The 115,343-nt window shown below is 41.9% G+C and carries 94 protein-coding genes and 2 pseudogenes (2 of these 96 running past the window's edge); 38 read left to right on the top strand and 58 right to left on the bottom strand.

Features of this window, described 5'->3' with window-relative positions; genetic code table 11:
* The 7 genes and pseudogenes from B0X70_RS04450 to B0X70_RS04425 form a co-directional block, all read left to right on the top strand.
* Window positions 1-228, top strand: the final stretch of a protein-coding gene (locus B0X70_RS04450) for an ABC transporter substrate-binding protein (RefSeq protein WP_036808303.1). 804 nt of this gene lie to the left of the window's left edge; the window shows 228 of its 1,032 coding nt (coding positions 805-1,032); the start codon falls outside the window, past its left edge; its stop codon occupies window positions 226-228.
* A gap of 137 nt (window positions 229-365) precedes the next feature.
* Window positions 366-2,444, top strand: coding sequence for an ABC transporter permease (locus tag B0X70_RS04445; protein WP_217470974.1), 2,079 nt, complete (start codon window positions 366-368; stop codon window positions 2,442-2,444).
* 15 nt (window positions 2,445-2,459) lie between these two features.
* A complete protein-coding gene (gene fbpC, locus B0X70_RS04440; RefSeq protein ID WP_217470973.1) occupies window positions 2,460-3,515 on the top strand; it encodes a ferric ABC transporter ATP-binding protein in 1,056 nt (351 codons plus the stop codon).
* 52 nt (window positions 3,516-3,567) lie between these two features.
* Window positions 3,568-3,723 (top strand): annotated as a pseudogene (locus B0X70_RS25900) (replicative DNA helicase); the annotation flags it as partial.
* A 59-nt stretch (window positions 3,724-3,782) separates the two neighbouring features.
* Window positions 3,783-4,172, top strand: a complete 390-nt coding sequence (locus B0X70_RS04435) for a type II toxin-antitoxin system RelE/ParE family toxin (RefSeq protein WP_217470972.1) — start codon at window positions 3,783-3,785, stop codon at window positions 4,170-4,172.
* Window positions 4,162-4,491: a type II toxin-antitoxin system RelB family anti-toxin transcriptional regulator gene (locus B0X70_RS04430; RefSeq protein WP_065390143.1), complete on the top strand. Its 330-nt coding sequence runs from the start codon at window positions 4,162-4,164 to the stop codon at window positions 4,489-4,491. Before B0X70_RS04435 ends, B0X70_RS04430 begins: the two co-directional genes overlap by 11 nt.
* A gap of 80 nt (window positions 4,492-4,571) precedes the next feature.
* A complete protein-coding gene (locus B0X70_RS04425; RefSeq protein ID WP_105396049.1) occupies window positions 4,572-4,883 on the top strand; it encodes a helix-turn-helix domain-containing protein in 312 nt (103 codons plus the stop codon).
* Window positions 4,884-4,933: 50 nt separating this feature from the next.
* On the opposite strand, the gene B0X70_RS04420 is transcribed toward B0X70_RS04425, so the two are convergent.
* The 6 genes from B0X70_RS04420 to B0X70_RS04395 all read right to left on the bottom strand — a co-directional run bounded on the left by B0X70_RS04420 (window position 4,934) and on the right by B0X70_RS04395 (window position 17,111).
* Complete coding sequence (locus tag B0X70_RS04420) at window positions 4,934-5,128, bottom strand: type II toxin-antitoxin system HicB family antitoxin (RefSeq protein WP_217470971.1); 195 nt, start codon at window positions 5,126-5,128, stop codon at window positions 4,934-4,936.
* Window positions 5,129-5,233: 105 nt separating this feature from the next.
* Entirely contained in the window at window positions 5,234-9,652 is a 4,419-nt protein-coding gene (locus B0X70_RS04415; RefSeq protein ID WP_217470970.1) for a Tc toxin subunit A-related protein, read from the bottom strand.
* A gap of 48 nt (window positions 9,653-9,700) precedes the next feature.
* Window positions 9,701-12,589, bottom strand: a complete 2,889-nt coding sequence (locus B0X70_RS04410; RefSeq protein ID WP_217470969.1) for a Tc toxin subunit A — start codon at window positions 12,587-12,589, stop codon at window positions 9,701-9,703.
* Between the two features lie 134 nt (window positions 12,590-12,723).
* Window positions 12,724-15,042, bottom strand: coding sequence for a hypothetical protein (locus B0X70_RS04405; protein WP_105396046.1), 2,319 nt, complete (start codon window positions 15,040-15,042; stop codon window positions 12,724-12,726).
* Window positions 15,043-15,447: 405 nt separating this feature from the next.
* Window positions 15,448-16,422, bottom strand: a complete 975-nt coding sequence (locus tag B0X70_RS04400) for a threo-3-hydroxy-L-aspartate ammonia-lyase (RefSeq protein ID WP_217470968.1) — start codon at window positions 16,420-16,422, stop codon at window positions 15,448-15,450.
* A gap of 68 nt (window positions 16,423-16,490) precedes the next feature.
* On the bottom strand, window positions 16,491-17,111 hold the full coding sequence (locus B0X70_RS04395; protein ID WP_036808325.1) for a TetR/AcrR family transcriptional regulator: 621 nt from the start codon (window positions 17,109-17,111) through the stop codon (window positions 16,491-16,493).
* A gap of 237 nt (window positions 17,112-17,348) precedes the next feature.
* On the opposite strand from B0X70_RS04395, the gene B0X70_RS04390 reads away from it, so the two are divergent.
* On the top strand, window positions 17,349-18,572 hold the full coding sequence (locus B0X70_RS04390; RefSeq protein WP_217470967.1) for a Tm-1-like ATP-binding domain-containing protein: 1,224 nt from the start codon (window positions 17,349-17,351) through the stop codon (window positions 18,570-18,572).
* Between the two features lie 335 nt (window positions 18,573-18,907).
* Here the strand turns inward: B0X70_RS04390 and mtr are convergent, their stop codons facing one another.
* From mtr to tnaC, 3 genes are all read right to left on the bottom strand, one after another.
* Window positions 18,908-20,152, bottom strand: a complete 1,245-nt coding sequence (mtr, locus tag B0X70_RS04385; RefSeq protein ID WP_217470966.1) for a tryptophan permease — start codon at window positions 20,150-20,152, stop codon at window positions 18,908-18,910.
* Between the two features lie 87 nt (window positions 20,153-20,239).
* A complete protein-coding gene (tnaA, locus tag B0X70_RS04380) occupies window positions 20,240-21,640 on the bottom strand; it encodes a tryptophanase (protein WP_217470965.1) in 1,401 nt (466 codons plus the stop codon).
* A 124-nt stretch (window positions 21,641-21,764) separates the two neighbouring features.
* The gene (tnaC, locus tag B0X70_RS25895) at window positions 21,765-21,863 is read right to left on the bottom strand and encodes a tryptophanase leader peptide (RefSeq protein WP_181147885.1); all 99 of its coding nucleotides are present in this window, start codon (window positions 21,861-21,863) and stop codon (window positions 21,765-21,767) included.
* 425 nt (window positions 21,864-22,288) lie between these two features.
* Here tnaC and B0X70_RS04370 point away from each other — a divergent pair, with 425 nt between their 5' ends.
* The 10 genes from B0X70_RS04370 (at window position 22,289) to B0X70_RS04325 (ending at window position 35,838) form a co-directional block, all read left to right on the top strand.
* Window positions 22,289-22,720 (top strand): bleomycin resistance protein, encoded by a 432-nt coding sequence (locus tag B0X70_RS04370; RefSeq protein ID WP_246593427.1) that lies wholly within the window; start codon window positions 22,289-22,291, stop codon window positions 22,718-22,720.
* A gap of 1,288 nt (window positions 22,721-24,008) precedes the next feature.
* Entirely contained in the window at window positions 24,009-25,349 is a 1,341-nt protein-coding gene (locus B0X70_RS04365) for an MATE family efflux transporter (protein WP_036781683.1), read from the top strand.
* A 334-nt stretch (window positions 25,350-25,683) separates the two neighbouring features.
* On the top strand, window positions 25,684-28,731 hold the full coding sequence (gene fdnG, locus B0X70_RS04360) for a formate dehydrogenase-N subunit alpha (RefSeq protein WP_217470964.1): 3,048 nt from the start codon (window positions 25,684-25,686) through the stop codon (window positions 28,729-28,731).
* 12 nt (window positions 28,732-28,743) lie between these two features.
* Window positions 28,744-29,673 (top strand): formate dehydrogenase subunit beta, encoded by a 930-nt coding sequence (gene fdxH, locus B0X70_RS04355; protein WP_046396186.1) that lies wholly within the window; start codon window positions 28,744-28,746, stop codon window positions 29,671-29,673.
* Entirely contained in the window at window positions 29,670-30,311 is a 642-nt protein-coding gene (gene fdoI / locus B0X70_RS04350; RefSeq protein WP_217470963.1) for a formate dehydrogenase cytochrome b556 subunit, read from the top strand. Before fdxH ends, fdoI begins: the two co-directional genes overlap by 4 nt.
* Window positions 30,312-31,307: 996 nt before the next feature.
* The gene (locus tag B0X70_RS04345) at window positions 31,308-32,084 is read left to right on the top strand and encodes a HisA/HisF-related TIM barrel protein (RefSeq protein WP_217470962.1); all 777 of its coding nucleotides are present in this window, start codon (window positions 31,308-31,310) and stop codon (window positions 32,082-32,084) included.
* A 2-nt stretch (window positions 32,085-32,086) separates the two neighbouring features.
* Window positions 32,087-33,292: a phosphoribosyltransferase gene (locus B0X70_RS04340; protein WP_046396183.1), complete on the top strand. Its 1,206-nt coding sequence runs from the start codon at window positions 32,087-32,089 to the stop codon at window positions 33,290-33,292.
* A gap of 2 nt (window positions 33,293-33,294) precedes the next feature.
* Window positions 33,295-33,960 carry an HAD family hydrolase gene (locus B0X70_RS04335; protein WP_046396182.1) on the top strand — a complete coding sequence of 222 codons (666 nt, stop codon included), beginning with the start codon at window positions 33,295-33,297 and terminating at the stop codon, window positions 33,958-33,960.
* Between the two features lie 173 nt (window positions 33,961-34,133).
* Window positions 34,134-35,393 (top strand): adenylosuccinate synthase, encoded by a 1,260-nt coding sequence (locus tag B0X70_RS04330; protein WP_046396181.1) that lies wholly within the window; start codon window positions 34,134-34,136, stop codon window positions 35,391-35,393.
* Window positions 35,394-35,409: 16 nt separating this feature from the next.
* Window positions 35,410-35,838, top strand: coding sequence for an NUDIX domain-containing protein (locus B0X70_RS04325; protein ID WP_036808346.1), 429 nt, complete (start codon window positions 35,410-35,412; stop codon window positions 35,836-35,838).
* Between the two features lie 126 nt (window positions 35,839-35,964).
* Here the strand turns inward: B0X70_RS04325 and B0X70_RS04320 are convergent, their stop codons facing one another.
* The 17 genes from B0X70_RS04320 to B0X70_RS04240 form a co-directional block, all read right to left on the bottom strand.
* Complete coding sequence (locus tag B0X70_RS04320) at window positions 35,965-37,197, bottom strand: hypothetical protein (RefSeq protein WP_246593426.1); 1,233 nt, start codon at window positions 37,195-37,197, stop codon at window positions 35,965-35,967.
* A complete protein-coding gene (locus tag B0X70_RS04315) occupies window positions 37,181-39,787 on the bottom strand; it encodes a fimbria/pilus outer membrane usher protein (protein ID WP_246593425.1) in 2,607 nt (868 codons plus the stop codon). Before B0X70_RS04315 ends, B0X70_RS04320 begins: the two co-directional genes overlap by 17 nt.
* The gene (locus B0X70_RS04310) at window positions 39,774-40,595 is read right to left on the bottom strand and encodes a fimbrial biogenesis chaperone (protein WP_105396037.1); all 822 of its coding nucleotides are present in this window, start codon (window positions 40,593-40,595) and stop codon (window positions 39,774-39,776) included. The genes B0X70_RS04315 and B0X70_RS04310 overlap by 14 nt, the downstream gene beginning before the upstream one ends.
* 55 nt (window positions 40,596-40,650) lie before the next feature.
* The gene (locus tag B0X70_RS04305; RefSeq protein ID WP_217470961.1) at window positions 40,651-41,385 is read right to left on the bottom strand and encodes a fimbrial biogenesis chaperone; all 735 of its coding nucleotides are present in this window, start codon (window positions 41,383-41,385) and stop codon (window positions 40,651-40,653) included.
* Window positions 41,386-41,418: 33 nt separating this feature from the next.
* Window positions 41,419-41,991: a fimbrial protein gene (locus B0X70_RS04300; RefSeq protein ID WP_217470960.1), complete on the bottom strand. Its 573-nt coding sequence runs from the start codon at window positions 41,989-41,991 to the stop codon at window positions 41,419-41,421.
* On the bottom strand, window positions 41,991-42,707 hold the full coding sequence (locus tag B0X70_RS04295) for a fimbrial biogenesis chaperone (RefSeq protein WP_105396034.1): 717 nt from the start codon (window positions 42,705-42,707) through the stop codon (window positions 41,991-41,993). Before B0X70_RS04295 ends, B0X70_RS04300 begins: the two co-directional genes overlap by 1 nt.
* Before the next feature lie 101 nt (window positions 42,708-42,808).
* Window positions 42,809-43,369: a fimbrial protein gene (locus tag B0X70_RS04290; protein WP_052105762.1), complete on the bottom strand. Its 561-nt coding sequence runs from the start codon at window positions 43,367-43,369 to the stop codon at window positions 42,809-42,811.
* A gap of 472 nt (window positions 43,370-43,841) precedes the next feature.
* Complete coding sequence (locus B0X70_RS04285) at window positions 43,842-44,147, bottom strand: type II toxin-antitoxin system RelB family anti-toxin (protein ID WP_036808357.1); 306 nt, start codon at window positions 44,145-44,147, stop codon at window positions 43,842-43,844.
* Between the two features lie 29 nt (window positions 44,148-44,176).
* Window positions 44,177-44,986: an MrpH family fimbial adhesin gene (locus B0X70_RS04280; RefSeq protein ID WP_217470959.1), complete on the bottom strand. Its 810-nt coding sequence runs from the start codon at window positions 44,984-44,986 to the stop codon at window positions 44,177-44,179.
* A 26-nt stretch (window positions 44,987-45,012) separates the two neighbouring features.
* Window positions 45,013-45,558, bottom strand: coding sequence for a fimbrial protein (locus tag B0X70_RS04275; protein WP_217470958.1), 546 nt, complete (start codon window positions 45,556-45,558; stop codon window positions 45,013-45,015).
* Between the two features lie 11 nt (window positions 45,559-45,569).
* Window positions 45,570-46,061, bottom strand: coding sequence for a fimbrial protein (locus B0X70_RS04270; RefSeq protein WP_036808364.1), 492 nt, complete (start codon window positions 46,059-46,061; stop codon window positions 45,570-45,572).
* Window positions 46,062-46,075: 14 nt separating this feature from the next.
* Window positions 46,076-46,642 (bottom strand): fimbrial protein, encoded by a 567-nt coding sequence (locus B0X70_RS04265; RefSeq protein WP_046396174.1) that lies wholly within the window; start codon window positions 46,640-46,642, stop codon window positions 46,076-46,078.
* Entirely contained in the window at window positions 46,635-47,228 is a 594-nt protein-coding gene (locus tag B0X70_RS04260; RefSeq protein WP_217470957.1) for a fimbrial protein, read from the bottom strand. Before B0X70_RS04260 ends, B0X70_RS04265 begins: the two co-directional genes overlap by 8 nt.
* Before the next feature lie 24 nt (window positions 47,229-47,252).
* Complete coding sequence (locus B0X70_RS04255; RefSeq protein ID WP_217470956.1) at window positions 47,253-48,002, bottom strand: fimbria/pilus periplasmic chaperone; 750 nt, start codon at window positions 48,000-48,002, stop codon at window positions 47,253-47,255.
* 93 nt (window positions 48,003-48,095) lie between these two features.
* Complete coding sequence (locus B0X70_RS04250) at window positions 48,096-50,651, bottom strand: outer membrane usher protein (RefSeq protein ID WP_217470955.1); 2,556 nt, start codon at window positions 50,649-50,651, stop codon at window positions 48,096-48,098.
* A gap of 19 nt (window positions 50,652-50,670) precedes the next feature.
* Window positions 50,671-51,219 (bottom strand): fimbrial protein, encoded by a 549-nt coding sequence (locus B0X70_RS04245; RefSeq protein WP_217470954.1) that lies wholly within the window; start codon window positions 51,217-51,219, stop codon window positions 50,671-50,673.
* A gap of 83 nt (window positions 51,220-51,302) precedes the next feature.
* Complete coding sequence (locus tag B0X70_RS04240; protein ID WP_036782747.1) at window positions 51,303-51,842, bottom strand: fimbrial protein; 540 nt, start codon at window positions 51,840-51,842, stop codon at window positions 51,303-51,305.
* A gap of 684 nt (window positions 51,843-52,526) precedes the next feature.
* On the opposite strand from B0X70_RS04240, the gene B0X70_RS04235 reads away from it, so the two are divergent.
* A complete protein-coding gene (locus B0X70_RS04235) occupies window positions 52,527-53,099 on the top strand; it encodes a tyrosine-type DNA invertase (RefSeq protein WP_046396168.1) in 573 nt (190 codons plus the stop codon).
* Between the two features lie 398 nt (window positions 53,100-53,497).
* Here the strand turns inward: B0X70_RS04235 and B0X70_RS04230 are convergent, their stop codons facing one another.
* The 7 genes from B0X70_RS04230 to B0X70_RS04200 all read right to left on the bottom strand — a co-directional run bounded on the left by B0X70_RS04230 (window position 53,498) and on the right by B0X70_RS04200 (window position 60,273).
* A complete protein-coding gene (locus tag B0X70_RS04230) occupies window positions 53,498-54,094 on the bottom strand; it encodes an AidA/PixA family protein (RefSeq protein WP_214068999.1) in 597 nt (198 codons plus the stop codon).
* Window positions 54,095-54,126: 32 nt separating this feature from the next.
* Window positions 54,127-54,705, bottom strand: coding sequence for an AidA/PixA family protein (locus B0X70_RS04225; protein ID WP_214069000.1), 579 nt, complete (start codon window positions 54,703-54,705; stop codon window positions 54,127-54,129).
* 610 nt (window positions 54,706-55,315) lie between these two features.
* Window positions 55,316-55,912 carry an AidA/PixA family protein gene (locus B0X70_RS04220; protein ID WP_214069001.1) on the bottom strand — a complete coding sequence of 199 codons (597 nt, stop codon included), beginning with the start codon at window positions 55,910-55,912 and terminating at the stop codon, window positions 55,316-55,318.
* Between the two features lie 37 nt (window positions 55,913-55,949).
* Window positions 55,950-56,531: an AidA/PixA family protein gene (locus B0X70_RS04215; protein WP_214069002.1), complete on the bottom strand. Its 582-nt coding sequence runs from the start codon at window positions 56,529-56,531 to the stop codon at window positions 55,950-55,952.
* Window positions 56,532-56,966: 435 nt separating this feature from the next.
* Entirely contained in the window at window positions 56,967-57,569 is a 603-nt protein-coding gene (locus tag B0X70_RS04210) for an AidA/PixA family protein (RefSeq protein ID WP_217470953.1), read from the bottom strand.
* A 36-nt stretch (window positions 57,570-57,605) separates the two neighbouring features.
* Window positions 57,606-58,127 carry an AidA/PixA family protein gene (locus B0X70_RS04205; RefSeq protein ID WP_214069004.1) on the bottom strand — a complete coding sequence of 174 codons (522 nt, stop codon included), beginning with the start codon at window positions 58,125-58,127 and terminating at the stop codon, window positions 57,606-57,608.
* A gap of 757 nt (window positions 58,128-58,884) precedes the next feature.
* Complete coding sequence (locus B0X70_RS04200; protein WP_217470952.1) at window positions 58,885-60,273, bottom strand: phosphoethanolamine transferase; 1,389 nt, start codon at window positions 60,271-60,273, stop codon at window positions 58,885-58,887.
* Between the two features lie 864 nt (window positions 60,274-61,137).
* On the opposite strand from B0X70_RS04200, the gene B0X70_RS04195 reads away from it, so the two are divergent.
* From B0X70_RS04195 to B0X70_RS04160, 8 genes are all read left to right on the top strand, one after another.
* Window positions 61,138-61,752 (top strand): plasmid pRiA4b ORF-3 family protein, encoded by a 615-nt coding sequence (locus B0X70_RS04195; RefSeq protein ID WP_217470951.1) that lies wholly within the window; start codon window positions 61,138-61,140, stop codon window positions 61,750-61,752.
* 826 nt (window positions 61,753-62,578) lie between these two features.
* On the top strand, window positions 62,579-64,333 hold the full coding sequence (locus B0X70_RS04190) for a type VI secretion system baseplate subunit TssF (RefSeq protein WP_246593424.1): 1,755 nt from the start codon (window positions 62,579-62,581) through the stop codon (window positions 64,331-64,333).
* Between the two features lie 24 nt (window positions 64,334-64,357).
* Window positions 64,358-66,244: a Tle2 family T6SS lipase effector gene (locus B0X70_RS04185; protein ID WP_217470950.1), complete on the top strand. Its 1,887-nt coding sequence runs from the start codon at window positions 64,358-64,360 to the stop codon at window positions 66,242-66,244.
* On the top strand, window positions 66,241-66,984 hold the full coding sequence (locus B0X70_RS04180; protein ID WP_217470949.1) for a hypothetical protein: 744 nt from the start codon (window positions 66,241-66,243) through the stop codon (window positions 66,982-66,984). Before B0X70_RS04185 ends, B0X70_RS04180 begins: the two co-directional genes overlap by 4 nt.
* Window positions 66,985-67,011: 27 nt before the next feature.
* Window positions 67,012-67,758: a hypothetical protein gene (locus tag B0X70_RS04175; RefSeq protein WP_217470948.1), complete on the top strand. Its 747-nt coding sequence runs from the start codon at window positions 67,012-67,014 to the stop codon at window positions 67,756-67,758.
* Between the two features lie 27 nt (window positions 67,759-67,785).
* The gene (locus tag B0X70_RS04170) at window positions 67,786-68,523 is read left to right on the top strand and encodes a hypothetical protein (RefSeq protein WP_217470947.1); all 738 of its coding nucleotides are present in this window, start codon (window positions 67,786-67,788) and stop codon (window positions 68,521-68,523) included.
* Between the two features lie 60 nt (window positions 68,524-68,583).
* Window positions 68,584-70,563: a type VI secretion system Vgr family protein gene (locus B0X70_RS04165; RefSeq protein ID WP_217470946.1), complete on the top strand. Its 1,980-nt coding sequence runs from the start codon at window positions 68,584-68,586 to the stop codon at window positions 70,561-70,563.
* On the top strand, window positions 70,560-71,351 hold the full coding sequence (locus tag B0X70_RS04160) for a DUF4123 domain-containing protein (protein ID WP_217470945.1): 792 nt from the start codon (window positions 70,560-70,562) through the stop codon (window positions 71,349-71,351). The genes B0X70_RS04165 and B0X70_RS04160 overlap by 4 nt, the downstream gene beginning before the upstream one ends.
* Before the next feature lie 1,016 nt (window positions 71,352-72,367).
* Here B0X70_RS04160 and cas6e read toward each other — a convergent pair.
* The 9 genes from cas6e to B0X70_RS04115 all read right to left on the bottom strand — a co-directional run bounded on the left by cas6e (window position 72,368) and on the right by B0X70_RS04115 (window position 83,664).
* On the bottom strand, window positions 72,368-73,042 hold the full coding sequence (gene cas6e / locus B0X70_RS04155) for a type I-E CRISPR-associated protein Cas6/Cse3/CasE (protein ID WP_046395573.1): 675 nt from the start codon (window positions 73,040-73,042) through the stop codon (window positions 72,368-72,370).
* Complete coding sequence (cas5e, locus tag B0X70_RS04150; protein ID WP_046395574.1) at window positions 73,029-73,775, bottom strand: type I-E CRISPR-associated protein Cas5/CasD; 747 nt, start codon at window positions 73,773-73,775, stop codon at window positions 73,029-73,031. The genes cas6e and cas5e overlap by 14 nt, the downstream gene beginning before the upstream one ends.
* 10 nt (window positions 73,776-73,785) lie before the next feature.
* Complete coding sequence (cas7e, locus tag B0X70_RS04145) at window positions 73,786-74,820, bottom strand: type I-E CRISPR-associated protein Cas7/Cse4/CasC (RefSeq protein ID WP_046395575.1); 1,035 nt, start codon at window positions 74,818-74,820, stop codon at window positions 73,786-73,788.
* 20 nt (window positions 74,821-74,840) lie between these two features.
* Window positions 74,841-75,422, bottom strand: coding sequence for a type I-E CRISPR-associated protein Cse2/CasB (casB, locus tag B0X70_RS04140; protein WP_217470944.1), 582 nt, complete (start codon window positions 75,420-75,422; stop codon window positions 74,841-74,843).
* Window positions 75,422-77,026, bottom strand: coding sequence for a type I-E CRISPR-associated protein Cse1/CasA (gene casA, locus B0X70_RS04135; RefSeq protein ID WP_217470943.1), 1,605 nt, complete (start codon window positions 77,024-77,026; stop codon window positions 75,422-75,424). Before casA ends, casB begins: the two co-directional genes overlap by 1 nt.
* A gap of 14 nt (window positions 77,027-77,040) precedes the next feature.
* Complete coding sequence (gene cas3, locus B0X70_RS04130; protein ID WP_217470942.1) at window positions 77,041-79,758, bottom strand: CRISPR-associated helicase Cas3'; 2,718 nt, start codon at window positions 79,756-79,758, stop codon at window positions 77,041-77,043.
* A gap of 519 nt (window positions 79,759-80,277) precedes the next feature.
* A complete protein-coding gene (locus B0X70_RS04125) occupies window positions 80,278-81,633 on the bottom strand; it encodes a Fic family protein (protein WP_105395840.1) in 1,356 nt (451 codons plus the stop codon).
* A gap of 155 nt (window positions 81,634-81,788) precedes the next feature.
* Window positions 81,789-82,340: a dihydrofolate reductase family protein gene (locus B0X70_RS04120; protein ID WP_217470941.1), complete on the bottom strand. Its 552-nt coding sequence runs from the start codon at window positions 82,338-82,340 to the stop codon at window positions 81,789-81,791.
* Between the two features lie 292 nt (window positions 82,341-82,632).
* Window positions 82,633-83,664 carry a hypothetical protein gene (locus B0X70_RS04115; RefSeq protein WP_046395580.1) on the bottom strand — a complete coding sequence of 344 codons (1,032 nt, stop codon included), beginning with the start codon at window positions 83,662-83,664 and terminating at the stop codon, window positions 82,633-82,635.
* 482 nt (window positions 83,665-84,146) lie between these two features.
* On the opposite strand from B0X70_RS04115, the gene B0X70_RS04110 reads away from it, so the two are divergent.
* The 11 genes from B0X70_RS04110 to miaE all read left to right on the top strand — a co-directional run bounded on the left by B0X70_RS04110 (window position 84,147) and on the right by miaE (window position 101,958).
* Window positions 84,147-84,656 carry a sigma-70 family RNA polymerase sigma factor gene (locus B0X70_RS04110; RefSeq protein ID WP_046395581.1) on the top strand — a complete coding sequence of 170 codons (510 nt, stop codon included), beginning with the start codon at window positions 84,147-84,149 and terminating at the stop codon, window positions 84,654-84,656.
* The gene (locus tag B0X70_RS04105) at window positions 84,635-85,648 is read left to right on the top strand and encodes a FecR domain-containing protein (RefSeq protein ID WP_217470940.1); all 1,014 of its coding nucleotides are present in this window, start codon (window positions 84,635-84,637) and stop codon (window positions 85,646-85,648) included. Before B0X70_RS04110 ends, B0X70_RS04105 begins: the two co-directional genes overlap by 22 nt.
* An 86-nt stretch (window positions 85,649-85,734) precedes the next feature.
* The gene (locus B0X70_RS04100; protein ID WP_217470939.1) at window positions 85,735-88,338 is read left to right on the top strand and encodes a TonB-dependent receptor; all 2,604 of its coding nucleotides are present in this window, start codon (window positions 85,735-85,737) and stop codon (window positions 88,336-88,338) included.
* Between the two features lie 488 nt (window positions 88,339-88,826).
* Entirely contained in the window at window positions 88,827-89,954 is a 1,128-nt protein-coding gene (locus B0X70_RS04095) for a PLL family lectin (RefSeq protein ID WP_217470938.1), read from the top strand.
* Between the two features lie 486 nt (window positions 89,955-90,440).
* On the top strand, window positions 90,441-91,565 hold the full coding sequence (locus B0X70_RS04090) for a PLL family lectin (RefSeq protein WP_217470937.1): 1,125 nt from the start codon (window positions 90,441-90,443) through the stop codon (window positions 91,563-91,565).
* A gap of 645 nt (window positions 91,566-92,210) precedes the next feature.
* Entirely contained in the window at window positions 92,211-93,317 is a 1,107-nt protein-coding gene (locus B0X70_RS04085; RefSeq protein ID WP_217470936.1) for a PLL family lectin, read from the top strand.
* Window positions 93,318-93,995: 678 nt separating this feature from the next.
* Window positions 93,996-95,111 carry a PLL family lectin gene (locus B0X70_RS04080; RefSeq protein WP_217470935.1) on the top strand — a complete coding sequence of 372 codons (1,116 nt, stop codon included), beginning with the start codon at window positions 93,996-93,998 and terminating at the stop codon, window positions 95,109-95,111.
* 648 nt (window positions 95,112-95,759) lie between these two features.
* Window positions 95,760-96,890: a PLL family lectin gene (locus B0X70_RS04075; protein ID WP_217470934.1), complete on the top strand. Its 1,131-nt coding sequence runs from the start codon at window positions 95,760-95,762 to the stop codon at window positions 96,888-96,890.
* A 737-nt stretch (window positions 96,891-97,627) separates the two neighbouring features.
* Window positions 97,628-98,083: a type II toxin-antitoxin system PemK/MazF family toxin gene (locus B0X70_RS04070; protein ID WP_036808434.1), complete on the top strand. Its 456-nt coding sequence runs from the start codon at window positions 97,628-97,630 to the stop codon at window positions 98,081-98,083.
* A gap of 553 nt (window positions 98,084-98,636) precedes the next feature.
* Window positions 98,637-101,192 (top strand): DNA mismatch repair protein MutS, encoded by a 2,556-nt coding sequence (gene mutS, locus B0X70_RS04065; protein ID WP_217470933.1) that lies wholly within the window; start codon window positions 98,637-98,639, stop codon window positions 101,190-101,192.
* 4 nt (window positions 101,193-101,196) lie between these two features.
* Window positions 101,197-101,958 (top strand): tRNA isopentenyl-2-thiomethyl-A-37 hydroxylase MiaE, encoded by a 762-nt coding sequence (gene miaE, locus B0X70_RS04060; protein WP_217470932.1) that lies wholly within the window; start codon window positions 101,197-101,199, stop codon window positions 101,956-101,958.
* A gap of 96 nt (window positions 101,959-102,054) precedes the next feature.
* Here the strand turns inward: miaE and B0X70_RS04055 are convergent, their stop codons facing one another.
* The 16 genes and pseudogenes from B0X70_RS04055 to cysI all read right to left on the bottom strand — a co-directional run.
* Window positions 102,055-102,342 carry a HigA family addiction module antitoxin gene (locus tag B0X70_RS04055; protein WP_214040375.1) on the bottom strand — a complete coding sequence of 96 codons (288 nt, stop codon included), beginning with the start codon at window positions 102,340-102,342 and terminating at the stop codon, window positions 102,055-102,057.
* A complete protein-coding gene (locus tag B0X70_RS04050; protein ID WP_036778064.1) occupies window positions 102,342-102,620 on the bottom strand; it encodes a type II toxin-antitoxin system RelE/ParE family toxin in 279 nt (92 codons plus the stop codon). Before B0X70_RS04050 ends, B0X70_RS04055 begins: the two co-directional genes overlap by 1 nt.
* A gap of 470 nt (window positions 102,621-103,090) precedes the next feature.
* Window positions 103,091-104,089 (bottom strand): RNA polymerase sigma factor RpoS, encoded by a 999-nt coding sequence (gene rpoS / locus B0X70_RS04045; RefSeq protein ID WP_036808449.1) that lies wholly within the window; start codon window positions 104,087-104,089, stop codon window positions 103,091-103,093.
* 51 nt (window positions 104,090-104,140) lie between these two features.
* Window positions 104,141-105,118: a murein hydrolase activator NlpD gene (gene nlpD / locus B0X70_RS04040; RefSeq protein ID WP_217470931.1), complete on the bottom strand. Its 978-nt coding sequence runs from the start codon at window positions 105,116-105,118 to the stop codon at window positions 104,141-104,143.
* A 169-nt stretch (window positions 105,119-105,287) separates the two neighbouring features.
* The gene (locus B0X70_RS04035) at window positions 105,288-105,914 is read right to left on the bottom strand and encodes a protein-L-isoaspartate(D-aspartate) O-methyltransferase (RefSeq protein WP_036778033.1); all 627 of its coding nucleotides are present in this window, start codon (window positions 105,912-105,914) and stop codon (window positions 105,288-105,290) included.
* Window positions 105,908-106,672 carry a 5'/3'-nucleotidase SurE gene (surE, locus tag B0X70_RS04030; protein WP_040151609.1) on the bottom strand — a complete coding sequence of 255 codons (765 nt, stop codon included), beginning with the start codon at window positions 106,670-106,672 and terminating at the stop codon, window positions 105,908-105,910. Before surE ends, B0X70_RS04035 begins: the two co-directional genes overlap by 7 nt.
* Window positions 106,650-107,699, bottom strand: coding sequence for a tRNA pseudouridine(13) synthase TruD (truD, locus tag B0X70_RS04025; RefSeq protein ID WP_217470930.1), 1,050 nt, complete (start codon window positions 107,697-107,699; stop codon window positions 106,650-106,652). The genes surE and truD overlap by 23 nt, the downstream gene beginning before the upstream one ends.
* A gap of 3 nt (window positions 107,700-107,702) precedes the next feature.
* Complete coding sequence (gene ispF / locus B0X70_RS04020) at window positions 107,703-108,176, bottom strand: 2-C-methyl-D-erythritol 2,4-cyclodiphosphate synthase (protein ID WP_011145090.1); 474 nt, start codon at window positions 108,174-108,176, stop codon at window positions 107,703-107,705.
* Between the two features lie 13 nt (window positions 108,177-108,189).
* Complete coding sequence (ispD, locus tag B0X70_RS04015; RefSeq protein ID WP_040151614.1) at window positions 108,190-108,921, bottom strand: 2-C-methyl-D-erythritol 4-phosphate cytidylyltransferase; 732 nt, start codon at window positions 108,919-108,921, stop codon at window positions 108,190-108,192.
* Between the two features lie 5 nt (window positions 108,922-108,926).
* On the bottom strand, window positions 108,927-109,247 hold the full coding sequence (gene ftsB, locus B0X70_RS04010) for a cell division protein FtsB (protein WP_036808472.1): 321 nt from the start codon (window positions 109,245-109,247) through the stop codon (window positions 108,927-108,929).
* A 146-nt stretch (window positions 109,248-109,393) separates the two neighbouring features.
* On the bottom strand, window positions 109,394-110,026 hold the full coding sequence (gene cysC / locus B0X70_RS04005) for an adenylyl-sulfate kinase (protein ID WP_217470929.1): 633 nt from the start codon (window positions 110,024-110,026) through the stop codon (window positions 109,394-109,396).
* Window position 110,027: 1 nt separating this feature from the next.
* A complete protein-coding gene (gene cysN / locus B0X70_RS04000; protein ID WP_217470928.1) occupies window positions 110,028-111,470 on the bottom strand; it encodes a sulfate adenylyltransferase subunit CysN in 1,443 nt (480 codons plus the stop codon).
* Window positions 111,471-111,481: 11 nt separating this feature from the next.
* The gene (gene cysD / locus B0X70_RS03995) at window positions 111,482-112,390 is read right to left on the bottom strand and encodes a sulfate adenylyltransferase subunit CysD (protein WP_036808476.1); all 909 of its coding nucleotides are present in this window, start codon (window positions 112,388-112,390) and stop codon (window positions 111,482-111,484) included.
* 9 nt (window positions 112,391-112,399) lie between these two features.
* Window positions 112,400-113,811 (bottom strand): annotated as a pseudogene (gene cysG / locus B0X70_RS03990) (siroheme synthase CysG).
* A gap of 216 nt (window positions 113,812-114,027) precedes the next feature.
* On the bottom strand, window positions 114,028-114,762 hold the full coding sequence (locus tag B0X70_RS03985; RefSeq protein WP_036778047.1) for a phosphoadenylyl-sulfate reductase: 735 nt from the start codon (window positions 114,760-114,762) through the stop codon (window positions 114,028-114,030).
* Window positions 114,759-115,343 carry the 3' portion of an assimilatory sulfite reductase (NADPH) hemoprotein subunit gene (cysI, locus tag B0X70_RS03980; RefSeq protein ID WP_217470927.1) on the bottom strand. It continues 1,146 nt past the right edge of the window, so the window shows 585 of its 1,731 coding nt (coding positions 1,147-1,731); the start codon falls outside the window, past its right edge; its stop codon occupies window positions 114,759-114,761. Before cysI ends, B0X70_RS03985 begins: the two co-directional genes overlap by 4 nt.

Below are 115,343 nucleotides of genomic sequence, written 5' to 3'. Positions count from 1 at the left end.
GCCAAACTGTTTGTTGACTGGGTATTATCCAAAGAAGCACAAGAATTGAGCTGGAAGAAAGGGAAAGCTTATCAGATCCTGACCAATACCAAGGCGAAAGCTTCTCCTTTAGCACTTAAATTATCTGATCTGAAACTAATCAATTACGACATGGATAAATATGGCGCCAGTGATGTACGCAAAGAGTTAATTACCAAATGGGTGACAGAAGTGAAAATGGCTAAATAAAGCCAGCCAAGGGCGGAGCATTTCCCGCCCTTAAGAAGCTATCCGTCAGGCTACCTTATGTTCCCGCGCCAATAATGCCTTAAAGGATAGCTTCTTACTGCTGCTACCACACAATAATAATAAAACGGAAGGAAATTATGTCTCACGCCTTTACCCTGCCTATCAGACAAAAGCAGGATGCCGTGTTCTGGTGGATTGCTCTAATGTGGCTGGCTTTCGCGCTTCTGCCATCATGGAGCCTGGACTACGGCCTTTTCGAATCTACTCAAGATGAACTCTTCGCCGCTTATGGCTGGAATGGATTAAACATCGGCTTACTGTGGTTCCTGCTGCCCTCAGTGCTGCTGCTACGTCCACTGACACCAGCAAATCGCAATCAACGTAACCGCCACTATTTTGATGCAGGTTATGCTTTATTATGTGCGCTATTTGTCGTTATCAGCGCAGCGATTATTGGTCGTGGGCTAGGCTACTCGACGATTTTCCTATTTATCTCGCTGGGCGCGATTATCACTCTAGCCCTGTCTCGCCTTGAGTGGCTAGGTGGTGATAGTTTTGTTATCGGCTCATTAGTCACGGTTATTGCCCTCATCGGCATATTTATCCTTTATCCGAGTATTGCCATCTTTATTCCGATGTTTACGGATGATGCCGGTCAGTTTGCCCCATTTGCGTTTATATCAATTCTGGGGCAGGCACATATTATTCAGGTTATCATCAACTCTGTTCTACTCTCGCTGGCGGTTGGCGCAGGTTGCACCTTCTTCGGACTGGTACTGGCAATTTATACCGCCAGAATCGCCCGCCGCTCTGCCATTATTGGCCGGGTATTCTCCATCTTACCTATCGTCACCCCGCCTTTTGTTGTCGGTTTAGGCGTCACATTGATGATGGGCCGTTCCGGTTATATCACTGAATTTATGGCAAACTGGTTTGGCCTAACCAACACCAACTGGCTGTATGGCTTTACCGGCATCTGGCTGGCGCAAGTTCTAGCCTTCACACCAATGGCGTTTATGATCCTTGATGGCGCCATCAAAACCATCCATCCCTCATTGGAAGAAGCTGCCTATACTCTGCGTGCCAATCGCTATCAGACGTTCTTCAATGTTTTTATCCCGCTGTTGAAACCGGCACTGGCGAACTCTTTCCTGATTGTCATTGTCCAGTCGCTGGCAGATTTCAGTAACCCACTGGTACTGGGCGGTAGCTTTGACGTACTGGCGACCCAGATCTACTTCTATATCACCGGTTCTCAACTCGACTATCAAGCCGCCAGTACTCTCGGCGCTTCGCTGCTGGTTTTCTCGCTACTGGTCTTCTGCGTTCAGTATTTGTGGATTGGTAAACGTTCCTATGTCACGGTTTCCGGCAAATCCTACCGTGGTGATGTACAACCGTTGCCAACTTCACTGGTTTGGGGTGTCTGTGCCATCCTGTTTATCTGGGTTGTATTCAACATTCTATTGTACGGCAGCATCTTCTACGGCAGTTTCACCGTTAACTGGGGAGTGGATTACACCCTGACCTTGGATAACTTTATTAAACTGTTCGGTCAAGGGATGAACGACGGCGCATGGCCATCATTACTGGATACCTTGCTCTACGCCGGTATCGCTGCCCCTATTACCGCTATTTTGGGTTTGCTGATCGCCTACATTGTTGTACGCCAGGAATTTCGCGGTAAAAAAACCATTGAATTCACTACCATGCTATGTTTTGCCGTACCGGGTACCGTCGCCGGGGTTTCCTACATTCTGGCCTTCAACGATTCACCTTTTTATCTCACCGGAACTGCGGCAATCGTCATTATCTCCATGACTATGCGCAATGTACCGGTGGGTATCCGGGCAGGTATTGCCGGTCTTGGACAAATTGATAAATCACTGGATGAAGCTTCACTCAGCCTACGTGCCGGATCGATGAAAACCATCTTCCATATACTGTTACCCTTACTACGCCCGGCGATTTTATCTGCACTCATCTATAGCTTCGTCCGTGCGATTACCACCGTCAGCGCGATTGTCTTCCTGGTTACACCAGACACCCGCGTAGCAACCTCTTATATTCTGAATCGAGTGGAAGATGGTGAATACGGAGTTGCTATCGCTTATGGCTCGATCCTGATTGTAGTTATGCTGGCCATTATTTTCTTATTTGACTACCTGATTGGCGAAGCGCGGATTTCTCGTTCCAAAGCCAAAAATACACAGTAATCACGGAGTGACGACATGACACAACAAAATTTTGTCGAACTGAAAAATGTAACCAAACGGTTCGGTAGCAACACCGTGATCGATAATCTGGAACTATCTATTCCACAGGGACATATGGTCACACTGTTAGGACCCTCCGGCTGCGGTAAAACCACCGTATTACGTCTGGTTGCCGGGCTGGAGAAACCTAGCTCAGGTAAGATTTTCATTGACGGTGAAGACGTCACAGATCGCTCTATTCAGCAACGAGACATCTGCATGGTATTTCAGTCCTATGCCCTATTCCCGCATATGTCGCTAGGGGAAAATATTGGCTACGGGCTGAAAATGCTAGGACGGCCTAAAGCCGAGATACGGGAACGGGTTAAAGAGGCGCTGGAGCTGGTGGATTTAGGCGGCTTTGAAGAGCGTTACGTAGACCAAATCTCCGGCGGTCAACAACAGCGTGTCGCTCTCGCTCGCGCACTGATCCTCAAGCCTAAAGTGTTACTTTTCGATGAACCGCTGAGTAACCTTGATGCCAATCTGCGTCGCAGTATGCGCGAGAAAATCCGCGAATTACAGCAGCAATTTAATATTACCTCGCTATATGTTACTCATGATCAAAGTGAGGCATTTGCAGTTTCCGATGCGGTACTGGTGATGAATAAAGGTAAAATCATGCAAATTGGCACGCCACAAACACTCTATCGCCAACCGGCGTCTGAGTTTATGGCAAGTTTTATGGGAGACGCCAATATCTTCCCGGCGACTTTAGGTACTGATTATGTTGAGATTTTTCAATATCGCCTGCCACGGCCAGCAAACTTTACCACCAACAAACAATCGGTAACGGTAGGCGTCAGACCGGAAGCAATTACCCTGAGCCATCAAGGTAATACCAGCCAACGCTGTACCATTAGTCATGTGGCTTACATGGGGCCACAATATGAAGTCACCGTCGATTGGCAAGGGCAAACTCTGCTATTACAGATTAACGCTACCCAATTGCAACCCGATGTTGGCGATAATTATTATCTGGAAATTCATCCGTTTGGGATGTTTATTTTGGCAGAGAAAAGCAGCGGTTAATTTGATTGCAAAAAATCCTGACTTTTAGATCAATAGGCCGCCAAATGGCGGCCTATATAATGAAAATACAGACACGAAAGGAATAGCTGAGGTCATCACAGGTAAGCAGCGCAACAACCTGATAGGTACGGTTTGACTGATGTTTAACGGTCAATGGTCTCGATTTGATAACTACTCTGACCTAGCTTATATAGATAATATAGATTAAAACTTGCACAATGCTATAGCAAAGATTACTATAATAAAAATTACCATTTCGGGGATTTCGTGGCTATTTACTTAACAAAACTTTTTAATAAAAAAGCCAAAAAACTAAAAATCACCACAGATACCTTACTTAAAGCGGCGTCTGAGGTCATGAATGGTGTATTTGAAGCTAATTTAGGCGGTGGTGTTATCAAGAAGCGGGTTCCTTTAAAAGGCACGGGTAAAAGTGGTGGCACACGAACTATCATCTTCTTTAAAAGTGGAACTAACCTGTTTTTTTTCGATGGCTGGTCAAAAAGTGAAGTCAGCGGAAAAAGAGCTAAGGAAATCGAGGACGATGACTTGGAGGGTTACAAAGACGTTGCCGCAGAACTTCTAAAGTATGATGATAAAAAAATAAAAAAAATGCTCGAACTAAAACTTTTGGTAGAGGTGAAAGATGAGCACTAAATTGGACGAAATGCTTGGCTTTGCAAAAGAGCTAGAAGAGGCTGGTATTTCTAACGGTGATTTAACCAAAAAACTTGAAGCTAGAATTCAAGTTCGCAATTTAAGTAAACATATAGCTAAAGCTCGCCCGATGTCTGGCGATGAAATCAAGAAATTACGCGACCGTTATAACATTTCTCAAGCTAGTTTAGCTCTGGCGCTTAATATGACGAAAGAAAGCGTATCAAAATGGGAGCGTGGTGAAATTAAGCCCAATGGGGCAGCATTAAGAATGCTAAACCTCATTGATAAACAAGGATTGAAAATTATCACCGCTTAACATAACCATTAAAGGTACCTTTCGGGGTACTCTGACCGCTGACAAACCTCGTTTAAGGCACTGATACAGGAGCGGAAATTATGAAAATGCAGACTTTTGAAAGCGTATGGGACGCGATCAGAGATACACCAGAGCAGGCCGAAAACATGAAGATCCGTGCGCAACTAACGAATACGCTCAACGCATGGATAGCAAAACGGGAATTTACCCAAGCTGAAGCCGCCAAAGTACTGGGGATTACCCAACCCCGTGTTTCAGAACTTGCCAGGGGCAAAATACAGCTTTTCAGTGTGGATAAGTTGATTGCGATGATGGCTCATGCTGGTGTATATATCCGGCATATCGAGATAAGCGAGCCGGAAGTCGCTTTAACCACATTACCCGCCGTTTAACTCTCTCAAAAGTGAGATCCAGCGCTTAGCACGCTGAATTTCACTTTTACTTAAAAGCCCCTGATTTCATTACCTCTATACAATTTGTAAGGTTCTATGCCATCTTTTTTCAGCTCATCGACGCTATATACGTAAAAGTCAGCGCCACCACTTAACCCGACAAACTCACCACGAAACATCTCGATTTCCGGGTCAAAAGTGATCACAGCCACATGGCCGTCAATTTTTAACGTATTGTTTATCATGATCTAATTCCTAACCAAAATAACAAGAACCTGGCAAATAATAAAAATAAATTTACCAGATTCCTAATTAAATATTAGATACAAAAACAGCGACAAATAAACGTATTATTTAAGCAATTCTCTTACCTGACCAGCAAATGCCTCTCCGCCATCCTTCGCGGTATAACATACATGCAAAATAATATCTGTCAAATTATCCAGAATATCTCGCTGTATACTGTCTGTTGCCGCTGATGGGAAGGTGAGTTTCCAGTCAGAAACCGCCCCCGTTCCTTCAAAAGGTAAATAGCGATCATCACCGAAATTAAGATTAAATGTACCGCTATCATTAATCCCTGATGAAAGTGCAATTTGTTGACTCGCTCTCAAATTCGTAACAATTTGTTTATTATCGCCCTCTTTATTTGAAAGTAAATATTTCACACCATTAATATCCGGCGTTTTCAATGTATAACTTTTGGTTTGAGTTAAAGTCGCTTTAATATCCTGATAAGGACCAATTAATGTCGGCAGCGTGACCGATACAGAAGTGATCTGGCGTAAATAATGCCCGGCATAATCCTGATCAAATAATTTCTCATTCAGTATAAATGTAATTCCTTCACCGGTTTTAAGTTCAGATTGAATATCTTGCCATTTTTTCGTATCAGACAATAGATTTTTTAACGAGATCGTTTTAGTTAACTCTAAACGACGTTCATTACGATTCAAATAAGCCGATTCCATTTTCAATAGATTCAGTTTAATCTTTTCTCCGACCAACAAACCATTATGATTATCGTCCCAACCATTTTGTACAATAAATTGTGTGGAAAAATCCCCCATTTCATATTGCCAACATGCTTGTGCATTTAAACATAGCGAAAGCACTGCATCGTAAGCCTGACGATATAATGACATCATCTGATCATTCAGCCATTGATAAAGCGAAGATTTCGTTACCCTGGTCACAGTAAGAAACTGATACATATCCTGCTCTTTTTGCAGTTGTGCCTGAGACTGTTGTAATGTTGTATTCGCGGCGGAAATTTGCGCCTCTTGCTGTTCAATCTGTTTTTTCAACATTTCCAGCTCACTTTCCGCCTGTTTATATTGAATCTCCCACTCTTCACGTCGCCGGTTATAACTGGCTTTAACACTCAATGCATCACTTGCCATTTGCATCATTAATGATGCCGTACGTGTAATACCGGCGGAACAAACAAGCGGCATATGCCATCGTTGTCCACCAAATGACGTTCCCGCAATGCTAGGTATCAGCGAGGCGGCACCGGCGGCGGTTAACATTCCTTCCTCAACAGAAGAAATAATTTTTGCCGTACCTTGTAAATTCAAGGCGTTGGTTTCATCTGTAGAAATGTTTTCATCATAAAGCGCCTTATAATGATCAATCCGTTGTTGTATTGTCTGCTGACTTTTTAATAATGCCTGTTTCCCTTTTTCAGCGATTGTGACAGCATCTTTCTGCAATGAAATGGTAAAAACAGCTAACTCTTTCAAATGTAATTGATTCAACTCTTCCTGTTCCGCACGATCTTTATGTTCTTGCGCACTCAAGAGTAAATCACCAAAATGACTTAATGTATCTACCGCATGATAAACACTGGGTAATAATGCCCGGAAACGATAAGGCGGTATATTCAAAATAGCCGTACTACCTGCTGCTAATAATGATCCACCGTTCGCCAGTAAAGCGAGCAAATTTTTCGGATCGACAGGTGTTGCATATAATGGTAGCGATAAAGGTTTACCATCTAAAGTTAAATTATGGCGCAAATTATAAAATCTGCTGGATAAAATATCCCAATACCACAGTAAATCATTATTCAAAGGCACTCTGAATATCGCATTATCCACCGCCGTATGAGCACTGACTTTAGTCGCTGGAAGATCAATTAATATATCAGGATCAAGATTACTCTCAAATTCGCGTAATTTATTATTCTTTGAAGAGGTGACATCTGCCAATTCAATCGGTAGCCAATGACTGACTAAATCAAAATCAGGTCTGGGGCCAAGTAATTGCTGTGCTTGAAGATAGCGTAATTTAGCATTATTAAGTCCGTCATTGGTCAGAAAGCGATAAAAACTATCACCGAAATCAATTAAGTTCTGCACATACATTTGGAATATGGCTTTCTTATAATGTACCGGATCGGCATAAGCTATCGCATCTGGATCTTGTAATCCTTTTAGTTGTACTGAACTATCTTGAGAAACCTCTAACAGGCTGCAATTCCAATAGCTTGGGCTACCATTAGCCTTATTTTTTACTCCTGGATTGAAAATATAGTGTAACCAGTTTTGAGCATCCTGATATTGTTGTGAAGTATTGAGTTGATACGCAACTAAATAAGGCACATGGAAGAAAAGCTCCCAGAAATAAATACTATTTGCTCCGTTAAGCGCTGAATCATTATTTTCATCACTCCCCGGAATAGGCGGCTCTTTAATATGTTGCGCCTCCCAACTCAGTACATCAGCAATAGAGTGGTTAGCCCGCGCAATAAGTTCCTTGCCAAATAAGGTATTTAATCTGATAGATCGATATTTAAATTGTAATTCAGTAATGTCCAAATACTGTGCTTGCGTTTTTTTATCATAGGCCAACAGCAAATGAGGATAAGGCGTTTTACTTAGTTTAATTTCATAATAGTTATAACCTAAATCCGCATCTTCACCCTCTTTCTTATAACCTAATTTTAAAAATACACTCGGATCATTACCATTTATTTCATCGAGATCAAGTTCTACAGTAGGAATAATACTCTTTCCATTGAGTAATTGGCGTTCTGAATATAACAGACTATCGCTCCCTCCTTTAGTATGCCATAAACAGAAATCAGCCTCCCGATAACCGGAATGATCAATATCTACTTTTGGCGTTCCCTCTCCAGAAGCAACAAGTTTACCACCAGATTTATTGAGTTCTGAACTAAATACTTTAGCTTCTTTTAGTCCAGACAGCGGTACTTCCATTTCTTTGGCAAAATGATAAGTATTACCTTGCTTTTGTCCCCATTCAGAGAAATTAACGTTCAACTCAGGATAACCACTCTGACTAGAATTAAACATAATATAAAAATAGTCACCTGACCCATAACTATTATCATTAATAGTCACCGCGACAGAAACGGTTATTTTTCCATTATTTTCTTTTGCGCCATCAGCAAGTGAAATATTAACCTTTCCTGCTTCACTAGATTTACTTTTAAGATCAATATCACATGCTACAGATTTAATAATCTCTTTCCCAATTGACAAACTATTATTACCACTGAGACGCAGTTTTCTACTACCCATTTCAGCAAATAGGTTCATTTTTTCTGTCGCAAGCCCAGGATAACTTCCTGACTCCTGATAAACCGGTTTATCAACTAATTTGTATGCATCCCCAAAATAGGCTGACAACATATTTGATTGTGTAAGATCTTCCGTAGAATTAGATTTAATCTGTTGATAAATATAGAGATCTAATGACTTATCACCAACCAGAGGCACAGGAACTTCGTTAAATAGTAAATTACAGGAGTAAGGATAGCTCTCTTCTCCTGATGTATTATTTTCTGTTTTTACTGACTTATAAATAGCAGAAATAACTAATACCGGTTCAGCTCGCAAATCCATTAATGCAATGAGTTCAAAACCATCATTAACTTTACTCTTATCGCTGGTAAAAGTACGTAATTTATTTGGCAGACTCCATTCACCATTAAATTTTCGATATATCAAATTAATACTATAATAATTTTTTTCTTCTTTATTATTATCAACTTCATGTGCCAACCAAACGATATGAAGACGACCATCAATAACAACTGGCCGGATCTTAATCACTTCCCCAGTAGCAGGAATACTAATTTTCTCCCATTCTTTCCAAGCGGTAGGATTAATGACATCTTGCATATTTCGATTAGCCATATTCAACGATCGCCAATAATATTGACCTGGCGTAATATTCATCTTACCAATAAAATAATATTCAGCTTGAGCGGGAGATAATTCTTTAGTCGTATTGACATAGCCACTCATTAACTCTAAGTTACTTATTTCTTCAAATTTATTTAAATAATTCAACATAACTTCTTGAACAACTTCATCACTCAACTTCCCTTTATTTAAATTATCCTCCAACTCTTTAAAATCACTTGTTTTACCCTGGCGTAATATAGGACTAATATAATTCTCTGGATAATTCCATAACTGTTGAAAACCAGCCCAAATATTATATTGACTTAAAATATCACTCCATTTCTCTACTCTATCTTCATATTGATAATCATACCCAGGTTCCATGTTAAGCATAATGCCATTAATATATTGCTGAATACTGGAAATCGCTTGTGCAACGACACTGGTATTAACCTGACTAGATACCTGATTATCAATCAGTAAATATTGATATAAATCATCCGGCGTTTTTAAATCGGGTGAATTAGCTGTTTTTGAAATATGCCCTAAGTAATAACTAACCAATCCATCACGAACATTCTCAGCTAATTTTTTAGAAACAATATTTTTCATATCCTGAACCTCTATTAGAAATTTTTTATTCCACCATGAAAACTATATTTACAGAGTTGCTACCATCATTGTGCCAACCTGTTTATAATCCTCATAAGAGGAATGAGTATTGATATTTATCGTCGCTAATAATGAGCGCATGGAAAGAGCCATTTCCTCAGACCAAACTTTAAGTCTCATCATGATATCTATTTCAGCTAATGTTTTTACTGTATTCTCTTCCTTGCCAATAATATATGAATTAGCTAATAACACCTCATCACTCTGCCATGACAATAGTTCAGTTAATATTTTCACCATATTAGTTTTATCGTTACTTTGATTATTCTTATTGACTAGTTCCAAATAACGCAATATTTTATCTTCCGCGTTATCTAAAGAGGCAACTAATTGCATCCAATCTCGGTAGCGACTGAAATAATAAATAACCGATAAAGAAAGTTGCGTATTCTGGCAGCCAAACCGTTCAGGATGTTCAGAAAAATGATTCAACATCACAGTACTCAATTGGAACGTCTTAATCACTGAAATATATCGCGATAAGTCATACATCAGTATCAAATAATCCTGACTGATCACCTCTGGTTGCAAATTCTTCTTATCAAACAGTTCAAATGACTTCAATAAAAAATCATAACTACTTGAGCCAATCCAATTTAAAATAAATAAAGGAAATGGTTGTGATAGCTGAAATGCATTTGCCAACATACTGGCTGATATTGCATTTTGTGCGGATTGAGTTTGAGTAATAATTACAGCCCATTGCTCAGTAATAGATACTTTGACTTTATCATCAAGTAATATACTTTTTATCGCTTTATTAATTTCATCACTAATATTAATATCAGGTTTAACCAAACCATATTTTTGATGAGATACTGCGTTTAAAATAGTTTGACGTGGAGTTAACCAATCAATCAAATCACCATTATTATCCAATATAGGTAAAATATTTTCCGACAAACTTTCCAGTATTAAACTTTCTGAATTACGATGCAATCCAACTTGATTAATAAAGGCCACCTGTGCCGCATTTCCAGTCATAACAACTTCATTAGATGGTAATAAGAATAGTTGAAGAGTACCAACAGATAATTTATTTATTCTCAACCATTCTGTAGCCTGCTCGATTGCAATCATAATATCCAGTATATCTGTTTGTCTATTATTTCCTGATTGCGATAAATAAGGCATACCCGCGACCTGTTTTAATATTTTATTTCCACCTATCAGCGTTAAAAGAACCACACCTTCTTGTGGTGTTAACCCCAAAATTCTCGACAATCGCACAATGCGATAAAACGCAGAAATAACAGCAAGTGAACATGTTAAACTCTTTTTACCAATCGATTCAGCAACTAATGGCGCTAATAGAGCAAAATCTTTCGCTTCAATTTTCAAGCCAGCACATAACTTGCTAATAATCTTATCATCCTGTTTTGTTTCCGAATAAAACTCACGATCATCAATTACCAATGGCGTATCAAATAACGAAGATGAATTGAAAATCTGATCGAAGAAAGGAATGGCTGTACCCGTCGAAAAAGGGGTAATTTGATATATCAACGCGGCAAAATCATCAGGTGAAATATGATATTTTTTACTCCAATGATGAAAAATTCCTAACATACGTAAGGTATTATCATTCATCTGTAATTGTTTATTTGCATCCCCTTCTGCCCGCATCGTCGAAGTTACCAATAAATCAATTTTATCTACCGGTAAATTAACCCATTTCCACAATCGTATCATGCGATTTAATCTATCAAAGCGTTCATGATTTACACCAGATAGTTTATTTACCTCTTGCGGTAAATTACCACTTGAAACAAATTCACGATACAAATGTAAGAAATCACTCTCTTTTGCATTTGGCCCATTAATAAAAACGGCGCCATAACTATAAGGAGCCTCAGGTATACCTAAATTAAGCACATTTTGAGATAATCTCACATTATTTTGCTCTAATGCAGCTTCCTTATTTGTAGATATTCCTTTTATACATAATAATTGCTCAACCTCTGCGACAGAAAGAGTTGTTTGTCTAGTAAAAGTTGATAACAATTCAAGTAACTCTGCATTATTAACACCGTAATTATCCTGATAGAATTGGCTATTAGAGGGGTTCAATGGCTCATTAATTATCTTTTGCTGATAAATACCTAACTGGTTTGCTAAAGGTGCGACAAATTCTCCATTAGCAGTATTCAGACTGGATTTCAGAAAATAAGGATAACTCTTGTCTGTCTGTTGCATCATTTCCAAACAAAAAAGTTTTTTATTATCAAACGTTAGATTAATTTGGTTTTGCGCATAATCATAAGGGAGTTGGAATGGATAACGTACATTAGCCAAAAGATCATAACTGGATAAATTGGTCTTTCCTTGCTGCTTTAGCATAGCTTCCAAACGTTGACTTAGCATAGTATTAACCAATGACAGTGTTGAAACCTCTTGATTAATACTGACTTCATCCAGCATTAAATGCGCTAAATCAGAGCGGCGATCATCCATTTTAATGGCCTCACCACCCGCGTTGGATTCAATATCCATCGCTAATTTATAAATTTCTGCTAAATAAGCAACCGGTGAATTATTTGCTTCCGGTGAGCCATTTGGACAATATTGCTGCCAGTTATCCTGAAATAAGGATTGATATTGAGGACCTTCTTTTAATGAAAGCGAAGAATAACTTCTGGCATATGTATTATGAGTATAATGCTGCTGGCGAAATTTACGGGCTATTTGTATAGCATAGCTGTTTGCTGTATCATAAATACCTGCTGCCTGATGATCTGAATTATACTTCTCTACAAATAGATTACGGGGCATTCTTATAAGATCAAAAATAGATTTATAACCTAATTCAATTATCTTATCAGTAAAGTTATATTTATTACCTATTTTCTTTAGCAACGGGCTGATATCATGATTCATAGGATTGCCTTTATTTATTGGAAATATATGGATGGGTGTTTTATCTAAAAACGATAATAGGCTTGAGAACAGAGATGCAATAAAGAATAAGAAGTTTATTGCATCATCTGATGGTTATTAAAAACAGTTAGTTATCAACTGATTTTCGGCTCCAGTGTAATCAGAGCATAGCCCGCACGATTGGGTTTATTTTTATGTGTCACTCTGAGTAAAACAATTTCCGAACGAGTAATATCATTTGGCGCAGTATAAGTTGCAGTATACTTTTCGATGTCATTACCAAACTCATCTTTTGTAACTTCTGGTTCACCTACCTTAATATTTCCTCTTTCTGGCATGAGGCTCCATTCACTTGGAGAAGTCAAATCATTACCGACAGAAGAGAACTTCATTACGGCATCAGGTGTTAATAACTCTTGATTATAGCTAGGATCAATCCTGAACTCACCTTTCGTGTTTTTACTGATAAGCAAAATATTAACTTTATCTAAATCGCCATTATCAGCAACAGCCGTCACCGTAACCATATTATATCCGGCAGGGAAAGCAGCTGGAGGCGTATATTTTCCATTCGCATCAACAACACCATAGCCAGTACCCGTTTCCACACTCCAATTCACTTTCTTATTGCCATAAACAGTAAAATTGGCTTCCTTATTAACATCATTCTCATTGATAACAACAAAAGAAGGACTAACCGATACAGAAGAGGGCAACAGAGTGACAACCGCTGAAGCTTTAGCGTTCGTTCTTGAGTCTGTCGCAGTAATTGTCACAATTTGACTATTTCCTTTTATCTTAGACGGTGCCGTATAATCTCCCGTATTAGCATCAATACTTCCCAATTCCGCTGGAGTGATGGACCAATTTACCGTTGCATTGGTGTTGGTTGTAAATTTATGCTTAGTTTTCACTGGCATAGTTAATTGAAGATCATTGATTTTAAAAGCAGTTGATGTTGGAGAAATATCACCAAATAGCACCATATCCCCAGGCACATACACCTTATCAAACTCAAGATAATTGCTTTCAGGGAACAGAAGGTGATTAACTGCAAATAGACTTATACTATTTAACTTAATTTTAGATACGTTGGCTAAATCCGTTTCAACGGCGCCTTTAACAATTTCCGCTGTTTTATCAATAAACTGTGATTGAAAATCAGGGCCTATAAGACTTCCCCAACCAGATGGGCCTTGTTCATCATATTTAACACCCATTCCATAATGTGATTCCAACTTAATTTCATCATTAGATATAACTGTAGGTGTAATATCTATCGATCCATCAACATAGAAATCAATTTTCGATTTATCATAATAACCAAGTATGCCATCTTTCATAATACCCACTTGCTGAGCAAAATGATAAGATTGACCATTATTACTTACTCCAGAAAAGATAATTTTTTCCCTCTCAGGTTTAATATACATTCCAGAATAAGGGATTTTCACCTTCTCTGGCCAAATATTAGTGGCACCATTATATTTAACCAATCCCGTCCATACTGTATAAGATCCTTTTTCATATTGTACAGGTTTATCACTTTCAGAATATCCGTTTTTTATATTCAAATATTTGGCTGAATCATTTTGTTGACTATTGAGACTGACCAGCTCTAATTCTACTCCTGTAGAACTCGGTAATAAACTCTCATATTGCGGTTTAAGAATATTCTCAAAAAGTGTCTTATTACTGATAATTAGCATCGCAGAACGATTATCCGGTATCAAATAAGGAAAATTACTTGAGTTAGTTGGTAATACTCCGCCGTTAGGGTTATAGTGTGTTGCAATAAATAACAACACCGCCCCATGACCATAATTATCAGAACTACGTAAATTAGCATCGGGTGCAGGTTGGGTTCTAATTTTAAACATTTTTGGAACCAGTCCAGCCGTATTATCCAGCTTCAAAATACCTAACTCATAAGTTACATCATTATTTTTAAGCCAATTACGGAAAAACTCTTTTACTTCTGCTGGCGCATCGTCAATAACATTGACTACACTCAAATCTCCTTTTTTAAACTCAACAACAACTTTTCCATCATTACCAACAGAGCCTGTTCCCGCAATCAAATTTACGGTTATCGTCATATGGTAATCATTATTCGGTGTAATTCTTTGATAATTCTTTACTCTACCATCATCATAAAGTTCTACTATCGTACCAGAAATAAAATTTAATTTTACCGTTGCCTGAGAATCTTCAATTGATGAATTTTCAAAGGAAATTAACGGCACTCCCAACGTCAAATTATCAAATTTTATCTTTTTATTTCCACTTTCCCAGCAAATAGGAGAAAAATGTGTACCTTCACTCACCTTTCTTACATATTGCTGTTCAAACAGCATATTTATTTTAGTTCTATCATAGGCAGCAATAATATCCCATCCAAGAGTCTTCGTTTTCCCACTAAAATCATTAACAATACTATTTTCTGTAGTCATATAATCACCTATGTTTGAAGTTATGAAAAACATGTTATTAAGGTAGGCGTATTAGATAATAGCTACCGCCATCATATTAGTTCAATAATATGAAATTAATCACCAGGATAATTTATATTTGCTCTCTATTACCAACTTAGGCATAAGTTGAAGAAAAAATATATATTATCCAATACATCCAAATAGATTGAGAATTAATTAGGATGCATATGATTAATATAACATGTATCAATGTGAATATAACATAGGAAAATATTCACATAAAATATGTAGCGGCCAATATATAATATTAGCCCTACAATTAATATTTAAATATAACAAATCAATAACTAAAGAATAATAATTACACTACAAAACACACATTATAAGCTTTGTGAATATTAAAGCCCCCTTCTATATGGCTCATTACGTCTTAGGTTGTTTTGACAGCAAAGCACAATAACGCTCAATATCCACGTTACCGCCACTGACAATGATCCCTACCCTTTGGCCTTGTAATGGCTCACACATTTTGCGGGCAGCGGCAAAACTCAGGCAGCCGGTCGGTTCGACAATCATCTTCATTCTTTCCGCATAAAAACACATTGTCTCCACCAGTTCCTCATCAGAAACGGTGAAAATATCATCAACATTCTTTCGAATAATATCGAAAGTATATTGCCCAAGATGTCGAGTTTGCGCCCCATCAGCAATGGTTCTAGGCGTATCGATATGAACAATTTTTCCCTGACGAAATGATTGTTGAGCGTCATTACCGGTTTCCGGCTCCACACCATAAATTTTACATTCAGGAGAAAAATGGCGGGCAACAAGCGCGCTCCCTGAAAGCAATCCTCCGCCACCGAGACAGACAAACAACGCATCCAATCCCCCAACCTCTTCAAACAGCTCTTTTGCCGCGGTTCCCTGCCCGGCAATAACGTGCGGATGATCATAAGGAGGAATTAAGGTCAACCCGTGCCTTTCTGATAATTCCCGGCCAATTTGTTCACGATCGTCCGTATAACGATCATAAAAAACGATTTTACCGCCATAACCTTCGGTTGCCGCTACCTTAGCCGCAGGCGCATCGAACGGCATAATGATTGTCGCCGGTATATTCAGTATACGAGCCGCCAATGAAATCGCCTGAGCATGATTACCCGATGAATAAGTCACAACCCCATTGCGGCGCTGTTCGTCACTAAATTGTGATAACGCATTAAAAGCACCACGAAATTTAAATGCTCCCATTCGCTGATAGTTTTCACACTTAAAAAATAACTTAGCGCCAGTCATTTCATCAGCAGTACGGGAAGTCAGAACCGGCGTACGGTAAGCATAACCTTCTATACGCCGGGCAGCGGCAATAACATCATCATAAACAGGGATATTTTTCATAGGAATAACCGCAAGTTATACGAAATAGCAGACAAAATATCTACGCCAGAAAAATCTATCAAGAATAACTATAATTCAGAATCTCTGTGCGCCTGATTAATAATTGCTTTTGCCATCCATTTAGTGATCTCAATAATTTCTTCATTATCCATCTGCCAGATATCTTTCATCACCAGAAAGACTTCAGAACCATAAATCAGGGAAAAAGCACGAATGACATTTTCCAAAGTATCCGGCGGAAAATGCCCTTTTAATGGCTCAACAACCATTGCCAGGATATCTTTACGATGCCCACGAACCAATTTCTTTTCCTGTTTATCCTCAGATAAACGTCCCTGAGCCCATTGCTGCAAGGAAACTAACAGAGCTGCTCGTAACGCGCCTTCATGTTGAAACATGCGAGGATAGGCAAAATTCAACAACTCAATAATCCGCTCCTCAGTTTTTTCACTGGCCGGTTTCCAGGTAAGAATCGGCCCAAGGCTAGCGCCAACAATTGCATCAATTAAATCACTTTGAGTCGGAAAATAGCGATATGCCGTTGCCCTGGAAACACCAGCATGCATTGCCAATTCAGAAACCGAAGGTATCGCCCTCTGTTCAAAAAGTTCCAACGCCACATTTATTAACAATGTATAAGTTTTTTTCCGAGTACCGGTAAAATGAGTTTTCGTCTTCGAGTCCATCATCCCCCACAACTCTTTCACAGTAAAAATCGCTACATTAACACTTATGGTTAAAATATTTTTTCGCTATCATCACTCTACTCAACTATCTACAAAACGATCAAATTGATTCAGCCTATTTATGGATAAAATGAGATGACAGTCTCAATTTGATAATATAACAGTGATACTTGAGTCTCATCTTGACTATAATCTGTCCATGAATGAGTAGTCAGCACCAGGGAAGTATTCATAATTATAATGAAAAAAAACCAAGGCTATGTTTATATCGCTACTATTTTTGATACCAAGCGCGCAGAAATTTTCTACGTCAGGGATCTGATCAAAAAAGCTGGCCTTGCTGTTCGAACTGTGGATTTGACTACTCAATCTGGCTCACTGGAAAGAGGTGCCGATATTACGGCCCAAACAGTAGCAGAGCATCACCCTCGAGGTAAAGAAGCCGTTTTCTGTGGTGATAAGGGGAAAGCCATTTCCGCGATGTCAGTTGCTTTTAATCTCTTTTTATCAAAACAAACTGATGTTTTAGCAATCCTAGGTCTGGGAGGTTCCTGCGGTACAGCACTGATCACGCCGGCAATGCAATCTTTACCCGTAGGTATACCAAAACTTATGGTTTCTACTATGGCCTCCGGTGATGTTTCTGGCTATGTGGGTGTTAGCGATATATCCATGCTGTATTCAGTCACAGATGTATCCGGTCTTAACCGTATCTCTCGCCAAGTGTTAAAAAACGCGGCCAACCAAATCGCAGGGGCAGTCTATTTTCATGAAGAGAGCAATATTGAAGATAAACCGGCTATTGGTCTGACGATGTTTGGTGTGACGACACCTTGCATACAGTTATTAACCAGAGAGTTGGAACAGCAGTATGATTGTCTGGTTTTCCACGCAACCGGCAGCGGTGGCAAAACAATGGAAAAACTAGCCGAAAGTCGTTTGCTTCACAGTCTACTGGATATCACTACCACTGAAGTTTGCGACTATCTGTTTGGTGGCGTTCTTGCCTGTGATACTGACCGTCTGGGGGCAATAGCCCGCACGCGAATACCTTATATCGGTTCTTGCGGAGCGTTGGATATGGTGAACTTTGGTCATCTGAGCACTATCCCAGAACGCTACAAATACAGGCAATTTTACCGTCACAATTCGCAAGTAACATTAATGCGCACCATACCCGAAGAGAATCGGCAAATGGGAATTTGGATCGCTGAAAAACTCAATCAGTGCGAGGGAAAAGTAAAATTTATTATTCCAGAAGGTGGTTTTTCCGCTCTGGATATTAAAGATGGGCCATTCTGGAATCCTGACGCTAATCAAGCATTTATCCAGGCTTTTGAAGCTACATTGATAGAAACGGAAAATAGACAACTAATTAAAAGCCCTCATCATGTGAATTCACCTGACTTTTGCCAACAGGTGATCAACGAATACCGGCAAATGATGGCTTGGCATCAGCGCTAATACTGTTGCAAAAACAACACTGACACTGAAAGATTATATACAACTAATTAATGACTAGGCAAAAAGTTGCCAAAAGAGGGCATTCTAATGCTATTGTTCTATCAGTGACGAATTTACGACGTGTCTGTTGGAACGTTGTACTAAAAGAAATTAAAGCAGTTCACTATTCGTGTTCTAAAGGGAAGCCATAAGAACTTCCTGTTAATAACCTTGCTGTAAAATGTTAGGAGTTAACAAACTAAATTAAAACATAAATACACCTGCTTTGTTTTCTCCCTTTCGGAGCTTATTTCCGTCAACACCAGGCTCCTGCGGCCCCCACCGCAGGAGTTTTTTTATGAATAAACCGGCAATAGATTAAAATTTGATAAGATATGCGCGATGGCATTCAGTACACCAAATAGCAAAATTAAGCCGAGCATCACATTACCTCCCCAAACCCTATACATAGGGCTGCCAAATCGCTTACGAGATGCTCTGGCAAGTAATGCGGGAACGATAGCCGCCCAAACTGTCGCAGCAAGGCCAGCAAAACCTATCGCATGAATAAAGCCATTCGGGTAAATCATTCCACCAACTATTGGCGGAAGAAATGTCACCACTGCCGTTTTCAAGCGCCCCAACTTGGTATCATCAAATTTAAGCAGATCAGCCAGATAATCGAACAACCCGAGCGTGACACCAAGAAATGAGCTGGCAACCGCAAAGTTAGAAAAGAGAGTTAATAATAAGCCCAGAGCTGAACTGTTCAATCCTCCACTTAATGATTGCACCAAAACATCAATATTGCCCCCTTTTGCTATGATTTCGACAAAATCAGGCCGGGAAATATTGCCCATTGTTCCAATCAACCAGATCAAATAAAGCACCAAAGCCATTGATGTGCCAATAAACAGGCATCTCTTTATTTTCTCTGGATCTTTTCCATAATATTTCATCAGGCTAGGAACATTACCATGATATCCAAAGGAAACCAGACAGAAAGGTAAAGTCATTAATACATAAGGCCAGTAAGTTGGATTGACTTCAGTTGTATTAAACAATACCGTGGGTTTAATGTTATAAAGCAGACCGCCAAACGTCATAAAGAAAGTTAATACCTTAGCGCCAAGAATAATTGATGCTATCCGGCTGACAGTTTTAGTACTTAACCAGACAATAAACGCCACAACAAAAGCAAATAAAAAACCACCAAACCCAGGCGAAAAATCTATCGATACCTCCCGCATAGCATGTTGAATAATCGAGCCGCTAGCGGAAATATAAGCGTAGGTCAGTATATATAAAACAAAAGCAAGGGTAATACCATTAATGATATTCCAACCATTGCCCAACAGATCTTTCGTGATGGTACTGAAACTTGAACCAATTCGATAATTAAGATTGGCTTCCAATATCATTAACCCTGAATGCAACATGCAAAACCAGGTAAAAATCAAAGCGGCAATTGACCAGAAAAACCATGCTCCTGACATGACAACCGGTAAAGAAAACATGCCAGCACCAATAATTGTTCCACCAATGATCATGGCGCCGCCAAATAAAGATGGAGACGATTTTTCTATCGACGAAGTAGCCATATGCGTTATCCTAGCGTGGCTTTACTTTATATAGTAAGCAGTAAAATTGGGGATGCTTTTCAACAAGAAGCATCCCGATATTTATTATTATTTAATTGGTTTTAATCTTGCAACGAAATGACGTAATACGGATGGTTCATAAGTAAAAGTTAATCCTTTAATCTGAGAAAATCGCTCCTTCAAGGAAATAAAGGCTTCTACAACATAATCCATATGATCATTAGTATAAACACGACGAGGAATAGTTAATCGCAAAAGTTCCATTGGTGATGGTTTCTGTTTTCCGGTTTCCGGATCACGACCTAATAACAAAGAGCCAATTTCCACACTTCTTATTCCTGCCTCCAAATATAATGCATTATTCAGAGCATGAGCCGGGAACTGCTCCCCCGGAATATGTGGTAATAATAATTTAGCATCAACAAATACAGCATGACCACCGGTTGGATATTGAATAGGAATACCTGCCTCTCTTAATCTGTCACCTAAATAAGCCACCTGATTAATACGATATGCCAGATAATCTTCATTCATTCCCTCTTCAAGACCAATTGCCAGTGCCGCCATATCGCGCCCGGCAAGACCGCCATAAGTGACAAACCCTTCCATTGGCACACAGCGGGTACGCACTTCATTAAACAGATCTTCATCATCACGGAAACAACAAAGACCGCCAATATTGACCAAAGGATCTTTTTTAGCCGACATTGTTAACATATCGCCATATTGATACATCTCTTTGACGATCTGTTTAACGGATTTATTTTCGTACCCCTTTTCTCTTTGCTTAATAAACCAAGCATTTTCACAGAAACGAGCTGAATCAATTACCACAGGAATATCATATTGCTTTGCAATCTCATACACGGCTTTCATATTAGCGATAGAGATAGGCTGACCACCGGAACTATTACAGGTAACAGTTGTAATAATCGCGACAACATTATCATCGCCATGTTCTGCTATCGTTTTTTTCAATTCATCAATATCAAAATCGCCTTTCCAATCATAATAAGTGGTTGTATCAAAGGCTTTTGATGTGACGACATTAATCGCTTTCGCGCCATTTAATTCAACATGAGCCGCTGTCGTATCAAAATGGAAATTAGAAATAAAGACCGGATGCTTTGCACCACCTTGCGCTTTTTTACGGGCAATTAATGTCGGAAATAAAATCTGTTCTGCTCCACGCCCTTGATGCGTTGGAATAGTATATTGATAACCAATTAATTCATTAACTTTATCACATAGATGATAATAGTTACGGGAACCTGCATAAGCTTCATCCCCCATCATCATCCCCGCCCACTGGCGATCACTCATTGCCCCAGTGCCGGAATCTGTCAGCAAATCAATATAAACTGCGTCACTGGGTAATAAGAATGGATTATACCCGGCTTCTTCTAACGCTTTTTCACGTTCGGCACGAGTAGTCATGCGAATATTTTCTACCATTTTAATACGGAAAGGTTCTGGAATACGTTTCATATATATTTTTTTATCCAATAGTTGGCTATACCGCATAATTCAGACAAATTTCCAAGAACAGCCAGAAATACGCCAGAATAATGTAGTGATTACAATATTTAATTTTTAAATATAACCAGAACAGCTAATCAGGGAAAAAATGAGAAATACGGTGATCGACATTAAACCATGCTTGCATATTACAAGAACAAATAAAATAATAACGTAAAAATATAGAAATCATAAAATGCATTTATTCCCTGATTAAAATCAACTATTAAGATATAGATAATATTTAAATTATCCGTGACCAATTCCACAAAAATAAAAATATCATAAATATAATTTTACATATGAATTCAACTTAATGAATCATATAAATCAACAAGAAAAACAGATAATAAATTTAGTTTAATAAATATAACAATGCAATTAAGCACCATCAATTAAATAAATTATTAACACAGCAAACCACCCCATAGAAACTTAAAAAAATCAAGTTAAATAACGTAAAATTAATAGCATTATTTACTAAGTTTTTTCAGGAATAAAAAATAGCTTTATTAGATCTATTACTATTTAATTCATTAAACTAAAATATTCTCATTCTGGATAAAATTAATCTATTTTCATATAATAAAATAGATATTGTTGAATATAGGATAACATATGGAACAAGATAAACCCTATTGGAATCGAATGGTCCCGGAACTCACTGTTACTGACTTCTCTTTATCTCTGGATTTTTATCAAAGAATTCTCGGCTTCCAGTTGCTTATTCGACGAGATAATCCAGATTTTGCCTACTTAGCGCTTGGTGAAGCACAACTCATGCTTGAAGCGTTACATGATGATGGCTGGAACACAGCTTCATTACATTATCCTCTTGGGAGGGGGGTGAATTTTCAGATTGAAGTTGATGATTTAGCGCCTTTACTGCACAACTTAAAAGTTAATAACATCAAACTCTACCAAGAGGTTAAAGATAATCACTACCGTGTTAATGAAATACTCGCATGCCAACGAGAGTTTCTTGTGCAAGATCCTGATGGCTATTTACTACGTTTCAGCCAATTCATAGAAAATATAATGGCGTATTAATTTAAATAGCCTTAGCCAATTAATATTAAAAATAGTATCTTAATAGCTAAAATATACCTTACAATTTACTCCACTTTTAAACCATAAATCAAATTAATAAAAATCCGCCCTATATCAAAAGGGCGGGAAATAGGTAAAAACAGAGGTATAATTCCGCATAACATAATAATTATGCTAACTGAATATCAATAGAATTCCACTCTCGATTAGCTATTTTTTTCCGATATAATAGGCATGGAATAATCAGAAGTTAAATGATTAGGAGCTTGAGAACCGATAATACATGTTGCAGTATGAGATGAAAAAATAACGCATTTTGCCGCACATATAGGAAAGTGCGGGTACAATATACAAGCATGAATAGATGTAGAAAAAGCAGAAAAGAAAGTTAACGTTAAAAAGGCCCAAAGTAACTGGTGTTGTAGTCTATTTATCATCATATCACCTCGCTGAATGGTATATTTTCATTTCCTTATATTCGACTCCTTTGAATTAATTATAGAGCAAAATTTAACCGAAAAAATTTTTTTATCACTTCGTTGATAAATCATTTAAGTTATCGAAAAAAATTGAACAACCAGATTATAAAAATCTCATCACCCAATAAAATTATTCATCAACATTAAACTATAAACAATATTTGAATAAAGTTATCTAATGATTTAATAAGCATGTTAAGATATCCATAACTACACAGTTGATATCTCACAAATACTAATAATAAATTAAAGAAATTATATAAAATATTTTTAAAAATTGGCGTTTAAATTTTTTACCAATTCAATAAATCATTTAAATATCTTAATTATTTACAATCAAATTCATTTACTTTTTGATCTACATTTCCTCACAACAAATACACTATACTCACTAAATGTATTAATAATGCTTTAGCCACAGTATACGCATCCACAGCAGAAAAAATAGGCGCTAAATTTAGCAACCTTATTCGACAATGACAAAACCATTTGGTTCTCAGATTCCACATCCACCCTGTACAACATATTCGGCAAAAATTTATCAATTTCGCTAACATATCCGACAAATAGCAACACTGATATTTACTGCCAATCATTCCCCTTATGATGCTCGTTTTTCGTTATTTAATTCGTACCACAAAGAGTTGTTCAGGCAGAACAAATCCAATTACAGAATTCATTTTTTTATCTTTCTTTATTTCATCTCTGTTAACGGATAAATAAACCATGTACAATGTTTAGATATTTCCTGAGTACGCGGCATCTCAAGAAATAATTCATTTACCTTTTTCAATAAGCAGGTTTTTCAAATGCATCAAACTGATGTTACTGAGCGTTCGCTCTTTTCATTAAGCTGGCCGATTTTTATTGATATTCTCCTTCATTTGGCCACTTTATTAATTAACACTTATATGGTGAGCCATGTTTCTACTTCTTATCTGGCTGCTATGGCTGTAGGTAATCAGGTATTTGATCTGTTTATCACTATCTTCAACTTTATCAGTGTTGGATGCAGTGTTGTCATTGCTCAATATATTGGCGCAGGAAAACGGGATAAAGCCAGCCAGGCGATCCATATTTCTATTGCATTCAACTTCTTGCTTGGGTTTAGCTGTGCACTGATTACTATCTTCTTCGGCTATAAGCTCTTGCAGATCATGAATATGCCGGAACATCTGATGGAAGATGGCTTTAACTATCTGCACATTCTCGGCATCTGTCTGATCCCCGAAGCAATTTCGATTATTCTGGCTGCTTGTTTGCGGGTTTATGGGAAATCGAAAGCGGCAATGTATGTTACTTTGATTGCTAACTTGCTGACAGTACTAGGTAATATGATCGTCCTATATGGTTTCTTCGGATTACCTCAATATGGTCTGGAAGGGGTTGCCTGGTCTACGGTCTTTGGCCGGATTGTCGCCGTGATCCTACTATTCTGCCTGCTCAGTTATGGCCTGCGGATCAAATTTACGCTGGCCGGTTTCCTGCGCTGGTCAAAAAGTATGTTGGGCAAGATCTTATATATCGGTTTACCCGCAGCAGGGGAAAACTTGGTATGGATACTGCAATATATGGCAGCCATAGCATTCATTGGACTGATGGGTGAAATTCCATTGGCAGCACAAACTCTCTATTTCCAGCTATCGCTGTTTGTGATGTTGTTTGGCATTTCTGTCAGCATTGGCAACGAAATTATGGTCGGCCATCTGGTCGGCGCTAAGCGGTTTGAAGATGCTTATATTCGTGGCCTTAATAGTCTGAAAATTGGCTGTATCGTCACTATTGGCGTGGTCGCCGCTTTCTGGCTGTTCAGAATGCCGATTCTGCATTTCCTGACGCAAGATGAAGCCATTATCAAGCTGTTGTTACCGCTATTCTTGCTGTCCGTTTTTCTGGAGCCAATCCGTACCGCAAATATCGTTATGGTGAACGCATTACGCGCTTCCGGCGATGCCCGTTTCCCACTATATGCGGCAATATTCTTTATGTGGTGTATTGCTATTCCAGTGGGATACTTTTTGGGGATCAAAATGGAAATGGGCATTTTAGGTATTTGGATCGGTTTCTTCTGTGATGAATGGCTGCGTGGGCTGACTAACATCTGGCGTTGGAAATCAAAAAAATGGCAAACTAAACGACTCGATATTTAATTATCACAATTGCGGATAGCTAAAATAACCATTCCACCAGCTGCCCTGAAATCATTTTTTTTCCTGCTAAACTCCCACAATAAGAGGCCCCATTCCCAATGGGCGCCTCTTGTCAATTTATATAAGAGGTTTCTCAGAAACTGACTGGTGCTATTATTGGCTGATAACCTCAGGTAGTTTACAACTCATCAATGCAGTGGGTTCTCCTTGATACCCAGGAGTGTTTTGATTGACAAACGAGCCGGGCTATGAAGGCAATTTCGCTTGATTCCTCAACGTGTTATTGCATCAAAAGTAAAGCAATGTCGTCATTCAAAAAATAAGGAGAAGACCGATGCAGGTCAGCAGAAGAGCTTTCTTCAAGATCTGCGCGGGAGGTATGGCGGGAACAACAGCCGCCGCGCTAGGATTTGCTCCATCCGTTGCGCTGGCTGAAACTCGTCAGTACAAACTACTGCGCTCGCGTGAAATTCGTAATAACTGCACCTATTGTTCCGTTGGTTGTGGCATTTTAATGTACAGCCTAGGTGATGGTGCAAAAAATGCCAAAGAGAACATTTTTCATATCGAAGGTGATCCCGATCACCCAGTCAGTCGAGGCTCGTTGTGTCCGAAAGGAGCCGGAGTACTCGATTATATTCGCAGTAAAAACCGCCTTCATTACCCCGAATACCGAGCTCCTGGTTCGGATAAATGGCAACGCATCAGTTGGAATGAAGCGATTGAACGCATTGCCCGTTTGATGAAAGATGACCGTGACGCCAATTTTGTTGAGAAGAATGAAAACAACGTCACCGTTAACCGCTGGCTAACAACGGGTATGCTCTGCTCCTCCGCAGCCAGTAATGAAACCGGTATTCTCGACCAGAAATTCACCCGCGCGCTAGGCATGATCGCTATCGATTGTCAGGCGCGCCTTTGCCACGGCCCAACGGTTTCCGCCCTGGGACCAACGTTTGGCCGAGGCGCCATGACCAATAACTGGGTAGATATCAAAAACGCCAACGTTGTTCTGATCATGGGGGGAAACGCCGCTGAAGCACACCCAGTCGGTTTCAAGTGGGTTATTGAAGCAAAAATTAAGAACAACGCTCAAGTGATTGTGGTTGATCCACGCTTCAATCGCAGTGCTGCTGTAGCCGATTTCTATGCGCCGATTCGTGCCGGTTCAGATACCGCGTTCTTACTGGGCGTGATCCGATATCTGATGTTCAACAACAAAATCCAATTCGAATATGTTAAGGCTTACACCAATGCCTGTTTGATTGTTCGAGAAGATTATCAGTTTGTAGATGGCCTATTCAGCGGCTTTGATCCAGATACCAAGAGCTATGATAAATCCTCATGGCATTACGAAACCGATGAACAGGGGTATGCCAAACGGGATGGCACGCTATCTCACCCACGCTGTGTCTGGAACCTACTGAAAAATCACGTTGAACGCTATACCCCTGAACAAGTTTCCAATTTGTGCGGCACGTCAAAAGCCGATTTCCTCCATATCTGTTCCCAACTGGCAACTACCGCCGTAACCCATCGTACCGCAACTATTCTCTACGCACTGGGTTGGACTCACCACACCGGCGGCGCTCAAATTATCCGCGCCGCGGCAATGGTTCAGTTACTGTTAGGAAACGTAGGCATGCCGGGCGGTGGCGTTAACGCATTGCGCGGTCACTCGAATATTCAGGGTTACAGTGATCTTGGTTTGCTGTCACTGAATCTGCCCGGCTATCTGCCTCTGCCAAATGAGAAACAAGAGAATCTGGCAACTTATCTGGCGCAAACAACACCAAAAACCTTGGTTCCCAATCAGGTGAACTACTGGAAAAACACGCCAAATTTCTTTATCAGCTTATTAAAAGGTTTCTGGGGCGAACACGCTACCGCAGAAAATGACTGGGGTTACGATTGGCTGCCCAAATGGGATAAAAGCTACGATATCATGGCGCAAGCTGAGTTAATGACTCAAGGCAAAATGAACGGCTACATCGTTCAGGGTTTTAACCCATTAGCGGCATTCCCGGATAAAAATAAATCCAGCAGAGCACTGGCTAAATTAAAATATCTGGTGGTGATCGACCCGTTGATCACGGAATCTTCTAACTTCTGGCAAAACCACGGCGAGATGAATGATGTCAATCCGGCTGATATTCAAACTGAGGTTTTTCGCCTGCCCTCCTCCTGCTTTGCCGAAGAAAATGGATCGATTGTTAATTCAGGCCGTTGGCTGCAATGGCACTGGGCTGGCGCACAGCCGCCGGGAGAAGCGCTGCATGACGGTAAAATTCTTGGCAAATTGCTGCAACGTCTGCGCAAACTTTATCGTGAAGAAGGTGGTGCTTACGCGGAGCCTATTATGAATCTGTCATGGGATTATCAAAACCCGGAAGATCCGACACCGGAAGAAGTTGCCCGTGAAGCCAATGGTAAAGCATTAACTGATATTAAAGATGAAGACGGCAATATCATTCTGAAAAAAGGGCAGCAACTTTCCAGCTTCTCTCAACTGAAAGATGATGGTTCCACATTCAGCTTATGCTGGATCTACAGCGGTTGTTGGACCGAACAAGGCAATCAGATGGCGCGCCGTGATAACGCCGATCCATCCGGGCTGGGCTGTACGCCGGGTTGGGCGTGGGCATGGCCGCAAAACCGCCGAGTACTCTACAATCGAGCTTCAGTTGATCCACAAGGCAAGCCTTGGGACCCAAATCGTGAACTGATTAAATGGGATGGCAATAGATGGCATGGCTTTGATGTTGTTGATTACAACAATGCTGAACCGGGAAGCCGCGTCGGGCCGTTCATCATGCAACCAGAAGGGGTAGCCCGCCTTTTTTCCATCGATAAAATGGCTGATGGACCATTCCCTGAACATTATGAACCGATTGAATCACCGATCGGCACCAATCCACTTCATCCGAATGTTATCTCCAACCCAGTTGCGCGGATCTTTAGTTCCGACATTGCTTATATGGGAGAAGCCAACGAATTCCCTTATGTCGCAACGACCTATTCCATCACTGAGCTGTTTCGTCACTGGACAAAACATGCCCAACTTAACGCCGTCGTTCAGCCCGAACAATTTATTGAAATCGGTGAAAAGTTGGCGGCAGAAAAAGGCATTGTTCAGGGTGATGAAGTCAAAGTGTCTTCCAAACGCGGTTTTATCAAAGCCAAAGCGGTTGTCACCAAGCGAATTCAGCAACTGACCATTAACGGTAAGCAAGTTGAAACTGTTGGTATTCCTTGTCACTGGGGTTTTGCCGGAGTAACCCGGAAAGGCTTTCTGGCAAATACTCTCACACCTTCCGTCGGTGACGCCAACGCGCATACACCGGAATACAAGGCATTTTTGGTCAACATCGAAAAGGTGTAACAGGAGCGAATTATGGCAATGCAATCTCAAGATATTATTCGTCAATCCGCCACGCATTCCTTTACCCCGGCACCACGTGCCCGTGATCATCAAGAAGAAGTGGCAAAACTGATCGATGTTACCACCTGTATTGGCTGTAAAGCCTGTCAGGTGGCCTGTTCAGAATGGAACGATATTCGCGACGAAGTGGGCTTTAATGTTGGTGTTTATGACAACCCCACCGATCTGACGGCTAAATCATGGACCGTGATGCGCTTCTCCGAAGTAGAAGAGCACGGCAAACTGGAGTGGCTTATCCGTAAAGATGGTTGTATGCACTGTGCTGACCCGGGCTGTCTGAAAGCGTGTCCCTCAACAGGTGCGATTATTCAGTATGCCAATGGCATTGTGGACTTCCAGTCAGAGCACTGTATCGGCTGTGGTTACTGTATCGCAGGTTGTCCGTTCAATGTGCCAAGGATCAATAAAGAAGACAATCGGGCATATAAATGTACTCTATGTGTTGACCGCGTTGGCGTCGGACAGGAACCCGCCTGTGTAAAAACTTGTCCGACCGGCGCCATTCATTTCGGCGCCAAAGAGGATATGAAAAATCTGGCCTCCGAACGGGTAACGGAACTCAAAGGTCGCGGTTATCAGAACGCGGGTTTATACGATCCGCAAGGGGTTGGGGGGACGCATGTGATGTATGTTTTGCATCATGCGGACAAACCTCAGCTTTATCATGGTCTGCCTGATAATCCAACCATCAGCTCAACCGTGACTTTCTGGAAAGGCATCTGGAAGCCGCTAGCCGCCGTGGGTTTCGCTGCAACATTCGCCGCCAGTATTTTCCATTATGTCGGCATTGGTCCAAATCGAACCAACGAACAAGACGAAGAACATGCCAGACAAGATGATGAAATGGCTGAACAATCCACAAACGAGGAGAAACTGTCATGAAGAAGAAAGATACGATTCTCCGCTACTCACCGATTGAACGAATAAATCACTGGTCAGTCGTCCTCTGCTTTCTATTTACCGGCATCAGCGGATTAGGACTCTTTTTTCCCTCTTTTAACTGGCTGATGAATATATTCGGTACACCACAGTTAGCACGGATACTGCACCCATTTCTTGGTTCAGCCATGTTTTTCTTATTTATCTTTATGTTTTTCAGATATTTCAAACATAACTTTATCGACAAAGAAGATCTTGTTTGGCTGAAAAACATCCATAAAATCATCAGAAATGAGGAGGCTGGCGATATCGGCCAATACAATTTGGGTCAAAAAGGAATTTACTGGTCTATCAGTGGTTGCCTGATTTTATTGGCTATCAGTGGTGTGATTATCTGGCGCCCCTATTTTGCCGATTTCTTCTCTATCCCCCTGATCCGACTTGCGCTTCTGGCGCACTCTCTGGCTGGAATTGGCCTGATCCTGCTGATTATGATACATGTCTATGCCGCATTTTGGGTAAAAGGCTCTATTCGGGCAATGGTCGAAGGTTGGGTAACCCGAGGCTGGGCGAAGAAACATCATCCTCGCTGGTATAGAGAAATCCGTCAGAAAGCGAAACAAGATAAGACGAATCCTTAGTGTTCAATCGGAACGCAGCCTGACAACAGGTTGCGTTTATTCGGCAATACGATGTCTTAATTATTTAATCTTAATTATCTCTCCAATTAATGTGGAAATATAATTCCATACCTAGAATGATATATAAAAATCACTAACAAATCTCCTTATCTAAAGAGTATTACATTGCCAATCAGCGAAGTTCTCTATTTCGGATATTACAATCAATAGAATTGATAATATGTAGCCATATAACTCACAATGAAACTATATTGCTATAATAATTATCATTATTGACAATAAAAAATATTTATAGAAATCCTCGATGAAATATACTTATATAATATAAACAAATAATTATTCAGAATAAATTGCATGTAATTATATATTGATTGTCGTTACTATTATCAATTAGCTGAAATTATATCTTCACCATAACCATAAATAACAACCAAAATAAAAAATTTTTAAATGCAGTTATTTAAGATAAATCAGCATATATTGAATAAATTAATCAAAAAAATAGATCTATATTATTTTAGACAATTAAAATATTAGATAAATAAAATTAAACTATTCCTGACGACATTAGCAGAATTCACTTTTTATATAAATAACGTTTCATAATCCTGCTACACATGAGTTTCTTCAACCCATTGTTATACATAGAATTATGAGTAGTATAAGATGTAGCGCTATTTTGGAATCTTATTTATTTAAGCTGAATCGCTGTTTATCTATTACCAAATTAACTCTTCTTAAGTAAATATAAGATTTACTAACTGAACAAAGTTATCCAAATTGCTATATTTAGCTAATAACCGTATTGAGAAATTTTTTCTTTCCACTATTATGAATCAGTGAACGGTTATTGAGTTCATTAAATTAATAGGTTTATTATTTATATCTGTTTATTCTTGAAGAAATAAAAGACATATTTGTTCATTATATTACAAGCTGTAATTGCATTAGTCACAATGGTTATTAATTTTTAAATAATTAATTAGGATGCATTCAATGATAAGTAAGGAAACATTCGAGATATTTCCCTCTGTAGATATTGTTGACGGAATAGCAATGACATCAAATTCCGCCATTCGATTAACCCGTGGTGAAAGCCCAACATTACGGCGACCTTTAGGCACTCCGGCCGAAGTAGCGCTCGCCTGGCAAAATGCCGGAGCAAAATGGATACATGTTGTTGATCTTGATGCTGCATCAGGACGTGGCTCAAACAGCCATCTTATTGCTGATGTTCTAGCTGCGGTCGACATTAACGTACAGGTCTGCGGCGGAATCAGAGACGAAACCATCTTGCGCAAAGTATTAGCAACTGGATGCCAACGAGTTAATTTGGGAACCGCAGCATTAGAAAATCCCGATTGGTGTGCCCGAGCCATTGCCGAATATGGCGATAAGATTGCCATCGCTCTGGATGTAAAAAGCACATCAGAAGGTTATCAACTGGCAACGCATGGATGGAATGTCAGCAAGGGCAATCTCTGGAATGTTCTTGAGCGCCTTGATAAACAGGGTTGTCAACGCTACGTCGTCACCGATGTTGAGCGGGGAGGCATGATGAGTTCGCCAAACTTCACGCTATTACAGGAAGTTTGTGCGAAAACGTCATCACCCGTTATTGCCGGCGGTGGAGTATCAAGCCTAGACGATCTTCGCGCTTTAGCAGATTTGTCCACTATCGGTGTCGAAGGTGCAATTCTTGGTCAAGCTCTACATATTGGTAAGGTTCCTCTCGAAGATGCCCTTGCTGCAACGCAATCATCGAGACGCTAAATATGCCTGAATATTTATCTCCTGCTTTGGATCTTCGTTCTATTGGTTTACTGGGCGAATTGCGTAGCGTGCCTGAAACACGCTATTTAACGAAAGAAGTGATGGCGCTACCCGGCTTACTCACAGAGAAGCCCGCATTCGTCGGTTCCCGCGGTGCTGCCTATTACGAACAAAAACCTTGTCACGAGCTACTGATGACGGCGAAATATTACACAGAATACATCTCCCAACTTGAGTGTAGCGATAAGCTGTGTACCGCCCCATCAAAATATATATTGGCCGATCATAGCCTGGCAAAATTGCTCAGAATTGTTGATAGCCTATTAAGTTCTCCGCAAACGGTTAACGAAGATATTGTGCCATTCATCGATGGGATCAAAGAGTGTGCAAAAGTCGTCAGCTCAACGCTGATGGGTACAGCATTTACTTTTTCCCCCTCTCCGATCCATGACCTGACATTGCCTTCATCTACGGAGCACAAAGTGCCAAGACCGTTTATTGAAGGGGATAATCATCTGTTAACTCTGGCCGCGGCACAAATTGACAAATGCCTCAACTCCTCTGTTGTTGGCATCATGTTAGGAGGATCGGCAGCAGCGGCAGTCACCGCCGCGGCATGGGATAGCGAACTCAATTTAGTGAAAGTCTCACGTTACGATGATACAGCTTGCAAGAGCACTCATCTCTGGGGGCGCAATATTCCACCTGGGCAAACGGTGACAATTATTGATGATAATTGCGGAACAGGCGACACCTTATGTCAGGCAATCGATCTGGTCATGGCGCAAACCGGGCGACGTCCGAAGGCTCGCGCCGTCGAACTGCATTGGGAAAAATTATTACGTACCCGCGTTTATGGGCATTCTGATCGCGTATTCAACCCTGAAACTTTAGATGTATTGACGCCTTGGTGTTTCAGACATCATCAGGTCCTGAATCGCTTAGTTCATCAGCCTTTCACGGATGATAAATATGCTCATACAACCACGGCGGATTGGGTTGCTTATTCATACAGTTTATTGTCTGTTCTTAATGACACCCTGACAGACTCAACATGGGCAGCCAAATTATTGCGTTTTTTATTAAATCTAAAAGCACAAACACCGCTGAACTATGAACAGCCAATCGATGCATTTAAAGCTCTGGCATATCAATGTCCTGAATGTTCAGCGCACAAAAATGAGTTTGGAAAAGGGGGAGTTAACTGATTATGACAACAGCACATATTATTTGGGATTGGAATGGCACATTACTTAATGATGTCAATGTTTCATTGAGTGCAACCAATTTTGCACTGGCAGAAATTGGTATTGAACCACTGACGCTGGAACAATATCGGGAACATTATTGTGTTCCAGTACAAACTTTCTATAAACAAGTGATTGGTAGAGAACCTTCATCCTCTGAATGGTCTGTGATCGGAAAAATATTTAATTTTCACTATCGCCCAGGTATTCAGAAAGCCAGTTTAACAGACGGTGTGAGTCAGCTCCTCGCTTCCCGTTATGAAACAGGCGCAACTCAGTCATTATGTTCACTGATGGAGCATCATGAATTGGTCCCTATGCTTGACAATCATGGTATTGGTAAATTCTTTACCCAAATAGATGGCAGAAATACGCCATTATTGACCACCGGCAAATCAGAGCAATTAGCTAATCATCTCAAAAAACTCAATGTTTCTCCTGAGCAAAGTGTGGTTATTGGGGACGCTACCGATGACGCCATTGCCGCATTAGCCGCAGGAACTCATGCCATTCTTTATACCGGAGGAACCCACAGCCGTGTCAGCCTTGAAGCTGCCGGTGTTCCTATTGTTGATACATTAAGTGAAGCGTTATTAATAGCTGACTCCTTAGTTCATAAACAGCAATGAGAGATTATTCAAAATAATCGGATAAAAAAAGTGATAATTTATAAAGGAGTATGAATAAATATTTGGAATACTGGTTTCAAAAGAACAGATTATTTATCTTAAAAAAGATAAACAAAAATGGACGATTTAACTATTATTTAGAGTAAACCAATAAATAATTAAGGAATAGATTTATGTTAATTGCTGTAGTTGGACTCCAATTTGGAGATGAGGGCAAAGGAAAATTTGTTGACTATTTATCTAGCAACATCAATAACATTGCTCGATTCAATGGCGGCGCTAACGCAGGTCATTGTGTGCAACATGGTAATCTAAGAGGCTCCTTTTCTCAATTACCAGCCTCACTCAACAAAAAGAATTTATATATCTGCCAAGGTGCTTTAATCAGTCTTCCGGTTCTGATTAAAGAGATCGATTTTATACAAAAAGAAAACATTGATTCTAATATATTTATCGATCCGCGCTGCCATATTGTCTTACCATTACACTCTGAATTAAATCGAGCGTCAGAAAAATATAAAGGTAAACAGAAAATAGGCTCAGTTGGTGTCGGTGTCGGGGCCTGTGTTGAAGACAAAACCAACCGTCATGGCATTCGGCTTATTGATACGCTTGATAAAGAAAAATTAAGAAGTAAATTAGAATTCCTTTGGAATATCAGAGAAAAACAGATCAACCATGTTTTTAATGCACAAGCTACATTAGATTTTGAAGAGATGTTAGAGGCAACTTATCAATATGGAAAAAGAATAGCACCCTATTTCACGTTTACTAATGAAGTTATCGGTGATTTACTTAATTCGGGAGAAGATGTTTTACTTGAAACATCACAAGCCACTTTCTTAGATAATAGTTTTGGTACTTATCCTTATACCGTAGCATATCAGACACTAGTGCAAACCTGCTTTGCCATGATAGGCATACCGGCACAGAAAATGCATATTGTCGGTGTGATGAAATCCTATATGATCCGTGTCGGCAACGGGCCATTCCCCACCGAATTATTGACAGAACAGGCTGATTATATTCGAGAACGTGGAAACGAGTATGGCACCGTTTCAAAAAGACCAAGGCGCTGTGGCTGGCTGGATTTATCCTTGATTAAACATGCGGTGAAACTCAATGGCGTAACAGAACTCGCCATAACGAATGTTGATGTTCTTGCTGGTTTACATGAAATAAAAGTCGCTATTGCCTATGAAATTGATGATAAACTCGTCTGCTGCGATGACGCATTATTGCAGCTCGATAGAGCTAAACCTATCTATAAAACATTTAAATCCTGGAGCGAACTTAACTCATCATATACACATTTAACAGAACTGCCTATTGAACTGATTGACTTCTTAACTTTTATTCAAGAGTATGCTGGTATCCCAATCAAATATATTTCCTATGGGCCAGACAGAAATCAGACATTAGTCATGAAATAAAAGTGTGGAGAAAATAATGATTAACTATGTAACAGGGTTTATGTTTTCTAAAGATAAAAAACATGTCTCCCTGATTTCAAAATTACAACCCAGTTGGCAAAAAGGGAAGCTCAACGGGGTTGGTGGAAAAATAGAAGCTGGTGAAAGCCCTCAACAGGCAATGGCAAGGGAATTTGCTGAAGAAGCCGGCATTGAAACACGGCCTGAAGAGTGGCGATTATTTACGGTATTAACTCGCCCTGACGTTTATCAGGTAAATTTTCTCTATATGTATGATGATCGTGTCTATTCTGTCAATTCTATCGAAAAAGAGATCGTCAATATCTATGAAACAAATTCATTACCCGATAATGTGATCTATAACTTACGTTGGTTGATTCCAATGGCGGCCGATGAGCATTTACGTTTCGATAAAGAAATAGAGATAACCGAAATGCGGGGTTAATACGGTATAGCAAATACTGTACCTAATTAACGTTCTAATAAACACAGAAGCACCAGTGCTTGAAATCGGTGCTTCTGTGAAATAAAAAACAACATCGTCACCAAACCTTTCGGCAAATTTCCGGCCCTAAGCAGAGGGTTCGATGAAGTTAACATCCGACCACACGGAAATAACCGCTACGGCGCTGGCTCGCCCTCCGGCGCCATCAGTCCTCAACAAAATCGGTACCACAGACAGTTGTGTTGATGCGGTATAGCTATCGTCTCCCCGTTTAACGTATCTTGCGTTCTCTCCTTCGCCTCTGTGCCCGGTACCGAGAGATAAGGGTTTGTTGGCGGCATCGAAAAACACAAAGGCGACTTCCGCTATTGAGGAAGCTAATGCATTCGGTTTACCCGGCACGAATGGCCCATCGATTCGGTAAAGTAGGCGTGAATTTTGGAATACAGCGTCATCGCCGGAACAGGTGCTGTTTATCCCTATCTGTCTGGCCGACGCCAGTGGGTCTCCCGCCTGTTTACCGGCTCTTTTCACCGTGCCCCAATCCACCGATGAAGGGGTCAGGACAACCGCACAGGTGGATGGCTTTTTAACTGGTGAGAGAATAACCGTGCTCCATAGGGATTTCAGCATGCCGTTAGAACCCGATATGGGCGCAGGAGTCCAGCCGATCGCGCCAACTGACAGGAGAGTGCCTCCGGCCTTCACATTGAAATTACCGTCACTGTCCGGGTAAATCGCCCCTGTCACGGTACGGATAGTGACATCAACCAGACCGTTGGCATCTGGAACGCATGGAATGTTAACGCTGGTATTCCCCTTAACCAAACTGGCCGATTGATAGGTACCGGGTAAACCATGCGTTTGGCAAGAGAGTAAAGATTGCCCGATATCAACCATAAAGTCGCCGATCCTTCCTACCCGGACACTACTCGGTGACGACGAAGAGATCAATGGACGCGTTCCCGATCCCACTGTGTAGGCCATAAACTGAGTCCCGGCGGTGATGCGACAAGTTGTCGACCAATCAAGAGGGCCGCTGGTGGTATAACCGACTATCTCATCCCGTGAGTAATCACGCTTATCTTTGTTATTTGGCGCCATTGCATAACCAGTGACATTACGAACCATTTGCACCAGTTCAATCTCGCAGTTCTGATAACTCTCTGCCGCCTGGAGTGGCAAAGTGGTCAATAAAAAGAGCAATAATACCCACAAGCCGATGAGGGTTGAGACGGAATTTACTACACTACCGCCCCACAAATGTTCAGTTTTTAACATCCTTCTCTCTCCAAATTGCTCATCGGGCACACCGGTCAGGCTACCCACATGAAGGTAATGCTTACAGACAAACGGCATCAGCCTGCACCAGTTGCCCGGGTGTATCGGACGGCGCCTGATAACGGATGGTGCATTGTTGATTTGCCCCGTTTCCCCATTTAATTTTCACATGACCGGCAGGAGGCATACCACTGAGATAAACCCGGCCGTTATCGCCCACAATGCCGCTGCCGACCTGAGCGGCGTTCTCTTCCAGCGTCGCAATAGCGCCAAAAGGCACGGGTTTGCCATGATGTATCAACGTCAACAGTAACTGGCTGCCTGAACGAACCTGATAATTTGCCAACGTCACTGCTCCTCTGGTCGGATAAACGTTCTTGCTGGTCTGGTCAATATCGATCCCTTCCGGCAGGGTAGACGAGTCCAGATTAATGGTGTTTTTTTGGTAGACCGATCCGCCCGGCAGTACGGCGTAGCCACGCCAGTCAGTCTGCACGTTGCCGTCACCGACCGTCACTCCTTTCGCACCGGGCGCGCGGACCAACACCGCTTCATCACCCAGTGAACGTGATAGCGTCATGCCGTAAGGATGGATTAGGAGGGCGCCGGCAGCACCATAGGTGAAGTGATAGCTATTTGCGCTGTCATTGTAGCCAAGATTAACGTTTCCCTGACTGCCCTGATAACTCAGAGACAAGGCCCGACTGCTTTGCTGGCCGCTGTTCCCCCAACCTTGCTGGAGGTTATAATTCAAGCGGTTATTCCATAACATGCCACTGATCCCGGTCTGCTGAGTGAGGTTGCCCTGAGAGTCGCGCGAGGCTGTATAACGGGTGTAAACGCCCCGTAGCGCAGACGACGAACCAAAGAGACTGAGCGGAACCTGCATATTGAATGACACCTGACGATTCTCCGACCAATTGCCGGCCCCTTCCATACGATAAATGTTATAACTCAGGTTATAACTGATCCCCATCAGCATCGCGTTATAACCCAAATTCAGATTGTTGTCGGTACGGCCATTCCAATAATCGTTACGCGTCCCGGAGACGTAGAGACCGCCCCAACGTCCCAGCGTTTGATGCAGGTTCACCTGCCAGGTGCTTTGGCGTCGGTCAAGCGCCCACGGGACCTGATACTCATTCAGGTTGTACCCCATGCTATTAACATCACTGAAACTGTAATAATGCTGAGTGGAATAGCGATAGGCTGCCAGATCAATACTGGTGCCGGTACTGATCACGTTCTTGGCATATTTCACTCGATAAGCCTGGCCCTGTTGCCGGTTATTTTCCTGACCCTTAGCCCCTTGTAACTGGGCACGAGCAAACGTCACATCCGCAGACAGTGCGCCTAATGCCCCCAGCGACACGCCCGAGCCTAATACACCCGACTGGTAGTTGCCTGCCACCAATCCCCCGCCGTACAAGGTGATATTGTGCGGCAAACCATAAACCAAGGTGCCCAGAGCAAATACCGGGGAGCGGCTGCCATCGGTGAGGTTGCCGCCGTGATATTGACCGGCCGTTAACTCATATTTAATGCCGCCGGGGCGCTGCATCATCGGGACCGATGAAGAAGCGAGAGTAGAGACACGAGTACTGCCATCTTCCTCTTTGATTGTAACCGTGAGGTCGCCAGAATCCCCGGTGGTGTACAGGTCGGTGAAACGAAACGGCCCCGGCGCCACCGTGGTTTGATACACGGTATAACCATTCTGGGATACAGTCACCTGCGCATTGGAGCTAACCACACCGGTTATCTCCGGGGCAAAACCACGCTGACTTTCAGGCAACATAGCCTCCTCAGAAGCCAATTTCATGCCACGCAACGGGATACTGTCAAAAATATCCCCACCGGTATAGGTTTCACCGGCGGTGAACTCACTGCGCAATGACTGCACATGACGTTGCAAATAGGTATTACTCACCTGCCATCGAATCTGTGTAGAGGGGGAAAAACCGGCGGCCCCTCCATTGCGCTGGCGATTGTAACTGTAAGTTTGCGTGCTGCGCAGACGCCACGCTCCCAGATTCAACCCATTACGAAAAGAGGCAAACAGGTTGCGGGAACGTGATCCGCCGCCGGTTTCCTCACCGTCATAACGCCCCTCCGAACCGTTAATGGTGTAGTTGATCAAAAAGGCCGGTATCCCGTTATCCCACAGTGACGGATCGACCATCCCAGAATGGTGGGGCTGCATAGCCGCCTGCGGAACACTGAGGTCCAGACGCAAACGGGCGAAATCCAATATCGCGTTGGCGTGTGGGATCTGTTTCGTCAGATCTGTGATGGGGCTATCGCTCGTTTTTCCCTGAAAAGCCGGTAATCCGCGAATGTTGACGCCATACTCTTCGAGCTGTGCAACCGTTAACACCGGTTGCAGATGGTCGTTGACCAATATAAATTCAACCTCGCGGTTATCCACCTTATTATGGTTCATGTAGATATCCACCAGATAGCGTCCCGGTGCGACATAACCCGCGTTTTCATACGCCGAGAGATCGATATGCTCCTGCTCCCCCGTCGCCCCCATCAGGAAAGCGGGATTAAAGTATTCCCGCGCGGAGATGGGCAAGGTTGTCGCCGTCAGTGAGCATAGCAAACATACATATACAGGACGGAGCCGGTCATTACCTGTAGATGAGGACGCGTTATAACGAAACATGGCGATCCTGACTGTCGCCGGGAAAACGCCAGACCAGCGGCCCCGGTATCCCAGCGGTAAACGAACGGGTTTGAAACGAATGAGCTTGAAACGAATAGCTTTGTATGCCTTTTGGGGGCACCATCGCCTGACGTATGTGATCATCTGCCTGTTGAGTACCTACTTTCAGAACAGAAAAGGTCAGAAAATAGGGCGTGGGATTTTCCACCCGTAACTGCGTCCCTAGAAGGGAAAATTTCACCTGTTTAGCCACCGTGGCGTTATCCCGGGCGGGCACGCCTTGAGGACGATAAAACAGTCGAATATTCATCTGTAAGGCGACCTGCACTTGCGATGCTTTGTCTGTCCGGTGTCCTAATGCCGGTGCCTCCTCGGTATCCGGTACGGCAACTCCTGGGATAGCTCGCAGCGAGACTATAAAGGCCGATTCCCGATCCGACGGTAATTGCCCCCCAAGCTGGCGAATACGGAACGAAAATTTCTCGCCAGCCTCAACCCGTTTTAACGGCGGCAGAACGATAAAAGGGGGAACTTGCCTGGCTTTAGTGTCAAAGCGACCGGTATCAGGGTCCATCGGGCTGACAAATCCCTGTACCAGATAGTTCTGCCCCGTATGATTAGCCATGCTGAGCGTCACGCCTCTCGGGCTATCTTTAGCCACATAAGACAACTGCATCGGGGAGAACGATAGCCCTTGATTATCAACCGCCTGCGCCTTGAATATATTCCCTAGCAGCAGGGTGAAACCGAGGGAGTAAAACATTAACTCCCAGTATGTCCGCCCATGCCGGTCACTGACTCTCTTCATTCTCCAACTCCGTAGAAAGTAGAAAAAAGTAGAAAAATAGAAAACAATGGCGGATTTAACGCTCCACTCTGGCCGTAAATAGGTTTGAAGCGCCGCCGTAATCGTTAATCATCGACCAACTCACCGATTTTTTACCCACCAGCCCGGCATAGGTCACACAATCCTGCGGCGCTATCATTGAGGGATAGCGGTTCAGATCGAGCGCCCATCCGTCCAGCATGAGACTGTCCAGCGACAAGAAATACGGGGTGGGATTGCACGCCTCGATGCCATCGGGTTGCGACTGAAAGCGAAGCTGTCCATACGCCTCTTCCGGCAACAGAGGCAGGCTACGCGGTCGCCAGAAAAACTTAATCCGCATCCCCATGCTCATCGACACCCGATCCCGAACAGGCTCATCCGTCACCCGCTGAGTTGCGGGGAGGGCGTTTATCTGCACATATCCGAGCGATTCCCGATCCGCCGGAAAGGGGGGCTGATTAAAGGTTGGCAAAATACGCAGGCTGTTTTGACTGTTGGCTTCCAACCTGAACAGCGGCGGCGTCACCACAAACGCCGGAGTGGTTTTCTCCTGATCTTCCGTTATCCTTACCTGCGCCAGCCACGCCTGCGATGTGGTATTGACCACCGTCAGCGTTTGCGCCCGCTCGCCTTGGGTAAAAATCACCCGGGTTTTATTCAGGCTGATACCGGCTGCTTGACAGAATTCTGTGCCGGTCATCCCTAGCCCTAGCCAGAACATCAATGGCGCCAACCGGCACCGCGCCGGGCGTACTCGACCTGTTTCCACAACGTCTCCTGAAACCTGTTGCCCGAGCTGCGCTCAGTGATAATCAAATTGAAATTGAATGTGCGCGGTCAGTTCACCGGGAGTCGGCACAACCGTGCCGGATTCATGTCGCATATCCATCAGGAAGGTAATTTGACTCTCTTTAGCGGCGTTACCCGATGGCGCCAAATTCACATAATCGCCATTTTTTAGGTAGCTCCCCAATCCGCCTCCCGGCAATTGATAGCGCAGGCCAAATCCCACATTTCCCGCCACCGTGGAAGCTTTATCCCGAAATAGCGTCGGGTGGCCTTCTGACGTGGGGCCGGCTATTTTAATGGCCGGAGTACGGCCTGCTCTGGCTGATCCCGCACAGCCCGACAACGCCAACGTAATGGGTTTGCTGCCCGCCGCTGCGATATGTTCCGTACTGCGCTGCACCTGGGTGAGTGGTACGGATGAAAACTCGACATGAGATGTCTGCATGTAAAGCTCACAGGTTGGCTGCTCCAGCGTCAGCGCCAATGTCAGTTCCGCCGTGTTTGGGTTCGCTCCCCCGGGCTGAAAGGCGATACAGAGCAAGCAAGCCAGTGTTGCCCGTCTGATAAGGGGCCACGGTTTGCGCATTACGGTATCTCCCCTTGATAGGTGGATTCTCCGCCGAGATCATTAATCACCGTCCAGCTTACTTTGGCTGGATAATGTCCCCCTTTACGTAGTAGAGAGAGATCGGAGAATGGGGAGACCATGTTGGCTTTCTGCTGCGTCATCACCTCCTGTCCACCCACCTTTAGGGAGGTTAAGGTGATGTAATAGGGTGACGGATTGGTTATCGTGATTCCTGCGGCTGTCGGTTTGAAGCGCAATGAACCAAATCCTTGTTCCGGCGAAACCGACAATCCCGACGGGCGATACATCAGCTTAATCGTGTTGGCTATAGCAAACTGTATTCCGCCGGAGACATTCCGCTGGGAGCGATTATCGGATTCAGAGCTTAACGGAATGGCCTTCGCCGTAAACCAGAACAGGGATTCCCGGTCAACAGGCAGCGACGGGCCAGTTTTGATGATGCGCACCTGATTCTGGCTGTCTGGTTCCATACGAAACAGGGGCGGCGTCACCAGAAATGGGGCGGTTTTGTCTCCCTCAAAAGTAGAACTGACTGTCGCCTGTATTAAATAGACCGCTTCTTTACTGGTATTGCTCACTGAGGCGGTTGTCGCATGGCTATCCGCTGGATAGATAATACGGGTAGTACCGATCCCCACTCCTTCCGCCTGCGCGGAAGTAACCGGCCAGCCTAACAGACCGGCCACTATCATTGCTGTCATCAATCTTTTCACTGACTCACCTGAAAATGTCTGGTTTGGTATTGCGTAAGTAAGAATTGGACCTCCCTGTCCAATTCCACGGCTATCTATTTCTAACGCCTGTCGGCGTTAAATTAGTCATACGCTACTTTTACGGTCAGGTTCCCTTTGGACTCTGCTGCTTTTACCGCCGCCACACCAAGCTTAGCCAGCCCTATTTTAAGCGTGATGGCATTATCACCGGCTACTGCGGGACTGTATGAGGCATCTTTTAGGTTAACTGGCGCACCTGGCGGGATGAGCTTATCATTTATCGTCAGGCCAACCGCATGGTCGGTAATTGCAGCGTTACCCGTGGAGTTAAGAAGTTGAAAGTAATTGCCTCCTGGTCCTGCTGCGGTGCCGCCAACCGTCAATTTAACGCTTTTCGCGGAACTCCACAGAGGGCATTTTTCCGTTTTAATCGTGACGAATTTTTGCGTGTTAGTTAAAATTGCGCCATCTCCCTTCCCTGTAAAATCAGATACCAAAGCGCCAAGACTAACAGGCTCTATTGCTGCAAACTTACAAGTCTCCGCTGTCACTGAAGAGTTCACCGTCAGGGTACCGGCACTCACTTCCTCCGCCATCGCCTGCGACATCCCCCCCAAACACAGCGCCGCTATCGCACAGGTCTTCAAAATTTGTTTTTTCATTTCATCGATTCCTTTTATTTATTCGATACATTTTGCCTAAAACAACATCACGACAAGTTAAACAATCAGATAGCTAACGCGGTGCGTTTTACTTGTCATTTGAGTTATTTTGTTTGCTGATTAACTTCTGAATTTTGGTTAAACCGTCGATAACATATCTATTTTTGAGCGGGAAATATTGAGTGGCAGTTTGTTCTCTTTTTGAGACAACGAGTTATTAGCCCCCGACATATTCAACATTAATTCCTGAACGTTATGGTGTCGTGAGTATTTGTTCCTTAATTAAATTACTATCTGAACTTTAATAACTTCGTCAAAAGGGGAGATAAATAAGAATGGACTTTTTAATTTGTGGCAATAACATTGTGGTAATAACATGGCTAACGAATAAATCATAAAAGTGACCGTTCCGTCGGTCACGAAACTCAGTCATCAACTGGTTTATAGATCCCCCGATTGGCGTCGAGATCAGTTAACATCCAAATTTACCCAATGTAGCCTCCGCAATAGGGATATATTGGTCTGTTAATTTATTGATGCTGTTATTGGTTACAGGATAACTACAATCAAGGAAAAACCAGTTTATCGGCGTCTCCAATATTGAAGCGATCTGCACCAGATGGGATAAATTAATTCGGTTTATCCCTCTCTCATAACGTGAGAGTTGTTGCTGACTAATACCTATTTTTTCCGCCAATTTGGCGGCGGTCATACCCAACTCTTTCCTTCTTTTTTGAATACGCTTCCCTACTAATAGATGATCTTGTTTCATTTTCATCCCAGCCCTTAAATTAAAAAAACACCTTTTTATGGCATCGCCAAAATTATTGCCCCTGATCCTGAGAAAGGTCCTGCCTCTACTCTGCCATTTTTCTGTAAAATTGATTTCACTGTAACGGGTACATTTCCTCCAGCCGGTACAAACACAGCAACACCGTCTTCACCGTTTTTCTCATTTAATAGCAATTTAGCTTTCAAACTACCGTCACTTCTTAACGGTACGAATCCCCGATCAGGCCCCGTCGCTGTCACCATAATCTTTATGTCTACATTGCAGGTTACATTGATCTTTCCCGTTTTGGTTGCACCGTCTAGTGCCGCCTCATCAATATTTTCATAATCAAGCTCAACTGAACCTTCACTGACTTGACAAAAACCTATCGGCGGTGGTGCAACGCCACATAAAGATCCAGGCAACAATCTTCCATGAAAGCCATTTTGATCGGTTTCATAAAATAGCCCGACACATTCTTGGTGAACAGCAGGACCAAAATGTGTTGCAACTCCGGTGATCGGAAAACTGGTATATTTCAATATCTCAGCTTGCACTTGTTTCATGGTCTTAAATCTTTCCACGCGAGTATTAAATATCCTATAGGGCTGCCCTGAATAACCATCAACAAAATGGCGATGGTTAACCGATATCCAACACGCAGAATAACCATAACAAGGATTTGGCGTAAAATCGTTTTCTGGGTCCCAACGTTCAATGACAAAAGTATAATAGGCATTTGTCGGAATCCCCTCGGATTTAGTGATATATGAAAATATCGATGCAACCGCATTTGATGAAAACAGCGATAAAAGTACCAGCCAAACAGAGAATAACTTTTTCATTTAGTTACCTAATAAAACCGTGCAAGTTAGTCATAATTCAGATTAAATGTCGCAATCGCATGAAATGCGCCTCGCTTAATCGTCTGGTTAGCTAGCGCAGTAGGTTCTGCCTGCACATATGCTTGCAGTACAATCAAGTTTTCCCTCTTTTTTAACGGATACTCTTCCCCCTCTTTATTCAACAACAACCGTTTGCCTTCTGCCGTTTCTATACCGATGGCAATTCCAGAGGCTTGACTCCCTGCACTTAACGCTAATAAGCCCGGCAATTGCGTATTTTCTATGCCGCTGAATGTCAATTTAATCGATTTACCCACACTCATATCGCAACCAGATAACCTGAGTAGAAAAGGTTCGCTATTAGTCCTACCATGCAGATACAAATATTTTTCAGAAATTGTTGCAAAATCGAGCTGGATATCTTCATCACCCGGTTTAATCGTGCAAGGTTCTTTAACCAATACACCGTGAAAACGCATATTATCCGCAGCCTGTACCACTTGATGACCATAAACCGTGGCAGCAATAACCATAAAACCAACACGCAACACGAATAATTTTAAATATTTCATTAAGTTTCCTTTCACTGGTATTCCGCCAGCAATGTCGCCGTCACTTCAAATGCCCCTTCCGGCAACGTACTTCCTGGTTTTTTCACCGGCACCGCTTGTATCACCGGCTGTTTCTGTGATGCCACCGGAATACGCTCATTAAGGGTGAACGCTTTACCATCCAACGTCAGACGAATGCCTAAATCAGTAATATTGGTTTGCAACGCGGCAGCATCAAATGAGGTTGGCGGGCCGACCACCGTCAATCCTAAACTCCAACCTGAGAGATTAGGCGCACATACCAACTGGTAATTCACGGGCTTGGTATAATTCACCCCGTCCACCTGATGGATGCCAACATTGCGACCAAAATAGACATCAATCATATTGCCGTCATTAATCACGCAAGGGGGCGCTTCAAGCAGTGTGCCGTGAAACCACATATTATCTGCCGCCTGTCCCGGCATCACACTAATTAACCCCAGGCACGCACCCCAGAAAACACGATAGATCAGAGGGTTCATTGCATGTCTCCCGTTCACTGGTATTCAACCATCATGGTTGCACCTGCGCCAAAGTCGCCGCCTTTCAATACCGCAGCCATATCTTTTACCGGCACCGCATGTAACTCAGGAAAATTAGGATAGCTAAATTTCATCCAGTCATTGATGGGCAATTTTCGTCCGTTATGAATAACGGCGATGCCTAGCCCAGAGTGATTGGTTTGTAACACCGTTCGATCAAAACTGGCAGTATTACCCGATATCATCATTTTCATCGCATTAGCCGGCATTTTTTCACATCTCACGGTGTATTTTATGGGTTGCATATAATTAACCCCATCAATCCGGGTAATCATCACGTCGCCAAAATCCACATCAATAGTATTGCCGTTATTAATCACACAAGGTGGAGGAGCGATAACCACGCCGTAAATATTGACCGGTGTTTTACCCGCAAAATTACTGACAGGTCTTGCGGCTAAATTTGTCAGTAAATCAGCCTGAGCATTTACACTCAACAAACAGCCAAACAGTAATACGCTCCATTTTTTCTGCCTGCGATGCTGCCCTTTTATTCGCAGAGAACACAGAGAATTAGTCATAATTCACCCTGAAATCCACCACCGCGCGATATTGCCCAATCCCTAGCGCTCTCGGCGTCCGCACCGGCGTCACGTAATATTCCAAGCTGTCCTGCCCGGCTGCCGCAAAACGTGGGCGTCCCCGCTCTCCCAACCGAATATCATTATTCGCGGTATCTGTTATCTGTAACCCCACCCCGCTGACACCAGTCACCCGCACCAGATGTGGATAATCGCGATCCGCCGGCGCCGCAAAACTGACCGTTACCACCGGCTGTAACTGATTCCACGTCAGATTGCCGGTCCGACTGTCATTGACTGCCCCTTTAGTTCTTAGACAGTCACGAAACTTCAATGTGAACGGTATCGGCGTCCCTTTATCACCTGGCTGGCGTAAGTCACTGTTTGGCGTGCTCCCTAAATTCACCTCCTGCCATGCAGAGGTCATGTCCAGTTGACAGGCCGCCTCAGTCAGCCCACCAAACACATGCAGTTCACCGTGCAACCCGTCTATATCTGCTGCCCGTGTCTCCCTCGCCTGACTCTCCGTCATCGGTATCAGCCAGATCGCCAGTGCCAGTACGCAACTTATCCGCTTGATGTTCATTGTCGCCCCTCCCGACTTTACCCATCACGACGAATGTTTAGTCACCTGACAATGGTTCCCCGCACAATTAAAAGTCAATTGCGGTCGGCCACCATAATCATTGACATACGTTAGTACCGGCGCACTCCCTAACGCCCCGGTACTGCCACTCAGCACCGCACTACTTTTAGGCGCTATCATCAATGGTTTAAAGCCCGCCACCGTCTCTCCCTTAAGCTGGCTTGATGCATCCACCACGGTGATGTAATACGGTGTCGGATTGTTCACCTGATATCGGTCTCCCTGACGCGTCAAAGTCATCTTCTCTTGCCACGGATTATCCAAATCGGTACGGCTGGCAAAAATGGCTTTCGGACGATAGAACAGCTTGATCCGAGTTTGTAACGCAATCTGCAAGGTATTCGGCTTCTTACTGCGCGGTGGAATTTCACGCAAATTAAAATAGAACAAGCTTTCCCGATCTTGTGGTAACTGTGCGATGGCTGGCAGTGACTGTATTTTCACCTGGCTCTTAGCGCCCGGTTCCACCCGCTGTACCGGCGGCGTCACCACTAACGGACCATTGATTTTGTTGCCCTGTTCATCTTCTATCCATCCCTGCGCCAGATACGGCAACTCTTTGTTCTGGTTGCTGATATCCATACTGGTGGATTTGTCCTCACCGTTAAACACAACGCGGGTACGATCCAGCGCAATAGCCGCCATTGACTCACTGATCACTGACAGACTTAAGATAGCTATCGTGATTACATTGATTGTATTGTTCAATTTCATACTCAATTACTCATTCTTAGAATAATCATTTCAGGTCACCGCGATACACTTCGGCGACAGCAATAAGGTTCCCTCGCTGCCAGTCAATTAAAATCATGGCTGTTTATTACCGTCGGCCAGTTGGCAAAGCAGTAATAACGAAGCCATCTCTTCAACTTTTGGTAATTGATGTGGCAGCTCAATCACACACTGCAATTCCCCATCCCAACGCACATTCAGTTTCTCTCCGGGATTTATCCCGCTCAGGTAGGTATTCCCACCATCACTGACGATACCGATCTCCCGTTGATCCTTATTCAGTACCGCTGCTCCAAACGGCGGCGCGCTACCATCCGGCAAGCGGATCAGAGCCATCGCTTTTTCACCGGATATCACCTGGAATTTACGATAACCAATCGCCCCTTCCGTCAGTGTTGCTTGTTGTACCGACCGTACTGCCTCCACATTGTCCGGCAGTTTGTTTAAATCAATACTCGCACTGTTACGGTAATAGTTGTTCACATCAGAGATCACCGCTTTACCGAACATATTGGTATGGGTAATCGCGCCAAAACCTTTCACAGGTACGCCGCCGACACCATCAGTATCCACCATCAAACGGGTGGTCCCCGGCATATTAATGCGATGCAGCGCCGCGCCTTTCGGCGTCACGGTCATGCCCCCCTGGATAGAAAGCGCTGCCGTGGTATAACGCCCATCCTGATAACTCGCACTGGTCGTCAGTTGGGCACGATCGCCGTAATGGGTTAAATAACCGTTAGCCGCAGCCTTGCCATCAATACTGGTACCAACCGCTAAACGATAGTTACTGTTTTCATTAATTCGATCGTAATAACCTACCGTGTGGGAGTTACCTTCCCGGTTGGCCATTGCGTTATAACTGATAGTTCCTGAATTACCCCACGGCAGGGATAACGTCATATACATCCCGTCGTCATTTTTACCTTCATATTTATTACGGTAAGCAGACAGATTCAGGTTAATGTTCTTATAACTGCCAATATCAAAATAGCGTGATATTGATACGTTATAGCGATCGTTATTCGAACGATTCCAGTAAGTCTGGTGGCTGTAATTCAGGTAGATACTGGCACCAATATGCGTGAACTGCTTGTTCAACATAATGGTGTAAAGTTCTTTATTGCTCTCTGCATCACCATCGTGGTAACGACGATCCAGATACTGGCTCATGCTCATAAAGTCACGTTCCGAGAAACGATAACCGGCAAAAGTCACCTGGCTGTCATACTCCTCAAAACGCTTGGAATAACTGAGACGATAAGAGCCGCCAGTCAACGTTTGATCCTCAGCCGGTAAATGGGCGCGGGATTCAGTGACATCAAAAGAGAGCGCTCCGAAGGTCATCAGATCACGACCAATCCCCAACGACAACGCATTATAATTCCCGGCTCCCAATATCCCGCCGTACAATGACCAACCGTTGTTTATTCCCCAGGAAAATTCGCCGATACCAAAGCCCGATCCTTCACTGTGATGCTTCCAGTTGGTTGGCTTCCCCGCCGCCAGTTTGTACTGCACCCGGCCCGGACGGGTTAAATAAGGAATATTCGCGGTATCGATCTGAAATTCTTGTAAACCGCCATCCTGCTCCTCTACCCGCACATCCAGTTTGCCGCTCACTGCGTCATTGATGTCCTGAATACGGAATGGTCCTGGCGCAACTTGGGTCTCATACAACACCCGTCCCTGCTGACGAATAGTCACTCTGGCATTGGTTTTCGCCACTCCTGTCACTTCCGGCGCATAGCCTCGCAGGTTCGGAGGCAACATATTGTCATCCGTCACCAGACTTACCCCGGTAAAACGGAAGCTGTCAAAGATATTTGAATTGAGGTAATCCTCGCCCAAGGTTAATTTGGCATTCCAACGTGGTATGGCCCGGTATAAGTAATAACGGCTCCAATCCCAGTTTTTCTCAGTGCTCCCTCCCCGCCCCGTGGTGTGGTTATACTGTGATTGCCAGTCTGCCCGCAGACGCCATGCGCCCAAATTTATCCCGGTCGTACCATTGGCACTGACATTCTGATTTTCATTTCCCTTCGCTGGCTTAGAGACCTGAGCATTGACGTTATAATCAAACATCATCCCAAAAATCCCTTCATCCCAACGTGACGGCGGGTCCCAGTCGGGCGAGCTATATTCGAGATAAGCTTGAGGCACACTCAGGTATAACGTGTCACTGCTCAAATCACCGCGCACCGTCATGCCCGGCAGCGTTTTAGTCTCCAGACATTGATTATTGTTCCACCAGGTAATCTTTGATTCCCATTCCGCCCGCAATCCCAACTGCTTCGCCAATTCAGGCGGCAAACACGCCACGCTTCCTTGGGGATCATCCGGCGGCGCCACAAAAGTGACCGGCATTTCCGGCAATTCGCTTTTATTCAGCCTTATCGCCATCTGATAATCCCCCGGCATGATATAACCCGCCCGGGAAAACTCTTTTAAATTAATCCGAGAACGATCCTGAACATCCAACACGTCCGTATTAAATTCAATTTCCTCTTCCGCATACACAGCATGAGTACCGATTAAAGCAAGCAATACCGAAATAATAAGAGGTTTCAGGACACATCGAACCGAGACCACTTTGTCATATTCAGTGGTCGAACCCAAAAATAAAGCCATAACATTCCCAGATCGATGATTAGTAATAATCCAGCCTGAACCGAACAGTGGTTCGATACTGCCCCGCTTGCAATAACTGGTGATTACCCACCAATCGCATCGCGTAATTAAGCGTCATCCGCCCTGCCTGTAAGTCCCCCACCGGTAGTGGAGCGCCCGGATACGCCTGATTGCCGTACATGTCGGTAATTTGTAACGCCACTCCTTGAGCCATACCCGATAAGCGGAAATTATTCCCATCCGGTACGCCGTCAAACGTCACCTGAAAGTGGCGCCAATCGGGTTTACCCAAGGCGGCGGAAGTCAGTACGCAGTTAATCAAACGGATGGAAAAGGGGCGCACTAGTCCCTGTCCATCATGTATCATCCGGCTTACCGGGATCGTGGCTAACTCAATCGTCTGGTCACGGCTACCTGCGTCAATCGCACAGGCCGTATCAATGATGGCGCCTTGCATGCTAACGCGACCATATCCTTGTGTTCCTCGTGGAGCTGACGTTTCAGCTTCAATAACACAGGAAAACATTAACAGGCAGGGCACTACAACAACGGCAGCATATCGACTCATAACGTCTCTCCAGCTAAACTTATTCAAAACTTTTAATTAGGAAACGCCCGCCTCCCTGTCAGCGTTTCCATGCATGAAAAGACTTATTGATAAGTCAGCTGGAAGTTGGCAATGCCGGTGAAATTACCCGGAACAACGGCATCAGGTGAAGTATCCCCCTGAAGATAGGCGGCAAAATGCAGATCATTATTACCATCATGCAGAGCTACAGCCGGTGAGGGAGTCCCTAGTTTGATTTTGTTACCGCCCGCATCAGTGATCGCAATACCCGCACCTTTAGCAACGCCTTCGATACCTAGCAAACCATCACCGCCGGTGATGCTAGATTTAGCGCCGACAAACGTCGTAGTGACTGTACTTATCGTTTCAGTCGTACAGTTATCTAAAGAAATTTTGAATGGCGTGGAAGAAGAACGGCCGCCGTTTTGCAAAGATGCGCTAGAAATAGAACCCATTGGAACTACCTGATCAACCGTTTCCGGGGTGATAGAACAAGGTGCATCAGTAATAGACCCGGTAAAAGTCACCGTTCCGTGACCTTGGCTAGGATTCGCTGCATTTACAGAACCCGCAGCCAAAGCTACGCCTAACCCCAGGGCCATAACCAATTTATTCAATATCATGTGAATTAATTCCTTGAATTTAAGGATAAAATACCCAATACCATAAAAAAATAACCGTGCAGGACTCCAGCTCCATGCACCCAATATTCAGTGCAAAAATAGTTTAAAAATCTCGGATTAATATTTTTTAAACCAAACAAAATGCACCAAACTGTTTTTTTCAGTCAAAAACACTAAGAGTACATAATATTTCGGAGTTAACACTCGAAAAAATATATTAATTCGAACTTATAATCTAATTAATCGATTAATATTTGATTGAATTCAGATGAACCTACTAATTTTTTACAATAAATTAATGGCAGAGTGTAAAAAATAGTAAAAAACAATGAAAAAAAACCAACTATTATAAATAGTTAAACATTGGCAATTTGGCATTACACAAAATTTGACTTAATCAGTCGTTTTATAGGAACATATTTACAGTTTGGTGCATTCTGTTTAGTTTCTTTTTATTGTTAAATAATTTCCACATATATAATTACAAAGCTTACAAGCTGATATTTTCTATTAAAAAATGGCTATCTATAACTATCTAAAAACGATAATTATAGATTTTGGTCAAAATAATTAGAGTTACCAGCTAATAATTTTATAAAGGTTCTATTCATTGATATATTCCGGTAGATTAATATTATTTTTCTACCTATAACTATCCGCCCCAATTGCACAGGAATTATTTTCATGAAGAAACGTAAGTTTTTAACCAGATATGAAATTAATGCGATTCTAGAAAAAGCACGTCAGGGACGTCACGCCGAGCGAGATTATTGCATGTTATTAATGTGCTTTATTCATGGTTTTAGAGTGAGCGAACTATGTAATCTAACGTTATCCGATCTTGATCTTAGCTCGGAAATTATTCATGTCAGGCGATTAAAAGGGGGATTATCAACCACACATCCGCTAATACCCGAAGAAATTAAAGCGCTAAATCAATGGCTTAATATTAGAAAGAGTTGGCGAGAATCTGATACGGAATGGGTGTTTTTATCACAAAAATCAGGAGCTATTTCACGCCAGCAAGTTTATGGCTTATTAAAACGTTATGGCAAGCAAGCATTAGTTAATATTTCACCTCATCCACACATGTTAAGACATGCTTGTGGTTATGCTCTCGCTGATTTAGGAAGAGATACACGCCTTATTCAAGATTATCTCGGTCATCGAAATATATCCCATACCGTTATTTACACCGCAAGCAATGTAAAACGATTCTTCAAGATATGGGAGGCTCCTGCAAAAGGACTCGATTAATTTCAATATCTCTTTTTATGTAAGACATGTAGCATGAGAAACTATTTCTCTTTGAAACAAAAAAATCATCTAATCATCCAATGGTAAAAGTCCTCGTCCATCTCTTGATGAGGATTTTTTATACAACAAACCCATTATCCACATCATAAGACACCACCTACTATTTCTTATAATTACTTTTGAAATAATTTTTTTTAGAAATTAATGGATAAAACAATTAAATAAAAACATCCATTTAAGGATAATTTTAATAATAATTTCCATTAGTACATGAATGGATATTTTCACCGAAATGAAGAAAATGAAATCACTGGAAATTATACTCTGTTTTCCAGTGATAGCTTTCTGACTTTTAATCTTTCATGGTTAATTTATTAAATTTTTAGGTAATGTTAAATTTAATCAACTATTTGAATATTTGGAGAATGAGCAAGATAACCAACAAGATTGCCAATATTGTCTTTAACATTCCACCTTTCGAAGATAGATATATACCATGAATATTTGGCTATACCTGGAGTACGTAATTTAGATCCTTGATTGAAAATATTACGCGTTTCCAGTACGACGGGATAGTCTTGGTTAGTCCCTAACGTTGCCTCTTTACTTGGAGCCGCAACTTGAGATACAGCCGAAGTTAGGGTTGGTGACGAAACTAACGATTTGGCGCCTATCCCTGCCATATGATACAGAAATACCTGGTCATCAAATTGGGCTGATAGCGTTGAAGCTCGCCATCTAATTACATCCCCGACCTTACCTTGAATTAAAAGTGTACCTTGAGCATTATTTTTGGGCACATAGATATTATTTTGAGAGGTAATGTAATAAATGTATTTATCATCCATTACCGTTGGTTTGCCAGGGTCCTGACTAATGGAATTACCGAGATCGTTTGTGATAGCTTTTACATCAACAATGGCAAGAATATCAATCAATTGTACACCACTAATGGATTTTATATCATCCAGATCTGTATATTCAATATCATTCATAATACTGTTCCTATTCTTATATATTGGTTTACTTAATTATCCAGAACTCTAATGAAAGGATCATGACAAACATATCCAATGAGTTGCCTTTTACGATATATTTTTATATACCAGGTATATTGGCCGTACCCCTCTCTTTGGGCTGTTGATTGATGATAATATCTTGTTATTAGTCCACCATTACTTTCTCCATCTCTTTTATATACCACACTACTTATAGTATTATTATCTTTAGCCAAATAAGGAATAGAAATATCACCATAATCAAGTTGCGGTAATGTTATAAGCGTAACATCATCACCATCAATAGCTGATCCTGTCATGTGGCATAAAAGTACTGTAAATTCAAATTGCTGTGTCAAAGACATTGGCCTCCATCTAATGTCATCAGCAACATTGACGGTTATTTCCAACTCTCCCTGAGCATTATTTTTAGGAGCATAAAGATTCCCAGTACTTGTTATATAATAAAAGTAATCGTTAGATACCACTTTCGCAGTCTCTAATGTTTGTGATTTACTTAAATCATAATGACTAACGATAGCTTCTGCATCTACACAAATAAGAATATCTACAGTTTGATATTTCGAAACCGCTACAACGTCGCTCATATCTATTCTCCTTCACAATAAAGTGTTAGATTATTTAACAATCACCTATTATATTAATAATTCAGTTCAAGAAAACTACTGATATAAATCATAGTTTTTAAAAATAAATTATCTATATATTTACAAAAATCATTTAATATATAAACAAATTTCCTGTTAATATTGAAAGGAATAATTATTACTTTTAGTATTAAATCACCACTTGTAAACATAAATAATTCAACATTCTCTCTTGCGTTAAAGTTATACTTTCCTGATATTTAACTATGAAATTATTTTTTTCATAGCTAACAATAAAAACACTTAGTGAAAAATAAAATATCGAATAATTAATTTAACTCTTAACACTTAGTTTAATAATAAAATGAGAATAAATTTGGTATACTTAGTCATTAATATGGCAGTGAAAATTTTAATTTTTATATTAAATATCATGCTGCCCATCCTTGACGTAATAAGTATATCAATTCGGCAAGCCAGAATATTAGGTTACAATTAATCATCGTAAATAAAGTAAAATCACTGGAAATTATACTCTGTTTTCCAGTGATAACTTACCAACTTTTAATATTTCATGGTTGATTTATTAAATTCTTAGGCAATGTTAAATTTAGTCAACCACTTGAACATTTAGAGAATGAGCAAGATAGCCAACAAGATTACCAATATTGTCTTTAACATTCCATCTTTCGAAAATAGATATATACCATGAATATTTAGCTATACCTGGAGTACGTAATTTAGATCCTTGATTGAAAATATTACGCGTTTCCAGTACTACAGGATAGTCTTGATTAGTCCCTAATGTTGCCTCTTTGCTTGGAGCCGCGACTTGAGATATCGCTGATGTCAGAGTTGGTGGCGAAATTATCGATTTGGCGTCTACCCCTGCCATATGATATAGAAAGACCTGATCATCAAATTGAGCTGATAAAGTGGAAGCTCGCCATCTAACGACATCCCCCACCTTACCTTGAATTAGAAGTGTAGCTTGAGCATTATTTTTGGGCACATAGATATTATTTTGAGAGGTAATGTAATAAATGTATTTATCATCCATTATCGTTGGTGCGCCAGGCTCCTTACTAATAGAATCACCGAGATCGTTTTTGATAGCTTTTACATCGACAACGGCAAGAATATCAGTCAATTGTACACCAATAATGGATTTCATATCATCCAGCTCTGTATATTCAACATTATTCATAATACTATTCCTATTTTTATATTGGTTTTATAAGTATTTAATCATCTAAAACTGTAATGAAAGGATCATGACCAATATATCCAATCAGTTGTTTTTTACGATATATTTTCATATACCAGACATACGAACCGCGTCCCGCCCTCTGAGCTGTTGATTGATGATAATATCTTGTTATTAATCCGCCATTATCTTCTCCATCTCTTTTATATACCACATTATTGACATTATTATTATCAGTTTTAGCTAAATAAGGAATAGAAATATCACCATAATCAAGTTGCGGTAATGTTATAAGCGAAACATCACCACCGTCATCAGCTTGTAATCTCATATAGCATAAAAGTACTGTATATTCAAATTGCTGTGTCAAAGACATCGGCCTCCATCTAATGTCATCAGCAACATTAACCACTACCTCCAGCTCTCCTTTAGCATTATTTTTAGGAGTATAAAGATTTCCATTGCTTGTTACATAATAAAAATATTTGTTATGTATTGATTTCGCCGTCCCTAGTGTTTTTGATTTACTTAAATCATAATTACGAAGGATAGCTTCTACATCCACACAAATAAGAATATCTACAGTTTGATATTTAGAAACCGTTATAACGTCGCTCATATCTATTCTCCTTTCACAATAAAGTGTTAGATTGTTTAACAATCATCTATTATATTAATAATTAAGTTCAAAAAAACCACTGATATAAATCATAGTTTTAAAAAATAAATTACCTATATATTTGCAATAATTGTTTAATATATAAATAAGTTTCATATTAATATTGAAACAAAAAATTATTATTTTCAGTATTAAATTACTATTTGCAAACATGAGTAATTTAACATTCTCTCTTATGTTAAAATTATACTTTTATGATATTTAACTGTAAAATTAAATGAAAATAAATTTGATATATTTAGTCAGTAATATAGCAATGAAACTCTTAATTTTTATATTAAATGTAATTCTGCCTATCCTTGGCGTAACTCGTATATTAATTCGGCAAACTAAAATACTTAGTTACATTAATTATGTTGAATAATTAGATTACAACTAATCCTCAGAAACAACGATACTAGTTAATGGAGTATGATAGCAATAACCAACAAGTTTATTTAAATTATCATAAATAGATATATACCATGCATATTGAACTATACCTGGCTTACGCAGCGTAGATTTTTGATAGTAAATATGTCTTTTTTCATGGATAAAATCGGCTAAAGGAACTTGTAGCAATTCAATGCTATTTTCTTCCTGAGGCGTTAGCGCTTTTTTAAGCTTGGGGACAACAACATTAGTTAATGTATATACAGTCATTGGTTGAGAAATGCAATCATTCGCGTCTTTTTTTTCCACACTATATAAAAACACCTTATGGTTAAATTGAGCAGATATGCTAGAAGATTGCCATCTAACTATATCACCTACCTTACCTGTAACTTTAAGTGAATTTGTAGAATTTTTCTCAGGAGAATACTCTTGACTTTCAGTGGTAATATAATAGAAGAAGCTATCATCAATTTTAGTCGGCTTTTTATAATCTTGGCTCAGACTTAGTTTATTTTTATTCAGTTTATTTAAAATAGATTGCACATCAATACAGATTAAAATATCTATGTTATTAGTAAATTCAGCATTATCATCAGTATTCATAATGTTAGCCCTATTACCTTATATTAATTTTGTAGTTTATAAAACTTGAACAAAAGAGCTATGAGAAATATACCCAATTAGCTCAAGGTTATAGTGTATGCTTATTATAAAAGTCAATTTTTCTTTACCTGATTTCTTACCTTTTGATTCCATATAGGATTGCGTTATAGATTCTATGCCATATTTAAATGGTGTACCGGGTAATTGATTATTGTTCTGTTCTGGGTAAGTGACCTTTGTTACTTCCTGAGTATATTTTAGCGGTGCTATAGCTTTATAGCTATTTTCTTTAGTTTTTTTGTATAAGTTTACCGAATGTATCAATTGTTGCGTTAAAGATATGACTCTCCACCGGATAGTATCGTCGACACCTATTTTTACTATCAATCCACCCGTAGCATTATCTTTAGGTGTATAAGCGTTTTCATTATTAGTAATGTAATGAAAATATTTATTACCTACCACTGTAGGATTGTCAGGATTTGTTCCCAGTTTAGCGTAATCATTAATAATACCATCAACATCCACACAAATAAGAACACTTACAGTTTGATTCATTTTTGCACCCCTTCATTGGATTAACCCTCATTGGATTAAGTTGAACTAAGAGTCCTCTATCATCCTAATAATTAACTACTAAACCTGAAATAACTACTGGTATAAATCACAGTTTAGATAAAAAAATTACTTATATATTTATCAGAAATCTTTTTAGACACAGCCAAATCCTACCAATAATTTATTATTTAAAAAAAGAATTTATATCAAATTAATATCATAACGATATTAGTTCATAAACAGATTAGTATTCTTCTAAGATATAATTGTTTATGTTATTTAATTTAATCTAAAAGATATTAATCTTATCGGTATTTTTTATATTAACAAATTCCACATTAGTACCGGCCTGATGTTTTATTTATTTGCAACAGTAAATCATCATTTATTTTATCGGTTCGAAAGTTTAACGCTATAATATATTACAGGATTCATCATCAATGCTCTGAATTATTTTCATGGCATTAAATAAATATTCATTTATGATGTGGCTCTCCATATAAACTTGATGTTGATACTCATTCTATAGCGGAAATTTGTGAACTTTTAAAAAAATTTCAGCGTTTAATTTATTCCCTCTGGTATTAAAGATATGCTTTCCTATATCTAGTTATGAAGTGTATCTTTTTAGCTAAAATGTGAGCGATTGTAAAAGGGATTTCTTCTTTGAAGAAATCCCTTATATCATTCAATTTTACTCAACGATTAATTCATCAATAAAACAATCATCACTATAATGATTACTTAAAATAAATTATCAATTGATATTCTTCGACAAGAATTGTGTATCGGGGAAATCGTCATTTAATTCATCATAATCTTTAACTTCATTGTTAAAAGTAATAATCTTATCTTGCCCACTGCATTGACTATTAGACATCATATTACAATCATCGGGAATATTCTTTTCTCTTATTCCAAGCCACTCAGAAAATAGCGTCAGAAAATGCAATCCACTTCTTTGTGCCGTTATCTCTTCACGATAAGAATAATCACTGCCGGTAATAAAAAACGGCACCTGAAAACTCTGTTTATTTTCATCATCATGTGTCAGGTTTTCTTGATCGGTTCCTTTATCAACATAAGAAAGCCCATGATCTGAAAAATAAAGCATTGTCCATCTTAAATGATGATGATTAGCCTCAGCCGCAATTTCAGAAAGCAATTTATCTGTATTAGATATACTTTTGACATAACAAGAAATTTCTTCCGATTGTAAAAACAGATCATATTTTCCATTCGTTCTGACGCACGCCTGTGGGTGAGATCCCATCAGGTGAATAACAATCAGTTTCTTCTTCTTTTCTGGTATCAATGCTTCTTTAATATAAGGTATCAATTTATCATCAGGCAAATAACGCCGGTCATCAGAACTGCCGCTTTTCAGGAAATGGACACTATCCGCCTGTTGTCCAATCAACGCCACCGGAGAATCAAAAGCACTCTTCATCCCCTGATTAGATATCCAATAAGTATAAAACCCGGCTTTTTTCGCCAACGTTATGACACTATCATTCAAATTGATCGCATTCTCGCCTTTCAAAGCCAGTGAGTTAGTCAAAGATAACTGAGTCGATGCCGCTGATGAGATGTAATTTGTAAATATCTTGCCATTCGCCTTGTCCAGCCACGGCGTATTGTTATAAGGGAAGCCATACGCATTCATAAAATCCTTTCGGACACTTTCACCAATGACCATGATATAGGTTTCATATTTATCCTCTTTTACCACCGGCTGCCAAGAGTCTTTCTGTTTTATTATTTCAGCGAACCTGATCCTTTCTGAATTAACCTCTTTATAGCTCTCAACGACATCACTAAGAAATCTAATTTCGGGTAATCCTGATGCCAATAGATTAAAGTTAGGATCGAAATCAGATTTTATATACCCTTTTACCGGTGACCAAAAAGCTGATAATACAAAAAACAGTGACAGAAATATTATACTTTTTCTCTTTAGCGTTACCCTTACCTTTAAAGATAAAATCATTAATATAATAGTAGCCGCCACCACTAAATAGGTAAAAAGAGGCAACCCACTGATAAACTCGACAGCTTCATTTTTATTAGTATAAATTAAAGACCCTACTGAATTGATATCAGGACAGCCATAATTCAACCCTACGGGAGAATAGATTACACTCATTAATCCAATCATGCATACAAAAATATAATATATATATTTATTCAAACTTGACAATAATATCAGTATTGAAAAAGCGCTAAATACATATATAAACTTTAGCTGATATCCAAGGCTTAAATGGGCCAATGAAATAAAACCAAATAAACATATCAAAGTGAAATTTTCTTTGATTTTTTTACTCAATAGCATACTCACTCATTTCCTTTAAATCTATACAATAAAACACCAAAAATTCATCACCTTTTCTTATTGGTAGGAGTAACTTTACAATAAGAAAACCTGTGGTTAATCAACTACCATCATGATACAGCTTCAAGCAGCGCCATTCAGATTGCTACACTGAACCATTAAACTAACCGCGTAAAAAAACACCTTACTCATTTATCTGTAACTTTAGTTAAGGATTCCCTGAGCCAGGACAGTTATTAATCTTCAATATTTGATTAACAACATGTAAATAATATGCGTTTTTTTTGTTAATAGCAAAAACTCTGACTATATCGATCCTGATCGCAATTTTAAACTATACTTAATAAGTAACCTGTGCACGAAGGCATATATCCGACTGCAATGGTAACTAACTGAAAAATAGTGGAAATATCTATCTTAAACACTGTACATCTTAAAGAAACATTATCCTCGTAATCGATACTCAGTAAAGAGAAAGCTAGTCAGGTCAAGTTATTGGTTATTAAAAGCTATTATGAACATTAGCTGCTGCAATTGATGACATGCCCTAAGCTTTTCATACAACAGCCAAACATGTTGGTATTCCAGTAAATCCAGCCAAGAAAACTCAATAAAATATTGACAATAGATAGCACACACAGAAAGAATCATCTCAAAACCATTAGGAGATTAGCGATGAATGAAAAATTCTATCAATTAAAAATAACACTTATAGACTCAAAACCTGCTATTTGGCGGCAATTTGTCGTTCCAGCCTCTATTTCATTTGACAGGCTGCATGACGTGATACAAATCGTGATGGGATGGCAGGATAGTCATCTACATGAATTCCGTATTGGCAAACTGCGGCTAACAGAAACGCCAGAAAGCTCATCTGATGGCAAGGAAGAAGATTTATACCGTCTGTCTGATCTGATTAAACAAAAAGGGCGATCTTTTACCTATCTCTACGATTTTGGCGATGAATGGGAACATGAAATTACCTTAGAAAACAGTCATTATCCTGCCAATAACCTCCCACTTCCTTTTTATTGTCTGGATGGCGCTCGCGCCTGTCCCTTGGAAGATACCGGCGGGATTGACGGTTATGAAAATTTAATCTCAATACTGAATGATCCTGACCATGAGGAATATGTAAATACACAGCAATGGGTAAGTAAATTACTTGATCTGGATGAAGATGAAGATTTCGACTTCGAACAATTTCCCATTAACAATATTAATGCCTTTCTAGCGCTCTATTATCGCTGGTCACGAGATCGTTACCATCTCTTGTGGGATTGGGAATGAATTTAACAATAGGACAAATCTATCATCATTGGGAAAAGTTTCAAATGAGTTACTATGATGAACATGGGTACTTGCTTTGAATTAATTTTTCCCATGAAATTAGATGATACTTAACTCAGTATCGAGTGCAGTTTCTGCGGTGTTTTCAGATTAGCCCTATCAAGCTGCACTGGTATTTAATATCATTATCATCACTTATTTGATATTAAACATAGCAACTATCACGTCAGGCATTACTATTACGGCCATTCCTATCAATCAATAGGAAATATAAACCGCATGCAAAGACGAAGTATGCATATAAGATTCTCGCCTTTCTCACCACTCCTTTCCGGCCTCATTAACAAAGTTATTAAAACAACGACTAAATAGATAATGCCATTAATCATCGTAAGAGATTGTAATAAAAATATTTTTTTAATTAGCGAATTCGAGATGGGCTAATATCTCTTTGACTCCATATCGAATTTGTAACACTTTCTTACAAATTTATATTTTTGTAAATTTGAAAAAAATTCTTGCTATCTGATGAATATTTAATTATTACTTAAGTGCCATTATATGGTCTATATTTAAAAATTACCCCCTGTTCCCCTTATCCTTGGGGACTAACTGATTGGGATTGATCTCTCTCTCCCTCTCATTCAACTCGCCATTATTCACGCTATAAGCACTGCTTTTATCTGTGATGATGGGATTTTTACTAGGTTATTTCTCTAACAAAAAATTGATTATTTCAACTCTGGGAAAAATATGCCCCTTGTGAGGCTACAGCAATCGCCTCACAAACATCTTTCCAGATAAAAACCTTATAGGACAGTGTATTATGAATAAAAAAGAGTCTCTATTCCTACAAGAATTGCAATATATACGGCAATTGGCGCAGGAAGTCGCAAAAGAAAATCCGCATCTGGCAGATTTTTTATCCGAAGGCGCCGGTGATCCAGATATTGAGCGAGTGATGCAGGGCTTTGCGCTGTCAGCCGCCCGTATTCGCGAAAAGATTGAGGATGAATTTCCCGAACTCACCTTAGGGATGATGGCACATATTTGGCCATATGCCATGTGCCCGGTCCTGCCCACCAGCATCGTTCAATTTTCACCCGTTGGGAAACATCATCTGGCCGCGCTAACGCTACCCGAAGGGACGTTGGTTTCTGCCGGGGAAGGCGAAGAGGAAATCCGTTTTGAAACCTGCTGCCCTCTGCATATCGAACCACTGACGGTGATTGACCGGCAACTGAACGCAACCCCAGAGTACAGTGAAATAACGCTAACACTGCAATGTTCGGAGAATACCTCAGAGTGGCTCAGCCAACCGCTGCATTTCTTTCTGGGCAGCGATCGTCTGCAAGCCGCTGAATTAGCCTTATGGCTTGACTTTCATCTGTGTGATGTCTTTTTGCGAACACAGGACGAAACCATCAGGCTTGATAGCAGTTACCCTGTGCCGGCATTGTGGGGAACCGCGCGGCAAGTCGCTATCCTTCCCGCGCAGAAAACCACGCCATACTCTATATTGCAACTGATGACAGAGTACTATTATCTGCCCCATGTGCATGATTTTGTGACGATTGATATCAAGAAAGGTCGTCGATTGGTGGAGTTGAACGCAGACCGGACATTCGAGCTGATTTTTCGGTTTGATGGTCATCTGATGTTAAACGATATTTCCCAAACCTTTCTGTTGGATTGTGTGCCGGTAAGACATCTGGAGCCGATGAGTGCGAAGATCTCGGTAAACAGTGAAGCCAACCATTATCAAATCCCATTGGATTCGACTAAGCGACTGTTCAAGCTGAACCACATTTACACATCAACTGAACCGGAGCAGGAGCGCGGGCAACCCTACCGCTATCTGCCTATCAAAGAGTTTATTCCAACCGCTCATTTTCTGCCGGACGCCGAGTTTCTTTACTATTATCAGCTTAGGACGGAATGCGATATGTCGCAGCGAACCCTGCAACATCTTCACTTCTTTGATTGCAATGGCAAACCAGCGGATAACCTGCCGCCACACTCCATTCTTTGTCAATTTACCGGTTATCGGACACAGGCCGCTAACCTAGGTATCGGTGCTATCAATCAACTGGGAGAAAATGCCTCGGGGCTGAAAGTCAGCAATATCACTCCGGTTTCTGCCTGCCACCCACCAATAACGGAGGATAAGGAAGATAGATCGAACTGGACAATCATCTCTTTCCTTTCCATGTCCCCCTGGATGGCGTTTCACACTGACTCGTTAAAAAATCTTATTAATATGTTCGATTTCTCCTACGACCAGTCATTAAGCAAACGTATCCAGGAACATATCGACGGTATCGTTCGGCTGGACAACATTCCAATAGATCGTCTGGACAAAGGGATTCCAGTGCGGGGCCATCAACTCGTCCTGACATTGAACCCGGATTGTTACGCCAATCAAGGGGAGATGCATCAGTTCAGTCTGGTGGTGTCACGCCTGATGACGCTTTTCATCAGCATGAGAGCTTTTGTGATGATGAAGGTTATTGACGGTCAGACGGGAGAAATCCTGTGGGATTTTCACCACATGATGTTCGGGCTGCGTACCTACCTGTAATTTAATTGTAAGGAAATAGTATCAATGAGCAAATTAAGCCCACTCGATTGTCTTGACTGTAAAAATATGCTGAAACACTGGATAGAATTTCAGTTGGTGGATGAACAGGGGAAACCCTTGGTCAATATGCCTTATCGATTAAAAATCCGTGGAAATCCGCTGCTAGGACGTAAAGGCGTCACCGATGGCAATGGATTATTACGGGAAGAAGATATGCCACCCCATCCGGTAACTCTGTATATCGGCGCCCAACCACTGGCCGATGAAATGGAACAGCGTCCGTTGCGGGAAATACGTGGTGAAGAAGCTTCTGTGGTGAAACCAAAAGCGGAAGCCGAAGGCTATCAATATCGCTATGTGACTATCGGGCAGATTAGTGATGGATTGCCGGAGATTAAAAAGTGGAACCCCAAAAATATTCCGCCTCCCTATCATTTCCCGGACCCGGAGCCAAAAGGTTATCAGGTCCATCCGGTGAATCAACGGTATGTCTTGGAAGTATGTCCATTTCGGGCATGGGTTTTGTTGTTGCATCATCAAAAAGAGTATTCCATTGTGAATGCTTATAACCAGTGTCTGATGAGTGTGCTGGCCTACGCCGATGGAGATGTTGATGTTGAAGGTTCTGTGAAACACTTTTTTAACCGACAAATGGTGGATGTTTCAAAATTGCCCTATAAATTGGAGACATTATCGGCAACACCTGTAGTTTACGATGTGCCGTTTAGTGAACGTTATACTCAAGTGGAATTTATTAATTCAAAAACAGGGGATAACAAGCAGGGTAATACTCAGTTGTTTTATGTGGTCAGTAAAAATGATGTGATTGTCAGTTGGCGAGGTACAGCCAGTACAGAAGATGTTCTGACAGATGCTACGTACCAACCTTTAGAGTTAAGTTGCGATGAAAAAACATTGTGCGGTGGGCTTATTCATAGTGGCAAAGTACATAAAGGGTTCTGGGAAGCATTTAATTTGGTTAGCAAATTAAGAGTTCCCAGTGATACGGATCAAGAAGTATTCACCGATATTACTAAGTTGGTTAAGAATAAAAGATTATTTGTCTGTGGTCACAGTCTAGGAGGCGCACTAGCATTACTACACTGTGCACAACTAAAAGAACATAATCCATGTTTTTACAGCTATGGAATGCCTAGAGTGTTAACTGTCAGTGCGGTACGGGAACTAGCTGATATCACCCATTACCGCCATGTGAATGAAGATGACCCGATCCCTTCTTTACCACCGGAAAAAAACCTGGATAACTGGCTATATGATTGTTGGGGGCCGCTCGGCTATTTATTTAGTCCTGTTGAATTGCTGGACTTTACCAAAAGTGGTGAGGTTTTCCTGCATCACGGAAAAATAGTGCATTTTTGTAAAATCAATCTGGTCATTGAATGGCTGGAAGAGCGTAATCCAAGCAACCATATACGGCTCAGAACTACCTTACCCACCAAAACAAAATTGTATTTAATTCCGTCACTAAATCATGAAACAGAAAATAATCTAAAGGATGCAAGAGAGATTCAAAAAGGATTTTTTAAACAGATAAGCGATTCTGATAAGGCCAAATGGTTTCCGTTGAATGAGAATCCGACCGAAAAAGATGCCTTGGGTTTCCCTGATCACAGTTCATTAAAATACGCCCGTTACATTGGTGCACGATTGGCAGAGCTAATCGCACCGGGTAAATACCATTTTTTCCGAGATCAGGAGCAGCTATTTGAAAAAACGCTGAATGAGAGGCCCGATATTGTTGCAGATATTCGGCAGCGCGATGCTTTATTTTTACAGATGGACCATCACTTAAAGCAAGCATTGATTTGCACTCAACGGGATCAACAAGGACCTTTAGCCTTAACACGCTATACAGATAACGCTGTAGGAATTGAGGAAAACTTACCATGATAAATATTAAACAATACTTATCTGTTCTATCAGTGATTTTAATATCAGGCTGTGCTGATCCAAATGAGCCGCTTTCTCCTCCCAAAGAGAATCAATGGATAACCGTAGAAGGGGTAGCACCTAAATATACCAAACCTCATGTGTCCGCAGAGTATATTTCAAAATATTGCCTTGAATATCAGCTACATGCTGACATGTCACCTTATAAAGTACCAACCTATAATGGGCTTCGTCTGAAAGTGAAGGCCGATCCTCAAACTGGTTACTTTCAGGCAAAACTGCCTTTTAATGGCGGTGGCCGATGTAAATGGAAAATTAACCGGGCCTTTGTGTCAATAAGTTATACCGATGTCCACCATCTGGTGAAAGATGCCGTGCCTTATGGGGGAACAGGTTTAATCGCATCTATCAATGATGCTACTCGGACAGATATTAGTGAAATGCCCGCATCGAATACGATTAATTTTAGCCCGGTTATTTACCCTGTTTTAGAAGTAGTTGAAGGATTTCCAAAAACCGTATCCTTACAAGGTGAAGTATCAAAAATGCTCCCTTTTCGACTCACGTTAACTCCAGGAGCTAAATGGAAAATTATCTTCAAGCCTAAACTGGACGAAACAAAAATGGCAAAGGTCACTGTGACTAACGGGAAAGGCGAATGGGTTGAATACTCTAACGGCAAGATTGATAACGGCACTCAAGAAGTCGATTTTCGATTCATGTACATGAATATGAAATAACGCTGTAGGAATTGAGGAAAGTTTATCATGATAAATATTAAACAATACTTATCGGTCTTATTCGTGATTTTAATATCGGGTTGCGCTGACTCTAATGAGCCGCTTTCTCCCCCTAAAGAGAATCAGTGGATAACCGTAGAAGGGGTAGCACCGAAATATACCGAGCCTCATGTATCCGCTGTGTATATCTCAAAAGATTGCCTTAAATATCGTCTGGATTCCAATATGTCTCCTTTTAAGGTACCGACTTATAACGGATTACGTTTGGAGGATGTAAAGGCTGATCCTAAAACTGGTTACTTTCAGGCGAAACTACCTTTCAATGGTGGAGGCCGATGTAAGTGGAAGATTGATCGGGCCTTTGTGTCGATAAGTTATACCGATGTCCACCATCTGGTGAAAGATGCTATTCCGTATTCGGCAACCGGTTTAATCGCATTTATCAATGATGCTTCCCAGACGAATATTAGCGAAATCCCTGCATCGAATACGATTGATTTTAGCCCGGTTATTTACCCTGTTTTGAAAGTAGTTGAAGGTCGTCCAAACAGGATATTCTTACAAGGTGAAGTATCAAAAATGCTCCCTTTTCGACTCAGGTTAACTCCAGGAGCTAAATGGAAAATTATCTTTAAGCCCAAACTGGATGAAACCAAAATGGCAAAAGTTACAGTGACTCGCGAGAAAGGTGAATGGGTTGAATACCCCGGAGGCAAGATAGATTACGGCGATCAAGAAGTCGATTTTCGATTCATGTACATGAATATGAAGTAACGCCGTAGAAATTGAGGAAAACTTACCATGATGAATATTAAACAATACTTATCGATCTTATCAGTAATTTTAATATCGGGCTGTGCTAACCCTAATGAGCCGCTTTCTCCGCCCAAAGAGAATCAGTGGATCACAGTAGAAGGGGTAGTACCAAAATATACCGAACCATATGTGTCCGCTGTGTATATCTCAAAAGACTGCCTTGAATATCGTCTGGATTCCAATATGTCACCTTTTAAGGTACCGACTTATAACGGATTACGTTTGGAGGATGTAAAGGCTGATCCTAAAACTGGTTACTTTCAAGCGAAATTACCTTTTAATGGCGGAGGCCGATGTAAGTGGAAGATTGATCGAGCTTTTGTGTCTGTGCGCTATACTGACGTCAGCCACCTAATGAAAGATGTTGTTAATAAGGGAGGCAATGGAACAGGTTTAACCGCTTTTATCAACGATGCAACCCAAACAAGTCTCAGCAGAACTACGGTATTGAATACCCTAGATTTTAGACCAGTTATTTACCCTATTCTGGAAATAGTGGAAGGGTTTCCGAAACGCTTATTTTTACGAGGTGAAGTAGGTACGCGTTTCTTCCAATTAAAATTGACTCCGGGAGCTGAATGGAAAATTATCTTTAAGCCTAAACTGGATGAAACCAAAATACCAAAAATCACCATTACTAATGGAAAAGGCGAGTGGGTTGAATATCCCAATGGAAGAATTGACCTCCATCGCCAAACGATAGACTACTGGAAAATAAAATAACACCACCAAGGCCATATTATTAATTTATTTAAACACCAACATCAAAAATAAGGAGTCCATATGAACGATGGATTACACTTTCTTTGTCATATTACCGATTTGCCGGAGAAAACTTTTGCAGTAGCTGAATTTTCTTTACAGGAGGAATTATCTGAATTATTTACCCTATCCTTAACGCTGGTCAGTAAACGGGCCGATATTGATCTGGAATCACTGTTATTACAATCGGTGAAATTCCGGGTGATTTTCAACGATGTTGAGCAACGTCAGGTTAGCGGCATTGTCACACAGGCTATTCGGGGGGATACGAATGCTCATCGCACTATTTATTCCCTCACCGTCCAGCCCGCGCTCTGGCGGATGAATTTGAATCAGGACAGCCGGATTTATCATCGGCAAAGCGTGCCGGAGATCCTCAAGAGTTTACTGAAAAAACATTGCATCCTGTTCGATTGCCAACTGGATGAGTTTCATTACACACGGGAGTATGTGACGCAAAAACGGGAGTCCGATTATGCCTTCTTTGCCCGGTTAGTTGCCGAAGAGGGGCTGAATTTCTGGTTTGAAGACGACAAGCTGTTTTTCAGCGACAGCCATTTAGGGATGACGGCCAATTTACCGCTGGTCTACAACCCGCAGATAGAGACGGCCACAGAAATGAATGTGGTTAATCAGGTGCGTCTGGGGGTCTCCATGACCCCGAATCGGGTTATTTATAAGGACTATAATCCCCAGAATCCCGCTTACCGCCTGACACACCGGGCCAATATCGATCCCCGTGTCGAGGGGCAGAAAACTCTGTTTGAGCTTTTTGAAAGCTACGGCCGCTTTCAGAAAGACGCGCAGGCGAAACCGTTTGTCCAGCGCCGTCAGCAGGCCGTCGAAAATCAACGTCAGGCCGGCTGCGGGCAAAGCAACTGTTTTAAACTGATGCCCGGTAAAATCTTTGAGCTTAACGAACACCCGGTTGACGCCATGAACACCCGCTGGCAAATCGTCACTATCCATCATCACGGCAAATGTCCGCAGGCATTGCAAGAACAGAGCGGAGAATCAGGTACTTATCTGCACAACGAATTCAGTTTTATTTCGGGTTATAGAGACTGGCGAGCGCTATACCGTTACAAACCGCTGGCGGACGGTGATGAAGTGGCCACCGTGGTCGGCCCGGAAGGCGAAGAGATTTATGTCAATGAAGAGGGGTGTATCCGCATCCATTTTCACTGGGATCGTTATGATAAAGCCGATGAAAACGCCACCTGCTGGGTACGGTTCACCCAGGGCTGGAATGGCAGCGGTTACGGTTTTATGGCGGTTCCCCGTATCGGTCAGGAGGTGATTGTTTCTTATCTGAACGGCGATATTGATCGCCCGATTGTCACCGGTTGCACCTACAACGGTTCAAACCGGCCGCCGTTAAATTTACCCGCGGAAAAGACCCGCACGACATTTAAAACCCAAACCCACAAAGGGGAAGGTTTTAATGAATTGCGCTTTGAAGATGAGAAAGACCGGGAGGAGATTTACCTGCGCGGGCAGAAAGATCTGACCGCCCATATTCAGCACGACGCTTACTGGCATATTAAACATGACCATAAACAGCGCGTCGATAATAACCGCTATAGCGAAATTTCAGTGGATGATCATCAGCATGTCAAAGGCTCGGGGAAGTACAGCACCGATGGCGATGTTTCACACCGTATCTCAGGCAGTCAGCATTTACAGACCGGGGAGGCATTGGTGGCTGAAAGTGGTCAGGAAACGCACCTGAAAAGCGGCGGTAAGATGGTGTTGGAGGCGACGTCAGAGATTACCTTAAAAGTCGGCGGCCATTTTATCCGGTTAACTCCCGGCGGTATTCTGACTTCCCCCAATTTGCTGGTCGGGCAAGGTTCAGCCGGTGCGGGCCGTGGATTGTCTCTGCAACTGCCGGAAGGAGTTGCGCCTCTGCCGGAGGTTAAACTCCCTGCCAAACCGCTTTGTGCCGTGCTGGCTCAACAGGAAACAAATTGGGTGATTGATAATTTGGAGGATAAATGAACAAGTCAATAAATTGGCAACAGTGGCTGAGTACCCCTAATAAACCATCGGTTTTCTTTATGCTCAATTCACTGGCGGAACCTAACCCGGTGGCGCTCTTTTATCGCAACGACTGGGTAGAGCAGGCTTTTCCGCTATACAGCAATACACCGATGGATCACATGCTGGCGCAAAGTCCCTGGCTGGTTCAGCCCAAGTCAGGCTGCCTGTCAGTAATCGGTCATCTGCTTGATAGCCAAACTCTGAGCGATAACAGTTGGGGATGGGCTTATCGCAGCGACGAGTCATGGATACAGCAGCTTAATCATTGGCGTTCACGCCAGCAGGTGATATTGCGGGAGAGGCAAGTGATTTTTCGCAGTATGGACCCACGTATCCTCGGTCTGTTATTACCGGCAATGATCGTCAGCGATTGGTCGGCATTTTTGACACCGGTGAGTGAGCTGATGATCGATATGCCCGAACCACAGATTTATTATCGGCCTGAAAATTGTGGTCAAGGCGGCAGTGAATCGCCCTTTATTCTGGGCGATCATTTATCGCATGCCTGGCACCATTCCGATTACGCCCTGCAAGGGATGGCATCTGCGATCAGTTATAATTGCTGGGAAAACCACGGAGAATTGGCTGATAAGCTAGATAAGCCAGAGGGACAGTTAGTGGAGCAAATTATCAATTGGTTAAAATACCGTTTGGCAAACGGAGATAATATTAGCAAACTTACCTACGTAGATTTTTTACAAACACTGACTGACGACGCCCCTTCCCAAAGGTTTATTGAAAGTTGAGAGAGAAACAACACACAATCAATAATATAATCAACAACACCATTATTATGTCCCCGTAAAAACGGGGAGCATTTTTACTTCAACTATCATCATCAAACCTGAATCCGGTTTATCCCCATAAATTCAGGGAACTCTGACCTTCTATGTCAATTACCTTTCCAGATGACGGTTGATCCCCGTAGATTACGGGGATCAAATTGTAACAAATGGCGATAGTTCTGTATTTAGCGGTTTATCCCCGTAGAAACGGGGAACAAATCTATCTCTGCCAGCTAAATACGCTAGCTGTTCGGTTTATCCCCGTCAATCACAGGGAACACGCTTCCAAACCCCAAGCATAACAGTATCAAGTCGGTTCACCCCCGTAGACACAAGGAACACCGCTTACTACCGACCGTATCACTGTTACTGTCCGGTTTATCCCCCCATAAAGGCAGGGAGCATCAGGAAAGCCAGTTATCAGCATCATTTTCACACGGTTAATCCCCGTTAGACAATACAGGGAACACATTTTTAGATCTACAGCTATTTGGGGCGCTGCTAGGTCCATCCCCGTTAGTACAGGGAACATTTAGCGAACATAGTAAAGCATCACTCATGCCGCGGTTTATCCCTACAAATGCAGGGAACACTTACATTCTCTCTTTGACGAGATATATCGAGTTTGGTTCACCCCGGTAACGGTCAGGAACATCCACTACACGATATCCTATCATTGATTATAACTGCTTATCCCATTAAACACAGGGAACATATTCTGCCTGGTTCAAATGTATACCAAAATTCAGGTTCATCCCCACAGACGTGAGGAACACGGTAATTATTTTATCCATATTTCCAAGAGTAGCGACTACCCCCTACTCTACAGAATGATATTAATTAGCAATATCACTTTTTACCATGCTTTTGAAATGTAACACAAACAATTAATAACCACGAATGCGTCACCTTTAACATCAATATCCCGATACAACAAAGAATATTGCATTACGCGCTCCGACAAAAATAAATTTCCATTACACTGATCTGATTAACATCAATCCGCATCCCATCGCTTTAGCGCGACCAAAGCCTTTTGCATACTGTTCCAAATATAGCTCACCGTTAGTCACCGTCAGAAGTCCTTGGAAATCAACACTGGAAAATTGTATTTTCTGCCCATGCTTTTTTACACTTCGATGCTGGGTATAACCTTCAACATCCAGTAAATCGTCAAACTGAATACCCCATTGCTGCATACGACGGCTATTCAACAACCAATTACGGGCGGCATCATCCATCATGGCTTTTATTTTCCCCTGCCTTGTTTCACCTTTCTGCCTTGCCATAAACTTAGCATGCATCAAGACATCATGACGCCGACGTTTTCCAAAAGAGTCGGTAATACAGATTGTTGGATTAACGCGTAATTTGAAAGCTAAACGTTGCCCCTCCTGCAATTGAGGATAAAACGCTTTCGTTTCCACCTCAAACAATGGTGACTGAGTTTGAGGTGATGTTTTAGATAAAACATAGAATACGGGTAATCCCATTATTCCGTTCTCTTCCCGAAATAGAAATTGACGTTTTTCGTCTGTTGAAAACAATTTCCATAACAATTGATGAGAAGTATAAACGCCATTCGCACCCATTTTTGCTAATATATTTGCTGTTTGACTCGATTGCCGAAGCACAATTTTAGACAAATACATCAACACTCTCCTCGATAGAAAGTTGATACATAATACGTTGCCGGAATTGCCAACGCGCCCGGTTAATCGGCTCATCCCAAGGATGGCTGATCAAGATATTTGAAGAACTCATTTCATCTTTATTTCCCTCCCAAAAATAAGTCACAATCCCATTTGCCCCTAACCATAATTTATCCTCTCTATCCGAATGCATCAGCGGTGGAAAAGGGATATCCAACGCTGTTTTTAATGTTGATGACGTAATGAGTTTAGGGCAGAGAGGTAAAGCAAGCGGGCAAGATTTACGTCCAAGGTGCAAAATAAATACGGGTTTAAGTAAAGCATCCCGTAATTGTTCAAGCGTAAAACCAGTGTGTTCAGTTAATGTAATCGCAACAATCCAAATACCATCACAACGATAATCGCGATTAGACAGAATGGTATTCAGTCTATCTGATCTTAATTCACTTTTACGGTTCTGATGAACCACATTACTATTGTGCGTCGGCACTTGCGTCGTATGATAATCACGCATTAAAGAGCCAGGAACAGTCTGCTTAATTGCAATCAACACACTTTTTTGTAATTTTGCTAATTCAGACTCATCATCTCGTCGAATACCTAATGCTGCTCCTAATAACCCCAAAATCGCGGAGCGACCCGGATACAATTCCGTTGGCCGCTCTCCCCCAACCGCAGGTTGGCCCCAACTTGCCATCGGGCCATATAATCGGAAGACTAAATATGCTTTCATTCTGCCTCCATTACCGCACAACAAATTCAAGCAGCTCGGTTAAAGTTCCTTCCCCTGTGAATGTGTTGAATTTATAGCGGGCATCGGCACAAGTACCGTAAACTTGATCAATATTGTGCATCTGGCTTTCTAAGGCATTAATTGCCGATGGCCCCTGGTCGCTGTCATTAATAGGTTTTAAAAATGCAACGGATAAAGAACGAGGTTGTTGTTCGCCTTTCTCAGCGAGAGCAAAACTGGCATAAGCACGAGAAGCAAAACTATTTTGTTTACCCGTAGGCGACACTTTCACAGCGGCTTCTGTTAATGCTTTAATCGCTTTATTAGCCAGGGTTTCATCGCCATCCAAATTTTTTATTAATTGCGTTTTATTAATGCAGATATAACTGTAAAACAGCGCAGCGGCAAAACCCAATTCGCCGATATGGGCTGACCCGGTATCTTCCTTGCCATCATTTAAATCATCCACCGCCGTAAAATAATCATCTTCAATCACCACACTATGCACACTAATAGCATGAGCGACCTGACAAGATGCCTCGACGTTAAATGCCGGACTTGAAGCTAACATCCGACCAAACAAAGCAATATCCACCGCAGTTTGCTTAGTTTTTAATAAATGAAGTTCTTCGGCTGTCGGCGCCCGATTTTCTTTCGCCAACACCTCAATCAACGACATGACAGATCGTTGTTCTGCCGGACTGATATGAGCCAATTGCTCAATTTCTAAAGCATCTTTTTTCGTTTTTCCAAAAACACCAGCAATCGTTGTAGCCAATGCTTTAGCGGATTTTTCTTTCACTCCAGCACTGACCAAAGCGTCAAATACCTTAATACCAAATCGCTTGGTGCGAATACCAATATTCTCTGATAGCACCTGTTCAAATAATTCAGAAGTACGCCAGTGGCGTTTTAAGCTTTGAGAACTCACGCGTAAACGTTCAAAACCGCCCATTCTCGCTGTTTTAGGCCGGCCTAAATCATCACGATTCAGATTAGATGGCGCATAGGAAGTTAATAAGTGTAATTGAACAAACTGACTCATAATAATCATCCTAAACTCAATTAATGAAAATCCGATAAATCAACCGATTTACCACTAGCTGCACGGTAATAATCCATAACCCACTTCACCTTAATACGCTTATCCGCCTTACATGGCTGTAATTGACCATATTCAGCGAACCACTCCTCAATATCCCGTGCTAGAGCCAAAACAGAAATATTGCCTTTGACTTTCTGTAAAATTTGACGTAATCGACGTAGTAATTCATTCGGTGTTTTAGCATTTTGTAATTGTGAAAATCTTAATTCACTGACAACCGGTCTATTTCCTCCTCCTTTCTTACCCGCCGCTACCGCCAATGTAATACCACTGTTGCTTTTAACATAAACTAATGCCGCCGCCATTGTGGCCCAATATTCTAATTTTGCCGGACTCTCTGATAAGCTAATTTCATCCGGCAAACTGAACCACAAATCCCGAAAACCTTCAGTCAACATGGCCATCTCAACATTTTCACAGCGCTTTAACTGGGCTTTATAAGTAGAAGGCGCTGGAATAATACCTTTCTCTTTTAACTGCTTCGGTGACATAAACATACTTTGCCACCAACGCAATAATATGATTTCGGTCTTGCTGTCCATTACATTTCCTCTTTACCAGAGTGAATATGGTGATTAGTAATAAATGTGTTGATCTCTTTTAAAGCTCTCTGTCCATATAGCCCGATAATTAACTGTTGACGCGCTCTCATACGTTTTACCATTGAACGTTCATTACCCAATTCAGATAAAACAACATATTCATCGAATAAATTTCTACAGAGATGACGCAAGGTATTAAGCCAATGTTTAGCCTGCTCTGGTGTCAAAAAAGGTGAATCCGAACGTCTATTATTGATAAGTTGATACACCACAGAAAAAAACAGCGATTCACTTTGTTGCCAAAAATTCAGGTCAATAAAGGAAATGTCTCCTCTCACATCCGCGGGCTTTTCAAACCAAGCCGCTTTTATTTGATTCCGGCATAGCCAAATCATATTGGTCGCCAATTTTTGCAGCTCTTTGACTTGATATAGAATCTTTTCCTGTTGTTCAGGTAAGACAAAAAACAACGGCACAGTGACAGAATACCAACAACGTGCTTTCATATTATCCATATCGTAGCCAAATACCCACAGACGAGGCATGACTCTTCGCAGTTCAGCAAAATGACAACATAAAGAGTAAAAATGGCTGACGACCGGCGCGCAACGCTGCCCTCTCTCATGGCTGGTAAAGACTAAAGCATCCCAAATTTTATACGTCACCCCTCCAGGTTGGCCTTTAATCGATAAATGTTGGGTTGGTTCTTTAAGATCCCATTTATAGGGCGTTAACGGATGGGTCCAATTACCGGAATAATTACCGCCATAGTTTTGTGTCCGATATTCAGAGACAGTGAATGCAGAATATTGACCTGAAATTTTGCAAATATTTTCACCCTTTTCCACCACCAAACGTATCCGTCTCGGCATCGCCCAATACATATGTAAGGGATGAACATCCTTAGCATAAATTTCTGTCCCTCCATTAACACTCACTTTTGTTGGCGCTAGCCAGGGAAAAATCTGAGCACTGGTTAAATCAGGTTCTGCATAATGCCATTCACTTCGACTAATGACGTTTAACCACAGTTTTTGCCATAACGTTGTATCCGTTTGTTGCGGCGCCATTAACGTGGTTAATGGTCCTCCACCTCGTAATCCTACTCGATGCCCCACTCCTCCTGACGGCGCATTAATTTGTAAGGTAAACAGCGCCAAAGCCGCCATTTCAAGAGACATCACATCTCCGACGCCACGTTTAACAAAATGATCCGTATTAAGTTTTAAACCATTCGCTCCCGGCGCTTCAATTAATAATCCAGCTACAGTCGTTGATTTTGCGGTTTGCAGCGGATCAAAATCTTGCATAAAAAGTGGCCCTATACCGGTAACATTGAAGGCGTGTATCACTTTATTAAAAGCTTGCTGTAATACCTTTTTATCAGGTGATGTTTCATATAGAGCATGCCATTGATATTTATCTTCCGGCGCAAAAACGGTTTGTAATAAACCAATGGCAAATTGACAAGCTGCTCCTTGAAAATCAGCTCGTGGTAAAGCAAAGTCCATAACATCATGATCACATATCGCATTAATAGGCAGTACTTTTTCACTACCATCACGTAATCGAAAGGGCAACCACGGGTCCTGAACTAAGTTCATAACACCTCCTGCTTTTATCTTTCACAAAAGCCTATTGTTGAAGAATAGGTAAAATTCGGATCTTGTTCCGGCAACCAAGGTCGCAAATATCTAATTTGGTAATATCTCTGTTGCAAGGCATTGAGAGCGGGTATTAACGCTGTTGGAATTGGCGCTAATTTATTTGCATACTTATTTCTGGATAATTTAATCGTACTCAGCGACACTGAAAATTCGCCGGAATTTACCCAAGGCACCAGTTGTCCTGAATCATTTTTTTTCAGTAATAACACCTCAACAGTTTCAATATCACTGTAGCGAGCATTAATATCGGAATCATCTTCATACCAACGATCAGCACTGCGATCACAATAACCATATAATTGCCACTGTAACCAAAAAGATTTAGCTTTAGCTGTCTGACTTCGCTCCTCGTCAATAAATTCATTCCCTTGGTGTTTTAACACTTCCGGCGCTTGCTCATAGGCATGACCATAAACCGCTTCAATTAATTGGCGAGTTTCCGTAGGCATACGTATAGCACCTAATTTTCTCAACACGCGCATGCTTAACCACAGACGGACAGGCGAGCGATAAACACATTGCGTGTTACGAAAATTATAGCTTAACCAATCTGATCCAGGTTGCTCCCGCCATTCAGGCGCGTGAACAAACAATATTGGCGCAGGGCGTGAATCTTTAATACCCCATCGATAGATACCATCGCTATCGCGGGTGTGGCGATGCAAACGCCCGGCTCGCTGAATAAGATCATCAATAGGACAAATATCTGAAATCATGACATCGGCATCAGTATCTAAACTCTCCTGAAATATTTGTGTGGCGATTAATGCTTTGCCCCGCCGCATTTCACCCTGACTATTTTTACCAAAAATAGTCATAACATGATTTTCAATCTCTTTCCGATGCTGCAAGATAAACTGGCTATGAAATAATAGACAGCGCTCAGGTTCAGTAAGCAAACTTTGCAGTGTCTGATAAGCTTCAATAGCATCATCAACGGTATTTCTTATCCAAACGACACATTGCCCTTGTACAATGGCGGCTAATACTTTTTCAACACAACTACTAAAGCTATTTAAGAAATCAACTTTCACTTCCCGGCTAACATCTTTTCGGCTTGATAACGGTTGTTCAATAACGGGCGATACGGCATTTAAACTTATTTTTGTTGCTAAAGGAAAATCCGTTTTTTGTAATAATTGAGAACTTAGTCCACCGGCATTCAGCCAAATATCCGTTAAACGTTGACGCTGTTTAAAGGTCAATGTTGCTGTCAATAAAATGGCTGAACCGCCCTGATAAAGATGCAGCGCTAATAAATTTTCCAGCAAATTAAACATAAATTCATCAGCAGCATGGACTTCATCAACGATGAGTACTTTACGATTAAGCCCAAATAATCTCAGTGATTGATAACGCCTTGGCAATACAGCCAATAAAGCCTGATCAATTGCTCCGATTCCAACAGGCGCCAACAGCGCTTGCTTACGTGGGTCCGCTAACCATTGATTACACTGCGCCGAAGAGGGAATATCTGTTTTACCATAGTTTCTATCTGGATGACCTAACGCCAAAACGGGTTCACGAAATTGATTATTCATCTCCCGCATACCATGAGCTAAAACGATATTTGGTTTACTATCATCCTCTATCGATAGCATTTGCTGGTAATGTTTAGCAATGCGGCTAAATATTGCATTAGACGATGCCATTGTAGGCAAACCAAAATAAAAACCATCAGCGGCTTTTGCCTGCATTAAACGGTGTGTAAGCGCAAGCGCCGCTTCTGTTTTCCCAGCCCCGGCAACATCTTCCAAAATAAACAGTTGAGGAGAATGATCTACAGATATTGATTCGGCCCACTGTTGCAATGGTGTTGCGGCAAAACCGTAATATTCCTGGATGGAAATAAACGGCTTAACTACCGGCTCTTTATCTAAATTGGCCGCCATAACCGCCTTTTTTGCCATTGCTTGAGCATGTTTCCAATAATCAGCTAATGGTATAGGCTCAGATTGATACGTAAAATAATGATTATCAGAACCAATCCAATCCGCCAATATTGCAATACCCGCAAACTGCCAACTCACTTGTTCCAGTCGCCGTCGCCACTCTTTGGATTGTAATTTTTCAATGGGAAACTCAGGTTGAAATAATTCAACCAAATGATGTGCAAAAAGTGTGGCAGCATTAAGGTTATGAGGTTCAATAAAACGTTTAATCGCTTTATAGTTTGTTTTATCAATTGGCCGACCGTGATGCCCTAATACACAATCCATGAATACCATTAAGGTATCAAACATCTCTCGCTGTTCTCTTCGCTCGACACCTTCAATATCAACCAGTCTATTAAGTAATTCCGTTTTGATATTTTCCCAGAAATATAACCCTATACGATCATGACAAAAATAACGGCCACCAGACTCTTTAGGGCAATCTGGTCGATGCAGACCCACTGCCAGACCGGGAAGTAATTTTTGAAAAGCAGATGCAAATTTACCAATATCGTGCAAAGCCAATATAAAAGAGACTATGCTTTGTAGCTGCTGCGTAGATAACGCTAAAAAATTAGCGAGATCTCTAGTTAACGATCTTTCTAAAGAGAGTAACTGCATTCCTACCGCAGCAACATCTAAACAATGGTAAGGAAGCAGATGATAATCTGCACTATCAACCTCTAAGACTCGCTTCGCCTTACCCCAGTATTGAAAATAAATCGGCATTTCCATCTGAAATCCTTACTTAAACATCTGTTTTACCTATTTTTAGAACATAATGCGAAAATTTAGATCAGAAAAATACTAGTTTCTGTTTTTTTAGGATAATTCTGTATAAAAACTCATTACCTAAACAGACGAATTTTTGACCTATCTCTGAGCATAAGCCAGAATTGAAGCGACATCGTAGTGCAAGGAGCCGTTTAACCGGGTAGCCAACCTACATTTATCCATTTGATAAATAAAGATAATCACATGTAATGTCTGTACCCGTTTTACCAAAGGTTCATTTACACTGATAACCCTGCGTATATGATGTCAGGCCAAGGTGAGATGAAAATACTGACGGGTGTTTAGCGATGTCAATTACTATTATTTCGTAAATCGATCTGAATCCTTATCTGTATAAGTTTAAGCCCTGATACGACGGCATAACGAAAGCGCTAATTAATAGCTTCTCTAAGATAATGGCGTAATTAACCCGGAAATTTTTTATGGTCATTTAGCTATTCAATAGCGTGAATACAAAGACTATCGGTGTTTTCCTTTCCATTTTTCAAATTGCGAAGGTCGGAGGCTATATCTTGCCAACACACCTTCATGCAATCGCCGTAGTTCTTCAATAACCAATGCCTTTAATGTGTCATGCTCAGATTGGCTTAATTCATCGGAAATTAATTTATCTATAACGTCAATTGAATCCATCTCAGGTTTGGCAACTACCTGATAAACGATCTGCTTAATCACATTTCGATATTGTAATCTTAACGGATCTGGTGCGGTGATTCCCTGCGTGACAGCCAAATATTCTTGGGCAGAACGCTCATAAGCCCATAGATAAAGATCCCGTAGCAATTCAACTCGAGTCATTTCATAAATACCAAGCATTGCACGGCTATATGCCTCTTCCGGTACATCGACAAAAGTTAACGGACACAGATTTGAACGAATCAACGGCAAATTAGCCGCCAGACGGGAAGTTCGCTTATTTACATCGGCAAAAGGTTGTAAATACGGCAAGTGGACCATCATAAAAAAGGATTGCTCAAACGGATCTGATATAGCTCGTGCTTTCCCGAGCAACGAATTTAAAACTTCACTGATATGGGCCTCACCAAATAACGGTCTGAAAACACTTTTTCCTATTTCAACTTGATGTTGACGGATACGTCCTTCATAGACAGGATTAGATAATAAATTTTCAGATAATGCACTGTGTAAATTGAGAACGGTATATCGATTAAAATCGAGTTCCTCAATACCATCGACAAGTAATTCAATAGCGGCTTTATGATTTAGGATCATTTGAGTTTCAATAGCGTTTTTTCCTACCGCAATTTTTCCATATTCAATCAACTTCACCGTATCCAATCGACTGTAAGTGTTTCCTTCCAAATAGCTTGAAGCCCACGATAAATCAATGAGCAAGCGATCCAAAATAGCTCTACCATAAGTTCCCGCTGGCTGTGAGATTTGTTTCGTATCTCCAATTCTCCAAAGCTGATTACGAATTGGAACCGACAGATAATAAGTGACATTCGGCTCATATGATTCCAGAAACTCTCGCTGATAACCGACAGGCGTCCTCGCTTTGATGGGTTGATCAATATAACGAAGAATATCCTTACTATCCTCAGACAGTGGAATATAGCTTGGGAAATTATCCGATCTATCCGCTACCGAATCTGATGTTTCCTCCGTAGCGATAACATAGCGGCGACTTCGACCTTCACCCAATATCTGTACTTTCTTATCTTCAACAAGTCGCCCCAACCAACGTTGAACAGTCCTTCTAGGAACAGAGGGATACTCCGCCAATAAATCCGAAACAGACATAGGTTGTGATGCAACACACAAGGTTTCATAAATATCAGTCATTGAACTCATAACGCACCAACAGATTCCAGTTAGAATACTGGCGCGATTATGGCGCAATTCAGATAATCGCGCCACTTTTGCGCCATCAATATGGCGCGATTAATGTGAACAATACATATGTCTGTAGCGTTGAACCAGTTTAAATGAACATGACAGCAGTAATCTTATTTACGGGGTAGGATTGCATCAACATCTAGCAAGCTTTCAATCGCGCCGCTACGTAAAAAACGTTGAGTCTTAGGCGTAACATGTACTTTTTCACTCACAGGAAGAACCTCAACGCCCGCACCTAAAAATACCGGAATCGTGGTTAAGAATATTTGCTGTAATTCACCAGCCTCAGCAAAATACGCAGCGGTTTTACCTCCCCCGACTAACCAGACATCTTTACCATTAGCCACTTTCTTCGCCCTGGCAGCAATAGCTCTTACTGTTTCATTGGTTATGGTGATATTCAACCGTTCAGGCGTTGACAGCGCCCTATGAGAAAGAACGAAAGCGGGAATATTTTTGTATGGCCAATCACCCGGTGAGTTTGCCATTATCCATTCGTATGTTTTTGACCCCATAATTACAGCGCCAATACCTCGATAAAAATCATCATAAGGTGTTGCATCATCCCCAAGCACAAACTCATATAACCAATCCAGCCCATTGTTTTTATTAGCAATATAACCATCTATTGTCGCAGCGACGTAATAAATTAATTTCGGCATTATTACCTTCCTATTAAACACGATGTTAAAACGCTATACGCCCAGATTAATGATAGTTGAAATATTTTCTCCAATAAACATATGAAAAAGAAAAACACTAAAACATTACTTCCATATCCGAAAACGTAAATTCTATTATTCAATATCGCTTGGTCAAAGATATGAAAAATTCAAGAAATTAAAATAAAAAGTAAAATAAATCATTTAGCTAATAAAATAAGACCAGATACGGAAATATAATATCCATTGGCACCTTAACACTTGATGATGAAAAATAGCTTATCTATAAAAGCTAACTTTCATCATCCATAATATTGTCATAGAAGCGATATTCAGGAACTTTAGCCTCATTAATCGTGCCAATTCTTACTGGCAAATGACCATACGAATGACATAATAATTTTATATAATTCCAATATTCCCGCTCTGTTTCTATATGCTCTATCAGTGGATCAAAAGCACCATCATAAAATTCAACATTTAATTCTCTACCATCATTACCTCCATTAATATTTCCACTACTATTTTCTTGTTGATTAATATACTCTTTATTATCCTTTTCGTTATTCATATTTCCGCGATCTATAATTTCTAACATCTCTTTTATCATCTCTAAACTATGACAAGCTGTTTGCGGTGAGTTATAGAATAATCCATCATTAAAAATAGCTTCCATCAATTCATAAAATGCGAACGAGGTTGTTCCCTGTATATATTTGATATTTCTATTATCATATATACCAAAACATTTATCATTCAAGATATCCGTATTATTATCATCATAGCCAATTAATATTTGCCTGTCACTGGCAATGATCGGAATATTTTTAATTTCGTGGATATATTCACTGATACTATAATGCTCTTTATCTCCTTTTCTATAACCCGATGCCATACACACCGATTCAATATTAAAATATTTTGTTGGCGTATGTTCACGATTAAAGTATTCAGACAGTTTTTCATTATCTTTCATATCTTTTCGCTGATATACCCGATGAACCGATGTGATTCTCTGAATACTAATCCAATCAAATATCGGCTCTTCTTGCGAAGGTTTTCTAATCTCTGCAATATAAGCGGCAATATCAATTTCCAACCAAGCGCTCAACATAGCCTGCCACGGTTCTATCGCGAGAAATATATTTGATATTGTCACTCCTTTTTCTATGATGACTTTATTTCTGAAATATTTCAGGAAAAAGAACGGATCATTTTTCCCTAGCTGTTCCTGAACTGACAACATCGGTACAGCTATTGCCATATCGTAATCTGAGCGAAATCTCAGAATCGAATCAACACAAATAATTAAAGTACCTTCCATCTTATCCCTCGTTAATTTAAGCTTTTCATATATTAACCACTGTAATTCTTATATATACACCCCTCTATTATAGTCATATATCTGGATTTTGCTATTTTTGAACATCAGATTTATTATTCCAACCACCTACATTACATCAATATTAAAAGATAGTTACATGATATATTAGGCACACATCAATAAATACGACACCATATTAATTTACCCTAAACATAAAATTATTAAAACTTTCCCTTAGTGAAAATATTTTTAATATTAAATTCAACCAGAAATTATTTAAATTCTCGATCCCTGTTTAAGGCTCTTATAATTTCCCCCTGTCAATCACGAACAAAACTACAAATTAATTCATTAACTTGCTTTATAGTAAATAAAAATGTATTTGATCAGCCGCTTCGCACCCATTATTCATTGGTAACGGAAAACAATTACCTGTAACATACCAGAATGATAATGATTTGCATTTACATTGATAGCTTGACATGAAAATGACCGTTAATGTTTCAGACACTCAACAGATCCAGTGCATGTACATCCACAATCATGATTGGCTATTTCGTTGGCTTAAGCATCGTCTTAACTGTGATGAAACCGCCGCAGACCTGACCCAAGATACTTTTGTTAAATTACTTCGTTCACCTTTACCACAGCAACTTAATGAACCCCGTGCCTACATCGTCACCATTGCCAAAGGGTTGATGGTTAACTGGTACCGCCGCCGCTCACTTGAACAATCTTATCTGGATTTACTCGTCAGTCTGCCTGAACCGCTCATTCCCGCACCAGAGCAAAAACTTATCATCCTCGAAACGCTTCAGGAAATTGATATCATGCTGAATCAACTCCCCACGCCAGTGCAAACTGTCTTTTTACTTTCCCAGATAGAAGGAATGAAGTATGAAGATATTGCAAATCAGATGAATATTTCGCTGTCCACAGTAAAACGTTATATGAAACAAGGCTTTTATCAATGCCTGATAGCAATGGCATAAGAGGGATTGGTTTGACTTTCACTGATAAATCTTCTTCATCAAGTACACCTTCTGAAACGATACTTGCCGAAGCCGCAGAATGGCTGACCGTTTTGCATGATAGCCACGCCAGCGAAGCTGATCGAAATGCCTGTGCTGCCTGGTGTGCACAAAGTCCAGAACATGCTCAAGCCTGGGAACGGGCGCAATGTCTGTTAGCACGGTTACACCATCTACCACCACATATCGCCTCACCGTTGTTAAACAACAAACAGACCTTCTCCCGTCGGGAAGCCATCAGAAAGCTTACACTCATGTTGTTAATACCGGCTGGCGCATCATCACTCTTCTGGCAATCTGATCAATTTCAGCTTCTCACCGGCGATTATCACACTGCAACGGGGCAAATTCAGCGTTGGTCATTACCGGATAACAGTCAAGTGACTTTAAATACACAAAGCTCAACAGATGTTCATTATGACGATACCCAACGGCTTATTGGTTTAAAGCTAGGGGAAATCTATATTGAAACTCATAAAGATAGCCGCTATCCGGCTCGCCCATTTCAGGTACAAACTCAACAAGGCGTTATTGTGGCATTGGGCACAAAATTCAGCGTTCGCCAACAAGCCTCACATACTCAGGTGGAAATAATAGAAGGAGCGGTTCGCATTACGCCAGATAACGGTTTGCCGCACATACTGCATGCTGGAGAGGCAACCCATTTCACTCAATTCGCCGTTGCCCCACAACATCCCCGTTCAACGGCGTCTTTAAGCTGGTTACAGGGCATGATGGTAGCTGATAACTTGCCGCTGGCAACGGTGGTTACTGAACTGAATCGCTATCGTTCCGGTGTCATCCGTTGTGATGATAAAGTGGCGAATTTGCGGGTTTCTGGTGCTTTTCCCATACGGGATACGGATCTGGCGCTGCATATGCTATTACAAACTTATCCGCTCTCAATGCGCAGCTTGACCCGCTATTGGATTACCCTCTATTCATCCAGTTAATAAAAATAATCATTTTTACTGACACTTTTTTCAATCTCATACGGCATAGAAATAAAAGAAGTTTAAAAAGTTATGGAGAACTTACTATGCCATATCAAAAAATTACTATGCCATATCATATTGACTGCCGAGATTCACAACCACATTGGCAAAAAAAGTCTTTAGTCGCTCTGTTATTATCATTAATACTGCTGCCGGCACGTTCCCTTTACGCTACCACACCAGCAGATACTCTCTATTCCGTTCATATTCCACCAGGTTCATTAGGCAATTCGTTGTCCCACTTTGCGGCGCAAACCGGTACCGCGCTCTCTTTCGATCCGAATTTAACCAACGGGCTAACAGCACCTTCATTAAACGGCAGTTTTACTGCTCATCAGGGTTTAGTTCAACTGCTCACAGGCAGTCATTTACAACTGTCCCAACGTACCGATGGCAGTTATACGCTGGTAAAAATGACAAAGAAGATGACCACCAAAGGTGTAGTCGTACTAAATCCCCTTACAGTAGCAGGCAATCGCGGATACTCAGGTAATGAACCATTGCGGTTCGACAGTACCACTATCAAAGGTAAAGATATTGAAAAATTCGGTGTGATCCACCCTGTCGATATTTTTAAAACCACACCGGGAGTATTATCCGGCGAAGCACGCAGTTCAGGCAGCCTGGATGTGAATATCCGGGGCTTGCAAGGACAAGGCCGAGTCTTAACCACAGTTGACGGCGCATCTAACCAGACCGCGCTATACCGTGGTTATCAAGGTGTCTCCAACCGTTCCTTTATTGATCCCGATTTCATTGGCCGGGTAGATATCAATAAAGGCCCGACAGGAAAAGGCGGCATGGGAGCTATTGGGGGAACGGTGGAGATAAAAACCATTGAAGCCAGTGATATCCTCCTTGACGGACAAAAGGTAGGGCTTCGCCTGAAAGGAAGTCTGTTGAGCAACCATTCCAATCCTGACGATTATCAACGCAATGACTGGCCTTCCCCCTCAAAAAACTCTCTTTTCGACGCTAAGAATCGCACCGGGAGTATTGTTTTCGCGATGGCCGAACCTTCCTATGAATTGCTGTTTGGCGCTTCTCAGCGCAAGCGGGGCAATTACCACTCAGGCAAACACGGACCGGGCGCTAAGGAACGTGGAATGCCAGGTTATTTGTGTGAGAGTGATCCACAAGATTGTCGCATTCCACAATTCAGTGAACAGATGGCCGGTTATTCGCTGTATGCAATGGGGGATGCCGTCCCTAACACTTCTGAAGATAGCCAGTCATTACTGGGTAAAGGAAAAGTTCGTTTTGGCGATGGTCATGAAATTTCCGCTATCATTAGCCATTACCAAAATCTCTACGGCGAATCCTATGTCGCGGATATGGCAAACCTGAGCCAAACATTTATGATCTTGGAACAGGGGCCACTGACACGGCTCAACATGAACAGGCACAGCCTCAACTATAAATGGGAACCTGCGTCAAATCCCTGGATTAATTTGGATATCGGAATATGGCAAACACGGGTTAACGACCGCCCTCGAACCACAAATAATACCCTCGGTGATAAAAAATTCATGCGCACAGTAGGGGTGAATTTGAGTAACACCTCATTATTTGAACTCTCAATGCAAGATATTGAGTTGAACTACGGCGCCAGCTTTATTCGTGAACGCACAGGCCCCAGCGCAGGTAAATGGGAACATGCCGTTAATCGGGAAGGAGAGCGTAAAGAAGGCCGTTTTTTCCTGAGCGGGAATTATATGCTTGCCGACCGTCTGACCCTAATGGGCGGGTGGGATTTTAAGTCCTATCAGATCGAAGATTACAGTCCAGCTCGTCCGGGTAGCTCTTGGTTACCACAGCTCACCTCTGGGAAAGTCAACAATAAGCGAGACCATGCTCACGGCTATTGGGTAGGTACTAAGCTTGAACTTAATCATGAAACAGCACTGCACGCCAAATATGCCTATGCCCCACGTTTTCCATCAATGGTTGAAGGTATTCGCGGCTACATGATGAGTGTTGACGATCATATAAAACCTGAAATTTCAAAAAATATCGAAGTCGGGCTGACCTCACGCTTCCCGAATATCATTGCTCAAAATGATAGCTTCGATATTAAAATGTCCTACTTTGATAATCGGGTAAAGGACTATATCAGCCGAGCATGGATGGATGATTACTGGAGTATGTACATCAGTAATATTAAAGAAGCAAAGTTTGCCGGATTGGAATTGTCGAGTGTTTACCATAGCGATCACTTTGATGCGCGTTTATCGATGAATTACTACACAAAAGTCAAATTCTGTACGGAAAATGAAGGATGCATCGCACGTAGTCTCCCTTCGGATTATGCGACTAATCACATTCCGCCTAAATATGCGGTATCACTCGATCTGACACAACGATTCTTAAATGACAATGTATCTGTCAACGCCAGAGTTTCCCATTATGGCCAACGATCTGTACCAGCAGAAAAACCAGGACGCGGTTCTGCTCCTTTGTTGGCGCCCATTATCTGGCGGCCTGCAACTGTAGCCGATATCTCTCTAACTGCCCGTATAAATAAGCATGTCGAATTTGAGTTCGGCGTGGATAATGTATTCGACAAATATTATATCCAGCCTCTTAACCTCGGCTATATCCCTTCACCGGGAAGAACATTTCGTGCCGGTATCACAACTTATTTTTAAATTCATTCGTTAAGCTGGTCAATAATCTGTGGCATATCCATGATATGCCACTTTCTGGTAAAAGAATGTAATTAAGGTTAGAGCAATATATCAATATAAATTATTTTCTCTTATTTCTCTGGAATTAATACAACTTTCAAAATTAAAGCTCGCCACTGGTTTGAATTATTGTATAAATACAACATGCTATCTGATATTTTCAATGAAGTTAAAACAATTTTAAAAATATATTTAAAATATAACTTAGATGAAACTTTAAATAATGAAATAGTTTACATGTAATTAATTGTTTTTAAATGATCGTATGTAAAAATATACATCAGCCTATAGAGATCTATAATATACAATCATATCTTATCGATAATTTAATTGTCATAAGTTAATTCCAAATAAAACATTAGCTATTATTTTTTAAGAAAAATCAAAACATTGATTATTAAATGACTATTTTATGAATATAAAAAATTATTTTTAACAAGGATATACACATGAAAAAAGAACCGATTAAAACATCAAATCCAGATAATACCGAATCATCTGATGCAAATGAGGTTGAAATCGAAAACCCTACTATCGCGGCGTCTGGCATTGTCTCAGTGGCGAATACCTCTGATGGTCGGATCGAAGTTTTCTGTGTGGGTGGTGACAACGTAGTATGGCGCAACGGGCAAACAACACATACAGGTTCCTCCTGGACCGGTTGGACCTCACTTGGCTTAACAGCGACCAGCAAACCCGCCGCTTACCTCAATTCAGATGGTCGATTAGAAGTATTCGTACGTGGCTCCGATAATGCGCTGTGGCATAACTGGCAAACCGCCCCCAACGCCGGTTGGTCAGGTTGGCAATCTTTAGGCGGAGCAATCACCAGTAACCCTGCGGTGTATATCAACGCCGATGGTCGGCTTGAAGTCTTTGCCCGTGGCTCCGATAACACACTCTGGCACATCTGGCAAACCGCTCCCCACTCCAATCCGTGGTCAAGCTGGTATTCTCTAGGCCAAGTGATCACCAGTAACCCAGCAGTCCATATCAATTCCGATGGTCGGCTTGAGGTCTTTGCCCGCGGTGCCGATAACGCACTCTGGCACATCTGGCAAACTGCTCCCCATACCGGTTATTGGTCAAGCTGGCAATCATTAGGCGGCATTCTCACCAGCGATCCTGTGGTTGTCCTCACTGTTGATGGTCGACTAGAGGTTTTTGTACGCGGCAGCGATAACGCACTCCACCACATCTGGCAAACCGCTCCCCATTCCAATCAGTGGTCTAACTGGGTTTCATTAGGTGGCTTACACACCAGCGCCCCTGCGGTGGTGAAGAATTCCGATGGTCGGCTTGAAGTCTTTGCACGCGGCGCCAACAAAGAACTTTCACTCTACCACATCTGGCAAACTGACACTTATTCTGGTTCATGGTCAGGCTGGGCCTTATTGTATGGAGGACTCACCAGCGCCCCAGATGTCACGAAGAACGCTGACGGCCGACTTGATGTCTTTGTGCGCGATAGCGGTAATGGACTCCACCACATCTGGCAAACTGTTCCCCATTCCAATCAGTGGTCTGATTGGACATCCCTAGGGGGAACATTAATCGACGCCTCAGCAATAAAATAATCTGAAAGGAGACAGATTCGCACAACACATGCGTAATTTTCTGGCCCGATGCATTGAGAAAACATTCACTACTCTGCATCAGGCCAGTATTACCTAATTTGCTGGAGTTAATCCAATAGCCAGATGATTAATTATATACCTTAATAATAACCATCAGATATTTTGAATAAAAACAACCACAAAGAAACAGATTTAAGATAGAAAAAAAAGAGAACTTTAAAATAAGAAAATAGTTTATATATAATTAATATTTTTTAGATATTCGAATTTAAAAATACATATCAACACATAGACCTCAATAATATAAGATCACATTTTACGAAAACTCAAGAATTAGAGTTTAACGTCAAATAAAATATCACTTATTCATTTCATAAATAAAAATATACAGAATGCAATCGAAAGTATTAATGTGAAGTTAAATACACTGTTTATTAAATGACTATTTAGTGAATCTTAAAAATTATGCCTAAAGAGGATATATATATGAAAAAAGAATCTATTAATACATCAATTCCAGATAATACCGGGTCATCTGTTGCAAACGAAATAGAAGTATCCAATGAAATCTCTTGGACTGCGTTACCCGGAGTTATTTCGGCGGCAAACAACGCCGATGGTCGGCTAGAGGTTTTTGGCGTGAGCATCAACAATGCTGTGTGGCACAACTGGCAAACGGCGCCAAATACCATATCTTTCTGGTCTGGCTGGCACTCACTAAATGAAGGAGCGACCAGCAAACCCGCCGTTCACATTAACTCAGACGGTAGATTGGAAGTATTCGTACGTGGCACAGATAATGCTTTATGGCATAACTGGCAGACCGCCCCCATCCCCGGCGCCAGTTGGTCAGGCTGGCAATCTTTAGGTGGTCAGCTCACCAGCAATCCAGTGGTATATGTCAACTCCGATGGACGGCTTGAGGTCTTTGCTCGCAGTTCCGATAACACACTCTGGCATATCTGGCAAACCGCACCCCATGCCGGTCCGTGGTCTAATTGGCAGTCACTAAATGGCGTACTTACCAGTGACCCAACGGTATATGTCAACGCCAGTGGTCAGTTTGAGGTCTTTGCGCGCAGCAACGATTACTCTCTCTGGTACATCAGGCAAACGACTTCTCATGCCTATCCCTGGACAAATTGGCAATCACTGAGTGGTGTGATAACGAGCAATCCAGTGGTAATCAGCAACTCTGATGGTCGGCTTGAGGTCTTTGCACGCGGTTCCGATAACGCTCTCTGGCACATTTGGCAAGTTGCTCCTAATGCAGGTTGGACAAACTGGCAGTCACTGTCTGGCGTCATCACCAGCGACCCTGCGGTACATATCAACGCCGATGGTCGGCTTGAGGTCTTTGTACGTGGCCCTGATAACGCTCTCTGGCATATCTGGCAGACGGCAGCATCGGGTTCATGGTCTGATTGGACCTCATTGTCCGGCGTGATTACCAGCGCTCCTACGGTGGCGAAGAATTCTGACGGCCGGCTTGAAGTTTTTGCACGCGGTGCGGATAACGCACTCTGGCATATTCAGCAAATTACATCATCATTGTGGTCCGATTGGGTATCCCTCGGCGGCACCTTGATCGACGCTTCAGCAATTAAATAATCTGCTTCGCACAAGACACGCATAACTGCCTGGCCTGATGCATTAAGGAAAACATTCACTATGCCGCATCGGGCCAGCAATACCTTATTTACTGGAATCAACCCAATTCTCAACACGCAAACCAAGCATTCTCTCAAACTCGCGCATATTGTTGATGATGAAGATATAGTTTTATCTATCCAATGTAGTCTCTTGGTCGAATTAGGCCCAAAAAGGCAATGTCAAACATCACCCCGTTTTATAGAACATTCATGCACTAGAACCTGTGTTTTTTAATGCCAGTCGGCAAACTATTCTCTTCCGTAAAGATTATCAAATGTTTTTAATGCAATTAAAACAATCATGATAAAAATATATTTTCAAATATAATAAAGATGAAACCTTAAAACAGCAAAACAGTTCATTCATAATTTATTATTTTTGAATAACCGTATGCAAAAATATATATAAACAGAAAAGGTTTTATAATGTAGCATCTGATTCACTTAATATTTCACGGATCATCAATCAGCATCAAACAAAGCATTAACTGCTTCTTCAAAGAATAAAGAGTAAAAGTGAGAATGTTAATTCACAGAATTAAATATCTTGTTTATTAAATAACTACTTAGTGAATCTGAAAAATTATCTCTAACGAGGATATATATGCAAGAAGAATCTATTAATATACCAAAGCCAGATAATACCGAGTTTTCTGTTGCAAATGAACTAATACAGCTAAAAACCGAAAACTCATCTATCGCGATGTCCAGCATTGTCTCAGTGACTAACAAACCCGCTGTTTCTCGTAATTTGGACGGTCGATTGGAAGTATTCGTGCGCGGTGCTGATAACGCGCTCTGGCACATCTGGCAGATCGCTCCCAATTCCGGTTGGTCCGACTGGCAATCTTTAGGGCACACAATTACCAGTAACCCTGCCGTATATGCTAACGACGATGGTCGCCTTGAAGTCTTTGCCCGCGGTGCCGATAACACGCTCTGGCACATCTGGCAAACCGCTCCCAATTCCGGTTGGTCCGACTGGCAATCTTTAGGGAACACAATTACCAGTGACCCTGCCGTACATGCTAACGCCGATGGTCGTCTTGAAGTCTTTGCCCGCGGTACCGATAACACGCTCTGGCACATCTGGCAGGTCGCTCCCAATTCCGGTTGGTCCGACTGGCAATCTTTAGGGCACACAATTACCAGTAACCCTGCCGTATATGCTAACGCCGATGGTCGCCTTGAAATCTTTGCCCGCGGTGCCGATAACACGCTCTGGCACATCTGGCAAACCGCTCCTAATTCCGGTTGGTCAGGCTGGCAATCTTTAGGGCACACAATTACCAGTAACCCTGCCGTATATGCTAACGCCGATGGTCGCCTTGAAGTCTTTGCCCGCGGTACCGATAACGCGCTCTGGCACATCTGGCAAACCGCTCCCAATTCCGGTTGGTCAGGCTGGCAATCTTTAGGGAGCACAATTACCAGTAACCCTGCCGTATATGCTAACGCCGATGGTCGCCTTGAAGTCTTTGCCCGCAGTGCCGATAACGCGCTCTGGCATATCTGGCAGGTCGCTCCCAATTCCGGTTGGTCAGGCTGGCAATCTTTAGGGAGCACAATTACCAGTAACCCTGCCGTATATGCCAACGCCGATGGTCGCCTTGAAGTCTTTGCCCGCAGTACTGATAACGCGCTCTGGCACATCTGGCAAACGGTAGCATCCGGTTCATGGTCTGGCTGGGCATCCCTCGGGACACCTTGAGCAACGCTTAAGCAATGAAATAATCTGTCAAGCTCAGCTCCGCACAAGATATACATAACCTTTTGGCCTGATGCATTAGAGAAAATATTCACTATGCTGTATCGGGCCAGTAATATCTTATTTGCTGGAGTTAGCTCAACTCTCAACATGCAAGCCCGACACTTATTCAAGCTCGAGCCTGTTATTTATGACAAAAATATAATTTCGTCTATCCAATGTAGATTCTTGGTCAAATATATCCAAAAGGCAATTTCAAACAAAGCCTCCATTTTATAGAGCATTCATGAATTAGAATCTGCGTTTTTTAATGCTAGTAGGCAAACTGTTTGCTTCCGTAAAGATTATTAAATGTTTTTAATGCAATTAAAACAATCATGATAAAAATATATTTTCAAATATAATAAAGATGAAACTTTAAAACAGAAAAATAGTTCATTCATAATTTATTATTTTTGAATAACCGTATGTAAAAATATATATAAACACACGAGGTTTTATAATGTAGCATCTCATCCACTTAATAATTCACGGACCATCAACCAGCATCACATAAAACATTAATCATTTTTTCAAAGAATATAAGAGTAAAAGTGAGAATATTAATTCATAGAATTAAACATCTTGCTTATTAAATGACTATTTAGTGAATCTGAAAAATTATTTCTAACGAGGATATATATGCAAGAAGAACCTATTAATATACCAAAGCCAGATCATGTCGAGTTACTTGTTGCAAATGAGGTCGCAATCGAAAATGCGTCAATCGCGTTGTCTGAAATTGTCTCGGTAGTCAACACCACCGACGGCCGACTTGAGGTTTTCGGTGTGGGGACTGACAATGCCGTGTGGCACAATAGGCAAACAGCGCCACATTCAGGCTCTTCCTGGTCCGGCTGGATCTCACTTAACGGAAACGTCACCAGCAAACCTGTCGTTTATATCAATACAGACGGTCGATTGGAAGTATTCGCACGTGGCACAGATAATGCGCTCTGGCATATCTGGCAAACCGCCGCTAATGCCGGTTGGTCAAACTGGCAATCTTTAGGAGGTACAATTACTAGCAACCCGGCGGTATATGCCAACACCGATGGCCGACTCGAAGTCTTTGCGCGTGGCACCAATAACGCTCTCTACCACATCTCACAAACTGTCGCTCATTCCGGTCCGTGGTCAAATTGGCAATCTTTGAATGGCGTTATCACCAGCAACCCCGCAGTTCATATCAACTCAGACGGTCGGCTGGAAGTCTTTGCGCGTGGCACCAATAACGCCCTCTACCACATCTGGCAAACCGCTCCCCATTCCAACCAGTGGTCGAATTGGGATTCACTCGGCGGTGAGATCACTAGCGATCCGGTCGTCATCGGTACCGCTGATGGTCGGCTTGAAGTCTTTGCACGCGGCACCAATAACGCTCTCTACCACATCTGGCAAACTGTTCCCCATTCCGGTCCGTGGTCCAACTGGGCCTCGTTGAATGGCGTGATTACTAGCGCCCCTGCGGTAGTGAAGAACTCCGATGGCCGGCTGGAAGTTTTTGCACGCGGCACCAATAACGCTCTCTACCACATCTGGCAAACGGTATCCCATTCCGGTCCGTGGTCCAACTGGGCCACGCTGAATGGCACGATCACCAGTGCGCCAACAGCGGTGGAAGACGCCGATGGTCGGCTTGAAGTTTTCGCGCGTGGCACCGATAACGCTCTCTGGAACATCTGGCAAGCCACACCATCGTGGTCCGCTTGGGTATCCCTCAATGGCAACTTAATCGACGCTTCAGCAATCAAATAATCTGGAATGAATCCAGCTTTGCACAGAACGAACGTCACCTTCTGGCCCGATACGCTAAGGAAAATATTCACTGCGCTTCATCGGGCCAATGGTGCCTAATTTGCCGGTAAAAATCCAATATTCGATACACCAACCTGACACAGATTCGAACTCACATATTATTGTTGATAACCAGGACATATTTTTGTCTATCTGAAACAGGCTCTTAGTCGAATATGTCTGGAAAACAACTTTAAACAGAATAACCTCTTTTAGGTACATGATTAAATCAGGATCTGCGTTTCTCAATGGCCAGATTATGAATTGTGTGCTTTAATAATTATTACATAAAATATTTTAAACAAAACTTAAAAACCATGAAAAAAATATAGTTAAAATAGAATCCACGAGGACTTTAAAATAAAAATAATTTATTTAAAAATTATTTCACTGATATGATCCCATGTGAATAAACATATAATCACATAATTCGAGACCATATTTACATAATACTTTATAGATCAATAGCTAACAAAAAAATCCATAGTTTATTTTATTAATAAAACGACATAGGAGGCTAGTGAATATATCAATATATAAAATCGAATATCCCTCTCATTAAATGATTATTTTTTTAAATCCGAAAAACTATTTTTAAAGAGAATATATATGAAAAAGGAACCTATTAAAATGCCAACGCCAGATAATACCGAAACATATGTTGCCAGTGAGATAGCAATCGAGAACTCTGCGATAGCATTATCTGGAATTGTCTCAGTAGCAAACAATGCCGATAATCGACTTGAGGTTTTCGGTGTAAGCGCTGACAACGCAGTGTGGCACAATTGGCAAACAACACCGCTGCCAAACTCCTCCTGGGCCGGCTGGAACAAAGTTAACGGAGTCGTGACTAGCAAACCCGCCGTCTGTCGTAATGCGGACGGTCGATTGGAAGTATTCGTGCGTGGCACGGATAATGCGCTCTGGCACAACTGGCAAACCGCTGCCGATATCAATACTTGGTCAAGCTGGCAGCCGCTGTATGGTGGGATCACCAGTAACCCGGAGGTATGTATCAACTCGGATGGCCGACTTGAGGTCTTTGCACGCGGCACCGATAACGCTCTCTGGCACATCTGGCAAACCTCTGCCCATACCAATTCGTGGTCAAGCTGGAAATCTCTGGGTGGCACGCTCACCAGTAACCCAACTGCACATGTCAACGCCGATGGCCGGCTTGAAGTCTTTGCACGCGGCTCCGATAACGCTCTCTGGCACATTTGGCAAACCGCTGCCCACACCGATCAGTGGTCAAGCTGGAAATCGTTGAATGGCGTGATCACTAGCGACCCAGTGGTCATTGACAACTGCGATGGTCGGCTTGAAGTCTTTGCACGCGGTGCCGATAGCACACTCCGGCATATCTCGCAGATCAGCTCTGATTCCGTTTCGTGGTCAAACTGGCAATGTTTGGATGGTGTGATCACTAGCGCTCCGGCGGTGGTGAAGAATCTTTCTGGTCGGCTTGAGGTCTTCGCACGTGGCGCTGATAACACGCTCTGGCGCGTCTGGCAGGTTTATCATAACGGCCCGTGGTCTAACTGGAGCTCATTTACAGGCATTATCGCCAGTGCCCCAACAGTAGCGAAGAATTCAGACGGCCGGATTGAAGTCTTTGTGCTTGGCCTTGATAAGGCACTCTGGCATCTCTGGCAAACTACTTCATCAACTACATCACCGTGGACCACTTGGGCTCTCATCGGTGGTATCACCTTGATCGACGCTTCTGTGATCAAATAATCTGGAAGGAACCATTCGCATAAGACAAGCGTAATCTTCTGGCCCGTGCATTAAAAAAATATTCACTGCACTGCATCGGGCCAGTGGTACTTAATTTGCTGGAGTTAACCCAATATTCGACATGTAAGCTCAATACGGGTTCAAACTCATGTATTATTATTTATGACAAAGATATACTTTTGGTTGAATATACTTGGAAAACAATTCATTTATAATTTCTTATTTTTGAATTTCTGTATGTAAAAACTATATTTTAACCACGCATTTATAATTGATTAACTCATCTATTATTACTGTCCCACTCAATTATCATCATCCAATGACAATGGTTTAAAAATAAATATATAGTGATACTTAAAGTGAATGTATATCACGAATTATAAACTAATCCAGCCACTCAGTTAGTGCTTTCTCTAGAATACTACAGCCATATTTCCTTTTTTCAACAGAAGAAACGCTCACAGGAAATTTTCAAACCATGCGATTTTTTTGCGTCATGAACATCAGAAAAAACACGGACTTTGGGCTTTTAGGGCTGTAGTAGTACGACTAATGAATACAGCAAATTTCATCCATATTTAAAATATGATATACATCACAATTTTCAGTAATCAACCATTTTTATTTTACATCGATGAGAATGGCCGATTTCCATTATATAATCCTATTGAAATAAGTCCTTAGTAAAAATCATTAAGTCATAGTAGAATCTATCACCTTATATTGAGGAATAACAAGTGCCTATAAATTTTAGTCCCAAAGTGGGAGAAATATTGGAATGTGATTATGGGAATTACCCAAAAAATAAAGAAGGCAAAATAATAACTAATTCCTATGATGGTCATATACCACCTGAAATGGTAAAAAATCGGCTTATCGTTATTATAAACGGTAAAATAGATGGCAATGCCTGTATAGTTGTTCCTCTATCAAGCAAATGTGATCAAAATAAATTACAACGTGGAATGCACGTTGTAATTGATAAAAACGTTATTGAAAATATGAAATATTTTGAACAAATAACACGTTGGGCAAAAGCGGATCTTGTACAACAAGTCAGCCGAAAACGGCTACAAAGGCCAAGAACTAATAGAGGTTATTTAAATCAAATTTTACCCAAAGAAATTATCACTAAAATTCAATTGGCAATAATTAAATCCATAAATGCAAGTCAATTGTTATCAAAATCATAACACTTGATTTCTCCAGTAAGATCGCCCACAATATAGCTGTTGCCCATAGAGGCCCCAAATATTTATCCCCTTTGAGGGACCTGCGAAGCCTAGCTAAATTGCTAGGCTTCTGCCATTTTAGCATTCCATAATTTCAACAAAAAATTTCCATAAGAAAGTTCTTAGCACATAAAGGGTTAGTCTGCCGGCAAAGCTGATGATAAAACTAATAAGACACTTGCTCAGATTTTAGATTGGTCATACTGACGGCGACATCAATACCGAGTTCAACAATCTTACTATCATCACTGAGGAAGTTCTTTATCAACAATGCAATTACGGTTGTTAATATTAGAAAGCAAAAAAGTATTAGAAAGCAAAAACCAGTCAACATTGGGAAATTCTTTCAACCACTTCGGCAACGCAGCTTTATCTTCTACACACAGCCAAATTAACCAGACCAAAATTACAACTAAATTTGCGAATTGCTTCCAGATTTTACTTGTGTAAGTTTAAAGCTTGGTGCGATACCATAACGAAAGAATTGATTCACAAACTTAACTAAGACCACCGCATGATTAATACAGAAACCTTCGACACTCACACGCCCATGATGCAGCAATATCTCCGTCTTAAAGCACAGCACCCTGATATTCTGCTGTTTTATAGAATGGGAGATTTCTATGAGCTGTTTTATGACGATGCCAAAAAAGCGGCAAAATTGCTGGATATTTCCCTGACCAAACGAGGTCAATCAGCCGGCAATCCTATCCCTATGGCAGGCGTGCCCCATCATGCAGTGGAAAACTATTTAGCTAAGCTGGTTCAATTAGGTGAATCGGTCGCTATATGTGAACAAATTGGCGATCCTGCCACCAGCAAAGGCCCGGTTGAACGTAAAGTCGTCCGCATCGTTACCCCCGGAACCGTGACAGATGAAGCACTATTACAGGAACGGCAGGATAACCTGCTGGCGGCTATTTGGCACGATAATCAAGGGTTTGGTTATGCCACACTGGATGTAACATCTGGCCGCTTCCAAATATCTGAAATGGCAGAGCTGGAAACGATAGCCGCTGAATTGCAACGTAGCCGCCCTGTTGAATTACTCTACCCTGAAAGTTTTGAGCATATGGCTCTAATTGAAAATTTTCATGGCCTGCGCCGTCGCCCTTTATGGGAATTTGAGCTGGATACCGCCAAACAGCAATTGAACCTGCAATTTGGTACCCGTGATCTCATCGGTTTTGGTGTGGCAAAAGCAGCACTTGCTTTGCGTGCCGCTGGTTGCCTGCTGCAATATGTCAAAGATACTCAACGCACGGCGCTGCCACATATCCGTGGCATTACGATGGAACGTCAGCAAGATACGGTTATTATGGATGCCGCAACCCGCCGTAATCTGGAACTGACACAAAACCTGTCTGGCAGTACAGATAATACGCTCGCATCCGTTCTTGATCTGTGTGTTACCCCAATGGGTAGCCGAATGTTGAAACGCTGGTTGCATGCGCCTGTCAGGGATCGCCAGATATTAGAAAATCGTCAACAAGCTATCTCTACCTTGCAGGAAATTGGGTTGGAGTTGCAGCCATTTTTGCTACAGATAGGCGATCTCGAACGTGTGTTAGCACGCTTGGCTCTACGCTCCGCTCGTCCAAGGGATCTGGCAAGAATGCGCCATGCATTCCAGCAATTACCGGATATCCATCAAATTATGGACTCCTCAGATTCCTCCTATATCAAGCAATTGCAGAAAAATATCGGCAGGTTTGATGAATTACAGGAATTACTTGAAAGAGCAATTGTAGAAACCCCGCCGGTATTGGTTCGGGATGGTGGCGTAATCGCACCGGGTTATAACAGTGAACTGGATGAGTGGCGCACATTGGCTGATGGCGCCAGTAACTATCTGGAACAACTGGAAATCCGTGAACGGGAAAAACTAGGTATTGATACTCTGAAAGTCGGCTTTAATGGTGTTCATGGCTACTATATTCAAGTCAGCCGAGGGCAGAGCCATCTGGTGCCAATTCATTATGTCCGCCGCCAGACACTGAAAAATGCTGAGCGTTATATCATCCCTGAGCTAAAAGAGTATGAAGATAAGGTTCTGACCTCTAAAGGGAAATCTCTGGCAATAGAGAAAGCGCTTTATGAAGAATTATTCGATCTGCTGCTGCCTCATTTGGCCGAATTACAAACCAGTGCCGAAGCACTGGCTGAACTTGATGTATTGGCAAATCTGGCAGAACGCGCTGAAACCCTGAATTATGTTTGCCCAACATTGAGCGATAAACCGGGAATTCAAATCACCGGTGGTCGTCATCCGGTTGTTGAACAGGTTCTGAGTGAGCCATTTATCTCAAACCCTCTTTCTTTATCTTCACAGCGGCGTCTGCTGATTATTACCGGTCCAAATATGGGCGGTAAAAGTACCTATATGCGTCAGGCAGCGCTTATTACACTTCTGGCCTATATCGGTAGCTTTGTACCAGCGGAAAAAGCGGTTATTGGCCCAGTTGATCGCATATTCACCCGTGTAGGCGCTTCCGATGATCTGGCATCCGGCCGTTCAACCTTCATGGTGGAAATGACCGAAACCGCCAATATCTTGCACAATGCGACAGAACAAAGTTTGGTATTGATGGATGAGATTGGTAGAGGGACATCAACCTACGATGGCCTTTCTCTGGCATGGGCATGTGCAGAAAATCTGGCAAACCGCATTAAAGCGATGACGTTGTTCGCCACTCACTATTTTGAGCTGACCACGTTGCCGGAAAAACTTGAAGGCGTGGTTAATATTCATCTGGATGCGGTAGAGCATGGCGATACCATCGCATTTATGCACAGCGTACAAGAAGGCGCAGCCAGTAAGAGTTACGGGTTGGCAGTTGCTTCTCTCGCTGGCGTTCCACGCGAAGTGATTAAACGAGCGCGTCAGAAACTTAAAGAGCTGGAATCGCTATCCAACCATGCAACGGCAAGTCATGTCGATACACCGCAACTCGCGCTATTAACAGAAGAGACGTCACCGGCGGTTGAAGCATTAGAAAATCTTAATCCAGATTCACTGACTCCGCGTCAAGCATTAGAATGGATTTATCGACTAAAAGATATGGTGTAAGAACGTGTTTGACAAAAGCCTTTTACAACCGATATACCATTTTTTGCAATGTGAAACCCCGGATTTGTGGGTAGATAAAGCAAAACAGCCTGAAAATTTACCTGTGCTTCTACGGGATCATCTGTTATGCGAGCTGAAAGCAGCACAGAGCGCTATGTTTTTGATCCGCAAGTATGCCGTAGATCAGCGAAGTGAGGATACACTTCTGGCATGGTTTAAACCTTATGAAGATTTTGCTTACAAGAAAGTTGGCGATCTCAATTCATTAAGAGGTCCAAACCAAGCGACCAAACAGATCACTGCTAAAGCTAATTCACCCTATAGCCAGGATCTGATTGATAAAATGGTATTGCTGATTAAAGAAGAGCTACATCACTTCTATCAAGTGCTGGAGATCATGGACACACGCGATATCAGCTATGAAAGCATCACTGCCAGCCGTTATGCTAAAGGCATGCTTAGCCATATCACCAACCATGAACCTTATACATTGGTGGATAAGCTAATTATCGACGCTTATATTGAGGCGCGTTCTTGTGAACGTTTCGCCAAACTAGCCCCTCATTTGGATGAAGATCTGAGTAAATTTTATATCTCGCTGCTGCGCTCTGAAGCACGTCACTACCAGGACTATCTTTCACTAGCGCAATCTGTTGCTAATGAAGATATTACCGAACGGGTAAACTATTTTGGCCGTGTTGAAGCTGAATTGATTCAAAATCCAGATAGCGATTTTAAATTCCACAGTGGCATCCCTGTAATTTGAGATACTGATTAAAAAAAGGTGAGCTAATACTCACCTTTCAAACCAACGACAAAACAATTGAGATGATTCAGAATCAGGGACATTGAAATATGTCAATCAAGCTATTTGCAATCGATGAAGATGAGACACATCGATATGCTGTTTTGCCTGCCATAAATCATAGTCCACCTGCATTCCCATCCAAACTTGAGGTGAACTGCCAATAACGACAGACAATTTCAGTGCCATTTCTGGCGAAACATCAGACTTGCCAACAACCAAGCGTTGCACAGTTGATGGTGCGACACCCAGTGCCTTAGCCAAGCCTCTGGCGCTCAAATTCAGAGCCTCCATAGCCTCTTTAACTAATATTCCGGGATGCGGGGGGTTATACATCATAGCCATTAGTGGTAATCCTCATAGTTCACAATGTAGACATCACCATCATACAACTCAAAGGTGATTCGCCAATTCCCTGTCACAGTAATAGACCACACACCATTCCGGTTTCCTGTAAGTGGGTGTAAAAAAAAGCCCGGGATATCTACATCTTCAATTTTTACAGCTCTATTCAACACCTCAAGACGAGTAGCAATTTTTGGAGCTTGCATAGCATTAATACCGGCTGTAGAACCTGTTTCAAAAAACTTTTTCAACCCTTTATGTTTAAAACTCTTAATCATATCCGTCCGCTGAACAGTGCTGCTCGGTACAATTATCATACTCAGCCGCCGCGCTATACGCAACACCTTTACAAGTCACAGTGAGACTTTAAAAGCCATCCGTGGCTTAGATGGAATTATGCTGGCAATAAACAGACGAAATGAATTTAATCCCGAGAGGCCGGATATAATGTGGTGTATTAATATCAATTATATTCAAACGAAAATAAGAGTAGAACTATCCGGCGATAACGATGAACTTGTCCCCTTGAAAAGGAAAACTATTTGGAAGAGGATAATGAAGTGCCCTAAATTAGTCGACCACCGTAATTTAAATATCAGAAATCTTTGATTAAAATTTACTATCATCATCTAAGACAAAATTAGGGAAATCCTACCGGGTACTGAAGAACCTGATAATACCGAGCGCCAACAACGCAAAAACACGGACAACAGCTCTTCAGAACCCAAGTAGTTAAACTACTCAACAATTAAGTACGGAATAACGCTTCAATATTCAAACCTTGGGTTTGCATAATATCTTTCAGACGTCTCAAACCTTCGACCTGGATCTGACGCACTCTTTCCCTTGTCAAACCAATCTCTTTGCCTACATCTTCCAGCGTTTCAGCCTCATATCCCAAAAGACCAAAACGACGCGCTAATACTTCACGTTGCTTCGAATTCAACTCAAACAGCCATTTGACGATACTCTTTTTCATATCGTCTTCCTGTGTTGTTCCCTCCGGCCCACTTTCATTCTCATCCGATAAAACATCCAATAGCGCTTTATCAGAATCACTACTAATAGGGGTATCAACCGAAATGATACGTTCATTCAATCGCAACATTCGGCTTACATCATCAACCGGTTTATCCAGTTGCTCTGCTATCTCTTCCGGGCTAGGTTCATGATCCAATTTATGGGCAAGTTCTCTTGCTGTACGCAAGTAGACGTTGAGCTCTTTAACAATATGGATTGGCAACCGAATAGTACGGGTTTGATTCATAATCGCCCGCTCAATGGTTTGCCGAATCCACCATGTTGCATAGGTAGAAAATCTAAACCCGCGCTCCGGGTCAAATTTTTCAACAGCACGGATAAGGCCAAGATTACCTTCTTCAATCAAATCAAGAAGAGCTAAGCCTCTGTTACTGTAACGACGAGAAATTTTAACAACCAATCGCAAGTTACTTTCGATCATTCTCTGGCGGGCCAAAACATCACCACGTAATGCCCGCCTTGCGAAAAAAACCTCTTCTTCCGCCGTCAGCAAAGGAGAAAAACCAATTTCGCCAAGATAAAGTTGTGTTGCATCAAGAACCCGCTGGTTCATGCCCTGCAATACATCTAAATCATTCTCAAAATCAGTTAGATCATCCTCATCGTTCTTCAATAATTTCTCATCGAAGTCGTCAGCTTCAATACCACTTTCATCTAAATCCGCATCATCATACAACTCGTTAACTTTCAGCGTATTTTGGCTCATAAGCTGCCCCTACCCATGATAATGCAGGCAGAATTCAGCATTCTGCCCAGTTTATCGCTGCGGAAGATAACGCAGCGGGTTTACGGATTTTCCCTTGTAACGAATTTCAAAGTGTAATCTTACAGAACTGGTACCCGTGCTACCCATAGTGGCAATTTTTTGCCCCGCCTTGATGTCTTGTTGCTCACGAACCAGCATCGTATCGTTATGAGCATAGGCACTCAGGTAGTCATCGTTATGTTTTATAATTATCAGATTTCCATATCCACGTAAGGCGTTTCCGGCGTAGACAACTCGACCACCCGCTGTTGCAAATACTGACTGGCCCCTGCTGCCTGCGATATCAATCCCTTTGTTACCCCCTTGGGTATCAGAGAAACTTTCAATCATTTTACCTTCAGCCGGCCACATCCAACTGCTAACAACACTGTTTCCACTGCTCGCGGTTGTCGTCGGTGATTCTAGATACGTATTGTTTACTGTTGACGTAGTTGCCCTTGGCAACATTTTTACACTCTTTTGTATCCCGGAATTTGCAGGATACGCATTAGTTGATTGAGAATCAACCAGGGCTGTTTGCATTTGATTATGGTTATGAGCGGTTAACATCCCGCTACTACTGGTCCTCAAAGTCTGCCCCACCGTCAGACTGTAAGGTTCTGAAATATTATTTTTGCTCGCAAGATCACGAAAATCATTACCGGTGATCCAAGCGATATAAAACAGAGTATCACCATGTTTGACTGTATAAGTGCTGCCGTTATAGCTGCCCTTAGGAATACTGTCATAATCACGGTTATAAACAATTCTCTCCTGCGAATTGCTATCAGCCCCCCCCATTGATGAAGGTGAAGATGGCATCGGCGTAGATATAGCAGAATTGCCAGAATATATTACCGGATGATGACTCCCTCTGCTTTGTTTTTGATCAATACTGGTGATAGGCGCAGGACGGGTTGGCGTATTTGTACAACCGACTAACCAGACTCCCATCAATAAACACGTTACAATCCGCTGTATTTTTTTCATTGGGCTTCCTGAATTCATATTTCCTTCCCCCATAACGGCAAAGATAAGCGTAAAAATTAATAATTTCTAAAGGTTATACATAACCGCAAAAATCCCAAAACGAAAGTAATTTCGCTTATTAAAGCAAATATAACCATTAATTGAGAAATAGTTGCAACAGACTATGAACTTAAGCCAGTTCCCCTTGCACAAGGGGCACAAAGCGTACAGCTTCGATCACTTCACTATGAAAACCATTGCCATGACGTTTCACGGATTTAAGAATTTGTGTACGCTCACCTACCGGTAAAACCATAACTCCCCCATCCGTAAGCTGAAGCATCAATTCTTGTGGGATATACGGAGGCGCTGCGGTCACAATAATAGCATCAAATAGCCCACGCGACGGCCATCCTTGCCAACCATCCCCATGACGGGTTGAAACATTATGCAAATCAAGTTGTTTCAACCGCCGTTTAGCCTGCCACTGTAAACCTTTTATCCGCTCTACAGAGAAAACATGTTTGACCAAATGCGCTAATATTGCCGTCTGATAACCAGAGCCGGTACCAATTTCCAAAACCTTAGCATCGGGTGTTAACTGAAGTAGTTCGGTCATACGGGCGACAATATAAGGCTGAGAAATCGTTTGCCCATGACCAATAGGCAAAGCTGTATTTTCATACGCTTTATGTGCCAGTGCTTCATCGACAAAACGCTCCCTCGGCACGGCGGAAATAGCGGCCAGTAAACGTTCATCTTTTATTCCCTGCTGGCGTAATTGTGTCAGCAAATTTTTCATTGCCCGACTCAGCATTCTCCATCAACCTCAGCTTTAGCTAACCAATCTCTTACTAACGCCTGCGCTTTATACGCAGTCAGATCTACCTGTAATGGCGTAATAGAGACATATCCCTGTTCCACCGCCGCAAAATCTGTTTCAGGGCCAGCATCATGTTTATCTCCCGGCGGCCCCAACCAGTAAAGCATGTTGCCTTTCGGATCTTGCATAGAATAAACTTCTTCCGCGGCATGGCGGCTACCACAACGAGTTACCCGAAAACCTTTAATTTGCTCAAGTGGCAGATCAGGTACATTCACATTCAGAATATTACCCGCTCTCAAAGGCGTTGTTTGTAACATTTGTAGCAAACGACAGGTGACTTCTGCCGCTGTTTGGTAATGCAATTCACCATTCAGTGAAATAGCCAATGCCGGCAACCCTAGATGGCGGCCTTCCATTGCAGCCGCAACCGTTCCCGAATAAATCACATCATCCCCAAGGTTGGGGCCACGATTAATACCAGAAACAACAATTTCAGGACGTGGAAGAACCAAGCGATTAACACCGAGATAGACACAATCCGTTGGTGTGCCACCCAACACCGAGATATCACCATTCTCCAACGTCTTAACACTTAATGAACGATCAAGGGTCAATGCGTTAGATGCGCCACTCCGATTACGATCAGGCGCAACAACCTGCACATGATAATTTTCTCGCAATGCTGCCGCCAAAACCTGAATCCCTGGCGCAGTTACACCGTCATCATTACTCAACAATATTCGTAACATTATTTTGATCCTGATTGATAATTTCCCTGACCACACTGGTAGCAAAACTGCCAGCGGGTAACCAGAAACTGATTTTCACCGTGTCATTATCTTGCCATTGCCAACTCAGATTCTGAGGTTGCACCAGAATCGCCCTACGGGAACCATCCACTCTTTCACGCCTGATAAGTTCCCACAATGATTCATAGGGCTGTAAATATTGCCGTTCAAAATCCGCAGCTTGGTGCTGTGTTCCCAATTCACCATCACCAGGCAACGGTGCCGTTATTTGTAACTCTCCATCGCTCACCCGCTGTTGCAATAAAGGCAATTCCGTTTCATCAGCAACAAACCAACTACCACGCCCTGTTAATTGTAAGGCGTCACCCTTCATCACCTGTTGCTGTTGTTTCAGAATAATCCGCGCACTGGCTACCGCATTAAACATAGCACTACGACTGGCTGACAGATAGAAACTGCGTTTATTTCTCTCTTTTACTCGGATTTCATTATTTGCCCAACGCTGCGCTTGAAGCAGATTCTGCCCATCCCGACCAAAACGCTGTTCACCAAAATAGTTAGGCACGCCACTTTGCTGAATCAGCCGTAGTCTGTTTTCAACAAATTGGTGATGACTGATTTCCCGCAAAATTAGCGTAAATGAATTTCCTTTCAATGCTCCAATGCGCAGTTTACGTTTCTGACGAGCGGTCGTCAGAACTTCACATCCCTCAAGCTGAAACGAGGCAAAATCAGGTTCCTGTTTGCCCGGTAAGTGCAAACAAAACCACTGCTCTGTCACTGCGTGACGGTCTTTTAAGCCAGCATAACTGACCGATCTAGACGGTATACCAGCGAAACGAGCGAGGTTATCTGCAACAAATTGGGTATTACAGCCCGTTTTACGGATGTGCGCCATTAAGTGCTCACCTTCTCCATCAGGAGAAAACCCCAAATCTTCACAGACAATAAAATCTTCCGGCGAGGCTTTTAGTATCCCCGTCGCTTCTGGTTGTCCATACAGCCAATTTAATTCAGCCAATACCATCAATTATTCCTTAACCAGCAAAGCAACTGCTTCGCAAGCAATACCTTCTTTACGCCCAACAAATCCTAATTTCTCGGTAGTTGTGGCTTTAACATTGATGTCATCAATGTGGCATTGCAGATCTTCTGCCAGATTAACCCTCATTTGTGGAATATGCGGCAGCATTTTGGGTGCTTGAGCGATAATCGTAATATCCAGATTACCAATCCGATAACCCTTTTCTCTGATACGTGAATAGGCTTCGCGCAATAATTTACGACTATCCACCCCTTTAAACGCCGGATCAGTATCTGGGAATAATTTCCCGATATCACCCAATGCCGCAGCACCTAACAAAGCATCCGTGGCCGCATGGAGAGCAACATCACCATCAGAATGCGCCAACAGCCCTTGTTCATAAGGAATACGAACACCACCGATAATAATCGGCCCTTCACCACCAAATTTATGTACATCGAAACCGTGTCCGATCCTCATGATGTCTGTTCCTTTATTTTCTAGACAGATAAAATTCTGCCAATGCCAAATCCTCAGGGCGCGTGACTTTTATATTGTCCGAACGCCCGTTAACCAACACCGGTTGATAACCACAATATTCCAATGCGGAAGCCTCATCTGTAATATTAGCGTGTTGCGAAAGTGCTTTTGACAAACAATCCCTTAGTAACATCAATGGAAAAAACTGCGGAGTCAGTGCGTGCCAGAGATCTTGCCGTTCTACTGTATGGTCAATAACTTGACCAGTCCGTCCACGTTTCATCGTATCGCGGACCGGCGACGCCAGAATACCACCGCATGCCATATTTCCCTGTTCATCTGCTTCTGCTAATTGTAACAAACGGTCAAGATCGTCATGGTGTAAACAAGGACGGGCTGCATCATGCACTAAAACCCAACAATTATCATTGCCAGTCAAATGAGCCAGATGATTTAAACCAGACAGTACAGAATCTGCTCGCTGTTCACCGCCAACTACCGTAGTAATGCGCGAATCGGATGCAACCTCAAGGGATTGAAACTGTGTGTCCGTGGGATTTAAAACAATCACAACATGCTGAACACGGGGATGATCAAGTAATACAGCCAAGGTGTGCTCAATAATGGTCTTTCCGGCAATAGACAGATATTGCTTTGGGCAATCCGAATTCATTCGGCTACCAATACCCGCTGCTGGTACCAAAGCAATAATATCAGCACAGGAATGAAGTAATAGATTGTTCATTTTAATTATTGAGTATTATTTGGAGTCGAGGGACGCGAAGTGTTTTCTTTAGATTTATCAACGATTAAACGATAGAAAGTTTCACCCGGTTTGATCATACCCAATTCATTACGGGATCGCTCTTCGATAGCTTCCTGCCCACCAGTAAGATCATCAATTTCCGCCGATAACTGATCGTTACGCACTTTAAGTTTGCTGTTATTACGCTCTTGCATCGCAACATCATTCTTAACCCGCACATAATCATGAATGCCGTTTTTACCAAGCCACAGTGAATACTGTAACCATCCAAGTAAAACCAGTAATAGTAGCGTCAGTTTACCCATTTCCGCCCCCTGAAATATCTGTCAATCATCCCATAACTCAAAGAATGACGCTACTATCACAAAACAGGGTAGGAGAAAAATAGTCGAATGCAGTTATTTTACACAAGCACATCACTGAAAACGCAATAATGTGCTTTTTGTTGACGTTATCCGTGATTAATCCTTGAGCGTATAATGCCGCTCTTTTCCAATTCCACCAGCAACTGGGCCACGGAAGCTTCAACGGGTTGTTGGCCTGCAAGATAAATTTCCGGGTTATCGGGAATTTCATAGACTGAATCAATCCCCGTGAAATGACGAATTTCACCGGCACGGGCTTTTTTGTACAATCCTTTCGGATCACGAGATTCGCAAATTTCCAACGGCGTATCGACAAAAACTTCAATAAATTGCCCTGGTTCCAGCAGTTCACGAACTTTTTGCCGTTCTGCTTTATGAGGAGAGATAAAAGCCGTCAGCACGACTAAACCTGCATCGACCATCAGATTGGCCACTTCACCTACACGGCGGATATTTTCCTGCCTATCCTGTTCGGAAAAACCCAAATCACTACAAAGGCCATGACGCAAATTATCGCCATCAAGCAGATAAGTTTTTATTCCCCGTTGAAACAGGGCCTGTTCTAAGGCCCCTGCCACAGTGGATTTTCCTGAACCCGATAAACCAGTGAACCAAATAACCAATGCAGGATGTCCATTTTCAACCTCCCGCTGCGTTCTGGTCAATTGATGCGGATGCCAGACAACGTTTTCTGATGCCAGATTTTCAATGTCAGCCAATTTATTTACCTCCCAGTAAATCTCTGGCTCCCCAATGAGGGAAATGACGACGAATCAACCGATTCAATTCCAGTTCAAATTCGCTGAATTCTTTTGGCCCTTCATAAACATTTGTCTGAATTTCACGTACCAACCCGGCACCAACAGTGACATTAGTCAGTCGATCGATCAAGATAATGCCGCCAGTGTCGCTATTTTGCTGATAGCTATCAAGCATTAATGGCTCTTCAAAAGAAAATTCCACCGATCCGATGGCATTTAATGGTAAATCAACAGCCACCCGCTGTGTCAGGTTAGTAATATCCACCTGGTACTGAATATTCTCAACTTTCCCACGGCTCTTTTTACCCGCCACTTTGATATCAAGGTTCTGCCCCTGCACCAAAGGCTGTTCAGACATCCATACCACATCCACCAGCGCATGTCGGGTAACCATCATCTCATCATCGGCAGAAATCAGCAGATCTCCTCGGCTGATATCAATCTCATCTTTCAGCACCACCGTAATGGCCTCACCCGGAACAGCAAAATCCAAATCACCATTGAAAGTCACTATCCGCTCCACCCGTGAGCAAATACCGGATGGCATGACTTTAATTTTCTGCCCTTTACGTAAAATCCCGGACGAAAGTGTGCCACTGTAACCACGAAAATCGAGATCAGGCCGGCTAACATATTGAACCGGAAAGCGCAGTAACTGCTTTGAGGCTTCCTTTTTTACATCAACGGTTTCAAGGATATCCAACAACGCTGGCCCTTCATACCAATCCATATTGCGACTTCTAGTGACAATATTATCGCCATCAAGTGCCGAGATTGGGACAAAATGAACGTCCAAATTTGTCGGTAATTGGGCAGCGAAATTCATATAATCCTGTTTGATCTGATTAAAAACTTCCTGACGATATTCCATCAGATCCATTTTATTCACCGCTACCACCAAATGGCGAATACCTAGCAATGTACTGATAAAACTGTGACGACGGGTCTGCTCCTGAACACCTTTACGCGCATCAATCAACAGAATTGAGAGATCACAGGTCGATGCCCCCGTTGCCATATTACGGGTGTACTGCTCATGTCCCGGTGTATCAGCAATAATAAATTTGCGTTTTTCTGTTGAAAAATAGCGATAAGCCACATCAATGGTGATGCCCTGCTCACGCTCTGCGGCAAGACCATCCACCAATAAAGCCAGATCTAATTTTTCACCCTGAGTACCGATACGTTTACTGTCATTCTGCAACGTTGAAAGCTGATCTTCGTAGATCTGACGGGTATCATGTAACAAGCGTCCAATCAGAGTACTTTTGCCATCATCCACACTGCCACATGTCAAGAAACGCAGTAATCCTTTCTCTTGTTGAGCACGCAGATAAGCTTCCACACCGCCCTGCTGTTTAATTTGATGAGCAATTATTTCATTCTGTGCAAGTGCTGACATGGTTGCTCTCCTTAGAAATAACCTTGACGTTTTTTCAGTTCCATAGAAGCAGATTGATCACTATCAATCAGCCGACCTTGCCGTTCACTTGTCGTCGATATCAGCATCTCTTCAATAATTTCCGGCAATGTTTCAGCATCAGATTTCACGGCTCCCGTCAACGGCCAACAACCAAGAGTACGGAAACGAACTTTGCGCTGACTGATAACCTCGCCCGGTTTCAGATCGATCCGATCATCATCAACCATAATCAGCGTACCCTCACGCTCCAAGACCGGACGTAATTTGGCAAAATAGAGAGGAACAATATCAATTTGTTCCAAATAGATATATTGCCAAACATCCAATTCAGTCCAATTAGACAGTGGGAATACGCGAATGCTTTCGCCTTTATTAATCTGGCCGTTGTAATTGCGCCACAATTCAGGACGCTGGTTTTTAGGGTCCCAACGATGTGAGCGATCTCGGAAAGAATAGATCCGCTCCTTAGCCCGCGATTTCTCTTCATCACGACGAGCGCCGCCGAAAGCAGCATCAAAACCATATTTATCCAGTGCCTGCTTTAACCCTTCCGTTTTCATGATGTCTGTATGTTTGGCACTACCATGCACAAATGGATTAATTCCCATTGCTTCCCCTTGCGGGTTACGATACACCAACAGTTCAAAACCGTAATTCTTCGCAGTACGATCACGAAATTCGTACATTTCACGAAATTTCCATCCCGTGTCCACATGCAGCAAAGGAAATGGCAATGTTCCCGGATAGAACGCCTTGCGTGCAAGATGAAGCATGACCGAAGAATCTTTACCGATAGAGTAAAGCATCACCGGGTTTTCAAACTCGGCGGCCACTTCCCGTATAATATGAATACTTTCAGCTTCAAGTTGCTGCAAGTGTGTCAATCTTTTCTCATCCATTACAACTCCTTATGCAAAATCGACTACTACCGGACGGCTTATCTTGGCAATAGATTGCTGCCCAAACCAAGCTATCTGATGGTGAAGTTGAGCCACCTCTCCCACCACTAGTAAGGCCGGCGACGGTGCCTGCTGTGCTAACTGTTCCAGTTCAAGCAAAGTGCCGGTTAACACTTGCTGCTCTAAACGAGTACCACAACCAATGACGGCTACCGGCGTATCTTCTGCTCGCCCATGTAAAATTAATTGATGACTTATTAAGGCGGCTTTGACCGTCCCCATATAAATCACCAGAGTCTGATGACCTCTGGCTAAAGCCGGCCAATCCAGCTCATTCCCCTTTTCTCGGCAATGACCTGTAATAAAAGTGATACTCTGTGAGTGTTCCCGGTGAGTCAAAGGAATGCCCGCGTAAGCCGTCGCCCCGATGGCGGCAGTAATTCCCGGTACCACCTGAAAAGGAATGCCTGCTGACGCTGCAACTTGTAATTCCTCACCACCACGGCCAAAGATAAAGGGATCACCGCCTTTAAGACGAACCACTTTTTTCCCCTGTCTGGCAAATTTCACTATCAACTGATTAGTTTCCTCCTGAGAAACAGAGTGATTACCCGCTCTTTTGCCGACGCAAATTTTATCTGCATCGCGGCGAACTAGATCCAGTACCTCGCTGCTGACCAAATGATCATAAAGCACCACATCAGCCTGCTGAATAACCTGCAATCCCTTTAACGTCAGCAATCCCGGATCACCCGGCCCGGCCCCAACCAAAGCCAGTTCTCCCTGTGAATCATGCTGTTCCAGTTGTTGCTCAAGCTGTTTTTCCGCCTCTTGGATCTGGCCGTTTGCAACTAACATAGCAAAACGACCACTGAAAGCCTGTTCCCAAAAGAACGACGCTGGCGCATGGAAGTGAATCGCTGTTTTACTCGCTCACGCCACTCCCCGGCGATTTTTGCCATCGTGCCAAGACTGGAAGGCAGTAACGCCTCCAGTTTCTCTCGGATTAAACGCGCTAATACCGGCGCTTTTCCCGCCGATGAGATCGCCACCAAAACCGGAGAACGGTCGATAATTGATGGAAAAATAAATGAGCAATGAGCTTGATCATCAACGACATTGACCAAAATACCTCGCTTATCCGCTTCAGAAAAAACTTGATGATTTAGAATACGATCATCAGTCGCCGCAATAACTAAAAAGATGCCATCAAGATATTCAAGCTGAAATTCTCCCTTATACCATTCCAACTTACCCGCTTGATAACGCTGTTGTAATTCAGAGCACAATTCAGGCGCTACAACCTGTAATAACGCACCTGCCCGTAGTAGTAGAGTCGCCTTACGCGCGGCCACCTCACCACCACCGACAAGTAATACAAGCCGCCCTTTCAGCTCGACAAATATCGGTAAGTAATCCACGATTGCCCTTGATATCCAGTGAAATATTTATAAGTACTGAAACTGTTTCGAATGAATATATGAGTTGGCGGTAAAGTTATAAAATGACAAAAAAGAATTTGATGTTCTGTAATGGAATATAAGCGATCTCGCCAAAATAGCTTTATTAATCATCCCCCTCGCCCTAAAACACAGCGAGGGCTTTATCATTATCCCCACTCAGGAAATACCGGGTTTTTAATTTTCATGTAACCCACATTCTCGTTTCAAGCCAAAGAAACGGGTTTGTTCTTCACTCATGCCCGGTTCCCATTTTTGGGTTGTATGGATGTCACCAACAGAAAGATAACCTTGTTCCCATAATGGATGATATTCCAAGCCATGTTTTGTCAGATATTGATGCACACGCCGGTTATCCCAGTCGATAATCGGCAAAATCTTAAATACTCCCCGCTGTACAGCCAGAACCGGTAATTTTGATCGACTTTCAGATTGCTGACGGCGTAAACCAGCAAACCAACTTTGTACATTTAAACTTTTCAAAGCTCGATTCATTGGTTCAACTTTATTAATCTGATTGTAACGTTCTATTCCCGCTACGCCTTGTTCCCACAATTTCCCATAGCGAGCTTCCTGCCAGGCCGGAGAATATTCAGCACTGAATATTTGCAGATTCAGTTTCAACTGCGTTGTGAGTTTATCGATGAATTGATAAGTTTCAGGGAATAGATAACCGGTATCAGTAAGAATGACCGGAATATCAGGATATTCTTGTGTCACTAAATGAAGGCATACCGCCGCCTGAATACCAAAACTGGAGGAAAGAACAAATTCACCTGGCAAATTTTCTAATGCCCAGTTTACCCTCTGATCAGCATCCATCATTTCAAGCCGAAGATTAATCTCAGCCAGCGATTGCTCTTGCTGTTCAGCAGTCACTCCAGCGAATTGAGATAAGTTGAATTGGCTCATACCGCCTCCTGCCAATCATAAAAATCACGGGCTGAATCCAAGACCGGCTTGATAATATCCATGCGGATCAGGAAATCGCCAAAACCTTCATTTGGCTGCCTCCCTGTCGCCCAACGCTCAATAAGTTCATCCATAATAGATAAAATCTCTTGTGAGCTGATATTTTCTTTATACATGCGTGGAATACGGGTGCCAATCCGATTACCACCAAGATGAAGGTTATAACGATCAAGCGCTTTGCCGACTAACCCAACTTCCGCTAACATCGCTCTGCCACAGCCATTCGGGCAACCCGTCACCCGCAAAACAATATGTTCATCGCCAATACCATGTTTATTCATCAGTTGTTCAACGTGAGTGACAAACTCAGGTAAGAAGCGTTCAGCCTCAGCCATTGCCAATGGGCAAGTTGGGAAAGAGACACAAGCCATTGAGTTTTCACGCTGAATTGTGGTTTTGTCATCAATCAACCCATGCTGACGGGCAATAGTTTCAATGCGTTGTTTCTCACTTTCAGGAACACCAGCAATGATTAAGTTCTGATTGGCCGTCAGGCGAAAATCCCCTTGATGTATTTTTGC

The organism is Photorhabdus akhurstii (assembly GCF_019090985.1).
In the GTDB taxonomy this organism is placed as follows: domain Bacteria; phylum Pseudomonadota; class Gammaproteobacteria; order Enterobacterales; family Enterobacteriaceae; genus Photorhabdus; species Photorhabdus akhurstii.
Note: the sequence above shows the minus strand (reverse complement) of the source record. Positions and strands in the feature narration are given on the sequence as shown.

What these genes read in the sequence shown, in the direction of transcription:
- B0X70_RS04285 (WP_036808357.1), bottom strand. Translation starts at nt 44,147, where the DNA reads ATGAAAATGAAACAAGATCATCTATTAGTAGGGAAGCGTATTCAAAAA.
- B0X70_RS04320 (WP_246593426.1), bottom strand. Translation starts at nt 37,197, where the DNA reads ATGCCGTTTGTCTGTAAGCATTACCTTCATGTGGGTAGCCTGACCGGT.
- B0X70_RS04225 (WP_214069000.1), bottom strand. Translation starts at nt 54,705, where the DNA reads ATGAGCGACGTTGTAGCGGTTTCGAAATATCAAACTGTAGATATTCTT.
- B0X70_RS04125 (WP_105395840.1), bottom strand. Translation starts at nt 81,633, where the DNA reads ATGAGTTCAATGACTGATATTTATGAAACCTTGTGTGTTGCATCACAA.
- mtr (WP_217470966.1), bottom strand. Translation starts at nt 20,152, where the DNA reads ATGGCTACTTCGTCGATAGAAAAATCGTCTCCATCTTTATTTGGCGGC.
- B0X70_RS04415 (WP_217470970.1), bottom strand. Translation starts at nt 9,652, where the DNA reads ATGAAAAATATTGTTTCTAAAAAATTAGCTGAGAATGTTCGTGATGGA.
- fdoI (WP_217470963.1), top strand. Translation starts at nt 29,670, where the DNA reads ATGAAGAAGAAAGATACGATTCTCCGCTACTCACCGATTGAACGAATA.
- B0X70_RS04110 (WP_046395581.1), top strand. Translation starts at nt 84,147, where the DNA reads ATGAAAATGACCGTTAATGTTTCAGACACTCAACAGATCCAGTGCATG.
- B0X70_RS04255 (WP_217470956.1), bottom strand. Translation starts at nt 48,002, where the DNA reads ATGAAATTGAACAATACAATCAATGTAATCACGATAGCTATCTTAAGT.
- B0X70_RS04240 (WP_036782747.1), bottom strand. Translation starts at nt 51,842, where the DNA reads ATGATATTGAATAAATTGGTTATGGCCCTGGGGTTAGGCGTAGCTTTG.
- B0X70_RS04230 (WP_214068999.1), bottom strand. Translation starts at nt 54,094, where the DNA reads ATGAATGATATTGAATATACAGATCTGGATGATATAAAATCCATTAGT.
- B0X70_RS04370 (WP_246593427.1), top strand. Translation starts at nt 22,289, where the DNA reads ATGGAACAAGATAAACCCTATTGGAATCGAATGGTCCCGGAACTCACT.
- B0X70_RS04080 (WP_217470935.1), top strand. Translation starts at nt 93,996, where the DNA reads ATGCAAGAAGAACCTATTAATATACCAAAGCCAGATCATGTCGAGTTA.
- B0X70_RS04445 (WP_217470974.1), top strand. Translation starts at nt 366, where the DNA reads ATGTCTCACGCCTTTACCCTGCCTATCAGACAAAAGCAGGATGCCGTG.
- nlpD (WP_217470931.1), bottom strand. Translation starts at nt 105,118, where the DNA reads ATGAAAAAAATACAGCGGATTGTAACGTGTTTATTGATGGGAGTCTGG.
- B0X70_RS04340 (WP_046396183.1), top strand. Translation starts at nt 32,087, where the DNA reads ATGCCTGAATATTTATCTCCTGCTTTGGATCTTCGTTCTATTGGTTTA.
- B0X70_RS04270 (WP_036808364.1), bottom strand. Translation starts at nt 46,061, where the DNA reads ATGAACCCTCTGATCTATCGTGTTTTCTGGGGTGCGTGCCTGGGGTTA.
- ispF (WP_011145090.1), bottom strand. Translation starts at nt 108,176, where the DNA reads ATGAGGATCGGACACGGTTTCGATGTACATAAATTTGGTGGTGAAGGG.
- cas3 (WP_217470942.1), bottom strand. Translation starts at nt 79,758, where the DNA reads ATGGAAATGCCGATTTATTTTCAATACTGGGGTAAGGCGAAGCGAGTC.
- tnaA (WP_217470965.1), bottom strand. Translation starts at nt 21,640, where the DNA reads ATGAAACGTATTCCAGAACCTTTCCGTATTAAAATGGTAGAAAATATT.
- B0X70_RS04205 (WP_214069004.1), bottom strand. Translation starts at nt 58,127, where the DNA reads ATGAATCAAACTGTAAGTGTTCTTATTTGTGTGGATGTTGATGGTATT.
- B0X70_RS04365 (WP_036781683.1), top strand. Translation starts at nt 24,009, where the DNA reads ATGCATCAAACTGATGTTACTGAGCGTTCGCTCTTTTCATTAAGCTGG.
- B0X70_RS04235 (WP_046396168.1), top strand. Translation starts at nt 52,527, where the DNA reads ATGAAGAAACGTAAGTTTTTAACCAGATATGAAATTAATGCGATTCTA.
- B0X70_RS04120 (WP_217470941.1), bottom strand. Translation starts at nt 82,340, where the DNA reads ATGCCGAAATTAATTTATTACGTCGCTGCGACAATAGATGGTTATATT.
- cas5e (WP_046395574.1), bottom strand. Translation starts at nt 73,775, where the DNA reads ATGAAAGCATATTTAGTCTTCCGATTATATGGCCCGATGGCAAGTTGG.
- casA (WP_217470943.1), bottom strand. Translation starts at nt 77,026, where the DNA reads ATGAACTTAGTTCAGGACCCGTGGTTGCCCTTTCGATTACGTGATGGT.
- B0X70_RS04410 (WP_217470969.1), bottom strand. Translation starts at nt 12,589, where the DNA reads ATGAATCATGATATCAGCCCGTTGCTAAAGAAAATAGGTAATAAATAT.
- fdnG (WP_217470964.1), top strand. Translation starts at nt 25,684, where the DNA reads ATGCAGGTCAGCAGAAGAGCTTTCTTCAAGATCTGCGCGGGAGGTATG.
- B0X70_RS04180 (WP_217470949.1), top strand. Translation starts at nt 66,241, where the DNA reads ATGATAAATATTAAACAATACTTATCTGTTCTATCAGTGATTTTAATA.
- B0X70_RS04195 (WP_217470951.1), top strand. Translation starts at nt 61,138, where the DNA reads ATGAATGAAAAATTCTATCAATTAAAAATAACACTTATAGACTCAAAA.
- B0X70_RS04245 (WP_217470954.1), bottom strand. Translation starts at nt 51,219, where the DNA reads ATGAGTCGATATGCTGCCGTTGTTGTAGTGCCCTGCCTGTTAATGTTT.
- B0X70_RS04210 (WP_217470953.1), bottom strand. Translation starts at nt 57,569, where the DNA reads ATGAATACTGATGATAATGCTGAATTTACTAATAACATAGATATTTTA.
- B0X70_RS04405 (WP_105396046.1), bottom strand. Translation starts at nt 15,042, where the DNA reads ATGACTACAGAAAATAGTATTGTTAATGATTTTAGTGGGAAAACGAAG.
- cas6e (WP_046395573.1), bottom strand. Translation starts at nt 73,042, where the DNA reads ATGTATTTGTCTAAAATTGTGCTTCGGCAATCGAGTCAAACAGCAAAT.
- cas7e (WP_046395575.1), bottom strand. Translation starts at nt 74,820, where the DNA reads ATGAGTCAGTTTGTTCAATTACACTTATTAACTTCCTATGCGCCATCT.
- B0X70_RS04325 (WP_036808346.1), top strand. Translation starts at nt 35,410, where the DNA reads ATGATTAACTATGTAACAGGGTTTATGTTTTCTAAAGATAAAAAACAT.
- truD (WP_217470930.1), bottom strand. Translation starts at nt 107,699, where the DNA reads ATGGTATTGGCTGAATTAAATTGGCTGTATGGACAACCAGAAGCGACG.
- B0X70_RS04170 (WP_217470947.1), top strand. Translation starts at nt 67,786, where the DNA reads ATGATGAATATTAAACAATACTTATCGATCTTATCAGTAATTTTAATA.
- B0X70_RS04115 (WP_046395580.1), bottom strand. Translation starts at nt 83,664, where the DNA reads ATGGAAGGTACTTTAATTATTTGTGTTGATTCGATTCTGAGATTTCGC.
- B0X70_RS04090 (WP_217470937.1), top strand. Translation starts at nt 90,441, where the DNA reads ATGAAAAAAGAATCTATTAATACATCAATTCCAGATAATACCGGGTCA.
- B0X70_RS04165 (WP_217470946.1), top strand. Translation starts at nt 68,584, where the DNA reads ATGAACGATGGATTACACTTTCTTTGTCATATTACCGATTTGCCGGAG.
- casB (WP_217470944.1), bottom strand. Translation starts at nt 75,422, where the DNA reads ATGGACAGCAAGACCGAAATCATATTATTGCGTTGGTGGCAAAGTATG.
- B0X70_RS04330 (WP_046396181.1), top strand. Translation starts at nt 34,134, where the DNA reads ATGTTAATTGCTGTAGTTGGACTCCAATTTGGAGATGAGGGCAAAGGA.
- B0X70_RS04075 (WP_217470934.1), top strand. Translation starts at nt 95,760, where the DNA reads ATGAAAAAGGAACCTATTAAAATGCCAACGCCAGATAATACCGAAACA.
- tnaC (WP_181147885.1), bottom strand. Translation starts at nt 21,863, where the DNA reads ATGATTTCTATATTTTTACGTTATTATTTTATTTGTTCTTGTAATATG.
- B0X70_RS04280 (WP_217470959.1), bottom strand. Translation starts at nt 44,986, where the DNA reads ATGAAAAAGTTATTCTCTGTTTGGCTGGTACTTTTATCGCTGTTTTCA.
- B0X70_RS04215 (WP_214069002.1), bottom strand. Translation starts at nt 56,531, where the DNA reads ATGAGCGACGTTATAACGGTTTCTAAATATCAAACTGTAGATATTCTT.
- B0X70_RS04105 (WP_217470940.1), top strand. Translation starts at nt 84,635, where the DNA reads ATGCCTGATAGCAATGGCATAAGAGGGATTGGTTTGACTTTCACTGAT.
- B0X70_RS04300 (WP_217470960.1), bottom strand. Translation starts at nt 41,991, where the DNA reads ATGCGCAAACCGTGGCCCCTTATCAGACGGGCAACACTGGCTTGCTTG.
- mutS (WP_217470933.1), top strand. Translation starts at nt 98,637, where the DNA reads ATGATTAATACAGAAACCTTCGACACTCACACGCCCATGATGCAGCAA.
- B0X70_RS04395 (WP_036808325.1), bottom strand. Translation starts at nt 17,111, where the DNA reads ATGATGGACTCGAAGACGAAAACTCATTTTACCGGTACTCGGAAAAAA.
- ispD (WP_040151614.1), bottom strand. Translation starts at nt 108,921, where the DNA reads ATGAACAATCTATTACTTCATTCCTGTGCTGATATTATTGCTTTGGTA.
- B0X70_RS04095 (WP_217470938.1), top strand. Translation starts at nt 88,827, where the DNA reads ATGAAAAAAGAACCGATTAAAACATCAAATCCAGATAATACCGAATCA.
- B0X70_RS03985 (WP_036778047.1), bottom strand. Translation starts at nt 114,762, where the DNA reads ATGAGCCAATTCAACTTATCTCAATTCGCTGGAGTGACTGCTGAACAG.
- B0X70_RS04085 (WP_217470936.1), top strand. Translation starts at nt 92,211, where the DNA reads ATGCAAGAAGAATCTATTAATATACCAAAGCCAGATAATACCGAGTTT.
- B0X70_RS04425 (WP_105396049.1), top strand. Translation starts at nt 4,572, where the DNA reads ATGAAAATGCAGACTTTTGAAAGCGTATGGGACGCGATCAGAGATACA.
- B0X70_RS04185 (WP_217470950.1), top strand. Translation starts at nt 64,358, where the DNA reads ATGAGCAAATTAAGCCCACTCGATTGTCTTGACTGTAAAAATATGCTG.
- B0X70_RS04190 (WP_246593424.1), top strand. Translation starts at nt 62,579, where the DNA reads ATGAATAAAAAAGAGTCTCTATTCCTACAAGAATTGCAATATATACGG.
- B0X70_RS04290 (WP_052105762.1), bottom strand. Translation starts at nt 43,369, where the DNA reads ATGAAAAAACAAATTTTGAAGACCTGTGCGATAGCGGCGCTGTGTTTG.
- rpoS (WP_036808449.1), bottom strand. Translation starts at nt 104,089, where the DNA reads ATGAGCCAAAATACGCTGAAAGTTAACGAGTTGTATGATGATGCGGAT.
- B0X70_RS04345 (WP_217470962.1), top strand. Translation starts at nt 31,308, where the DNA reads ATGATAAGTAAGGAAACATTCGAGATATTTCCCTCTGTAGATATTGTT.
- B0X70_RS04310 (WP_105396037.1), bottom strand. Translation starts at nt 40,595, where the DNA reads ATGAAGAGAGTCAGTGACCGGCATGGGCGGACATACTGGGAGTTAATG.
- B0X70_RS04400 (WP_217470968.1), bottom strand. Translation starts at nt 16,422, where the DNA reads ATGAAAAATATCCCTGTTTATGATGATGTTATTGCCGCTGCCCGGCGT.
- cysD (WP_036808476.1), bottom strand. Translation starts at nt 112,390, where the DNA reads ATGGATGAGAAAAGATTGACACACTTGCAGCAACTTGAAGCTGAAAGT.
- B0X70_RS04390 (WP_217470967.1), top strand. Translation starts at nt 17,349, where the DNA reads ATGAAAAAAAACCAAGGCTATGTTTATATCGCTACTATTTTTGATACC.
- B0X70_RS04035 (WP_036778033.1), bottom strand. Translation starts at nt 105,914, where the DNA reads ATGCTGAGTCGGGCAATGAAAAATTTGCTGACACAATTACGCCAGCAG.
- B0X70_RS04265 (WP_046396174.1), bottom strand. Translation starts at nt 46,642, where the DNA reads ATGACTAATTCTCTGTGTTCTCTGCGAATAAAAGGGCAGCATCGCAGG.
- B0X70_RS04275 (WP_217470958.1), bottom strand. Translation starts at nt 45,558, where the DNA reads ATGAAATATTTAAAATTATTCGTGTTGCGTGTTGGTTTTATGGTTATT.
- B0X70_RS04420 (WP_217470971.1), bottom strand. Translation starts at nt 5,128, where the DNA reads ATGATAAACAATACGTTAAAAATTGACGGCCATGTGGCTGTGATCACT.
- B0X70_RS04260 (WP_217470957.1), bottom strand. Translation starts at nt 47,228, where the DNA reads ATGAACATCAAGCGGATAAGTTGCGTACTGGCACTGGCGATCTGGCTG.
- fbpC (WP_217470973.1), top strand. Translation starts at nt 2,460, where the DNA reads ATGACACAACAAAATTTTGTCGAACTGAAAAATGTAACCAAACGGTTC.
- B0X70_RS04160 (WP_217470945.1), top strand. Translation starts at nt 70,560, where the DNA reads ATGAACAAGTCAATAAATTGGCAACAGTGGCTGAGTACCCCTAATAAA.
- B0X70_RS04200 (WP_217470952.1), bottom strand. Translation starts at nt 60,273, where the DNA reads ATGAGTGTAATCTATTCTCCCGTAGGGTTGAATTATGGCTGTCCTGAT.
- B0X70_RS04100 (WP_217470939.1), top strand. Translation starts at nt 85,735, where the DNA reads ATGCCATATCAAAAAATTACTATGCCATATCATATTGACTGCCGAGAT.
- B0X70_RS04315 (WP_246593425.1), bottom strand. Translation starts at nt 39,787, where the DNA reads ATGTTTCGTTATAACGCGTCCTCATCTACAGGTAATGACCGGCTCCGT.
- B0X70_RS04335 (WP_046396182.1), top strand. Translation starts at nt 33,295, where the DNA reads ATGACAACAGCACATATTATTTGGGATTGGAATGGCACATTACTTAAT.
- fdxH (WP_046396186.1), top strand. Translation starts at nt 28,744, where the DNA reads ATGGCAATGCAATCTCAAGATATTATTCGTCAATCCGCCACGCATTCC.
- surE (WP_040151609.1), bottom strand. Translation starts at nt 106,672, where the DNA reads ATGTTACGAATATTGTTGAGTAATGATGACGGTGTAACTGCGCCAGGG.
- B0X70_RS04220 (WP_214069001.1), bottom strand. Translation starts at nt 55,912, where the DNA reads ATGAATAATGTTGAATATACAGAGCTGGATGATATGAAATCCATTATT.
- B0X70_RS04250 (WP_217470955.1), bottom strand. Translation starts at nt 50,651, where the DNA reads ATGGCTTTATTTTTGGGTTCGACCACTGAATATGACAAAGTGGTCTCG.
- B0X70_RS04175 (WP_217470948.1), top strand. Translation starts at nt 67,012, where the DNA reads ATGATAAATATTAAACAATACTTATCGGTCTTATTCGTGATTTTAATA.
- B0X70_RS04050 (WP_036778064.1), bottom strand. Translation starts at nt 102,620, where the DNA reads ATGATTAAGAGTTTTAAACATAAAGGGTTGAAAAAGTTTTTTGAAACA.
- B0X70_RS04430 (WP_065390143.1), top strand. Translation starts at nt 4,162, where the DNA reads ATGAGCACTAAATTGGACGAAATGCTTGGCTTTGCAAAAGAGCTAGAA.
- cysN (WP_217470928.1), bottom strand. Translation starts at nt 111,470, where the DNA reads ATGTCAGCACTTGCACAGAATGAAATAATTGCTCATCAAATTAAACAG.
- ftsB (WP_036808472.1), bottom strand. Translation starts at nt 109,247, where the DNA reads ATGGGTAAACTGACGCTACTATTACTGGTTTTACTTGGATGGTTACAG.
- B0X70_RS04055 (WP_214040375.1), bottom strand. Translation starts at nt 102,342, where the DNA reads ATGGCTATGATGTATAACCCCCCGCATCCCGGAATATTAGTTAAAGAG.